General features: G+C 47.3%; 113 protein-coding genes and 1 CRISPR repeat array (2 of these 114 only partly in view). Of the genes, 56 read left to right on the forward strand and 57 right to left on the reverse strand.

Annotated elements, in window-relative coordinates; translation table 11 throughout:
- The 3 genes from MSED_RS05920 to MSED_RS05925 all read right to left on the reverse strand — a co-directional run.
- On the reverse strand, positions 1-591 hold the 5' portion of the coding sequence (locus MSED_RS05920; RefSeq protein WP_012021115.1) for a PIN domain-containing protein. Its footprint begins 663 nt before the window's first position; the window shows 591 of its 1,254 coding nt (coding positions 1-591); the start codon lies at positions 589-591; its stop codon lies beyond the left edge, outside the window.
- A 197-nt stretch (positions 592-788) separates the two neighbouring features.
- Positions 789-995 carry a hypothetical protein gene (locus MSED_RS12175; protein ID WP_144418760.1) on the reverse strand — a complete coding sequence of 69 codons (207 nt, stop codon included), beginning with the start codon at positions 993-995 and terminating at the stop codon, positions 789-791.
- Positions 996-1,070: 75 nt separating this feature from the next.
- Positions 1,071-1,352 carry a CRISPR-associated endonuclease Cas1 gene (locus MSED_RS05925; protein WP_012021117.1) on the reverse strand — a complete coding sequence of 94 codons (282 nt, stop codon included), beginning with the start codon at positions 1,350-1,352 and terminating at the stop codon, positions 1,071-1,073.
- 86 nt (positions 1,353-1,438) lie between these two features.
- On the opposite strand from MSED_RS05925, the gene cas6 reads away from it, so the two are divergent.
- Both cas6 and MSED_RS11990 read left to right on the forward strand, forming a co-directional pair.
- On the forward strand, positions 1,439-2,083 hold the full coding sequence (cas6, locus tag MSED_RS05930; protein ID WP_048060065.1) for a CRISPR-associated endoribonuclease Cas6: 645 nt from the start codon (positions 1,439-1,441) through the stop codon (positions 2,081-2,083).
- A complete protein-coding gene (locus tag MSED_RS11990) occupies positions 2,046-2,171 on the forward strand; it encodes a CRISPR-associated endoribonuclease Cas6 (RefSeq protein ID WP_080512765.1) in 126 nt (41 codons plus the stop codon). The genes cas6 and MSED_RS11990 overlap by 38 nt, the downstream gene beginning before the upstream one ends.
- A gap of 104 nt (positions 2,172-2,275) precedes the next feature.
- On the opposite strand, the gene MSED_RS12345 is transcribed toward MSED_RS11990, so the two are convergent.
- Together MSED_RS12345 and MSED_RS05935 are read right to left on the reverse strand one after the other, a co-directional pair.
- Positions 2,276-2,440 (reverse strand): hypothetical protein, encoded by a 165-nt coding sequence (locus tag MSED_RS12345; RefSeq protein ID WP_155464950.1) that lies wholly within the window; start codon positions 2,438-2,440, stop codon positions 2,276-2,278.
- 568 nt (positions 2,441-3,008) lie between these two features.
- Positions 3,009-3,524: a CRISPR direct-repeat array (repeat unit 30 nt; unit sequence GTTTCAAACCCTCGAAGGATCTCTACAAAC).
- Between the two features lie 43 nt (positions 3,525-3,567).
- Positions 3,568-4,518: a CRISPR-associated endonuclease Cas3'' gene (locus MSED_RS05935; RefSeq protein ID WP_012021119.1), complete on the reverse strand. Its 951-nt coding sequence runs from the start codon at positions 4,516-4,518 to the stop codon at positions 3,568-3,570.
- Positions 4,519-6,673: 2,155 nt separating this feature from the next.
- On the opposite strand from MSED_RS05935, the gene MSED_RS05940 reads away from it, so the two are divergent.
- Entirely contained in the window at positions 6,674-7,831 is a 1,158-nt protein-coding gene (locus MSED_RS05940) for an AAA family ATPase (protein ID WP_225938851.1), read from the forward strand.
- A 122-nt stretch (positions 7,832-7,953) separates the two neighbouring features.
- Here MSED_RS05940 and MSED_RS05945 read toward each other — a convergent pair whose 3' ends face one another.
- The 9 genes from MSED_RS05945 to MSED_RS05985 all read right to left on the reverse strand — a co-directional run bounded on the left by MSED_RS05945 (position 7,954) and on the right by MSED_RS05985 (position 19,418).
- Complete coding sequence (locus MSED_RS05945) at positions 7,954-8,268, reverse strand: hypothetical protein (protein WP_012021121.1); 315 nt, start codon at positions 8,266-8,268, stop codon at positions 7,954-7,956.
- Entirely contained in the window at positions 8,265-10,880 is a 2,616-nt protein-coding gene (locus tag MSED_RS05950; RefSeq protein WP_200901098.1) for a penicillin acylase family protein, read from the reverse strand. Before MSED_RS05950 ends, MSED_RS05945 begins: the two co-directional genes overlap by 4 nt.
- A 70-nt stretch (positions 10,881-10,950) precedes the next feature.
- A complete protein-coding gene (locus tag MSED_RS05955) occupies positions 10,951-12,531 on the reverse strand; it encodes a thiamine pyrophosphate-binding protein (RefSeq protein ID WP_012021123.1) in 1,581 nt (526 codons plus the stop codon).
- A gap of 256 nt (positions 12,532-12,787) precedes the next feature.
- Positions 12,788-13,222 carry an SRPBCC domain-containing protein gene (locus MSED_RS05960; protein ID WP_012021124.1) on the reverse strand — a complete coding sequence of 145 codons (435 nt, stop codon included), beginning with the start codon at positions 13,220-13,222 and terminating at the stop codon, positions 12,788-12,790.
- Positions 13,201-14,508, reverse strand: coding sequence for an FAD-dependent oxidoreductase (locus tag MSED_RS05965; RefSeq protein ID WP_012021125.1), 1,308 nt, complete (start codon positions 14,506-14,508; stop codon positions 13,201-13,203). Before MSED_RS05965 ends, MSED_RS05960 begins: the two co-directional genes overlap by 22 nt.
- An 11-nt stretch (positions 14,509-14,519) precedes the next feature.
- The gene (locus tag MSED_RS05970) at positions 14,520-15,245 is read right to left on the reverse strand and encodes a glycerophosphodiester phosphodiesterase (protein WP_048060309.1); all 726 of its coding nucleotides are present in this window, start codon (positions 15,243-15,245) and stop codon (positions 14,520-14,522) included.
- Between the two features lie 44 nt (positions 15,246-15,289).
- The gene (locus MSED_RS05975; RefSeq protein ID WP_225938850.1) at positions 15,290-16,987 is read right to left on the reverse strand and encodes an ABC transporter permease; all 1,698 of its coding nucleotides are present in this window, start codon (positions 16,985-16,987) and stop codon (positions 15,290-15,292) included.
- Positions 16,938-17,876 carry an ABC transporter ATP-binding protein gene (locus tag MSED_RS05980; protein ID WP_012021128.1) on the reverse strand — a complete coding sequence of 313 codons (939 nt, stop codon included), beginning with the start codon at positions 17,874-17,876 and terminating at the stop codon, positions 16,938-16,940. The genes MSED_RS05975 and MSED_RS05980 overlap by 50 nt, the downstream gene beginning before the upstream one ends.
- A 9-nt stretch (positions 17,877-17,885) precedes the next feature.
- The gene (locus MSED_RS05985; protein ID WP_048060066.1) at positions 17,886-19,418 is read right to left on the reverse strand and encodes an extracellular solute-binding protein; all 1,533 of its coding nucleotides are present in this window, start codon (positions 19,416-19,418) and stop codon (positions 17,886-17,888) included.
- 253 nt (positions 19,419-19,671) lie between these two features.
- Here MSED_RS05985 and MSED_RS05990 point away from each other — a divergent pair, with 253 nt between their 5' ends.
- From MSED_RS05990 to MSED_RS06030, 8 genes are all read left to right on the forward strand, one after another.
- Positions 19,672-21,090, forward strand: a complete 1,419-nt coding sequence (locus MSED_RS05990; protein ID WP_012021130.1) for an APC family permease — start codon at positions 19,672-19,674, stop codon at positions 21,088-21,090.
- A gap of 495 nt (positions 21,091-21,585) precedes the next feature.
- Positions 21,586-21,810, forward strand: coding sequence for an AbrB/MazE/SpoVT family DNA-binding domain-containing protein (locus tag MSED_RS05995; protein ID WP_012021131.1), 225 nt, complete (start codon positions 21,586-21,588; stop codon positions 21,808-21,810).
- Positions 21,797-22,201: a type II toxin-antitoxin system VapC family toxin gene (locus MSED_RS06000; RefSeq protein ID WP_012021132.1), complete on the forward strand. Its 405-nt coding sequence runs from the start codon at positions 21,797-21,799 to the stop codon at positions 22,199-22,201. The genes MSED_RS05995 and MSED_RS06000 overlap by 14 nt, the downstream gene beginning before the upstream one ends.
- A gap of 314 nt (positions 22,202-22,515) precedes the next feature.
- Positions 22,516-23,112, forward strand: coding sequence for a DUF432 domain-containing protein (locus MSED_RS06005; RefSeq protein WP_012021133.1), 597 nt, complete (start codon positions 22,516-22,518; stop codon positions 23,110-23,112).
- On the forward strand, positions 23,109-23,879 hold the full coding sequence (locus MSED_RS06010; RefSeq protein ID WP_012021134.1) for a mechanosensitive ion channel family protein: 771 nt from the start codon (positions 23,109-23,111) through the stop codon (positions 23,877-23,879). The genes MSED_RS06005 and MSED_RS06010 overlap by 4 nt, the downstream gene beginning before the upstream one ends.
- Positions 23,880-24,221: 342 nt before the next feature.
- Positions 24,222-24,362 carry a hypothetical protein gene (locus MSED_RS11995; RefSeq protein ID WP_225938849.1) on the forward strand — a complete coding sequence of 47 codons (141 nt, stop codon included), beginning with the start codon at positions 24,222-24,224 and terminating at the stop codon, positions 24,360-24,362.
- Between the two features lie 353 nt (positions 24,363-24,715).
- A complete protein-coding gene (locus MSED_RS06020) occupies positions 24,716-25,489 on the forward strand; it encodes a hypothetical protein (RefSeq protein ID WP_012021135.1) in 774 nt (257 codons plus the stop codon).
- Between the two features lie 350 nt (positions 25,490-25,839).
- Positions 25,840-27,498 (forward strand): hypothetical protein, encoded by a 1,659-nt coding sequence (locus MSED_RS06030; protein WP_048060068.1) that lies wholly within the window; start codon positions 25,840-25,842, stop codon positions 27,496-27,498.
- Positions 27,499-28,036: 538 nt separating this feature from the next.
- Here the strand turns inward: MSED_RS06030 and MSED_RS06035 are convergent.
- Positions 28,037-28,507: a hypothetical protein gene (locus MSED_RS06035; protein WP_012021137.1), complete on the reverse strand. Its 471-nt coding sequence runs from the start codon at positions 28,505-28,507 to the stop codon at positions 28,037-28,039.
- Between the two features lie 391 nt (positions 28,508-28,898).
- Between MSED_RS06035 and MSED_RS12495 the strand changes: the two genes are divergently transcribed.
- Entirely contained in the window at positions 28,899-29,030 is a 132-nt protein-coding gene (locus MSED_RS12495) for a hypothetical protein (protein ID WP_256464100.1), read from the forward strand.
- Between the two features lie 164 nt (positions 29,031-29,194).
- Here the strand turns inward: MSED_RS12495 and MSED_RS06040 are convergent, their stop codons facing one another.
- From MSED_RS06040 to MSED_RS06050, 3 genes are all read right to left on the reverse strand, one after another.
- Positions 29,195-30,049 (reverse strand): helix-turn-helix transcriptional regulator, encoded by an 855-nt coding sequence (locus MSED_RS06040; protein WP_012021138.1) that lies wholly within the window; start codon positions 30,047-30,049, stop codon positions 29,195-29,197.
- A gap of 472 nt (positions 30,050-30,521) precedes the next feature.
- On the reverse strand, positions 30,522-31,706 hold the full coding sequence (locus MSED_RS06045; protein ID WP_144418761.1) for a Rieske 2Fe-2S domain-containing protein: 1,185 nt from the start codon (positions 31,704-31,706) through the stop codon (positions 30,522-30,524).
- Between the two features lie 284 nt (positions 31,707-31,990).
- A complete protein-coding gene (locus tag MSED_RS06050) occupies positions 31,991-32,824 on the reverse strand; it encodes a hypothetical protein (protein WP_012021140.1) in 834 nt (277 codons plus the stop codon).
- Between the two features lie 221 nt (positions 32,825-33,045).
- Between MSED_RS06050 and MSED_RS06055 the strand changes: the two genes are divergently transcribed.
- The 6 genes from MSED_RS06055 to MSED_RS06080 are packed head-to-tail and all read left to right on the forward strand — an operon-like array spanning position 33,046 to position 38,352.
- Positions 33,046-33,618, forward strand: coding sequence for an archaellin/type IV pilin N-terminal domain-containing protein (locus MSED_RS06055; RefSeq protein WP_144418762.1), 573 nt, complete (start codon positions 33,046-33,048; stop codon positions 33,616-33,618).
- A 19-nt stretch (positions 33,619-33,637) separates the two neighbouring features.
- Positions 33,638-34,126, forward strand: coding sequence for a hypothetical protein (locus tag MSED_RS06060; RefSeq protein ID WP_012021142.1), 489 nt, complete (start codon positions 33,638-33,640; stop codon positions 34,124-34,126).
- The gene (locus MSED_RS06065) at positions 34,123-34,551 is read left to right on the forward strand and encodes a hypothetical protein (RefSeq protein ID WP_012021143.1); all 429 of its coding nucleotides are present in this window, start codon (positions 34,123-34,125) and stop codon (positions 34,549-34,551) included. The genes MSED_RS06060 and MSED_RS06065 overlap by 4 nt, the downstream gene beginning before the upstream one ends.
- The gene (locus MSED_RS06070; protein ID WP_012021144.1) at positions 34,548-35,042 is read left to right on the forward strand and encodes a hypothetical protein; all 495 of its coding nucleotides are present in this window, start codon (positions 34,548-34,550) and stop codon (positions 35,040-35,042) included. Before MSED_RS06065 ends, MSED_RS06070 begins: the two co-directional genes overlap by 4 nt.
- A complete protein-coding gene (locus tag MSED_RS06075) occupies positions 35,042-36,493 on the forward strand; it encodes a type II/IV secretion system ATPase subunit (RefSeq protein WP_012021145.1) in 1,452 nt (483 codons plus the stop codon). The genes MSED_RS06070 and MSED_RS06075 overlap by 1 nt, the downstream gene beginning before the upstream one ends.
- On the forward strand, positions 36,490-38,352 hold the full coding sequence (locus MSED_RS06080) for a hypothetical protein (RefSeq protein WP_012021146.1): 1,863 nt from the start codon (positions 36,490-36,492) through the stop codon (positions 38,350-38,352). The genes MSED_RS06075 and MSED_RS06080 overlap by 4 nt, the downstream gene beginning before the upstream one ends.
- A 147-nt stretch (positions 38,353-38,499) precedes the next feature.
- On the opposite strand, the gene MSED_RS06085 is transcribed toward MSED_RS06080, so the two are convergent.
- From MSED_RS06085 to MSED_RS06130, 10 genes are all read right to left on the reverse strand, one after another.
- Positions 38,500-39,513: a thiamine pyrophosphate-dependent enzyme gene (locus tag MSED_RS06085; protein WP_012021147.1), complete on the reverse strand. Its 1,014-nt coding sequence runs from the start codon at positions 39,511-39,513 to the stop codon at positions 38,500-38,502.
- Between the two features lie 16 nt (positions 39,514-39,529).
- Positions 39,530-40,768, reverse strand: coding sequence for a pyruvate ferredoxin oxidoreductase (locus MSED_RS06090; protein WP_012021148.1), 1,239 nt, complete (start codon positions 40,766-40,768; stop codon positions 39,530-39,532).
- Positions 40,765-41,853: a 4Fe-4S dicluster-binding protein gene (locus MSED_RS06095; protein ID WP_012021149.1), complete on the reverse strand. Its 1,089-nt coding sequence runs from the start codon at positions 41,851-41,853 to the stop codon at positions 40,765-40,767. Before MSED_RS06095 ends, MSED_RS06090 begins: the two co-directional genes overlap by 4 nt.
- A gap of 209 nt (positions 41,854-42,062) precedes the next feature.
- Positions 42,063-42,521: an Lrp/AsnC family transcriptional regulator gene (locus tag MSED_RS06100; RefSeq protein WP_012021150.1), complete on the reverse strand. Its 459-nt coding sequence runs from the start codon at positions 42,519-42,521 to the stop codon at positions 42,063-42,065.
- Positions 42,522-42,713: 192 nt separating this feature from the next.
- Positions 42,714-42,968 (reverse strand): hypothetical protein, encoded by a 255-nt coding sequence (locus tag MSED_RS06105; protein WP_012021151.1) that lies wholly within the window; start codon positions 42,966-42,968, stop codon positions 42,714-42,716.
- Between the two features lie 111 nt (positions 42,969-43,079).
- Complete coding sequence (locus MSED_RS06110; RefSeq protein ID WP_012021152.1) at positions 43,080-44,612, reverse strand: MFS transporter; 1,533 nt, start codon at positions 44,610-44,612, stop codon at positions 43,080-43,082.
- Positions 44,613-44,907: 295 nt separating this feature from the next.
- Positions 44,908-45,105 carry a hypothetical protein gene (locus tag MSED_RS06115; protein ID WP_048060070.1) on the reverse strand — a complete coding sequence of 66 codons (198 nt, stop codon included), beginning with the start codon at positions 45,103-45,105 and terminating at the stop codon, positions 44,908-44,910.
- Between the two features lie 47 nt (positions 45,106-45,152).
- Entirely contained in the window at positions 45,153-45,386 is a 234-nt protein-coding gene (locus MSED_RS06120; protein WP_144418763.1) for a hypothetical protein, read from the reverse strand.
- Positions 45,387-46,017: 631 nt separating this feature from the next.
- Positions 46,018-47,697, reverse strand: coding sequence for a cupredoxin domain-containing protein (locus MSED_RS06125; protein WP_048060072.1), 1,680 nt, complete (start codon positions 47,695-47,697; stop codon positions 46,018-46,020).
- Positions 47,698-48,131: 434 nt separating this feature from the next.
- A complete protein-coding gene (locus MSED_RS06130; protein ID WP_012021155.1) occupies positions 48,132-48,680 on the reverse strand; it encodes a hypothetical protein in 549 nt (182 codons plus the stop codon).
- 622 nt (positions 48,681-49,302) lie between these two features.
- Here MSED_RS06130 and MSED_RS06135 point away from each other — a divergent pair.
- Positions 49,303-49,866: a hypothetical protein gene (locus MSED_RS06135; protein WP_048060073.1), complete on the forward strand. Its 564-nt coding sequence runs from the start codon at positions 49,303-49,305 to the stop codon at positions 49,864-49,866.
- Between the two features lie 180 nt (positions 49,867-50,046).
- Here the strand turns inward: MSED_RS06135 and MSED_RS06140 are convergent, their stop codons facing one another.
- The gene (locus MSED_RS06140; RefSeq protein WP_012021157.1) at positions 50,047-50,505 is read right to left on the reverse strand and encodes an Lrp/AsnC family transcriptional regulator; all 459 of its coding nucleotides are present in this window, start codon (positions 50,503-50,505) and stop codon (positions 50,047-50,049) included.
- A gap of 770 nt (positions 50,506-51,275) precedes the next feature.
- Here MSED_RS06140 and MSED_RS06145 point away from each other — a divergent pair.
- Both MSED_RS06145 and MSED_RS06150 read left to right on the forward strand, forming a co-directional pair.
- On the forward strand, positions 51,276-52,145 hold the full coding sequence (locus MSED_RS06145; protein WP_012021158.1) for a sulfurtransferase: 870 nt from the start codon (positions 51,276-51,278) through the stop codon (positions 52,143-52,145).
- Complete coding sequence (locus tag MSED_RS06150) at positions 52,142-52,381, forward strand: hypothetical protein (protein WP_012021159.1); 240 nt, start codon at positions 52,142-52,144, stop codon at positions 52,379-52,381. The genes MSED_RS06145 and MSED_RS06150 overlap by 4 nt, the downstream gene beginning before the upstream one ends.
- A 35-nt stretch (positions 52,382-52,416) precedes the next feature.
- Here MSED_RS06150 and MSED_RS06155 read toward each other — a convergent pair whose 3' ends face one another.
- From MSED_RS06155 to MSED_RS06170, 4 genes are all read right to left on the reverse strand, one after another.
- Positions 52,417-53,415 carry an alpha-ketoacid dehydrogenase subunit beta gene (locus MSED_RS06155; protein WP_012021160.1) on the reverse strand — a complete coding sequence of 333 codons (999 nt, stop codon included), beginning with the start codon at positions 53,413-53,415 and terminating at the stop codon, positions 52,417-52,419.
- Entirely contained in the window at positions 53,412-54,446 is a 1,035-nt protein-coding gene (locus MSED_RS06160; RefSeq protein WP_012021161.1) for a thiamine pyrophosphate-dependent dehydrogenase E1 component subunit alpha, read from the reverse strand. The genes MSED_RS06155 and MSED_RS06160 overlap by 4 nt, the downstream gene beginning before the upstream one ends.
- A 179-nt stretch (positions 54,447-54,625) precedes the next feature.
- A complete protein-coding gene (locus MSED_RS06165) occupies positions 54,626-55,033 on the reverse strand; it encodes a type II toxin-antitoxin system VapC family toxin (protein WP_012021162.1) in 408 nt (135 codons plus the stop codon).
- Positions 55,017-55,253, reverse strand: a complete 237-nt coding sequence (locus MSED_RS06170; protein ID WP_012021163.1) for a hypothetical protein — start codon at positions 55,251-55,253, stop codon at positions 55,017-55,019. Before MSED_RS06170 ends, MSED_RS06165 begins: the two co-directional genes overlap by 17 nt.
- 442 nt (positions 55,254-55,695) lie before the next feature.
- On the opposite strand from MSED_RS06170, the gene MSED_RS06175 reads away from it, so the two are divergent.
- Genes MSED_RS06175 through MSED_RS06185 form a run of 3 tightly spaced genes read left to right on the forward strand, consistent with a single transcriptional unit; the run spans position 55,696 to position 59,360 of the window.
- The gene (locus MSED_RS06175) at positions 55,696-56,730 is read left to right on the forward strand and encodes a MaoC family dehydratase (protein ID WP_012021164.1); all 1,035 of its coding nucleotides are present in this window, start codon (positions 55,696-55,698) and stop codon (positions 56,728-56,730) included.
- On the forward strand, positions 56,718-58,169 hold the full coding sequence (locus MSED_RS06180) for an acetyl-CoA hydrolase/transferase C-terminal domain-containing protein (protein WP_012021165.1): 1,452 nt from the start codon (positions 56,718-56,720) through the stop codon (positions 58,167-58,169). The genes MSED_RS06175 and MSED_RS06180 overlap by 13 nt, the downstream gene beginning before the upstream one ends.
- Before the next feature lie 9 nt (positions 58,170-58,178).
- Entirely contained in the window at positions 58,179-59,360 is a 1,182-nt protein-coding gene (locus tag MSED_RS06185) for an acyl-CoA dehydrogenase family protein (RefSeq protein WP_012021166.1), read from the forward strand.
- Here the strand turns inward: MSED_RS06185 and MSED_RS06190 are convergent.
- Both MSED_RS06190 and MSED_RS06195 read right to left on the reverse strand, forming a co-directional pair.
- Entirely contained in the window at positions 59,357-60,529 is a 1,173-nt protein-coding gene (locus tag MSED_RS06190) for a metal-dependent hydrolase family protein (RefSeq protein WP_012021167.1), read from the reverse strand. The genes MSED_RS06185 and MSED_RS06190 overlap by 4 nt on opposite strands.
- A gap of 36 nt (positions 60,530-60,565) precedes the next feature.
- The gene (locus tag MSED_RS06195) at positions 60,566-61,945 is read right to left on the reverse strand and encodes a 4-hydroxyphenylacetate 3-hydroxylase N-terminal domain-containing protein (protein ID WP_012021168.1); all 1,380 of its coding nucleotides are present in this window, start codon (positions 61,943-61,945) and stop codon (positions 60,566-60,568) included.
- Positions 61,946-62,342: 397 nt separating this feature from the next.
- Here MSED_RS06195 and MSED_RS06200 point away from each other — a divergent pair, with 397 nt between their 5' ends.
- The 3 genes from MSED_RS06200 to MSED_RS06210 all read left to right on the forward strand — a co-directional run bounded on the left by MSED_RS06200 (position 62,343) and on the right by MSED_RS06210 (position 65,444).
- The gene (locus tag MSED_RS06200) at positions 62,343-62,990 is read left to right on the forward strand and encodes a helix-turn-helix domain-containing protein (protein WP_012021169.1); all 648 of its coding nucleotides are present in this window, start codon (positions 62,343-62,345) and stop codon (positions 62,988-62,990) included.
- A gap of 187 nt (positions 62,991-63,177) precedes the next feature.
- The gene (locus MSED_RS06205; protein ID WP_012021170.1) at positions 63,178-64,578 is read left to right on the forward strand and encodes an MFS transporter; all 1,401 of its coding nucleotides are present in this window, start codon (positions 63,178-63,180) and stop codon (positions 64,576-64,578) included.
- A gap of 101 nt (positions 64,579-64,679) precedes the next feature.
- Positions 64,680-65,444 (forward strand): SDR family oxidoreductase, encoded by a 765-nt coding sequence (locus tag MSED_RS06210; RefSeq protein WP_012021171.1) that lies wholly within the window; start codon positions 64,680-64,682, stop codon positions 65,442-65,444.
- On the opposite strand, the gene MSED_RS06215 is transcribed toward MSED_RS06210, so the two are convergent.
- Positions 65,419-67,494, reverse strand: coding sequence for an AMP-binding protein (locus MSED_RS06215; RefSeq protein ID WP_158497971.1), 2,076 nt, complete (start codon positions 67,492-67,494; stop codon positions 65,419-65,421). The genes MSED_RS06210 and MSED_RS06215 overlap by 26 nt on opposite strands.
- 740 nt (positions 67,495-68,234) lie before the next feature.
- On the opposite strand from MSED_RS06215, the gene MSED_RS12350 reads away from it, so the two are divergent.
- The 6 genes from MSED_RS12350 to MSED_RS06240 all read left to right on the forward strand — a co-directional run bounded on the left by MSED_RS12350 (position 68,235) and on the right by MSED_RS06240 (position 72,376).
- Positions 68,235-68,372, forward strand: a complete 138-nt coding sequence (locus tag MSED_RS12350) for a hypothetical protein (RefSeq protein WP_155464952.1) — start codon at positions 68,235-68,237, stop codon at positions 68,370-68,372.
- Between the two features lie 114 nt (positions 68,373-68,486).
- Positions 68,487-68,711 carry a hypothetical protein gene (locus tag MSED_RS06220; RefSeq protein ID WP_048060074.1) on the forward strand — a complete coding sequence of 75 codons (225 nt, stop codon included), beginning with the start codon at positions 68,487-68,489 and terminating at the stop codon, positions 68,709-68,711.
- Positions 68,701-69,600, forward strand: a complete 900-nt coding sequence (locus MSED_RS06225) for a hypothetical protein (RefSeq protein ID WP_012021173.1) — start codon at positions 68,701-68,703, stop codon at positions 69,598-69,600. The genes MSED_RS06220 and MSED_RS06225 overlap by 11 nt, the downstream gene beginning before the upstream one ends.
- A gap of 223 nt (positions 69,601-69,823) precedes the next feature.
- On the forward strand, positions 69,824-70,492 hold the full coding sequence (bluB, locus tag MSED_RS06230; protein ID WP_012021174.1) for a 5,6-dimethylbenzimidazole synthase: 669 nt from the start codon (positions 69,824-69,826) through the stop codon (positions 70,490-70,492).
- Between the two features lie 106 nt (positions 70,493-70,598).
- Entirely contained in the window at positions 70,599-71,363 is a 765-nt protein-coding gene (locus tag MSED_RS06235; protein ID WP_012021175.1) for a mechanosensitive ion channel family protein, read from the forward strand.
- A gap of 62 nt (positions 71,364-71,425) precedes the next feature.
- Positions 71,426-72,376 (forward strand): hypothetical protein, encoded by a 951-nt coding sequence (locus MSED_RS06240; RefSeq protein ID WP_012021176.1) that lies wholly within the window; start codon positions 71,426-71,428, stop codon positions 72,374-72,376.
- A gap of 654 nt (positions 72,377-73,030) precedes the next feature.
- Here MSED_RS06240 and MSED_RS06245 read toward each other — a convergent pair.
- The 4 genes from MSED_RS06245 to MSED_RS12180 form a co-directional block, all read right to left on the reverse strand.
- The gene (locus tag MSED_RS06245) at positions 73,031-73,387 is read right to left on the reverse strand and encodes a hypothetical protein (RefSeq protein ID WP_012021177.1); all 357 of its coding nucleotides are present in this window, start codon (positions 73,385-73,387) and stop codon (positions 73,031-73,033) included.
- Positions 73,388-73,430: 43 nt separating this feature from the next.
- Entirely contained in the window at positions 73,431-74,393 is a 963-nt protein-coding gene (locus MSED_RS06250) for a thermopsin (protein WP_012021178.1), read from the reverse strand.
- A gap of 272 nt (positions 74,394-74,665) precedes the next feature.
- Positions 74,666-77,464, reverse strand: coding sequence for a thermopsin (locus tag MSED_RS11830; RefSeq protein WP_268765954.1), 2,799 nt, complete (start codon positions 77,462-77,464; stop codon positions 74,666-74,668).
- A 331-nt stretch (positions 77,465-77,795) separates the two neighbouring features.
- Positions 77,796-78,008 carry a hypothetical protein gene (locus MSED_RS12180; protein WP_144418764.1) on the reverse strand — a complete coding sequence of 71 codons (213 nt, stop codon included), beginning with the start codon at positions 78,006-78,008 and terminating at the stop codon, positions 77,796-77,798.
- 895 nt (positions 78,009-78,903) lie between these two features.
- Between MSED_RS12180 and MSED_RS06265 the strand changes: the two genes are divergently transcribed.
- From MSED_RS06265 to MSED_RS06285, 5 genes are all read left to right on the forward strand, one after another.
- The gene (locus MSED_RS06265; protein WP_012021181.1) at positions 78,904-79,614 is read left to right on the forward strand and encodes an ABC transporter ATP-binding protein; all 711 of its coding nucleotides are present in this window, start codon (positions 78,904-78,906) and stop codon (positions 79,612-79,614) included.
- Positions 79,604-80,953, forward strand: a complete 1,350-nt coding sequence (locus tag MSED_RS06270) for a hypothetical protein (RefSeq protein WP_012021182.1) — start codon at positions 79,604-79,606, stop codon at positions 80,951-80,953. Before MSED_RS06265 ends, MSED_RS06270 begins: the two co-directional genes overlap by 11 nt.
- 301 nt (positions 80,954-81,254) lie before the next feature.
- On the forward strand, positions 81,255-82,334 hold the full coding sequence (locus tag MSED_RS12000) for an AAA family ATPase (protein WP_012021183.1): 1,080 nt from the start codon (positions 81,255-81,257) through the stop codon (positions 82,332-82,334).
- 181 nt (positions 82,335-82,515) lie between these two features.
- The gene (locus MSED_RS06280; protein ID WP_012021184.1) at positions 82,516-83,343 is read left to right on the forward strand and encodes an MBL fold metallo-hydrolase; all 828 of its coding nucleotides are present in this window, start codon (positions 82,516-82,518) and stop codon (positions 83,341-83,343) included.
- A gap of 31 nt (positions 83,344-83,374) precedes the next feature.
- The gene (locus MSED_RS06285) at positions 83,375-84,067 is read left to right on the forward strand and encodes a class I SAM-dependent methyltransferase (protein WP_012021185.1); all 693 of its coding nucleotides are present in this window, start codon (positions 83,375-83,377) and stop codon (positions 84,065-84,067) included.
- Positions 84,068-84,081: 14 nt separating this feature from the next.
- On the opposite strand, the gene MSED_RS06290 is transcribed toward MSED_RS06285, so the two are convergent.
- Both MSED_RS06290 and MSED_RS06295 read right to left on the reverse strand, forming a co-directional pair.
- Complete coding sequence (locus tag MSED_RS06290; protein WP_012021186.1) at positions 84,082-84,711, reverse strand: DUF981 family protein; 630 nt, start codon at positions 84,709-84,711, stop codon at positions 84,082-84,084.
- Between the two features lie 183 nt (positions 84,712-84,894).
- Positions 84,895-85,326: a cation-binding protein gene (locus MSED_RS06295; protein ID WP_012021187.1), complete on the reverse strand. Its 432-nt coding sequence runs from the start codon at positions 85,324-85,326 to the stop codon at positions 84,895-84,897.
- Here MSED_RS06295 and MSED_RS12505 point away from each other — a divergent pair.
- Together MSED_RS12505 and MSED_RS12510 are read left to right on the forward strand one after the other, a co-directional pair.
- A complete protein-coding gene (locus MSED_RS12505; RefSeq protein ID WP_256464102.1) occupies positions 85,315-85,887 on the forward strand; it encodes an apurinic/apyrimidinic endonuclease family protein in 573 nt (190 codons plus the stop codon). The genes MSED_RS06295 and MSED_RS12505 overlap by 12 nt on opposite strands.
- Positions 85,884-86,294 carry an apurinic/apyrimidinic endonuclease family protein gene (locus MSED_RS12510; protein ID WP_256464103.1) on the forward strand — a complete coding sequence of 137 codons (411 nt, stop codon included), beginning with the start codon at positions 85,884-85,886 and terminating at the stop codon, positions 86,292-86,294. The genes MSED_RS12505 and MSED_RS12510 overlap by 4 nt, the downstream gene beginning before the upstream one ends.
- A gap of 14 nt (positions 86,295-86,308) precedes the next feature.
- Here MSED_RS12510 and merA read toward each other — a convergent pair whose 3' ends face one another.
- The 3 genes from merA to MSED_RS06310 form a co-directional block, all read right to left on the reverse strand.
- A complete protein-coding gene (merA, locus tag MSED_RS06305; RefSeq protein WP_012021188.1) occupies positions 86,309-87,655 on the reverse strand; it encodes a mercury(II) reductase in 1,347 nt (448 codons plus the stop codon).
- 9 nt (positions 87,656-87,664) lie between these two features.
- Positions 87,665-87,838 (reverse strand): TRASH domain-containing protein, encoded by a 174-nt coding sequence (locus MSED_RS12005; protein ID WP_012021189.1) that lies wholly within the window; start codon positions 87,836-87,838, stop codon positions 87,665-87,667.
- A gap of 107 nt (positions 87,839-87,945) precedes the next feature.
- Positions 87,946-89,535, reverse strand: a complete 1,590-nt coding sequence (locus tag MSED_RS06310) for a B12-binding domain-containing radical SAM protein (protein WP_048060076.1) — start codon at positions 89,533-89,535, stop codon at positions 87,946-87,948.
- Positions 89,536-89,863: 328 nt separating this feature from the next.
- Between MSED_RS06310 and MSED_RS06315 the strand changes: the two genes are divergently transcribed.
- The gene (locus MSED_RS06315) at positions 89,864-90,388 is read left to right on the forward strand and encodes a hypothetical protein (RefSeq protein ID WP_012021191.1); all 525 of its coding nucleotides are present in this window, start codon (positions 89,864-89,866) and stop codon (positions 90,386-90,388) included.
- Here the strand turns inward: MSED_RS06315 and MSED_RS06320 are convergent.
- Both MSED_RS06320 and MSED_RS06325 read right to left on the reverse strand, forming a co-directional pair.
- Positions 90,385-90,783 (reverse strand): PIN domain-containing protein, encoded by a 399-nt coding sequence (locus MSED_RS06320; RefSeq protein ID WP_012021192.1) that lies wholly within the window; start codon positions 90,781-90,783, stop codon positions 90,385-90,387. The two genes, MSED_RS06315 and MSED_RS06320, sit on opposite strands and share 4 nt — an antisense overlap.
- The gene (locus MSED_RS06325) at positions 90,755-90,997 is read right to left on the reverse strand and encodes a hypothetical protein (RefSeq protein WP_012021193.1); all 243 of its coding nucleotides are present in this window, start codon (positions 90,995-90,997) and stop codon (positions 90,755-90,757) included. The genes MSED_RS06320 and MSED_RS06325 overlap by 29 nt, the downstream gene beginning before the upstream one ends.
- Before the next feature lie 159 nt (positions 90,998-91,156).
- Between MSED_RS06325 and MSED_RS06330 the strand changes: the two genes are divergently transcribed.
- From MSED_RS06330 to MSED_RS06350, 5 genes are all read left to right on the forward strand, one after another.
- On the forward strand, positions 91,157-91,603 hold the full coding sequence (locus MSED_RS06330; protein WP_012021194.1) for a hypothetical protein: 447 nt from the start codon (positions 91,157-91,159) through the stop codon (positions 91,601-91,603).
- 106 nt (positions 91,604-91,709) lie between these two features.
- On the forward strand, positions 91,710-93,503 hold the full coding sequence (locus MSED_RS06335; RefSeq protein WP_048060312.1) for an FAD-binding protein: 1,794 nt from the start codon (positions 91,710-91,712) through the stop codon (positions 93,501-93,503).
- 2 nt (positions 93,504-93,505) lie between these two features.
- A complete protein-coding gene (locus tag MSED_RS06340) occupies positions 93,506-94,669 on the forward strand; it encodes an NAD(P)/FAD-dependent oxidoreductase (RefSeq protein WP_012021196.1) in 1,164 nt (387 codons plus the stop codon).
- On the forward strand, positions 94,669-94,956 hold the full coding sequence (locus MSED_RS06345) for a ferredoxin family protein (protein ID WP_012021197.1): 288 nt from the start codon (positions 94,669-94,671) through the stop codon (positions 94,954-94,956). The genes MSED_RS06340 and MSED_RS06345 overlap by 1 nt, the downstream gene beginning before the upstream one ends.
- Before the next feature lie 40 nt (positions 94,957-94,996).
- Positions 94,997-95,386, forward strand: coding sequence for a CBS domain-containing protein (locus tag MSED_RS06350; RefSeq protein WP_048060313.1), 390 nt, complete (start codon positions 94,997-94,999; stop codon positions 95,384-95,386).
- A 13-nt stretch (positions 95,387-95,399) separates the two neighbouring features.
- On the opposite strand, the gene MSED_RS06355 is transcribed toward MSED_RS06350, so the two are convergent.
- The gene (locus MSED_RS06355) at positions 95,400-96,539 is read right to left on the reverse strand and encodes an MFS transporter (protein WP_012021199.1); all 1,140 of its coding nucleotides are present in this window, start codon (positions 96,537-96,539) and stop codon (positions 95,400-95,402) included.
- A gap of 31 nt (positions 96,540-96,570) precedes the next feature.
- Complete coding sequence (locus MSED_RS06360; RefSeq protein WP_012021200.1) at positions 96,571-98,259, reverse strand: MFS transporter; 1,689 nt, start codon at positions 98,257-98,259, stop codon at positions 96,571-96,573.
- Between the two features lie 194 nt (positions 98,260-98,453).
- On the opposite strand from MSED_RS06360, the gene MSED_RS06365 reads away from it, so the two are divergent.
- Positions 98,454-98,861, forward strand: coding sequence for a DUF3211 domain-containing protein (locus tag MSED_RS06365; protein ID WP_012021201.1), 408 nt, complete (start codon positions 98,454-98,456; stop codon positions 98,859-98,861).
- Positions 98,862-99,038: 177 nt separating this feature from the next.
- Here MSED_RS06365 and rfbD read toward each other — a convergent pair whose 3' ends face one another.
- Complete coding sequence (rfbD, locus tag MSED_RS06370; RefSeq protein ID WP_012021202.1) at positions 99,039-99,920, reverse strand: dTDP-4-dehydrorhamnose reductase; 882 nt, start codon at positions 99,918-99,920, stop codon at positions 99,039-99,041.
- Between the two features lie 101 nt (positions 99,921-100,021).
- Here rfbD and MSED_RS06375 point away from each other — a divergent pair, with 101 nt between their 5' ends.
- Complete coding sequence (locus MSED_RS06375; RefSeq protein ID WP_012021203.1) at positions 100,022-100,630, forward strand: maleate cis-trans isomerase; 609 nt, start codon at positions 100,022-100,024, stop codon at positions 100,628-100,630.
- Positions 100,618-101,433, forward strand: coding sequence for a hypothetical protein (locus MSED_RS06380; RefSeq protein WP_012021204.1), 816 nt, complete (start codon positions 100,618-100,620; stop codon positions 101,431-101,433). The genes MSED_RS06375 and MSED_RS06380 overlap by 13 nt, the downstream gene beginning before the upstream one ends.
- 179 nt (positions 101,434-101,612) lie before the next feature.
- Here the strand turns inward: MSED_RS06380 and MSED_RS06385 are convergent, their stop codons facing one another.
- The 4 genes from MSED_RS06385 to MSED_RS06400 form a co-directional block, all read right to left on the reverse strand.
- Positions 101,613-101,891 carry a winged helix-turn-helix domain-containing protein gene (locus MSED_RS06385; protein WP_012021205.1) on the reverse strand — a complete coding sequence of 93 codons (279 nt, stop codon included), beginning with the start codon at positions 101,889-101,891 and terminating at the stop codon, positions 101,613-101,615.
- 456 nt (positions 101,892-102,347) lie between these two features.
- A complete protein-coding gene (locus tag MSED_RS06390; protein ID WP_012021206.1) occupies positions 102,348-103,301 on the reverse strand; it encodes a DUF5305 family protein in 954 nt (317 codons plus the stop codon).
- Entirely contained in the window at positions 103,298-103,723 is a 426-nt protein-coding gene (locus MSED_RS06395) for a hypothetical protein (protein WP_012021207.1), read from the reverse strand. Before MSED_RS06395 ends, MSED_RS06390 begins: the two co-directional genes overlap by 4 nt.
- Positions 103,713-104,822, reverse strand: coding sequence for a signal peptidase I (locus tag MSED_RS06400; protein WP_012021208.1), 1,110 nt, complete (start codon positions 104,820-104,822; stop codon positions 103,713-103,715). The genes MSED_RS06395 and MSED_RS06400 overlap by 11 nt, the downstream gene beginning before the upstream one ends.
- A 386-nt stretch (positions 104,823-105,208) precedes the next feature.
- Between MSED_RS06400 and MSED_RS06405 the strand changes: the two genes are divergently transcribed.
- A complete protein-coding gene (locus MSED_RS06405) occupies positions 105,209-105,664 on the forward strand; it encodes a hypothetical protein (protein WP_048060078.1) in 456 nt (151 codons plus the stop codon).
- Between the two features lie 192 nt (positions 105,665-105,856).
- Here MSED_RS06405 and MSED_RS06410 read toward each other — a convergent pair whose 3' ends face one another.
- Together MSED_RS06410 and dps are read right to left on the reverse strand one after the other, a co-directional pair.
- The gene (locus MSED_RS06410; RefSeq protein WP_158497972.1) at positions 105,857-106,192 is read right to left on the reverse strand and encodes a Rieske (2Fe-2S) protein; all 336 of its coding nucleotides are present in this window, start codon (positions 106,190-106,192) and stop codon (positions 105,857-105,859) included.
- Positions 106,193-106,213: 21 nt separating this feature from the next.
- Positions 106,214-106,798 carry a DNA protection during starvation protein gene (gene dps / locus MSED_RS06415; RefSeq protein ID WP_012021211.1) on the reverse strand — a complete coding sequence of 195 codons (585 nt, stop codon included), beginning with the start codon at positions 106,796-106,798 and terminating at the stop codon, positions 106,214-106,216.
- Positions 106,799-107,066: 268 nt separating this feature from the next.
- Here dps and MSED_RS06420 point away from each other — a divergent pair, with 268 nt between their 5' ends.
- The 3 genes from MSED_RS06420 (at position 107,067) to MSED_RS06430 (ending at position 109,996) form a co-directional block, all read left to right on the forward strand.
- Positions 107,067-108,239, forward strand: a complete 1,173-nt coding sequence (locus MSED_RS06420) for an NRAMP family divalent metal transporter (protein WP_012021212.1) — start codon at positions 107,067-107,069, stop codon at positions 108,237-108,239.
- 263 nt (positions 108,240-108,502) lie between these two features.
- On the forward strand, positions 108,503-109,204 hold the full coding sequence (locus tag MSED_RS06425; protein ID WP_012021213.1) for a hypothetical protein: 702 nt from the start codon (positions 108,503-108,505) through the stop codon (positions 109,202-109,204).
- Between the two features lie 465 nt (positions 109,205-109,669).
- Positions 109,670-109,996, forward strand: a complete 327-nt coding sequence (locus MSED_RS06430; RefSeq protein ID WP_012021214.1) for a winged helix-turn-helix domain-containing protein — start codon at positions 109,670-109,672, stop codon at positions 109,994-109,996.
- 154 nt (positions 109,997-110,150) lie between these two features.
- Here the strand turns inward: MSED_RS06430 and MSED_RS06435 are convergent, their stop codons facing one another.
- Positions 110,151-111,131 (reverse strand): NAD(+)/NADH kinase, encoded by a 981-nt coding sequence (locus tag MSED_RS06435; RefSeq protein WP_012021215.1) that lies wholly within the window; start codon positions 111,129-111,131, stop codon positions 110,151-110,153.
- Positions 111,132-111,221: 90 nt separating this feature from the next.
- On the opposite strand from MSED_RS06435, the gene MSED_RS06440 reads away from it, so the two are divergent.
- The 3 genes from MSED_RS06440 to MSED_RS06450 all read left to right on the forward strand — a co-directional run.
- Positions 111,222-112,727, forward strand: coding sequence for an APC family permease (locus tag MSED_RS06440; RefSeq protein WP_012021216.1), 1,506 nt, complete (start codon positions 111,222-111,224; stop codon positions 112,725-112,727).
- 268 nt (positions 112,728-112,995) lie between these two features.
- Positions 112,996-115,035 carry a xanthine dehydrogenase family protein molybdopterin-binding subunit gene (locus MSED_RS06445; RefSeq protein WP_012021217.1) on the forward strand — a complete coding sequence of 680 codons (2,040 nt, stop codon included), beginning with the start codon at positions 112,996-112,998 and terminating at the stop codon, positions 115,033-115,035.
- Between the two features lie 30 nt (positions 115,036-115,065).
- Positions 115,066-115,343, forward strand: the 5' end (the start) of a protein-coding gene (locus MSED_RS06450) for a tellurite resistance/C4-dicarboxylate transporter family protein (protein WP_048060079.1). 757 nt of this gene lie beyond the right edge of the window; 278 of the gene's 1,035 nt are visible here — the first part of the coding sequence; the start codon lies at positions 115,066-115,068; its stop codon lies beyond the right edge, outside the window.

Raw genomic sequence — 115,343 nt, forward strand, 5'->3', positions numbered from 1 at the left:
GAACCTCACGAAACCTGATCTCCTTTTACAAACTTCGTCGTCCTCAACATCCTCGACCGAGGGTTCTATCTCAACTTTTCCGTGAAGTGAGAGTATGTTGTAGAGCGCAGTGAGTGACTCCCTCGTGAGTGAGGATCTGCTGTCAGCCTTTTTAACGGGAGGAGGGTCCAGTTTGACGGACCCGCCTGTCCTCAGGTCAAGTAACTTGAGATGATTGAAGGGAACGTATCCAAAGATCCTGTAACCCTCGGACTCATACTTGATATAGGCATATCTTACCTCCTTTGCCTTCGCGTAGTTAGCTGAGGCGAGGGCCATGATCTTCCTACCAGGGGTCACGTCGAGGACGTCTATCTCCTCGGAGCTCATGTGGTTTCTCCAGGCCTCTAGGTCTTCGCCAACCTGGATCTCCTTGATCTGCGGAGAAAGGGACAGGAGATTGAGGGCCTCTTGCAGGCCTTGGAACTCATGCTTGGTTGAGTCTTCCCTATAAATCCTGATCTCGTCGGGCTTAACTCCTGCGAACACCTCAGTCATCACCGCGTTAATCGTGGTGACGGACTTGTCTGAGCCCAGGGTTCCGAGTATCATGGGGAGAAGATGGTGGGATAGATTTTAAAGATGATCTGGTTTAGGGGCCTGGTTAGATCCAGGTGGACACAAGTTTAGCGCTGTTTATGACGTGACAGCTTGTGGCGTAAACCAGTTAGATCCCTTTCAATTCCCGACTTGTACCGCGTACCTACACTTAACTCGAGTCATGAACATTCAGCTAGGATAACGCTAGTTCACCAGTCGGCGCAAAATCTAGGATCCATTTCTAGGTACTGGACACTTGACCCAGAGATGCAGGAAGATCCTCTGTCCCTTGAAGAGCTCCACTCGGTCACCTGATAGCCCGTGGGTGAACCAAGGGAACTCGTGTTGATCACGCATACCAGGAATAGTTTGACGGGAAGCGGTGTGGGAGACCCAAGTGACTCAATTCTCTTCATTTGAGGAATAGTCGTCGATAACGAAACGCTTCGCACACGGTAAGAGTGTCTAGTTTACTTCAACCTGGGACAAATTTATCCGTGCTCAACCTGTTTCAGGATGAGGTAACCTGACACGTGATGCGTTGAGGGTAGGTAACTTCCTAGGTATCGTCCCCGAGAGGAGAAGAAGTGAATCGGGATCTTTGCCTTGCTCAGAAATGAAAGGAACCTCTTGTTGAGGTTAACCTCCCCCAGGACGTAGATTGACTCAACCTCAGTGTAGGGCACGTATCTAGTGCCGTCATTCGTGATAAAGGCTATGGTGTTCGACTTCCTCTTGAGGGTTCTCGAGGAAGTGATAAAAATCCTCTTCATGTGATGAATGGTGCTGGATCAAATAAATATCCATGTGGCGGGCAATTCCAGATAAAGATTAAAGCCTAGCCTCGCTTTTCCGTGTGATGAGGATCTGCATGTCGTTCCTCGTGAGGGGGACCGTCCCTGTTCACTACAACTACCTAATTCAATCTGCGATCTACCATCGACTTCCCACGAGGTTGTCGAGGGCCCTACACAACAAAGGAGTAGTTGAGGGTCCCAGGAGGTTCAAGATGTTCACGTTCTCGAGACTCTACGGCGACTTCACGAGGAGTGATGAGGGCCTAGTTTACAGGGATAGGGCCTACCTCTGCTTCTCGTCTCCCCTGGAGAGGGTGGTGATGGAGGTGTACAGGTCCTTCCTGAGGGATCCAGTCCTGAGGCTAGGGGGGAGCGAGTTAAACCTCGAGGTAATGAACGTGGTTGAACCACCGGAGCTGGGGAGCAAAACCGTGGTCTACACCTTGTCACCGATAGCCGTTTACAGGAAGAGTGAAGTTGGGACGAGATATTACTCACCGTACGAGAAGGAGTGGGAGCTCTTGATCAGCCTAAACTCCCTGAGGAAGTACCACGCCTTGAGGAGGAGGTATCTCAAGACTGGCCTCGTGGTGAGGCCGTTGAAAGCTGGGCTAAGTCGGGTTAAGTACAAGGACAACGTTGTGTTTGCCTGGAGGGGGGGAATTCGAGATGAGGGGACCAAAGTCCCTGCAGATGGTGGTTTATGAGGCTGGATTGGGGAGCAAGAACAGTCAGGGTTTCGGAATGATCGAGGTTAAGGGGAGGAAATTGAGGGAGTTGATCTCGGTGGAGTGACGTGTATTGCAGGGGTTGGGTGGAGAGGTGTGGAGTACGTGGGGGGTGTTCAAGGCTGAACCTGAAAACCTAGGGGCTCGTTGAGGTGCAAGTTTGGTTATTCTTCAGATAGCGGTAGGTCGAACTGAATAGCTCTGATCACAAACTAGGTACTTCGTGAAGAGCCGGGACATCGAAGGATCTATCAAGGTGAAAACTATTTCCTCAGCATCTACGTTTGAAACCTTTATGTAAAAGAGTTGCCCCTCCACCTTGTCCATGAGACACATGAATTAAAACACTGGAACCTCCGTGAAATAGGTGACCCATGGGTGGGCCTGTTATCTTCAAGTTTTTACCTCGGGAGGATCTACGGACAAGGAAGCAAAGGACGCATAACAAAATGTGATAGTTTCAAAACGCTGGAGGGTCCGTATAAGCGGGGGCCTAATCAAGAGTTTTCCCGGGCCCGGCAGCTGTTGGCAGAGAGTTAGACCGGGGGCCCCATCACCTATTTAGACTTCCAAAAAATAAGCCTTGATGCCAGGCTCTCCAATGACTAGTTATCCTATTAATCTCTCTAGGGTTTTAAACCTTGAGGATCACTACAGACTTATTGATAGACTTCGAGATATTATTGTTTTAACTTTGCTTTATTAATCTCTAAAGAATGCTAGAAACTAGTTCGCTAGGAAGTGAACATAACTGGGAAAACCGAGCACAGGGAAAACTAGTAAGCTTATTTTGGTAGGAAGAGGAGTTAAATAGGGATCTAGGCTCAGCTTCTAAAGCTACCCTTGATGGGTCGGCCCAGGTAATTCATCACCTGAGCCCATTCTCTAGTTTAACTAAAAGCATGTTTCAAACCCTCGAAGGATGTCTACAAACGACACGTCTACACCCCCCCCCCGGTCGTGAGTGTGGGAAGCGGGGATCCCATTTCAAACCCTCCAAGGATGTCTACAAACTGGGGTCCATTGTGATGAAGATTTCGGAGAAATTGAAGAGTTTCAAACCCTCGAAGGATCTCTACAAACTCCCCTGTTACGACTGAACCAATACTTGATTGCACGTGTTTCAAACCCTCGAAGGATCTCTACAAACCTCTACACACTAAGAGTAGCTGAGACCATAAAAACCAAGTTTCAAACCCTCGAAGGATCTCTACAAACACATCATAGCCATGTCACCGAACGGAACTCTGAGGTACTTGTTTCAAACCCTCGAAGGATCTCTACAAGCATTCAACTAGTGGCGTCTCCTGAAGGGCAACTATTGTTTCAAACCCTCGAAGGATCTCTACAAGAAGGGCTATTCTGCGTACGCTTCCCACCTCTGGAGGCAGTTTCAAACCCTCATAGGATCTCTACAAACCGCTCTTATTTGTTATTGATAGCCAGCCCTAAAAAACCTTACCCTAGTATAGATGATAGAACTTGAGCGGGTCCATCCTCGTCCTTGAGAGCACGTCGTGAACCTGCTCAACAATACTAATGTAGGGAAGAGCATAGATCAACCTCGACTTCCCCATCTTGAGTGCAGTTAGAACGCCGGACAGCGTCTTCCCCGATCCGCTCGGGGCAATCAAGGTTACCGTCCGGCTAACCGGAGTAGACGAGACAAGGGAGTTGAGCTTCTCCCTGATCCCAGCCATCCTATCGTTACTCTTGATCGAGGATATGAACTCGGTAATCAGTGAGGGTGAAGGGGGATTCTGGGGAAGAAAGGATGTGTCACTGGCGCTATGCTTGTCTGAGTCTATGAGACATGAGAACAGTAGCAGGCCTCCCAGATATCTCTCCCAGGCCTTTGACTGATCTGCCTTGAGCTCCTCCTCGAGGTGAAGCAGATCGGAAGCGTACTCCTCGAGGGTGGAGTTCAGATCTTGCTCCAGGAATCCCTCGACATGCGAGTGATACCTAATATTTGACATATTCTCTAGGATCCTGTCCATCCTCTTGTATAGATCCTGAAATTGGGGTCCAAGGACACCTGGATCATCCAACTTGTTCATGGCCCATCTCTTGACAGTCTCAATCCCCTTGAGATGGCCGTGATGAGATCTCACCGCTAGTGAGACGAGGATAGGAAGTTCTAGGGAAGATAGTGCCCTCTTGGCGACGTAATATGCGATGAGGGAAGATATCTCAGCGTGACTGGATCGCGGATCCTTACCTCCACGAAGATGTTTCTGAAAGAAGGTCGTGTACTTACCAACGTCGTGGTATGCCCCAGCAATATAGGCTGGGTCGGAGAGCTCCGGACGACTCCCTGAGATGAGCGAAGATGCAGTGGTTCCTACCTCATTAAGGTGGTCCGCGAGGCGCTTGTTGGGATGAGAACATAGATCGTCCGGTGAACATTCCATGGGAAGAGTTAGGGTTAAGGTTAAAAAAGATTATTTTATAGCAGTAATAATTTTCCTATTGAAAAATCGGCAGTGAAAGGGAAGAAGAAAATATATAGAGATAACAATATTATTTTGTACGTGGGTTCACCTCGGCGGTGAAAGGGAAGTTGAGGGTGGTTGATCACTGCCGAATTTGGGGTAAGGTTTTTTAGGGCTGGTTACTAGTAGTAATAATAGCGTTTGTAGAGATCCTTTGAGGGTTTGAAACAAATAGTACTGACTTGATACGGCTAGGTGATAATAGCGTTTGTAGAGATCCTTTGAGGGTTTGAAACGCAAAGGCCTTTCCCACACTCTCCAAGGGAGTATGAAGTTTATAGAGATCCTTTGAGGGTTTGAAACCTTACGTCTTGAAAGTACTCGATTATCAATTTAACAGGTTTGTAGAGATCCTTTGAGGGTTTGAAACGCGTCAATTCTCTAAAAAGAAAAGGCTAGCGTGAAGGGGACTTGTAGTGATCCTTTGAGGGTTTGAAACTAAGTGAACCATGGGTATTCCCCCTCCGGGGGAACTTCGACTTGTAGTGATCCTTTGAGGGTTTGAAACTCGGAAAGAACATATACATCCTCCCCGTGGTTCCCGGGTTTGTAGTGATCCTTTGAGGGTTTGAAACGTGTTTGTCCCCATCTTTTGATGGGGCAGCTGCTCCTCTTTGTAGAGATCCTTTGAGGGTTTGAAACTATACTTTGGAAAATCAGTATATCTCTTGTATCTTCTGTTTGTAGTGATCCTTTGAGGGTTTGAAACTCGATAGCGAACCTGATAACTTCGCTTCTATTCAGTCTGTTTGTAGTGATCCTTTGAGGGTTTGAAACATAGACGTATCGACCCGCCGTATAGCATCAAGAAGATAGTTTGTAGTGATCCTTTGAGGGTTTGAAACTACACGACGCGATCACACTCACATGCCCGCGTGTCGCCGTTGTTTGTAGTGATCCTTTGAGGGTTTGAAACATAACTCTATACGCTCTCACACGGCTGAGGTCGAGGAGCTTGTAGTGATCCTTTGAGGGTTTGAAACCCACCTTCACCCTCGCCTTACGGCCCTTTTCCTTCCTCAGTTTGTAGAGATCCTTTGAGGGTTTGAAATACAACCCCCTATGTCAAGCACCGTGTCCATTTCAACCTTTAACCTCTTATTTTCCTGGAATAAACGGAACTAGGTGACTGAGCAAGAGAAAGGAATGATAATGCTTATTTTGGTAGAGACGAATTTCGTGAGGGGGCCTTAGACTGAGTCTCCTCAATGATGGGTCGGGACAGGGTCAAGTCATCACCGGACCCCCGCTTTTCAATTTTGACTCTCGTTTGTGGAGATCCTCTAAAGGTCTGAAACTGGGGTTTGGTCGAATTAGTCCCATATGGTAGTTTCAGTTGTAAAGATGCCTTGAGGGTTCAAAACTCGGATCTTCTCCCTACATGACGTATTCCTGTGACCTTTTCAATCCACCTCACCTCCAATTTGCTGGAATATAGGGAACTAGGGGGACTGAGCATGAGATAGGAATGGTGTCAAACTTATTACGTAAAGGAGGTGATAAAGGGTGGAGGGCCTAAGCTCATAACAAGTCCGATATGGCTCCATGTGTCAGCCGTTCATCATAGGCCCTCTCTCTAATTCTGTCTCTTTCATTATTGTTTATGGAGATCATTTGACGGTTTGAAACTCGGATCTTGTCTCCATGTGGCATAGGCCAATTACCATTTTAATCTTCAACCCCTCATTTTACTAAGGAAATGGAACTAGAGGGTTGAGCTGAAGAAAGGAGTAGCGTCAAACTCATTGCGTTAAGGAAAGATGAGAAACAGCCCCAGTTCGTAACAAGTTAGTCATGGATCCGTGCCTCGGTGTCCATCACTCTCAGTCTGTCTCTAAAGATCTTGAGGCCTGAAACTAGGACGAATTCCCGAACATTATGTAGGCTATTTGTATTAACTCTCTTCACTCTTCATATGAAGTAACCTTTACCTGGCCTTCAGGTGGAGACTCAAGATTCCGACATATCCCCTCAACAATACCCCTAGTGTAGTCGGCATCTAAGCCTCTGACTTAACCCAGGTAAGAACGGCCACTCTCTCAACTTTGAGACAGTCACAAAAAGGTTTATTTTGTTGCGGGTACCAGCAATTTGCGGGTACCAGCAAATGTTCGTGTACGGAGTTCCCACCACCAACCCTTTCGGTAGGGAGAGGGAGATTAGGATCGTGAGCAACTTCCTGAGGAGTGGTCAACCCGTGGGGCTAATGGGAGTTAGAAGGGTTGGTAAAACGTCGCTCCTCCTGGCTTCCCTGCGTCAAGCTTCCTTGCCCTACATTTACCTCTCCGCCGAGGAGTTCACCTCCGGGAAGTCCTTCGATTTCCACTCCTTCATCTCGGGTTACGTGGTCTCCGTGACCTCAACCCTTTACTCGCTGGCAGGCTACAGGGTGTTAACGGAGAAGGGTAGATCATGGCTGAGGCAACTGAGGGACCTCGTGGGGGCAATCAAGGTGACTTTCAACATACCAGAGGTCTCAGCGACGCTCGACGTTACCCTGGAAAAGGTTGAGAGGAGGAAGAGGTTAGAGGAGGAACTCCCCAGGATTGTGGACTTGCCACAGATCATGGCTGAGAAGTTTGGAGTGCCCAGGGTTGTGATAGCGGTCGACGAGTTTCAGTACTTGAACTTGGCAAAGCAGTCAATGCCCAACATCTTCCACGTTTTAAGGAGTAGGTGGCAGTTCCACACCAGGGTTTCCTACGTTATATCCGGTTCGCTCATTGGAATGATGAACGAGTTGCTCAATTCCAGGGATCAGCCCTTCTACCAATTTTTCTACTTGATGAAGGTGGGACCTCTGCCCCCTGACGTTAGCAGGGATTTCCTGAGGAGGGGTTTCGAGCACTACGGAGTTCGAGTTGGGGAGGAGGAAATTGATAGGGTGGTGGACTACGTTGACGGTTTACCAGCGTGGTTGAACCTTGTGGGTCTCAAGGTCGTGAGTGAGGGGAAGAGCGTGAACCAGGTGCTCGACACGCTTACGCAGGACATCAACGTGGTCAATGCGATCGAGGGAGACTTGAGGAAGCTGTCCCCAGGGGCCAGGAGCGTTCTCAAGAGGTTGGCGATGCTAGGTGGTCAGGGAAGGCCCAGGGACCTAGGGGACGATAGGTGGGGGGTCGTGAGGGCCCTACAGCAACTCATACGCTACGGAATCGTTGAGAGAGAGGATGAGGGAAACTACAGAATAGTAGACCCTCTGCTTGTCCATTACTTGAGAGGCAATTAGTCCCCAAGCGGATTGAGGATGGGCAAGACAGGAACTTCCACGAAGAGAGACCGCATCTACTGAGGATGGGTTTAACTCTCGTTTGAAACACTTCACACAAAACGTGATCACAAAAAACGCGATCAACTCCTCCTTAACGAGTCACCGAAAATATACCCCAGCATACCCAACACGAAGGCTAACACCGCTGTGAGCAAGAGTGGGGTTAGAGATGGTAAACCGGCAATACTTGCGAAGATGTAGGACTGTGCCAGACCTCCCGGGTTCGACAGTGCCACAATCAATACCCCTAGCACTGAAGCTAATCCCTGATATAGGCTCCTCACTCCCCCACTCACGACCCCTAGAACTATCGCCACCACAGCTAGGAGATACCAGTAGCCTAGGAATGAGACCAAGATGCTCAACACGAACTGAACTATGGGAGCCCACTTCACGGTTCAATTCCCTCCTGGTACAGATAAAGGAACTGCGGTGGGACGTTGCTGGGTATTAACGTGTAGTATACCCCGTCATTCCAAGGCTCGAAGGTGTTGGAATAGTAAGGACTAACCGGGTTCTCCGTGACTCCCCCTGGGTAGATTCCCTGACCGTCCAGGGGATCCGACATGTTCACGACCAATCTCCATGAAGGTCCAAAACTCGAAACCAGTCCGTAGGAGGCATCCACGGTGTTGCCATCTCCAGAGGCAGGCAACTCCACCGTGTTCAGTGCCTGTATACCGAAGAAACTTGATAGAACTCTCTTGTGAAGGTTGCCCCACTCCCACGCTGACGAGAAGTTACCAAGGGTTGAGGTCAAGTTCTTCACGGTCTCAAGGTAGGCCTGAACCATGTCGTAAGACGCGTTCCCCCGGACCTTAGTTATGGGATTGGAGAACCAGGTTATGTTGGGGTAGTTCACTGTCCAATTCTCTAGATCCTCCACGAGAGGACCGTGATAGTAGTCGTCAGGCCCCAAGAAAAATGACACGCTTCCGAGTCCTTCGCTGGGAGTTATGTTGTAGTAGAGTAACCACGGCTTGAACACGTAGGAGATGTAGTTGATTAGCCAGAAGTAGTAGATCGTGGCTGCGGTGGAATTCGCGTACATGTCACCGTTCCACTGTGACAGGGCCTGATACTCGGGAGTGTCATTGTACCCGGCTTGAGCCAGGGCAGTAAGGAGAGGTTTAAGGAAGACGTTTGTGCTGAAGTCGTGGACGTTGAGCTGAAGTTCCTCCATCGCGGTAAGGTTGGCGGAGTGGAGTTGACTCAACACCGTGTAGATCTCATTGGCCCTCATTCCTGACTCGTAGTCCCACCCCAAGTAGAAGGGGTAGCCGGGGGACACCGTTATCTGGTTTGCTGAGAAGACGAAACCTGTAGGTGGATCGTATAGACTAGGTTGATATTGAATGGGGACGAATCCTTCCCAGTCGTACTGACCTGTCCCAGGAAGAATACCCCTCGGATCCCCCTGGGAAATGATGGGGAAGAGTCCGTAGCTGAATATCCCAATGTTTCCCCTAGAGTCGGCTACCGCCCAGTTCTGCGTAGCCACCTTGAAGTATTGCTCCGCTATGGACTGGAACTCCAGGACGGAGGTAGCCCTATCCACCCTTAGGAAGAAGGTTAACTCGTATGTAGGTTGAAGTCCTACCCAGTCCATGGCAATCGTGACGGGAGAAGTCTGTATCACTACCCCGTTCCTGGCCCTCAACACCTGAAGGTGGTATGGGGCTGACCCCTTCACGTAGATAGTTTCGTTCGTCACGGAGAAGTTGACCCATTCCCCGTTCCAGAAGTACTGTCCAGGATGTGAGGGACTTGTCTCCTCTGCGTAAAAATAGGTTTGCTGAATTTGACCGTTAGTTGCTCCCCACGCAATGTATGGGTTGTGGCCTAAAACTATTCCAGGGAATCCAGGGAACACAACACCTACCACGTTCTGTCCTGGGGACACGAGCTGGAATCCTATCCAGATCGAGGGAACGGTGGTTGAAAGGTGTGGATCGCTGGCTAGCAATCCGCTTCCGCCGGTAAGAGGAGAGTTGACCGCCCAGTCGTTGCTTCCCAAGTCCCTCAGGCTGAGAAGGAGTTGCGGTATATTAATGGCGCAATACCCAGTTCCAACGGTCAAGTTGAGGGGGAGAGTGGGTGGGTCTGGTGGACTTGCGTTAAGAGGGTAAAAGTAGCTCGGGGTGTACAGGGACAAATTGGCCACGTCTCCGCTCTCCGTGTAAATCCCTGGGTTCAGGCTATTTGGGACAATGGGATGTTGTATTCCCTCTGGATACGCTGGGTAGAAGGCCCTGACCACGTTTGGGGGCATCTTCTCTAGGGCAAAGGTGAAGTAGAGCGGGTCGAACTGGGAGGCTGTGTTCTCCCAAAGGAAGAGTTGCTGAAGAGCGAAGACGTCGGTGATGGTCCAGTTGGTTGGCCTATAACCGAGAAGCTTGAATAGGAGGGGAAGCCTAGCTGGACTTACGCTGGCTATGTAGTCGTTTATACCCTTCACGAACTCGCTCACGGCCATGTACGTGTAACTCGTGGGTGAGAGGTTGGCTACCTCCTGCTGGGCGATCTGATAGTCCCCCAGTTCCCGGAAGAATATGTCCGAGGACAGGGCACTCTTTCCAAGCACCGTGGATAGGTTCCCCGTGGCAGTTAGGAGCAGGAACTCCATCTGTGCTAGCCTATATTCCGCCTCTAGGTATCCTTGCTCGTAATACACTGCCCAGGTTTCGTTGGAGGCTATGCCTATGAAGCCGTCAGGTTCCCTATATACTGTGACCAAGGCGTGATTGTTCCCCTGGGTTAGGGTGAAGGTTGTGACTCCGGTGGAATATGATGGCTCTGTGGCCCACACTCCGGTAGACGGATTCAACAGCGAAAATAGGGGAGGTAGGGGGCCCAAGGGTAGTGATCCGAGAAGTATCACCACCACGAGGACAACTCCGGAAAGAACCAATCTTGACTTTTTCGTGTAAAAATCACCGATGTTAATGTAAATTTCTGGGTTAAATTTCTTTGGAATTGGGAGTGAAGTTCTCAGCCAAGTTGTCAAGACCGGCAATGTAACTGGTGCCTGAAGATGTCACACCTCATAACCTCAGATCGGGGTTTCGCTCACGGTCTCATCTTCGCGTTAGCCTAGATGGGACGCTGTTCGGGTTCACCCTAACCCTGAGTACCGTTGGCATCTTGGCTGACCAGCTGACTGCCTCCTCCGTTGCCCTCCTCAACTCTTCCCTGTCCCTAGCCTCCACAACCTTCACCCCAATCCCCTCGAGAACCTTCGTGTAGTCAATTGGAAAGACCTGCGTCGTGAAGGTGGTTCCATATCTCATGTTCTGGTTCATCCTTAGGAAATGCTGAACGCCGTCCTCCACGAGGACTGTCAGGAAGTTGATCCCGTTCTCTACCGCAGTGATCAACTCCTGAAAACACCCCTGAAATCCCATGTCACCTATTATGCTCACGACCTGCCTCTCTGGGACTGCAATCTTTGCCCCTATACCCGCTGGGATAGCTGAACCCATGGCGTTGAAGATCAGGGAGTTGAAGTAGGAGTTGGGCCTATACACCTGTACGTCAATAGCCATTACCTGATTTGTGCCCGCATCTGCGATCACCACCCTGTCCTCCCCTAACGCCTCGTTTAGAACCTTGGCGAGAAGGTCGTGAGTTATTCCCTCACCCTGCAGGTTGGTCTCCCTTCGCTCAACCCTGAAACTCCACCTGGGCAACTTGACCCTCTCCACCACCTCGGTTAAGAAGGCCTCGGCGCTAGCCCTCACCACGACGTCTGCCCTGAAGGAGGTGTTGAAGACTGAGGGGTCCGGATCGACGTGAAGAGTCCTAGGAAGCTTCATGCTCCACCTCCTAGTCTCGAGGTCATTGAATGAGGTTCCAATGGCGATCAGGCAGTCCCCAGGGATCTCGGCTAGGTTGAAGGTTGTGCCCGCGTAGAGAGGGTGATTCTCAGGGATGCTTCCCTTACCCCTAACCGTGGTCAGGACAGGAATTCCCAGCTTTTCCAGGTAGGGAACCAGATCGGATCTGGACGCTCCATATCCCAGGAGTAGGACGGGCTTGGAGCACTCACTCAGAAAGTTCACGGCCTCCCTCACCTCGTCCTTACTAGGGTAGACCAGACTCCTTGGAACCTTCACTCTCTCCGCCTCAGCCTCGCCCTTCTCCTCGAGGACGTCAACAGGGATCTCAACGTAGACAGGCCCCATCCTGTCCTGAAGGGCTATCCTGAAGGACTTTTCCATGACTAGGGGTACCTCCTCGGGGGAATAGATCCTGAATGACGCCTTAGTTATCTGCTTAGCTACCTCGATCTGTGCGTCGTAGTATCCAGTGTCGTGAAGTTGTCTCCTATGCCTATACCTGAACTCCTTGTTGAAGGAGATTAGGACAAGGGGTGAACCCTCGGAGAAGGCCTCTGCTAGCCCCGTCAAGGAGTTCGTGAATCCTGGACCATTCACCGAGATGAAGATCCCCACGTTTCCCTTCAGTCTGGCGTAGTAGTCGGCCATTATGGCGCCCCCGTACTCCAGTCTCGGCATGTAGTAACGAACCTCTTGTCTCTCAACCCTCTTCCTTATCTCCTCATAGAGGGAGAGGCCGTGAGTCCCAGGTATCCCGAAAACGTCCTCAACCTGGGAGGAGATCGCGTCCATCAGGAGTTCCGCAGTGGTTTTGGCCATAGAGTAATGATGGTGGAAAGTAAATTAGTTTTTATGGTGATGGGGGGAGTAGGTTCACACAAGGGGACAGTGACTGAAGACCACGCTGTAGGCGTCGGATCTACACCGAGGGTTAAGTCTAGATAAGGAGATGTCTGCCTTACCAGTTAAGAGTCGAGACCAGTTAAGAGTAGAGTTAGCGTATTTCCGATCCTGGCTTACCCTGGATTCATCCCGCACGTGTCAGGCTCAAGAACCTGGATCCACCTACCCAACCTCAAACCTTCCTTGAAATACACTCCACTATCTTCTTCACGTTGACCTCAGCAATCCTTCCAACGCTACTCCCAAGGAGTCTCTCTAGGATCCCTAGGTTTAGGTTCGCGTCCCAGACAATCCTAGTTCCTTCCCTGTCATCCACAATCTCAACGTTTATCGCGAACTTTATGTTCACGCCAGCGGACCTCCCAGTCCCAGACACGAGGATCCGTTGCCCTTCCCTAGTCAACCTGGAGTTGGCGACCACGGTCAAGGAGGAGATGTGTGGGGTCAAGTCTGAGACGTCTAACTTAAAGACTGCCCTAAACTCATCCCCCTTAACCTCATACTCCTGTATTCCGGGAAGGCACTCAGCAAACCGGGAGGGACTCGACAACAATTCCTCGACCCTCCCCCTCTCCGCTTTAATCCTTAGATCGCTCCTGAGCTCCATCTCTTCCTCCCCGCGATCGTGGATAGGACAACGTAAAGAGACGTAATGTACCTCTCCTCGTCTAGTGATCCCCTCCTAGCGAGGACCTTGCCAACCATTTCCCGCATGTCTGGGCTAACCCATGACGGGTCAAGGTCCAGTGGGCCTGGCAGTCGAATATCCCTTGTCTTACTCCTTTCCTTGACCCCAAGTTTTGACGCAACGAGGTCGCCTACCTTCTCGCCTAAGAGCCTCGCGGTCGTGAACTTCCCACCTATCACAGAGATCAAGCCTGGGACTTCTTCATGTTCTAGGATAAGGTAGTCCCTGCTCGCCTGCCTTCCCGAGTCAGCGTTGGCTATCAACGGCCTAACCGAGGCGTAAACCCTGGATACCTTCGCCTGAGCTAAACCGGGCACTAGTTTCACTCCTTCCCTCAACAGGAGGTTGACCTCCTCGTCGGCGATTGAGAAGTTGTCAGGATCATCCACGACAGTAGCCGTGGTTCCTAGAATTGAGGCCTCACCGTAAGGTACCAGGATATCCCCGTCGGAGGGTGGCCTCAACCTGTTCAGGACCATGTTATTGAGTCTTCTGTCGAACACTGCCATGATTCCAGCCGTGGGAAGGACTGGGACCTCGCCAATTCCCGCAAGTCCAGTAACCTTGAAGGACCAAGGACCTGAGGCGTTTACAATGATCTGCGACTCGATGACGTGGGTCTCCCCAGTTAGCTTGTCCAGGATCTTAACCTTAAGTTCGCTTCCCCTCTGAATCTCGACCACTTCAGCCTGCGTGAGTATCGTGGCTCCGCTCAACGAGGCCGTAAACGCGACGCTGGCCAATAAATCGTAACCGTGGATTACCTTGTCTGGAACCCACACAGCGATCCTTGTGCTGGGATTGGCGTGGGGCTCAGCCTTTAGAAGCTCACCCCTGTCCATGACCCTATGTTTAATTCCCAGGGAGTCTAACGATCTAAGAAACCTCTCAGAGAACTCCACCTCCTCTTCCGTGATTCCCAGAAAGAGGCCTCCCGTGTCCCTCACGGCATGAGGCGCGATCCTTGAGATTACCTCGTTCTCCTCGGCGCACTCCTTCGCCGATCCCGGATCCGTCACGGCATACCTAGCCCCGCTGTGGAGAAGTCCGTGGAACTTCCCAGATGTCCCTGAGCCTATATCCCCCCTTTCCACTAGGACCACCTTAACCCCCCTCAGTGCCAGGTCTAACGCGGTGAAAAGGCCGTTAGCCCCACCGCCTATAACCGTGACGGTAGCGGAATCCTTGGAACTAAACCTCTCCATTTTCCCATCCCCTAGCTTGAGAGCACGCGTATTGCCATGCGCGGATTGTCGGTGGTTATTGAGTCCACGCCAATCTCTCTAGCCTTCATTACCTCCTCCTCGGAGTTGACTGTCCAGGTTGCAACCCTATACCCTCTCCCATGGGCCATGTCCACGAGTTCCCTATCCAGAAGGCTAAACTCTGCCTGAATCCAGTTCACCCCAATCTCGTCCGCCAGTACTAGCGCATGTTTCACGTCATTACACGTTAGTAATCCCAGGGTCAATGAAGAGTCCATCTGCCTCAGTCTCGAGAGCGACTCGAGATCAAAGGATATGACCTGGGTTAAGTCCTTGGTCCCAGTCTCCTCAAGAATCTCCAGTAGCCTCTCCTCAATCCCAGGGTAGAACCTGGATCCATGCTTTACCTCAACGTAGTAGTTTACACCCTTTACCTGGGTTAGGACTTCCCTCAGGGAGGGCACCTTCACCCCTCTCCACCTCTCGGAGAATTTTTGCCCAGCGTCAAGTTGCCTCACCTCAGCCCACGTCCTCTGTGAGACGTAACCTGTTCCTGTCGTAGTCCTATCCAACTTGTCGTCGTGGATTACCACGAGCTCGCCGTCCTTCGTCATGTGGACGTCCATCTCCACGCCGAAGGCCCCAGCCTCCCTAGCCAGCAGGAAGGACGGAATCGTGTTCTCTGGTGCCTCCAGCGGGAAACCCCTATGTCCATACACTAGTGGATAATATTTCATGGTGAATATCATCTCTATCCCCATTTTAAGTCTATTGTGAAAAATCAAATGAACTTTAGGCCACCGCCACGATCTCCCTTGAGTATCCTGCTCAAGGTTATGATTGTAACCACCATGACGGGTAGTGCAGCGACGAGCGCAGCTGAGGCTACCAGCGCCCAGTTAATTGCCCTGTAATAAATCTGGGCCAGGGCGAACACGGTTACGGTCTCTGCGCCCTCTGGCGGGAAGGACCAATTGTAGGGAGTCTGTGTGAGGATAAGTGGGTAGAAGAGCAGGTGCCAGTTCAGAATGAAGGAGAGGAGAAAGACCGAGAAAACTGAGGTCCTCGAGAGAGGCATAACTACCCTTAACAACTTCCGCCTGATCTGAAAGACCTCTGCTACGTCATCGTAGGCCCTTGGGAAGGATAGGTAGTTATTGTGGAAGAGCCAAACGGCGTAGGTTGCGGTGAATATGGGAGTTGAGATGATGAGTGCCCACCACGTATTCATGAGGTTCGTGGACGAGAAGAAGATGAATAGGGGGATGATGTAGGACGCTGAGGGGAGGGAGTAAAGGTAGATCGAGACTGGGAGGATCCATCTCCCCTTCCCGCGGGAAATTTCATATCCTGATGGAAAGGACACGAATATGGTCAGGAGGGAGGCGAGAACGGCCACGACGACGCTCGACATGATGTAGGGAATAGACTGATCCAGCGTGGAGATGAAATACTTCGTGGTTAAGCCCGCCGGGATAATCACGGGAGGAGACCTAAAATCTAGGGAGGAATGCCTAAACGCGACCAGTCCCATCCAATACACAGGAAACACTAGGAAGAATAGTGAAATTCCAAGTATCACGTACATGAGGGGCTTGAACACCCTGTCCGGTATCCTGAGCGAGAGGGAGATGAAACCTGACCTCTTGCTCCTTGAAATCAGAAGGATTAGGATTGCGGGGATACTGGCCATAACGCTCAGGAGCGCAGCAACGAGGGCTCCACCGGAGAAGTTGCCGAGGTCTATGATCTCGTAGTACACGAGGAGAGGGAGAGTTGTGGTCGCGAATCCTGGACCGCCCTCCGTCAACGCATATGGGATGTCAAAGTTTCCCAGTGCTGAGAGGAAAGCTAGGAGGAACGCCAACCAGAAGGCCTTTCCCACCATTGGGACAGCTATCTTCCCGTAATACTCGGAGAGAGACAAGTTGTCCAGGAGGGCGTTCTCCTTCACGTAACTTGGAATTGACCTCAACGCGGTAAGCGTTATGAGGAAGGTGAGCGGGATGGTTGACCAAATGCTCACCATGGTCACGCCATAGATCGCGAGAGATGGGATATTCAGGGGATCAAAGTTTAGGTGAAAGAGGTAGGAGAACCAACCGTAGTTCGCGTAAAGGCTTATGGACCACACGAGGGCTGCTGACGTGAAGGGTAAGGTGTAGGGTAGCATGATCAGGAGGGACACGATCAGCTTGCCCCTAGGTAAGATGTCCACAGCCACGGCAAGGATGAGCCCAGCTAGGGCCGAGATTATCGCCGTTAACCCGGCATAAATCACGGTATTCCAGAAAACCTCCGAGATTGGTAGTGTACTCAAGGAGCTCAAGGACTGTGAAAGGTTAAGGCCAAAATAGACGAAGGTGTAGAGGAAGGGGACTATCCCCAAGGCAACTATGTATCCAAGGTAGGGGATCGAGTACTTCATCCTAACTCCCCAGGACCTTATACCTAGTGATTGCGAACTCCACTTCCTCACCAATTCTAGGTCTCACCTTGGACAGTGCCCTCAACTTGTCCCCATTTACGGAGAGGTGAACCATGTAGGAGTTTCCTGCAAACTCAACGTTCCTAACCACGCCCTTATACGGACCTTTACCTAGGTCCACGTGCTCTGGAAGGACACCAACCTTTCCGCTCTCCTTGACGAGGCCTCCGTCAACCACTGACATCCCAAAGAAGGTTGCTACATCCACGCAGTTGGGATTGAGGTAAATGTCCTCTGGGTGGCCGACCTGGCGGAGCTCCCCGTTGAGCATAACCCCTATCCTGTCGGCGAGAGCCATGGCCTCCGTCTGATCGTGGGTCACGTAGATCGTGGTAATTGATTCCTCCCTCTGGATCTCCTTGATGAGATCCCTAGCTGCTACCCTCTTGGGGACGTCAATGTTGGAGAGGGGTTCGTCCATGAGAAAGACCTTAGGCCTCTTCACCAGCGCCCTAGCTAGGGCAACCCTCTGCTGTTGTCCTCCCGAGAGCTCAGCCGGATACCTTTCAAGGAGGTGGTGAATGTCAAGTCTCTTGGAAATTTCATTTATTCTCTCATCTCTTTCTCCTTTATCTAGATTTTCGATAGGTTGGGACAGATTCTCATACACAGTCTTATGCGGATATAAAGCGAAATTTTGGAAAACCATGGCTACGTTCCTCCTCCCAGGAGGTAGGTGGTGAACCCTCTCGTTATCTATGAGGATTTCCCCCTCATCGATTCTCTCAAGTCCAGCAATGGAACGTAAAATAGTTGTTTTTCCGGAACCTGATGTTCCGAGAAGGACAAAAAACTCTCCCTTTTCTACCTTCAGGTTAACTCCCTTTACTGCCTGTACCTTACCGTACCTCTTTGAGACCTGCCTCAGCTCAACGCTCACTTAGATCCCCTAACCATAGTAGGACTTGAGATACTGCATCCACTGCGAGGCTATGGTGTTCAGGACCTGCTGTGGGTTGTTCACCTGACCCTCTAGGTAGAGTAGGACCTCGTTATTGAAGGTGGGAAGGAGTTGCTCGTATGTCGGAGGAATGATGGGTCCGACGTCCCATCCCTCCTCGGCTATGGTGGGCATCACTGTTAACCACTGCCTCTCATATGAGGGGAGAGACGTGTTAGACAACAGGATATTGTAGGCCTCCTTAGAGATTGGGAATATCTCGTACATGTAGAAGAGCTTCGCCTGAACCTGTGGCGAGACCAGGAACTGCAGGAATTCTAGGGCCAACTGCTGATGCTGAGAGTACTTGCTTATTCCCACAAAGTCAGAACCGGCAACGGCGTAACCACCTGGTAAGGGGGCGTATGCAAGTTGCTCCAACTGGCTCTGATTCAGGCCTCCGAGGGGTCCTGGCCACGATATCATACCTGGGGATTGAGGAAGGTAGTTGATGATGTTGTCGTAGGTTATCTGAACCTGAGATGGCGGAATCATGTAGGAGACTAGTTGCTTATACACCTCAAGGGCCTGAACACCGGCGGTGGAGTTAATGGAGGGTAATGGGAAGTTGTAGCCGGGAAGGATCTTACCCTGGAAGTATACCTGAAACTCAGGAAGGCCTGAGATGAGTCCGTCATTTAGGCTCGAGTTCCTCGCGTAGTAGTATCCAAAGATCACCAGGTAGGAGTTCCATATGTTGTGGGAGGTGTCGTCAGGTAACAGGATTCCGTACTTGGTCACGTGATGCGAGGTGAGGAACTGGTCCACGTCTATGACCACGGTCCAGTTCTGCCAGGTTTGGGGTGAGAAGTTCATGTGATACTCGTTGTAGAACTCGTTCTGTAGGGTCTTGTTGTCAAAGATTGTGGTGTTGTAAACCAGGGTGTCAACACAGGTCGCGTAAGCTATACCTGCGGTTATGTTCTGATGGGTTGTGTAGTTGTAGACTATCCCCGCATACGTCTCCTGGGGCATTATTAGGTCGGAGGTGTTAAAGTCCTGCGTAAGGTTTAAGGGAACTAGATAGGGGGCAATCAGGGCCGACGACGTTGGAGTGTATGACATTATATCAAATTGGGAGGAGTGGGCCTTGAGGTAAGTTAACTCTACGCTGATGTATTGGCTGAAGGGATATGTATACACGTTAACCTTGACGCCCGGATGCTGTTGCTCAAACAGCTTACCGGCCTCGGTAATGTAATCTCCGCATATACCTGACCAGGCAATAATGTTTAGCGTGGTTGCGTTACCCGTGTTTCCACCACTGGAAGTGCTGGAGGTTGAAGTCGTAGTCCCGTTGCTCGATGACCCGCCTGAACCGGAGTTCGTCGGGGTCTGAGGTGTGGAGCTCGGCCTGCTAAGCATCATGTATCCAGCAATTGCTGCTATCACAATCACGACCACCGCAATCACGGCGATCATGGTTGTGGAAATCCCAAGTCTACTTTTGCGACCAAATTCACGACCGTTCTTGCTTACCATTTAACATCTGAGTACGGTGTCCAAGGTACAATATTTAAAAACTATGATTATATTATATATATTGATATATATCCTATATAGTTCACTAGATACTATGTATTCTATATAGTTAAGAGTGGTGGGGAGTGACTGGCCAAACAGAGTAGGGGACACATCACTTGACTACTAGAACTGAACAACCTGAAGTCCCCTCTAATAGTCAATCTTCTCACGCGACGGATAGATTTAAAGGGTACTCGACCCCTGAGTCGTTGTGGATAAGGACGAGTCAGGACTAGCAAAGGACGCCATAGGGCTCTGGGGACTTGTTTTCTACTCTATATCAGTGATTTTGCCCGGGGGAGCCTTTGCCATAACCGGGGCTGCAGCCATTATTTACGGTGGGTACTCGGCTCCGCTCGCCTTCATTCTCGGAGGGTTGGCCGTGTTCCTATCTGTGATCCCTGTCTACTTCTTTAGTCAGTACATCTCCAGCGCTGGGGGTTATTACAAGTACATTGAAAGCTCGATCCCAAACAAGTACCTGTCGAAGAGTGTGGGGTTCTGGCAAGTGTTTTGGGTGGTTGGGGATATGATCGCGGCATCCTCGGTGATTCCGTGGTTGAGTTGGGCCTACTCTGCCCTGTTCCACGTGTCTCTCCCCCTTGACGTAGTGTTGCTACTTAGTCTAGTAATTCCTGTGTCCTGCCTGCTTGTTAGTTACTTCGGGATAAGCCTATCATCAAGGATTACCATTGTGGTTGGAACTCTTCAGATAGCCTTTTTCTCTGTGCTGGGGGTCGCCCTCCTCTTGAAATCTAGGCATCCTTCACCTGTCTTAAGAGTTGAGGACTTTCACAGCCTATTTCTCTCCATGGTTGTGGGTGCTCTCCTGGCCTACAGCGGTTACGGATCAATCATATCCCTTGGAGAGGAGGCTAAGTTATCCAGGAAAACCATAAAGAGGGCTGTGATGGTGTCAGTATCCATCATGGTCCTGTTCTTCAGCTTCGTCGTTTACAGTATTGTGGCCTCAGCGGGCCCAGATCTCCCGGTTGCCCAGGCCCAGTTGGCCCCTGGTATATACGTGACAGAGGAGCTGTTGGGCGAGAGGGTCTCGTCACTGGCCCTCGCCATTGTCCTGTTTTCCCAGGTGATCACATCTGTGCTTTTCGGGAGCAGCGGTGCTAGGACAGTGTACAGCCTCGCTCAAGACGGGTTTTTTCCTGATTTCCTCAAGGTCACTAGACGAAACGGAAGTCCCTTCAGGGCTACAGCCTTCATTATCGGCCTTGGAATGATCGGGTCACTTTCCACAATAGTTCCCCTGATCCTAGACTACGGAGTCGGGAAGGGGCTGTTTTACAGCTTTACAATTTGGGCCACCGTCATAACGGTGCTCTTCCTGTTCATTCAGATCGTCACGAATATGTCCTTACCCTTTTTCCTGAGAAGGAGAGGGATGAAAGTAAAGGTCCTCGATCACTTGTTGCCGTCCATCACTGGATCCTCAATCCTGGTTGTGGCCCTTTACTATTCCCTTCAGAACCTGGATCCTCCCCTCAACCTGATTTACTTCATACTTGTGGGATTGGTAATTACACCCTTGGTCATGGTATACGCTCTTCATGATTCAATTGAGGTTGAAGAGAGTCCCGGAGGGGCAAGACCCAATCATGAGGGTCTCGGTTAGGCCTTAAGGGGTGGCGCTACATCCGGGACTACCCGGGACCGTTATGTAATTGGTGAAAGCTTCTATGATACGCAGGAAATAGATAACTCCAGAATCACCTCCTAGACTCCTAATCGGTTCAACAGACCTTACGTGATAGAAGAATTTCATTTTTACGTGTGGTATAATAAATACTTTCTGAGTAACGCAATTTTAAACTGGGGAGTGAATGAACATCTCTAAAATTTTACCTGATTAATCTAGGGAATTTTTAAGTGAGTGATTCTCAGCTATATTGTCCTTGGCACGTTGAGAGAAGTCTAGATTGTTATGGGTTCCGTTGATGCATGACAAGTTCGCATTTGCATATATCGTCTACTATTCACTCGATCTCCTTACAATCTCTAAATCTAGAAAGAAGTTAGATCCTGCTAAAAGACATAGGTATAAGCGGGTACGCGTATACTAGAAAGGTATAAAACAAAGGTATAAAACCTACGTATACGTATACCTCATATGGTTAAGGTCACGAAGAAGTACCAGGTCACCATTCCGGAGGACGTGAGGAAGAAGATAGGGCTGAAGCCCTTCGAGGAGGTCGAGGTGGTGGCTCTTAATGATAATGAAATACTAGTCAGAAGGAAGCTGAGGACCGTTAAGGATCCGCTATCCATTCTATTCGGTTCCCAAACCGATGTGGAAGTGCCTCCCGAAAAGGTAGACGAATTTGCAGAAGAATAAATATTTCATAGATAGTAATATTTTCTTTTATGCAAAGATAGGCGATAGGAAATACGGTGAGTGCTCTAAGAAGGTGATCCGCAAAATCTACGAGGGAGAGGCTGAAGGCCATGTGGATGTCTTAGTGTTGTTGGAAGTTGCGAACGCTTTAAGCAAGTTCCACATGAAACGGGAGGAGATTACTAGGGAAATCACGGCCATAATCTCGTTGCCTATCAACATTGTGGACGTGTCGAAGGAGGACATAGTTGAAAGTTCCGAGATCGATCTGAAACCCTATGACGCCCTACATTATTACGTTTCTAGGAAAATAGACGCAAGAATTATCTCCGCGGACAGTGATTTTGATAAATTTGGAAGAGTCGATCCATGTGAAATTGACAAGATATAACCAATTACAACTTAATGTGTGGAGTATTTGATTACCTGACGCTAATTCTACGAATTGTTCCGACCAAGAGAATTACGTTAATCTTCGGATACTCCACACACAAACCCGTGAGGTACGCCCTAACCTTTCCATTGGGGTTAAGAGTCACGAACGTGCTGAAAAGGTCTCACCTGAAACTGAAACGTAGGCTAAAAGTGTAAAGTCCACGTCAATCTCCCATATACTCTATAATCTCCCATATACTCTATTATAGACTCTAAGGAAGACAACTTTAAGCAAAAAACTTATCCTCACTCACCCTGACAAGTAATGAAATGCCGGTATACGAGGGAAACGGGAAGAGATTTACCATACCTGATGGAATGACACTTCAAGAGCTTCCTGTGGTAAGCATATCTACCAATGTAACTACCTATTTCGGAATTAATCTCGAGAGTGCAGTTATAGTTAAACCAGAATCCACGATTACGTTCTACGTGGAAGTTCCGTTAGATTTAGGAGTATTCGTCACAGATGGAAAGAGGTATAGGCAGATAGACCTTAAGGAGAGGTTCAGCAAGAAGTATTCGCTTTACGGCTCTGTGGAGAACGGGATCGTGTATAGGTATTGGGTTTCCCGCGTATCCGATTCCCCATTCTTCTCCGAGGATAGGGCTCTAACCAAGGTAGTGGTGAAGAATGAGGCCGATACCATAGGCGACTTGAAAATAGTCTTGTTTGACGTTAGATACTTCTCCCTATTCAAGGATGAGGATAAGGTGATCGGAGAGGAAATAAGGTTAGAACGCCTGAAGAAGGGTCTAGCCATTGTTAAGCCCACAAATAACCCCTCTATTCCAGGTGCTAAGGTTATGGATTACACTCCCCTTAACCCCTTCACGAGGGGGATTGAAATGGGTGAAGGTACATGATCCAATTCATAAACTACCTAGAGGCTGTCCTAGTAGTTGCAATCTCGTTTGTGGTAGCTAGGATACTTGTAGTAGTTGTGAAGAGAAGACTACATGGAGAACTTCCGGTTCACGTCACCCAAAACTTAACGAAGGGGATCTACTACGCTCTGATCGCCGTGGGAATTGGAATAGCCATAGGAATTACAGGAATCAACGTTACTGGACTTCTAGTGACTGGTGGAGTCGTGGGCATTATCCTTGGTCTAGCCCTTCAGAGCACTCTTTCAAATTTCTTTGCAGGGTTACTAATTATTTTTGAGAAACCCTTCACAGTGGGACAAGTCGTGAATTACCAGGGAGTAATAGGCACAGTCGTGGACATTGGTCTCCTTTCCACAAAGCTATACTCTTGGGAAGGACACTTCGTTAGGGTTCCGAACAGCGTGCTTTTCACGTCTCAGCTCGTGAACTACAGCAAGTCGATAGTGAGGCTGGTGAGGATTCAATTCACTGTATTTCAGGAAAGTGATCTAAACAGAATCATGGAGGCAGTGAAAAATAAGCTCAATGAGCAGTGGTATGTCCTAGTGAACCCAGAGGTAGTCGTTTTCCCCATTCAATTTACGGAGAACGGAGTCCAGATTGAGGCTAGAGCGTGGACACCCCAAAGCACGTGGTTTGAGCTATACCGGAATATTGGACAGGTGATAGATCAAGCTCTTAAGGAGCTGGGGGTTAGATACGCCTACAAAAAGGTTATCTTGGATGAGGATGGGAAGAGGTAGTTTACGTACTAGCTCCAGAGAATTCCTGATAGGGACCGATATCGTAGGTTGATGGAGTCGTCTGTGGAGTTATAGCTTATCGTAGTAGTGGATTCATCCACAGAGTTCTGGGTCCCCGTTGACCCTTAAAAAGGCCGAATTCAGTTGATGTATTGCGTTTCCAGTACATTAGTTTGTGCGATTTGAAAACAAGTATTATCCACCATTCACGCGGGATCGTATACGCATTAGGGTAAGACTTAAAATTGATTACGTGAATACCTAAATATTTCAGAAGTAATCTTAGTAAGGGTAAAAATCTGAAGAGAAAGGCTGAAAAGCTAGGAGTGAATAAGGAAAATTATGGGAAAAGCCTTGAAAGAGCAGATCAAGAGAAGGGAGGAAGAGGATGTGAGAAAGGCACTAAGAGAAATTCTTCTAAACTTAGATGTCAGTGATGACGAGTGGACTAAAGCAGTTAGGGACAGCAGAAATGAAAGATGAGTACTTTTTGTCGCTTCAACTCCATACCCGCTTTTCTCGGATATGACGTGAGAGATGAGCCTAAATTTCCGGATATTGGTATTGTAAGGAATCTTACCTTTCATGATGGCACCACCTTGTAGCTGAAACCAGATATAACTCCAGCGACGGCCTATGAGTTCACGTGAGGTGACTTGTTTTGTGTATTCATCACTTAGACGAAGCGTGAGGCGTACAATCCATCAAGAGTGAATTCGGATGACTCATACTGTCCGTGTACGCCGATTTAAATAAATTTCGAAGAATTGATTTATAAATTGATAAGATATAACTGACTAACAACCTATTAATACTCGTTAAACATAAATCATTATGTGAGTTCGTCCCAGTCCTCCAATCAGATACACTACACCAATAAAGAAGCTTGGGAGGAATATCTCAACAAACTGAAGGAACTTCTATCGATTGTCAGTGGAATTAGAACGCTCAGGGATAGACTGGATAGGGAACTCAAAAGACCTCTTTCCGAGCTTGCAGATAACGAGACTTATCTAAAGCTCTTGTTTGGTGGCGTTATGTTTGAGAAGGGGAATATAAACTATCTCGATAAATCCCTTGCCAAGATCGTTCTTAAACTATTTAGTGTTGGACTTTCAGCCGACGAGCTCGCTAGAATAGGGAACGAGTTGGAGGGTGGAAGAGATCTCAAAAAGTTAAACGTTATACCGAAGTCATATGAAACCACTCCTTTCATGAAAAATTTAGAGGGCTTATGGATTTCACTTTCTAACGTTCTTCAAATTAGGGACTTGAATGCGAGGGAATACGGAGTAGACAGCTTATCAACTGCCTTCACGGATCTAATCAATACAATGGGTCCCTTACTACCCACTTACAATGAACTAAGCTTCTTCATCTACTCTTTGTCAGGAGCACCGAGATTTTACATTAACGAGGAGTACCCTGAGTTTTCCAAGTCTGATACGTTCCAACCCATTGATAACTTCAAGATTACGCTGGAGACAATACTAAGGGACCCCCTTGGAAGGGATCAATTCTCCATTGTGGGAGTAAAGAGTAGTCCAGGTAGATCTATAATTAATTCTTTGGACCTAATGTTTGACATCTTTGCTATTCTGAGAAAGTAGGGTGTATATGGTGGAGATGATGAGCTATCTAAATATGTCAAACTCTACTATAATACTTCAAAAATGAGCGCAATGGGAGTTGATACGGACGCGGTAGAGGTTTTAGTACCATTTTGCGCTGATAAAGAATATTATCTATATATCAAGAATAATGGAAATATAGAAGTTTATATCAACAACATTTCCATAAAATTACCTTATGATCGATTCGTCGCAGCCTTGGCGCCTGCAATGTTTACTAAACTACTAAAAGTGAATATTAGCGAAGCAAGGTCAGATCGACTCTCGTTCAGCTATAACAACAACTTTACCGTTTATTGCTCGGAGGTCTTAAGATGAGTGAACGTAAAATGAAAGATGTTGTAAATCCAATTATAGTTGTAAATTTAAGTAGGGAGAGGGTCGAAGAAACTAATAGGACCGACAAGATTTATGAAAAGGATTCCCTTAGCAGAAGGGAAGAGAGTATACAGATACTGAGGACAATCCCCAAATTCTATTTCTTCGCGCATATCAACATTAATCCGAATTTTAATAGCTCGTTATCTTTTCCTAACCCAAGTAGACTGAAGGTCTCCCATCCCCGTATCAAGATAGCATCATGGAAACCCTTAGCTCTTCCTAAACTCAATGACTCGATCTCCCTCCCCTCAACAACCCTATACCGCACAGTTCATACAATCTTTATCCGTGATCATTGGGAGCCTGCTACCGTTTATTTAAATGGAAAAGTTGCATTACCTCAACCATTCAAACCAAGCGTCTCTGTCCTAAGACCTCTGTTCTCGACATGGGGTTATCACAGCCAAATACAGCTAAATGGATCTCTTACACAGAATATTTCCCAACAACTGAAGGATATGCCCACGACTCAAAGACCAATGACCGTCTCTCATGACCCTGGCAACCCAGGTGGGGATAGCGAAGAGTTAGATCTCCTTGATAAGTTCACCAAACTTCTCACGGGAGTTGGAAGTGCCTTTAGCGACAGGTGGCAACACATCTGGATCTATGACTGCGATCCCCTCAAGGATACCCTCGCCATGATTGCAGTTGAGCTGATGAACGTCGCAGACAAGAGGACTATTCCCGTGTTTGTGAACGTATCTGCGAGCGAAATGGATCCGCTCCTCTCCTATTTTCTCCTAGGAAATGAGGGGGTATACGTACTGGAGGGAACAGTTCAGGATCAGGCTAGAGTGGGAAGAATCAAGGAAAGACTCAGGAGGTCCTTTGGTTCAGGACTGGTTTACGTGATTGCAAGTAAGGAGTTTCACGACGAGATACTTTCAATGGCAGAGACAGGAGGACCGAATCGGGAACCAATGGAGAGTGCTAGGGAGGTCAAGTCGTTTGAATGCAACAAGATACTCAACCTCGTACGCTGGCTCACCCTGATCTCCTCAGGTTTCTCCGCACCACCAGAACTGGCTGACCTGACCACTGGCCATCGTCTCCTATACTCCAAGGTACTTGACAAGGCGGACAGTCTCCTCCGCGAAATGGAGGCAAAGATACCGGGTTTAGCCCTCTTGGATAGACCCAATGCGGGCGAGGGTAGGGAGAGCATGGACCATAGGCTCCTCAAGAGGCTTGCGCTATACGATCTCGTGAGCAACAGGGGGATAGATGTTAACAAGGTTTACGTTGAGGGAGTTGGGATTCACGGCAGGTTGTCGGAGTGCGGCGAACTTGTGCCCGACCTGTTCGTTGAGACTCTTGGGTTAGCAATAGATGTCAAGACCAGCTACGGAGCCCTGCCTGCGGACGAACTATCTGAGGCCGTTGAGAAGTACTCAAAATGTGGAAGAGTTGAGGTGGTATTCAGACCCCTACCGGCCCTACTCTTCCTGAAGGACATAGTTGCAAAGCTCAAGGCATATAGGGAGACCGGGGTGAAGGTAAGCGTAAAGATTCCAGCCATGACTGAGGGACGACCTTCCCTCATAGACCTAGCTGACGCATTCAAACGTCTTAAGGCTATGGGCTTGGTTAAAGCCGACAGTTAGTAGGAGGAGCCTTGATTTGTATTGCGAACAGGTCCCATGGATCAGTAGAGAGAGTCGAGTCCTCTCAAGTTTGTGTGAAGTAATCATCGAGGTAATTGCCACTGTGAGTAAGGAAGTGGAACAGGTGCAAGATTGCCATTACGATCTCGTCACAGCGTAGTTTGCAACTCGGAGTGATGGCTATCTTCAGGAACCAAGCCTTTTGGAAGAGAGTCTTTTACAATCTCTTCACCGCCTCCCTGTAAACCGAATCCAGAAACTCGTAATCGTGAATTATGCTCATCTTCTCAAGCTGTTGCAGAATGTTACTCAGGGTGTAACTAGGCGGGAAAACACAAGACTTGGTATGATGGTTAGTCAGCTGGGAGCTCGGTTACTGCGAGTTTACAAGGGATGGGTTTCGAGTAAGGCTTGTACTTGAATAACTCAAGGCATGTTCAATATCTACTGGATCGTGAATTCCTTGATAAGTCGAGGAGTTAATTGCAAATTAAATGAAAAAAGTTTATCTTAATGATTCAAACTGTGAAGAGACTTACTAACTGTCTCCCTCTCCAGAGGATCCTTGATCTGGGCTGTTATCGTAGGTGGAATTTGTGTTGGTGGAGTTGTCTGGGGAGTTGTCGTACGTGGAGTTGGTGGAGTTGTCGTGATGACTGTCGTCGTAAGTGGAGTTGGTGTATGTCCCATTCTGGTACGAGTCGTCATGGTGACCGTCATCAGAGTAGGTCGAGTTGGTTGAATCGTCGTGATGACTGTCGTCGTAAGTGGAGTTGGTGGAGTTGTCTGGGGAGTTGTCGTGGATTATCGCAGTTGAGTTATCCGGCGTATTATCATTGGTGGAGTTGGTTGAATTATCCGGGGAGTTATCGTGGGTTCCCTGTTGACCTTGAACGGCCGGATTTATCTGATGTATTATATTACTAGTCACATTATTTACATTGGATCCTAGAACCACAGCACCTGAGGCCAGTACAAGGCCCAACAGGATTAGGAGTATTTTACTCATGGCATCACCGAGATTCCCTTGCCTAACGTTATTTATAAGGAATCCCGAGGTAGCGTTTCATTCCGTTCTAGTGGAACGTGAGTAGCCGTAAACACACCGTGATTAGTTTCGTGAAAAGGGGGATATGAATGTTTCAATAGATTATCTTCTCCAATCTAGATAGATGGGGGAGATGTATCGTGTCCCTATGGACAAATCCGCAACTTGAGAAACACGATAACCTGGTTCCTTGAGTCACACGCACTCCTTGAACTTACTTACGTGACGAGACAGGTTTTGAACCCTATACCTCACTATGTTAAAATCCCTTGAAAAGTTTCGTTCCGTTCACGTTTCAATATTTCGGCTGAGTTCCTAATTAAGAAGAAACGAGAGTTAATAAGTGATAAAAATGATGGCGCAAGAACTTGAAGAAAGGAGGGAACAAAAGGAGATAAGCGAGGGTAAACTAACCCTCTATTTGGCCTTAGTTGTGGTAGCATATGTCATTGTTGATATCTTAGGCTATCTGCATATATTTTAAAAGTTTTTTGTTTTTCTTTTTATCTTGTATGTGTAAAATATAAAGGCAAAAGTTGAGTACTTTTTCTGTCTCTCCCCCGCTTACCTAACAAGGTTAAGCCCTTAGTTAGCATGAATATAACCTTGGGTAGGTGAAAGTGAGTGCGCAGTGACTAGACCCGAAAGTCAGGTTGGCTTATCGGGAGGTGGTTGGGACACCTCATACCAGATTTTCCCACCTTCCCTCCTCTCCACAAGGTAACCTAGTTTCACGAGCTTCTTGATCCTTCTATAAACGGTGGACTTGGGTAGTCCCGTGTCTCGGACTGCGTCTGATAGGGTTCTTGCTCCCCTCTTGAAGGACTCCAATACCATTATATCACGATCGTTGAGCTCCTGAGTTGTGAGCTCCGCCTCCTCCTCTTTCTCATCCTCCTCGACAGTCTGACTCGCTTGTGCTTGGCTCATCTGTTGGTTCTGGTTCACCTGCTCAGTCACAGGTCTCCTCCTAGACCTGAAATATTCATATAGGAAGAAACCAACAACGGCATCAGTAACCAGAACAACGACTAAGATTATTAGATCCTCCTTACCGAATCCACTCGAGCTTTGAGAAGATGTGGAGTAAAGCACCTCTAGAGAGCTACCCTGCAAAGTTAGGTTGTATAGGTTTCCCCTGGTTTCCAATGATGTGGGTGGCGGGTATATATAGGCAAAGGTATAGGTTCCGGGAACAATGACGTTGAAGGTAACGTTGTAGGGCTCTGTTCCCTGGATTACGCCCTTGGGGAAACTGGCAACGTAGATCACCGTGACCCGAGATGTATTATAGAAGAATAGGTAACCTCCAGTAAGATTAAACTTCGAACCTATAACCCGAAGATCTGTGATGTTATCTCCTATAACGTGAAATGTGGACACGTTGTTAAGATGAGCCACAACGGTTCCGTTGTAATATATGACAACGGATTGCTGACCGTATGTCAGCAAGGACGCTAATGTTAGGAGCATCAGAAGGCCAAGATATCTCATCGAATACATATTTGACGAGATTTTTAAATTTCTTTTGTTAACTGTGGGAGTACTTTCAAGACTGAAATGGACACTTCATATCATGATACAGAGATATCCTGTGTTCGGACTTTTCAAAAAGGGAGAACGCAGTATGAATTTCAAAAAAATGTTTATGGGTTTACATTACATTGAATCCGCTTTGCATTATGGCCAGTACATCAACTATTACATATGCTACGGCTGCTATTAACATGTATAGGGTTAGTTTAGCTTCACTTATCTTTTCCTTTATCTCCATTTACTTCACCTCTAAAGTGATATGGGTGTGCCTCCCTTTTTAAGAATCCCGTGAAAAAGTGAAACAAAACATGAAACGGAACCAAGGAACCTATGAAAAGCTTAGGTGAAACTCAACAAAAATTGTAAGCTACCTAGATCTTATTTCTCCCTTGAGGCGCCTAGATCCACGAACTGACCAAGCCCCTCAAATAGCCTTCTTTCAATTATCATTTCCACCATCGTCGCCCCCATAACCGGTGGTTGATCCAGAGGTATTAGAGGATGAAGAAACGTTTCCAATGTAGACGTTGCCAGAGCTGTCAACTGTAACGGGGTACTGCGGAAGCGGATATGGAGCCGGACCAGCAATAACTCCTCCATTGCTTGGGGAGAACTCTGCCCCATGACAGGGACACGCTATGAGCTGTTGCCCTGGCAGATAACCAACCGTACAACCTGCATGTGTACACACTGCGCTATAGGCCTTTAATTGACCATTAGGTAACTTAACCAAGATCCCTGGGGAGCCGTTGGGAAGCCTGAACAGTTTGGCTGAGTTGGGACCCAACTGGTTTGCATTGGCTATGGGTCCGTATGACGCTTGAGTCTGAAGACTTCCCTGGGATCCGCTTGAGGAGGGAGACGATGGGGCTGAATTCCTTCCAAGTATTGCCACTAGAGCTAGGGCAAGAGCCGTGACTCCCACGGTCTTCAGGAAGGTTCTTCTTCCCTCGTCCACAACCTTCTCCACTCTTTTCCTAGAAGGAGTCCAGTCATAATGGGCCCTTAGATATCCCTCGTCAAGGAGCCCATCCTTCATAGCCTCTAGAAGCGGTCTGTTGGACGGCATTAAAGACAGATACACATGAAAAATTGCCGAGGATGTAAGGAGAAGGGCAGACAGAACGTGAAGAATTAGCAAGTCCTGGAAGTAAGGGAACAGTAAGCTAAGTTTCAATGGGTTCCACAAAGCAAGTCCCGTGAGCCCAAGGCCCATTATGGATAAGACCACCCCGACGTGATAGGCTCTCTTGAGAGGATGATACTTTCCCTTGGCCCTCTTAACCCTGAGATCTAGACTTAGCTTCATCTCCCCACTTCTACCGTCACTTACCCAATGATACAGGAGGAGAAGCCCAATGGGTAATAGGGTCCAATCGTGAAAGTTGAGTAGACCAAGGTTGGTAGTTGCCAGCATGTAATATCCTGAGATCCCCGCAATTAGCAGCGCACCAAAGGAGGCCCAATGAAATATCCTCTGCCCCTCGGAGTACAGGGGCACTGTTCTCTTCCCGTTGGTAGGAGGACTTGCCTCAACCACTTTTCCTCTAGCTAAGTGATAAAGAAAAATTCCCGCCAACGAGATAAGGATTACGAATTCGGCAAGGAATTGTAGGAATTGCATGGGTTGCTCTAATCTTAGGTTATTTATAAGAAATTCCCAAACTTTTTTGTACCGCTGGCTAATCACTTGGATAAATACTTTTATAGGTTTAAATAAATGGAAAATAATCGGTGTTTCACTCATTTATTGGTTTCAGTGGAACGCGAAACACCACGCTTTTGGGCAGTATGACCTGGCCCCCACAGTATAGGGAGGGAAAAAGCCTTAATAATCTAGAATAGATAATTACTCTATATAGGCTCTTTAAAGAAATATTAAAGACCATCTAAAAAATGCTGATGTAATCAATTATCTCCACCACTATCAGAACCTGAAGAGTTCGAGGAATCACTAGAGCCTTGACCCGAGTCCTGTGAACCTGATTGGGAACTTGAGGATCCCTGGGAACTTGAGGAGCTCTGACCTGAGTCTTGGGAGGAGCTTTGATCTGATGTGCCTCCCTGATCCGAATGGCTCTGTGAAGTTGAATTGGTAACATTATTTTCATGTTCCTGTGAGGAGTTTACCGTGGAATTTACATTGGTCGAGTTGATCACGTCCTGACTGGTCACGTTACTGGTCGTGTTCTGGTCTTGGGAATCCACATGGTTCTGAATGTCCGTGGAGGTGTTGTTTTCATGCCCTGTGGAGCCTGTCACGTTTCCATAAACGTTTAGCGGACCCACGTACTGATAATAAAGTCCCAGCAGCTCAATCACCGTCTGGGGAGTCGGCGACTCATTCAGGACACCCGAGACAAACATGGTAACTTGAAAATTCCTATCCTCTGCTGTGAACTGAGCCTTAGTATTGTTTAGGGTCAGTGAAATGGAGTTTCCGTCATCCAGATAAATCAAAACGTAGAGGGAGCTGAAACCGTGCGGGTTAATCCCAATATAATAGATTCCCGTTTTGGGGAACGATAAATTGAACTTGTACTCGTAACTGAAACCGCTCCCGTTGGTGACGGTGATTATCTTGGTGTTGTTATATACAGTTAGCCCACTGATACTGATGGGGGTTGAAGCGCTTGTCTGCTGGGGGTGAGTAGTGACATAAAGTTCGTAACCAAGAAAGATATTGGATATCAGAACCACAATGGTTATGCCTATGAGTAAGTTCTGCCTCATCTCAATCATGATAATTTAGTGAGTTTTCTTTATAAGATTATGATGCGGAATAATGCCCTAAATACACGGGAACTGGGACCTGCTTCCGTTTCACTGTTTCACTGAAACAAATATATGTTGGAAATATAGTGTTTCACTTATTTTCATTGAGAAAAATTCTTTTGTGAAACAGGTGTGTTCCGGTTGTACTTTTTAAGACACTTTTGACACCCATGTTTCACAGAGAAAAAATGTTACACCTAAAAGGCAAAAAAATCAGTTCAAAGGGTAGAAAGGGACTCTCAAACATTGTGGGGTCCCTCCTCATGATAGTATTAACAATCGTGGCAGCCCTGCTTTTGGGGCACTTCGCCTTCGGTTTATTCTCGTCGAACAGCCACAATGCCCAGATCTCAGTGTCTGACGTGAGTTTGATAAATCCCGGAGGTACAGGACTTCAGGCTGGTGGAAGTGGCGTAAGTGTTGCTCTAACTATAACTGATACTGGTAACGACCCTGTGAACATAACTTCCATCACCATAGGTGGTGTGACGTTCCAGAATCCTACGTTAGGAGGAAAAACTACTTACGTTACAATACAGCCAGGACAGAGTGTATCCTTCACTGCAACAATAACTGGGGCAACAACTGGCTTAACGGGTACTCTGACCTCTAGCTCTGGAATTACCTACTCTTCAGGTACTAATGCTGTTAGCTCAAGCACGTTCAACGTGGGTAGCACTGTGGTGGTTCAGGTTAGTGCTATCGACATAGTGACTCACCAGGCTCTGGCGACCCAGATAAGCACCGTGGTCCAGGACTAAACCCGTGAAGGTGTAAAACATGGTGAAGGCAAGAAAGGGACTCTCCTCAGTGATGGGGTCCCTTTTTTTGATCGTTCTGGTCTTTGTTGCGTGGACCTTCTTATTCAGGTATGCGCTCTTTTACGTTCATGTGGCACAGGGTAACCCGGATATCTCCCTCTCCTCCACCGTGATACAGTTGAATGGAGGTGTGAACAACGGAGGTGTATGCATGGTGGAGGTGAACGTGAAGAATGGAGATCTCCCCTTCACTTTAACGGGAATAGTGGTAAGTGTGAATGGAAATGTGGTGTTTAACAAAAACGCCGGATCTGTTTACACATCGTTTAATCAGACACCTAATGCTGTGTCTCTTCCCTTGAGCTTGAGACCTAACCAGGATTACACGATATATTTCTTTATTGCTCAGCAACCTATCAACACCCAACACCCCGTGGTCTCCATAGAGGGATACTTCGGATCGAATTACATTGAGATTCAATCCTCTGCACAGGTGATGTATGGATGAGGAAAGGTCTCTCCGAGGTAGTGGCTGCATTCTTGTCTCTCGTGGTCACCCTATCCCTGATGGGGATCTTCCTGGCGTACAATAGTCAGTATATTCTTCCCTCTAGTAACATTGTCCAGACTCCCTCAGTTCATCTCCTTTCCGTCCTATGGACCTATAATAACGGAGGAACAGGTTGCGTTTACGTAGAAAATTACGGATCAACACCTATAACCATAGCCTACGCCGTGGTAGGAAACAATCCAACTCCGTTGCCTGTGACAATATGCTATTACCCAAGCAACGGAACTACTCCAGCTCCCTATAACTCAAACACCCTCTTACCCGGGTATATCTACATTCTTAAGGTCACGGGGTTAGGAGGAGGGAATACTCAGGTCACGTTTTTCGAAACTGACGGTTCTTTCTTCGAGGTGAGTTTATGAAACTGAATAAGGGTTTGGGAACCGTAATTGGAACGGTAATCTTTCTTTTAATTGCAATATCCGTGATAGGATCTCTCCTTCTCATAAGTTACAGATCTCAACTTTTCGCAACGGAGATATCTCAAGCGCAAACCATCACATCCCTGAAGAATGCAGAGCATCTCAAGGTCAAACTGCCGAATAATTTAGGTGGGAATAATGGTGGTGGGAATTCAGTGTACATATGTGTTCAGAACACGGGTACTGTTGCGTCTCAAGTTCGATGGGTGATTGTGGCTCAGGCCCAGTTAATTAATAATCAAATAAGTATATCACCAGTATGTGTCATAAGCAAAAATGTAGTCATCCAGCCAGGTCAAACAGTTCAGATTCAACTTCCCACTAATACCCTAACCTATCTCTTAAACGGAGATGCCGTTGGAGTGGTAACCGCTTACGGAAACGTGTTCTGGAATGGAGGGAATCTGTTAGAAAATCTCGGAGGTGGTTAATGATGGAGCCGAGAGACGTCAAGGTAATAAGACCCAAGTATCAGGGCGATATCATCCAGGAGTACGACGTCAAGGGGGTTTACCCCGATTACGATGTTGCCTTCCCCAAGGTTAAGATCATCAGGAACCAAACTGACGTGTATTACGACATTGAGGAGCCCAACATAAACCAGTCCCAACTTGAGCTCCTGAAGAAGGCGCACAAGGCACTCTACTACACCCTCAAGCCCTCTGAGGTGGACCGCCTGGTCACCTCCTACCTAGACTACGTTGGTAGGGACAAGGTTATAGGCTATTACGTGGTCAGGGACATCTTAAGATATGACGTCCTCACAACCCTCCTAGACGACGAGCAGATAGAAGATGTGTCCTACTCTCCCACCGCCCCATCCTCACCCGTGTTCGTGTTCCACAGAGGGTACGGAACCTGGATCTCCACTAACGTGATCCTTGACTCCAGCGAGGCCAACTATCTGGTTCAGAAGATCGCCTTCAAGAGCGGTAAATCCATCACCCTAGCTAGGCCAATCCTAGACGCCATGACCCCTGAGGGTTACCGTATTGCTCTGACCTACGGAAGGGAGGTCTCTCCCACTGGCTCAACTATCTCCATAAGGAAGCCGATCAAGGAGGTCTGGACTCTCCCCTACATGGTAGTAAGGAGGAGGATAATGCCACCCCTCGTAGCCTCAGCGCTCTGGTTCGTCCTTCAGAATCGCGGTGTCATACTCGTGGTCGGGAGATCTGGTTCGGGTAAAACGACCCTGATCAACGCCTTGCTCACAGTTGCCCCACCCTCCTGGAAGATAGTCACGGTGGAGGAGATACCAGAGCTAAGGGTAATCTACCCCAACTGGGTGAGGCTTGTGTCCAGGAAGCCAACCCTAATGACCGAGTACAGTGAGTCTGCTGAGATTCCACTGGATCGACTCATCTCCCACACCTTCAGGGTTAGGCCCGACCTGGTCTCGGTGGGTGAGGTAAGGTCTAAGGAGGAGATAAGGGAGTTCATTCACTCAGTAGCTGCAGGTCACGGTGGAATCACTTCGCTACACGCTGAGGACTTTGCCTCCCTAAAGGCTAGGTTCAACTATGCTGGGGTAGACGACTCCTTCTTCGCGATTGTGTCCATGGTGGTATTCGTGAACTCCTACAACGTTAGTGGTAAACTAGTAAGGAGGGTCCAGGAGGTCGGTGAGGTAGTCCTGAGGGACGGTGAGGCACATTACGTTCCGCTTGCGACCTACTCTCCCGTGTCTGACTCTTACGTGGTGGACATACTCCACAGCAAGAGGTTAATGACCATGGCCTCACTCAAGGGTTACACTGAGGGAGATCTTAAGGCAAACTTAGAGAAGAAGGTTAAGTTTATGCTAGAGACCGCCGGTCTACCGCAACCTGAATACGAGAAAAGGATAAGGTCCTACTACGAGGAGGAGGGTATAGTATGATTGCCAAGACCAAGGTAAAATCCACTAGTATTGTGAAGACCAAGGATCTTAACTTCGTTGTAATGTTAGCGATTGCCTCAGTAGCGACTGCCCTAGTTCCTCTCCTGTTCTTCCTCAAGGTCACGATCCTGGGCTTCCCTGCCTGGCTCGTTCTACTCCCGTTACCGGTGTATGCCTGGCCTCCCGCAATTCACAGAACACTACACAGGGACGAGACAATCTTCTCCATGATGGAGAGGCTGGTGGCTGGAAGTAAGGTGTTGGAGTGGCCAGGGAGATGGTGTAATGAGATGGTTAACCTATATTACGTGGGCCTGCCGGTCTCCGCGATGCTCGGAATGGCGCTCATGATGATGTATCCACTTGCATCCCCAGCAGGAGGTGCCATAGTCCTAGTGACCTACTTCCTACCTTGGATGAGATACATGGACATCAGGTCAACCCTCAAGAGGCAGGTTGAGCTAGAGCTCCCCGTTGTGTCTCTCCTGATGTGGGGTCTCTCAGAGATTGGATATGACGTCATGAGGATAATTAACGCCCTTAGAAAGGAGACCAGCGAGTTAGTTGCCATACCCAGGGAGTTCGCAAAGATCCACCGCGACTTCACTACCTTTAACCTTTCCCCAGATGAGGCCGTTCTGAGGGAGACGGACAATCACCCCTCGAAGCTCTTCGAGAGGTTACTGGGCGGAGCAATCACGATCTCCTCAATAGGTGGAGAACTCTCAGTCCACCTGTCCAGGACTACCCAGGAGATCCTCGCCTGGATGAAGGAGACTTGGGAGGCTTACGGAAGGGCCGTCTCGAACCTTGGGGAACTCTCAATGTTGTTCCTCCTCATGGTTCCACTTGTGGCCATATGGTTCGGAATAGTTCAAGGTAACGCGACTTACGGAGTTGATATGGTGACCTACTTCCTAGTACCCCTGATCGGTGCCTCGCTCTACTTTTACGTGTCGCTTCAGGCCCCTCTTGATAAGGTCCCAGCCAGGGGAAACCTGAAGAAGGGGTTAGTCGGGCTCGCCGTAGGTGTCGGAATTGACGCATTCCTACTATTCAAGGGAATTCAGTACGAATGGTTGCTCTTGGCGCTACCAATTATGGGCTTCTCCCTTGGGTATGGTTACTCTGCCCAGAGGGCAATCCAAAGGAAGAACAGCATAGAGGCTCATATGGCCGTCTTCGTGAGGTCTATTGGGGAACATATTAGGACAACTGGGGACAACCTTTTCACCGCAATCTCAAAGCTCATAGGGAATAAGGGATTCGGGAAGGAGATCAACATGATGTTGAAGAGATATCTTATCCTGTCCACCGTAGAGGAGGAACCTGTCCCCGAGTCCGAATCATGGATGGGTAAAACCATCTTTGAGATCATGGTTAAGGCTGACAGGGAAGGTGTTCTCAGATATGACATAATGAAGAGATTGGCCGAGTTCGCAGACTCATACTACGACGCCATTCTTGCCAAGAGGAGGGGACTTTACATGTTCCTTGGATCTGCCATAGCCTCCCCACTAATCCTAGTCGCCATGATAGCCCTGACCTACTTTGTGTTGAACCAGATCTCGAGCCTAGCCCAGATACCGGCAATACAACAAACGCCTGGAGTCCAGTTCCCACCTCAAGCCCAGGCCCTACTTCAGTTCTTCTCGGTGTTCCAGAACGTGGGACAGGTCATACAATCCATGATCCCTGGACTTGAGGTTGCCATCGTTGAGACAGGGATCATATATGGAATCCTATTGGCCAAGGGTTACGACGGAACGGTTAGGAACACGTTCAGGATATTTGAGCTCATGGTGGTCTCCGTGATAGCTGTAATGATATTCCAGTTTATAGTCCTTAAGATCATCTAGGTGAGAAAATGAAGGGTGTGAAGTTCAACAAGAGGAAGGATCTAGCCCTCAAGAAGACTATGGAGAATATCTTGAACAAAGCGAAGTCGAAATCTGAATCAAAGTGTATTTTTATTTTTTAGAAAATTAAAAAAATTTTTCTTTGATTTATTTCCTTGCTAATTCCACAGATTTGATGGGCATCACTCCAGGTATCTCCCAGCTCTCATACATCTCATCTACCATTTTCTGGAAATGCTCGAAGTCCTCCTCCACGAAGTGGGAGAACCTTCCTTGCTTCTCCAGGTACTCCCTGACGGGTTTCCTCTTGATCCTCCCCTCCACAATACCCTTGGTTGGTTCGTTATAGATTATCTTACCGTCAATATACTCATAGAGAGGCCATATACCGGTCTCCACAGCAAGGGTCCCAAGCTCGTGTGAGTACATGGGGTCGTAGTCCCATCCCTTCGGACATGGATCTAGAGAGTGAATGAACGTTGGACCGCCTGCACTGAGCGCCTTCTTTATCTTGTTTAAGGTGTCCAGAGGATATGCGGGACTAGTGGTCGCGGCATATCTCACGTTTCTGTGCCCAGCTATTATCATGGGGACTACGCTCTTCTTCCACCTTCTCTTCATGATTCTCCTGGCGGTACCTGGTCTACTGAAGGAAGTTTGTGCCCCGTAGGGAGTCATGCTCGTTTCCTGGATGTCGGTGTTGGCGGATGACTCATTATCATATAATATTATTAGGAGATTATAGTCATAGGTCATGGCGTTTGATACGCCTGAGAGACCCATGTCTGCGCAACCCAGATCTCCGCAGAACACTATTACGTTTATGGGTTCCTCCTTTATCTTTCCCTTTCTCATGAGAGCCCTCAGCGCCGCTGCTGTCCCCAGGGCAGCTCCACCCGATCCTCCGAGCTGAGTGTGAACCCACGGGACTACCCATGACGTCGTGTAGTATGTGGTGTTTGCGACATACATGCACCCCGTCGCTCCAACGACTATGGTTCTCTCTCCAGATATCTTGGCGAGATACCTCATGAGTAGGGCTGACTCGCAACCTTGGCAGGTCCTATGGCCGGAGGCGTAAAACTCCTCCAGAGGAGCCTGCTTTATTGTCTTGATTATTGACTTATACATCCTTTCCTCTTTTTCTAACTCTTCACTCATGTTTCACACCTCATAACTACCAGGGGTCACCCCTCACGTTCACCCAGTAAGTGTGTCTAGTGAGGGGAGTATCCCTTTGTTCCACTCCAATCTTGATTATCTTCTCAACGTCTTGGATCGTGATCTCCCTACCCCCTAGACCGCCTATGAAGCTGAGTACCTTGGGTCTCTCATCGAGATCATAGAGTGAGGATCTAACCTCGTGGTATACCACACCTCCCCTGAATGGCGAACCTAGGGAATAGTCCCTGTCAACTACGCAGACCACCTTCGCGTTAGCTAGATACTTCATTACGTCTTCTGCCGGGAATGGCCTGAACCACCTAATCCTGAGCATTCCAGCCTTAATCCCCTTCTCTCTCATGTTCTTTATGGCAACCTTCATGGGTTTCGAGACCGTTCCCATCCCCACTAGAACGACGTCCGCGTCCTCCACCATGTAGGGCTCGACGAATGGGTTCTCCGGCATGGTGATGTCCCTTGTGGTACCAGGATATCTTCCAAAGGTCTTCTTGAACGACTCGTAGGCCTCCTTGATCACGGTCCTAGCCCTCTCCATACCTTCGTCATGCTGTCTTCTAATTTCCGTAACCCAGTCCTCATTTACCTGCGGGGCCACGCTAATGGGGTTATCTGGGTGAACCCTGAGCTTACCCCTGTCGTATGGCGGTAGGAAATTCTTGACTAGTTCCTTGTCCGGGAGCCTCACGATCTGCTCTGAGTGGGTCAAGAAACCGCCGTCCATGGAAACGCCCACTGGGATCAGAACCCTAGGATCCTCACCAATCCTATAGGCTAAGAGTGCCGTGTCAAAGGCCTCCTGTGCCGTATCAACCCAGACTAGGAGCCATCCCACGTCCCTCACCATCAATGCGTCGTTATGTTCCACACCGTAAGCTCCAGGATCGTCAAGCGCCCTGTTTCCTATCACTGCCACCACGGGTGCCCTATCAGTGGCAGTGACCACTATGGCCTCCATTCCATAGAGCCATCCCACTCCGCTGGTTCCCACCAATGTTCTAGCTCCCACCAGGGAGGCGTGCTTTACTATTTCGAACTGGCCGTGCTCTCCCTCAGCCACTATGAACTCTGCGTCAAGCTGTCCGTCGGCAATTAGCTTCGATATTGTGTCCATAACCTCCGTGTAGGGTCTGATGGGGTAGGCTGCGGTAACATCAACGTCAGCATACATTGCAGCGTAGGCAACGGCCTGCGTTCCGTTAAGGAGAATTTCCTTCTCTGCTACCTGAGTCATCTTCCCAACCCCGGTACAATTGGTCTTTCCCTTACCTCTTGCCTCGCGTTCTGGAGCCATTTCTTGTACTCAGCCTTGTTGGCCTTCCACATGGAGTAAGGCCTTGTGTAGTCCGGTAGTCTTTTCTCATCGACCATGACTATGCAGTTCTTCACTGGGCATACCTCTGCGCAAATCCCGCATCCCACGCAGTAGTCATAGGCTATGTCGTAATAACCCTCTGGCGTCTTGTCGAAACAGCCGTCAGGACAATAGACCCAGCATAGGTCGCACTTTATGCAGGCATCAAAATCCACCGTGGGTCTCTCCGTTTTCGTCGTTCCCCTCTTGAACTGCTCGTTTCTACCTCCGCGTGGAACAGCGGGGATTGCTGTCCCCTCCATCATCTCTTGCCAGGTTAGGAGTCTAGGAGGATTGTACTTGAATTCCACACCTTCTCCAGGATTCATGGTCTTTGTGACTAGCCCCTCATACGCCTCCTCCACAGCCTTCAACCTCTCGTTTAACTTATCCTTCTTATGCGACTTAACATACTCCACCACGTGCTGGATATCCACTATGTCAGGCCTCACCCTGGCTATGGCTCCCCAAACCCTTTCCATTGTGGTGTCGTCGTTGAAGGCCCACAACCCTGAGAATGATCTGTCCCAGTTCAGTTTCCCTAGAGTCCAGTTAAATTCCTTTGAAGGAGTCAGCTTCACGACCTCTTCCATGGGCTTCCTTGAGGTAACTATCATGGCCCCACCCTCCCTGAGCTTAAGATTGATTGGTTGAACGCCCTGCCATGCCCAAGACTCAACTCCCTTGAGAAGGGTATCATCTAGAACAGCTATAACGTCCACGTACTCTGGTTCAACTCTAGTGGAATAACCTATGAGATCTTCCTCGCTCACGCTTCCCAGGGCCACGTAGTATTTTGCTGGTACTCCGTTCCTCTCAGGAGAGTCTCCATACCTTCCGAAGGAGACGGCAGACTTCCCCATGGATCTCGACATGTACACTAACCCCTCTGCAATATACTTGGCCAGCCTCTTCTGAAATATCCCCCTATACGTTATCTCCACATACTTTACATCTTCTCCCATTTTCTCATGTATATTATAGTAGTTGCTTACATTTATAGTTTTAAGTAATTTTTTCAAAATATCCAGTTTACATCTCGATAAAAAATTCAACTATTGCCGTGAAGTCTTGCAAAACCTTCAAACATGAGCGTGATTTGGAACAGGTTTTTCAAGGACGAATACGTTTACTTTGAATTCAACATGATGAAAGAAAAAGAGAACTTACGCCTTTAAAGTAGGATAGAAGGATCGATCTTGTACCTCCTTATGATCTTGGAGGTTTCGACGGAGTTAATCCCCTTAATATTGTAGAGTCTATGTGAGATGAAAGAATACGCCTCCTCCTCTTCCTTAAATATGGCGTGAACGTGAAGCTTAGGTCCACTATCTACGCCATATACCCTAACTATGGGAGGGAACTGGGAAATTTCATTGACTACTCTCTCTATGTACTTCGGGATTGTGTCAATTTCTAGGATCAGCGAGACCTTATATCCAAGGTTTGTCCTATCTATTAAGGGGACGTAGCCTAGAATAACCTTGCTCTCCTCCAACTTCTTTATCCTATATCTAATGGTGCTTACTGGCATATCAAGTTCCTTTGACAGCACGGTAAGAGTAAACTTTGCATTGTATCTCAGCCTCTCAAGAATCTTCATATCTACCTCGTCAAGTTTGTAGTCTTGCATATATAAGATTAATAACGTATCTTAAGCATATTAAGTTTTTCTAACTGTTTTACAATAAGATGGCAGATGACATTGAAAAATCTACAATACTACCGCCTGTGAGTTAGCAATTATGACAAACCACTCGAGGTTAGATAAGGATCAAAGACATTATTATCTCGATAAAATAAAAAAAGAAATTCATTTAACTTTTTACTCTTCTCCGTAGCCTGGCGGTATCTTTCTATTTCCTATTGCACCGCTACCCAGCGCAAGGATTACTCCTATCCAGTTCAGCCCAATTCCCGCAGCTACAATGGAGCCGGAGTGTGCACTAACTCCCAACGCATCTACCCCTAGTCCCACCAAAAGGAAAACCCATCCTAGGACGTAGATAACGGTGTCTGATACGTTGACAAGACCCCTATGCACTCTCCATCCTTCTTGTTCATCCGACTTTCCACTCATAGTTAATCATTATAATTATTGTTCTAGAGTTTAAAAATCTTTCTCTTTAAAATCTGAGATAGAATAGAATATGACATTCCTTTTTAAAAAAATTCTTGATATAAAATGATATTATCTGCCGTACTTTTGCATTAGGGCTTGTAACTTTTCCCTTGGTATCTTAGACGCCACCTCTTCGGGTATGGGCTCATTCAACTTTATTCTAGTTTTTATGTAGTCTTCTACGGTTGGAGGCTTCTCAACAAACCACACTAGGCCCGCAGCTATTAACGAGAAAATGGCACCTATCCAGAACACTACCTCCCAGGCTAGTGGAGTGATGTTTATTGAGGCCCCCGTCACGACGTCAGCCCACGTACCCCCGCTCACGAAAGTCAGTATCAATGCGGCTATTATACCTCCGAAGGCTCCTCCCACCACCTTTAGTGCGTACGGAATGCTCCAATTCTTGCCTATGTTATTCTCGCCGAAGTAATCAGCAATAAGTAACCAATCGAAGACGAAGCATGCACCCGAAACAGCGCCAGTAGCCACTGCGAGTATTGCCCACGGTATTGCTAAGTGAGCCAGCCCAGCATAAAGGACTCCTAGACCTCCTAGTCCCATGAACGTATAGAATATGGTCACGGCTTTCCTCCTTCCAATCAGGCTAGAGATGAAACCTTGCATGGGTCTTCCTAGACCGTCGGTTAAAGCGAATCCAGCTGCACCTACAGCGAATGCGATACCTCCACCGAAGCCCATGGCAGCTCCGAACGGAGCGTAGAATGATACGTTGAAGAGGGATGCAGCAAGGGCAAGGGTGAAGGAAATCATCTGTGCCTTACCCATGGGAGTTGCCAACATTTCCCTAGGAGTCCACTGTGCCACAGCAGGAGGGTTAACTTTCAACTCCCTTGACTTCAACTTACCTTGCCTGGCTGCAATAGGATCCACGTCCTTAGGCCACCAATGCTTAGGAGGATCGGCCACTAGGAGCCCAGCTATCATCAGCCCTATCCCTATAGTGAGACCAGTTATGTACAATATCTCCTGGAAGTCACTCGAGTTGAATGCATAAATGTAAAGCAGAATGTACGGAACAGCACCGTACGCCCACGCGCCGTTAACAAGTCCGAGTCTCCAACCTCTCTTTTCGGGGAACCACTTGTTAACTATCCCTCCACCTACCGCATATCCAAGACCCGCCCCTATACCTCCTATTGCGGCGTAACCCAAGTACGCTATCCAAGGTTCGAAGGAGTTGGAGAAGAGATAATACGCCACCATGAGTAGGGCTCCACCAAACAGCAAAGCCCTCCTGGGGCTAATCAGTCCTTTTTCCCTTAATCTTTGGAATATGGTTGCACATATGGTTGCCTGAAACAGGACGTAGACCGTGTAGTTGAAGAAGCCTTCGGCCAGTGACCATCCATAGTGAGAAATAACTGTGGTAGACGCAGCGCCCCAACCGTACTCTAGCACGCTTCCGAAGAAAAATGACATCCATGCCCCCAGTAACAACAACCTTCTACCTATGGGATAGCCTAGTATTCTCTTAGTTATTGCCTTGACGTCCTCTCCTACCCTATATTTTCTTCCCACATCATCGACAACGATGGTGTATTCGCCATATGGAGACTTATACTTTATTCCGCTTTCCATTTACCTTTCACACCCCATATATATCAGGCATCATTCTCCATTAAGTAAGTAAAAACTATTATTGATTTATAGTTGCCTAAAATACGCTAATAACCTATAAATGGAAAATAGAGAGAGTTGCAATACTCGCAGTAATGGACATAGTCTATAATTATAATGTTAAATCCCTCTACCTAGAGATAATAAAAACAACAACACTTGACAAAAAGAGCCCCTAGGCCTAATGTTCCTGTTGACGATAAAGGTAGTATAATATTGTAAATATTTTAAAGGACTATAAACAGTAGTTTAGTCTTCAGAATTTATTGGTGCAGATACTGAAATAATTTTGCTCTTGAGAAGTGGAGTATAGCTTCCATAGTTGCCATGAAATTATGAATTCCTGAGTTAGGCCGGATTCCCACAAGACAAGCCCGTGAGAGTACTTCATCAGCTCGAGGCTTCTGTTCATCTTGGTCTCCTCCTTGAGCCTCGCGAACCTGTCCAGGGTCAACTCGAGACTACGTATGCGTGGGTAAAAAGAAATACAAGTTGCGGCCATCACTTATTCACTCTCCTCCTCTGGAAGGTACTGTTAAAGTCCTTGAAAGGTTGACTCTCCCCCATCTCTTGAGGACATGACATAGATGCCTTGCTCAAGAACGGGAAAGCCATGAGGACTTGTATGGAAAACACCTTCGCGTTCATCTTCACATAACTCCACGTCTCGTCAACAACCCTCACACCTTCGTCCGCAACCTTTCTCGCGCTGCTCCACAGATCGAGAAGCTTCACATGCTTCATCCCGCATCTTGATTTACATGAAGATGAAGATGAAGATCGTCCCAAGTAATATAACGTATGAATTTATTAATAGGGGTTTGACCAGTAGCCTTTGTTTATTAGTATAATTCAATAAAAATTGACGTATCACTGCTTAATTCTTGAAATATATTTAATCTATGACCGTTTATTTATAAAAATAACTCATAGATAATCATGAAAAGCTTTACTATTACCAAAATATTTGTTTAAATTAAACACCAGATATAAAGCATAAAATATCAACCTTTGAGCCGTTTCTCGTTAAGGGTGAGGAAGATATCGCTCGACTTCGAAAAGATCAAGGACGAGGTTGAACTCATGAGTGAGGGTGCGGGAACAAGCGTTGGACAAGGTAGATACATAAGGGCTATATGGGGAAAGTGGTAAGACAAAGGGAGTTACTCAAGATTTTGGTTCAGTTTAACGCGATGTTCGTGAAGGACCTCAAGGCAAGGTAAAGAGCTCCGAGGTTAAGTCGGTGATAAAGGTGATCAGATTGATACGCGAGGATGACGGGAAGGTGACAAAGTTCTATGGGGGAGATACCATTAACGTCTAGTCCAAAAAAGGAGATTGGCTTAAGATATTACTACGGAAATTCTTACCTTCTTCTAGCTATCAGGACAACGTTCAGAATTAGAGAGATTACCACAAGAACTATGAGGACCGTGAGGAGTGAGTAAAGTGAGGAGATCTTGCTGTTTACGCTGTTCTCATAGGAGGCCTGGGAGCCATTCAAGGATGATATCTGGGAGCTGAGGGAGCCTATTTGACTAACCTGTGAGTTTAGTGAGCTTACTTGACTGTTGAGTTGACCCACCTGAGAGGTTAGAGAGCCTATTTGACTAACCTGTGAGTTTAGTGAGTTTAGGGTATTGTTAAGTTCAGACATCTGCTTGCTAAGAAGTGTCGCTTGGGGATTCGATGACGGTGTGGAAGGCAACACGATTATTGTCCCTACCATACCCATGCCGTCATGTAGCAAACAAACATAGGTATAAACTCCTGGAGTAACGAAGGTCAGGTTGTAGCTTACTCCCGCTATCATGGGGCCGGAGTTATAGTAACCTGTTCCATTGAATATATGGCTCTTTGTAGGTATGAGGCTTGTGGGCGTTCCAAACTCAGGAATTGGCATCCCCTGTGGAACAAATGTAACCGTATGTACTTCGTCCGGATCAACGTCTGTCCACACCACAGTATCTCCTGCGTGTATCGTTAGGGTATTCGGAAGGAATCCCATTACGCTAGAGACTGGGAAAATTATATCTCCGGCAGCAACGGCGTTACCAGAGTTGCTGACGTTAATATACCATCCGGCAGAGGGTATTCCAAAGCTCGTTGGTATAAATGGGCTAAGTGGCGGAAGGGTGAGAGTTGTGACAGAGCTTCCAGTCCCGTTTGAGGCTTCAACCACTGGGTTAAGATTATATAATGATTTTCCTCCAGCCTCGGCTGCTCCTTGGAAGATACCAACATTGTAGGTCTCTCCTGGAAGTAAACCTGTAAGACTAACCTGAACGGTGAGCACTCCTGGTGCGGTCATTGTCAAGATGGCAGAACCGCTAACCTTAGAGTTCATCGAGTTAAGGGTGACTTCGGTGCTAACTGGAGTCTGCTGACCGACGTCCACATGCCAGATGACCGTTCCGTTAGGACCTTGGGTTGCGGGTAGATTAACCTGTTGCAGTAGAGATAAACCGCTTGCCAGGGATTGGGAGCTTTGTTGTGATGCTAACTGATCGTACTGTGCCTGAGTCATTGGGTATGGGGTACCCGCAGGATTAACGATGACCACACCCATCATACCTGGATGAATCAGACATTGATATACGTAAACTCCAGCCTTAGTGAAAGTTAAGGTGTAGTTTTGACCTTGAGATAGAAGGCCTGAGGATACTATCCCCGTGCCGTTATAGACCGATCCCCCTATGGGCGCTAGGGCCTGTGGAGAGAAGGGATTCAAGGGCGGATTTCCGCTGAGGAATGTGATGGTGTGAGGCTCCGTTGAGTTGATAACGAAGGTGATACTATCTCCCACGTCAATGGTGATTATCTCAGGAAAATAGCCCATGGTCATAATCATGGTGTTCCCACTCATTGCCTGTCCGCCTACGTAAACTATCCAATGTTGTGGGGTTGGTGTAGTTGCGCTGATAGCCATTGGAAGCCCAAAGAGCCCTGCTACTAGGAAAAAGAGTAGTGAGGCCTTTGGAATTCTCTTGAAAATTCTGCGCATTGCCCTATTTTGACCTGATTTGGATAGAGAGAACTTATCCATTGAAGCACTACTAAACAAGAAATATTTAAATTTTATGGGGAAAAAATTTCATATCAACTTTGAATAGAATAAGTTATTTTAATCTTCAAAAGAGGCACAAGTGATAGTTTGAGCTTCCTAATTTCTATTGGGTTCGATCCGCAAGTCGTGTCTGGGTAATATAGAATAAACCTATTCCAATTCGACGATAAGTTTCATCAAGGGCAAGTTCAAACCACGAGTTAAACCATCCTTTGATGCCATAAATGCCACCAAATTTCATGGATGCTTGAAAATAGTCTAAATAGGCTATGATGTTTAGGCCCTGAGAAACTTGTAACTCAGAGAAGAAAATTAGCTTTGCAACCGTGAAGGCTCTTCCTTAACAACTGTCTATTACAATTAAACTCCGTTCATTTACAGATATTAGACCGAGCCATTTAGGTATGCTGAAGTCATTGTACGGCAAGCTCTGCCATCACAAATATCACTGCAATCTGAAATATAACCTGGCTTCCCGAGATGTATATGTTCCTCATTCCCAATCTAACTACCTTATTTATATCAGGGTTTGGTTTCCTCAACTCCATATATAATCTGATCTCGTTTGGGAGAATTAGACCAAATCCCTGGACTATGAGAACTAGGACTATTGCGCCTGCGGTAAGGAAGAGCCTATTGGAGAGGGAAAGTATTCCGTTATCCATTGCAAGGTATATTCCCGCAGTCGTTGCCACAGAGGCCAGGGCAGGCATGAGGAACAGCATCATTGGGACCAACCTTTTAATTATCTCGGCTCTAGTACGGGGATCTAAAGACCTTAACATTCTACCGAAAACTACGCCCATGAATAGGTCTATTCCAGTCCACGTGCCACCTGTTATAACGTGAACGTAATCTAGGAAAAGATAACTTCTAGAAACAAGGGCACCTATTAGGGCAACGATGGGTAATAGGAGAGTGAGTAAAGACGTTGGGGAGAACAATTTTACTTGACTTGCCATAAAGTACTTTACAAATGCTAATTAAAAAATTTTTGCTTACTGACATTTTAAGTTTTTAAAAATAAAATTGCCAGATATCATCAAAGGCTTCAAGAAACTATAAGTCACTACACTCAGATGTAGAACTTCCATTACATGAGCCTCTATTGTTAACTTAAGGAAAGTCACATTCATTGGTAGTCACCGCTGACTGAATAGAAAATTAATGAGTTTTCTTCTATAGAGAATGAGATAGTCCTACCAATGGATAACCCGCCACACAGGATTTTGTGCAAGTTCCTTGAAGTTAGGTGTGTCCTTTACCACAACTGCTCTTTAACTTAGCTCCGTGAATATAGTCAAGGGAGTCCCAGTGTGCGAACTGTTCGAAAATAACGTCATTCTCTAAATCAGAACCATTCGTAGAATTAGCGTTAAACAATCAAATATTCCATGTTCTAGGAGAGTACCACAAAAGGATTCCCTGCTTTCATAACTCCGTTGAATCAAGTCTTCCCATGGAAAGGGAATGAATAATTTGCCTAGGATCAGGAAACACAACGACCCCGTGTCTACCCCTATCAATTTACAGAACGATAAAATTTTTATAAGGGTTATAGAAACTAACTATGGAGAAAATATCATGATAGTTTACTCTGTAGTTCCCATAATACATGTTCTTTTTGGTTCCCTATGGGTGGGCTCAACTATTTTCTTCGACTTGATTGTTATGAGGGCCCTAAATAGATTAAACAACCAAGTTAAGGGTCAAGTAATTAGCTCCATGATATCTTCAGGATTGCCGATAGCGTTTACCTTCTTTGCCCTATTGACAGTAATATTCGGCGGAATATTCGTGTACCTGTTTACAGGTGGAGATTGGAGCGTCTTGATTCAATCAAGTCCAGGGATATACCTGTTGGCAGGGGCATCCCTAGGACTACTTGTGTTCATTTTGGGTATGTATCTGGGTTCTCAAACAGGGAAATTAAATAGGATGGCTAAAAACATATCAATGGCGTCACAGGGCGTTGACAACACGAGAAGGGAATCTAACGAGGAGATAGATCCTCCATCTCAGGACATGGCTGACTTGACTAGGGATTTCCATAGAATATCTGAAAAAATTGAAAAGGTCTCAAAGGTTGAGCTGGGTCTCATGCTTATGACGGTAATTTTGATGATATTGTCCGCCTATCCTCCATAGGTCTCTATCTCTTATAGGGCATCCTATCTTCATGGGAACATTCACGTGACATCCTTTTTAACTGAGATTTTTGGAGTGTAATACTTGAATTCTCTCCGCACTAACCTGGTTTGATTTTAATTTGCACAGTAGACGCGTTGAGTCGATTACCTAACACTTAGGGAAAAATTCCTCTTAGGGTCAGAGCGAAAATGAGGGATCTGTTTTATACCTTTTTATCACCTTAGACGTCTCCACTGAGGTTATTCCCTCTATTTTATATAGCCTCTCTGAGATGAACGCATATGCCTCCTCTTCCTCCCTGAAGAGGGCATGTACATGGAGTCTTGGTCCACTATCTACACCATAAATTCTAATTACTGAGGGAAATTGTAGGATCTCCTTAACTACGCTCTCAATATATTTGGGGACTGAATCGATAATTAATATCATGGAGACCTTGAAGCCTAAGTTGATCCCATCTATTAGGGGATAGTAACCTAAGATAACCTTGTTATCTTCCAACTTTCTTATCCTATACCTCAGGGTGCTAGCAGGAATATCCAGCTCCTTCGAGAGATCTGAAAAAGTAAACCTAGCATTAGATCTCAGTTTATCTAGGATCCTCATGTCAACGTGGTCAAGTCTGTAACTAGGCATATTTCACTTTGTCATTTGATAAACGGGTATTAAAGTTTTACTTAGATATTTACAAATAGAAGGATAGAAAAATTAGTAATAACCACTGGAAAAATATAAATGCAAAAAGTTTTTCTAGTTGGTCAACAGATTTTGAGATGGAGTGTTTGTTACCTTCATAGATATTTCCCACAGAAATTGCGGAATCAACAATGTTTTATGATGATAATTCTCGGAAACGCAAACACAGGAAATTAAAAGGTTGCAATACACGGACTTTGCAACGTCATGATATGTTAATGAATTTTTTCTTGCGATAAGTAACGCAGAGGCATAGTTAGTGACAGGCCTTGGCATACCCTATTTGCCTTCCATCTTTTCTGTGAAAGTATGCAATGAGAGGTTCTTGATACTAAAAACACTGAACATTGAAGGTAAGATTTATATATAAAATTAATTTATCTTTAAAAAAGACTGGGATTTATCCATTCTTATATAATAATGGCCTGTCTATTACCATGGTATATTAAAAACTTTTAACTACAAATAGTATGTAGTATTAGTCAATTATTACTTTTCATTTCTATAAAGAAATTATATAAACTTGAACTCATTGAATTGTAATGATAAGGAAATCATACGTATGGTCACAATGGGTCACAATAACGACAAAACATGGGAGATCCTATGAATATTTTGGGTGTTCAATAAATATCTTCTAGTATTAGTGCAGTTTTTGCATAAATAAAATTATTTATTACTTTCTCTCTCGCATGTTATGTTAGGGATCCATGTCCAAATACGTTAACCAGGAAGTACTGGTGGATACCAAATACGTGCTGGATAACGTCGGAAACGAGAAGGTAAGGATAGTTGAAGTGGACTATGATCACTCCACAGCCTATGATGCATGGCATATACCAAACGCCATCCTAGTGAGGTGGAGGGAGGACTTGAGGCATCCCGAGATCAGGGACTTCATAACTCCGCAACAATTTGAGGACCTCATGAGTAGACTGGGAATATCCAACGATAGTACCGTGATTCTTTACGGCGACTACAACAACTGGTTCGCCACATATGCATTTTGGCTGTTTAAGGCATACGGACATCAGGACGTTAGATTGCTTAACGGTGGTAGGACAAAGTGGGCAAAATTGGGTCTTCCAACATCAAAGGATGTCCCAAGGTATCCAAAGACGGAATACAAGGTGAGCAAGGTAGATTGGGGAAGCCATAGGGTTCTAATGTGGGAAGTTCTTCAGAAGGTGAGTAGAGGAGAGACAGGTAAAATCGCTACGCTAATTGATGTTAGATCCCCCAAGGAGTACACAGGAGAAATCAAGGCACCGCCAGAGTACGCCGATGAACAAACGCAAGTAGGAGGTCATATTCCTGGGGCAATAAACATTCCCTGGGCCCAGGCAGTAAATCCAGATACGGGAGAGTTCAAAGCCTATGAGGAACTCCTCAGAATATACTCCAATGTACCGAAGGACAAGGAGATCATCACGTACTGCAGAATTGGCGAGAGAGCAGCCCATACTTGGTTCGTGTTGAAGTACCTTCTGGGATATCCAGCTGTCAGAGTTTATGATGGGTCCTCAGCTGAATGGAACAACGTGGTTGGAATACCTGTGAAAAAGGGAACTGAACCTTGAAGATATTGAGGGAACTTGAATTCAGGCGAGAGGAAATATGTGGGGCAAATAATCCCGTCAGAATCATTATAAACACGGTAAGGGAATTAGGAGATTGTGAAGGGATCAAGGTAAAGGTGAACGATTACGACTGGGTCTTGACTCTACGTAATTTGGCGGAAATACACGACTTCGAGGTAGAAGAAGGGAAAGAGGAAAACAATTTTTTGAATTTAATAGTATATAAACGATGTTAGGGTTGAACAAGTACTTTGTACCCTTTTTCCTGATTCTAGCTTACCATTTCCCTGATTTTGGCCTCTATTCTCGCCTCCCCTGGAATCACCTCCTTCTCTAGGGGCTCACTGAAGGGGATTGGAACATCAGGGACTGCCAATCTTTGGATCGGGGCCTTCAGATCCCTTAAGGCTCTGGACTGAACCCTGAACGTGACCTCGCCGGTCATCCCATAGCTCATGTAATCCTCGTCAAGGATGAGCAACCTACCAGTCTTCTTTACTGACCTAGAGAGTGTCTCCTCGTCCAGGGGGACTAGGGTCCTCAAATCCACAACCTCCACGGAAATTCCCTCCTTTCTCAACTTCTCTGCAACCCTCATTGCCCTGTGGACCATCAGTCCGGCAGATGCCACGGTCAGATCGCTCCCCTCCATCCTCACGGAGGCCTTCCCAAACTCCAGCTCATAGGGTTCCTCAGGAACCTCGTCCTCTCCTCCCTCATAGGGTAGAAAGGGTAACCCTGTGAGGAGTTTGTGACCAAATATGACCACAGGGTTAGGATCCCTCAACGCCCTAATGGTTAAACCCTTAGCGTCGTATGCGTTAGACGGAACCACAACCTTGAAACCTGGGACGTGAGCGAAGAGTCCATAAAGCACTTGAGAGTGTTGTTCCGCGTCTCCATAACCTCCTCCTATTGCTGTGATCACAGTTACCGGCATGGGGAATTGTCCGCCCGACATGTAGTGGTTCTTAGCCATATGGTTGTACATCTGATCAAACCCGGCCCCCAGAAAGTCTACGAACATGAGCGACACTACGGGATGAAGTCCCACTGAGGCCATTCCCACTGCCATTCCCATGAAAGTTTGCTCCGTGATAGGTGTGTCCACCACCCTCTTCCTGCCGAACTTGTCAAAGAGTCCCATGGTGAACCCGAAAACTGCGCCCCAGTAAGTCACGTCCTCCCCCAAGACGACGATGTCACTCCTCCTCTCCATCTCCTGAGATATTGCCTGGGCTATTGCCTGGGAAATTCCCTTCATTCTCATTTGAACACCCCCACTAGGGCTGTAGACGGTTCGGGATAGGGACTTTCCTCAGCGAACTTCAGAGCATCCTCAACCCTTTCCCTTGCCTTCCTTCTCTCATTCTCCAATCTCTCCTTCTCAACTCCTAGCTTGGTTAGCCTGTTACCTAGTCTAGTGATAGGGTCCATTACCCTCCACAACTCAACCTCATCCCTTTCCCTATACTCCTGTCCATCCCCTTCAAAATGTCCCCTAAACCTGTAGGTAACGGCCTCGATCAGGGAGGGACCACCTCCGCTTCTTGCCCTTTGAACGGCCTTTCTCGTAGCCAGATATACGTCAATCACGTCCATTCCGTCCACTAGGAAGGATGGCACATTCAGTGACATTGCCCTCTGGAAGTGATGGGGTGTAGCCAGGGCCACGCTCTTCGGGGTAGAATCAGCGTACATGTTATCCTCTATCACAACTATCAGCGGAAGTTCCCACAGGGAAGCGGCGTTCAAGGTCTCGTAAAAGGTTCCGTGATTTGCGGCCCCCTCTCCAGCAAAGGCCACGGCGACGTTGTCCTCCCCCCTGTACTTGAAGGCGAAGGCTGCACCTGCAGCCTGGGGAAATGATGCCCCAACAATCCCGCTACAGGAAAACCTCACCTCCTTGTCGAAAAGGTGCATATGTCCACCTTTCCCTCCACACAATCCCGTGCTCTTGCCAAATATCTCCGCCGCGAGCTTTCTGATATCAGTCCCCTTGGCTATTGCGTGATGGTGTGGCCTATGCGTGCTCACGACCACATCCTCTTTCCTCAAGTTGCCACCTACTCCGACCGCAACAGCCTCTTGACCGGAGGATAGGTGCATCTCACCCCTTATGGGGCCTGAGGCCATGTTAAAGGGATTCTTTCCCTCGTAGTACTTCGCCCCTATGGCCTCCTCAAACTCTCGAATCAAGTTCATTTGATAGTACATGTTCAAGAGTTGGTCTAGGGTAAAGTTAGCCGACTCGAGTAATCCCTTGAGGTCCTTAATCGTGGGTTCGGGTTTTAGAAACATGGGTATCACTGTCTTTTTCATTTAAGAGATTTAAAGATTCTCTTGTAATTTAGATTTTCATATTTAGTTAATTAAGTTGGTGGCATGAAGATAACCAGAATCAACATGTTTAGTTGATGCAACCCTTCTAGGTAAATTGAACGGGTTCGGTGAAGATGTTGGTGCGACCCGAAGAAGTCCTAGCCTGGGCAGGGAATCATTCTCTCTCCTTTCACGGCCGTGACTAGCTTCTGGTCTAAGGTTAACACATGACCGTCCACGCGATTTGCCAGGGCAACTAGTGACGCGTCGTACACCGTTATACTATACCTCAGGGAAATCTCGTAGGCCTCCCCCACAAATTCTCTGCCTTGATGAACTGGAAAGTTGGAGATGAGGTCCATACCCCTTTCCAGAACTAGCTCTGCGTCCTTGGGAGAGATCTCTCCCCTCACCACCCTCTTCCTCAAAACGTTCGTAAACTCGTAGTAGATCAGGTCCAAGAAATGGAGATCGTCGTGTTCCTCAAGTAATTTCCTAACGCACTCGCTACCCGTCTCCGGAAGGAACACGGAGACCAGGGCGGAGGTATCAACGATCAACCTCATCCCTATCCTCCCTCACAAGCGGGGACGAGGGGGACAGCACCCCGTACTTTGCCCTGAGTTCCTCCCTTATTTTATCTGCCTCCCTCAAGATTGCCCTCTTCTTCTCCCTCCTCACGACGTCCTCAAGGTACTGCCTAACCAGATCGGCGTAATCTATGCCCAGTCTTTCGAGGTCTTCTTTCAGCCTCTTGCTCACCCTTATGGAGATTGTGTCGCTCATTTCAACATGTACATGTTTTGCAAACCTTTAAGGTTTACTCTCTTGTAAACGGGAAAATTGTGACGTCGAGGGTATACCCCCTGGATCACGGATGGGCTTAAATCCCGATAAACTACCGTGCGGTTAAGCATGTTATACACGCCCTTCACCTTTCTGAACAGTTTTTGTTACGTTGTACATCAACTAACTCGGTATCAAAGGGGATTCTCAACGGGTGGAGGTGTAGGAGGAGTTCCCATGTGGTTTTCGCGTAAGCCTTTTCCGCTACGCTTTGTTACGCGTGATTTTTGGTGTCCTCGACTAGATCTTAACTGCCACAGTCAATTTTTTACTGATTATTAATCAACTCTAGTGTCCGGCTAGACTCAACCTGACCTAAGTTAGCTCGTCCTCGCAAACAGTTTTTAACTTACTTTTTCTCAAAGAATACGGTGATTTGGTAATGTTTGGGGGATTTGGCCCCTTCTTTGAGGACTTTGAGATAGGACAGGTCATAAGGCACAGACCTTGTAGAACCCTGGAGCAGTCAGATAACGTGCTTTGGTCTACGCTCACCCTGGATTACACTCCTCTCTACCTGGACAGCGTCTACGCGTCTTACACGGAGTATGGAAAGGTAATCGTGAACCCAAGGCTTGTCCACTCCACGGTAATAGGCCTTTCCACCAGGGACACCAGCATTAACACCCTGGCCTTTCTTGGGATTGACTACGAGGAAATGAGGAGGCCCATATATCCAGGGGACACCCTCTGCGTCGAGACCGAGGTCGTGGGGAAGAGGGAGTCCAAGAGGCCCAACGTAGGGGTGGTGAGCTGGGTGCATAGGGTCTTCAATCAGAGGGGTGAACCCGTGTATGAAATAAGGAGAAATAACCTAGTGTATAAGAGGTCTTACTCCCCATGGTTGAAGTTCCTTGAGGGTGGGGAGGCGAAGCCTGAAATCAACGTGCAGAAAGGGGAGAGAATAGGGCTAAACAAGGAGGAAAGGAGCCTGTCTCACCCAGGATGGGAGGGAAGATACCTCGAGGATTTCACACCTGGGGAGACGGTGATTCATCGCCTAGGTAGGACAGTATCCCAGTACGACAATCTGTTAACAACTGTGTTGTCCATGAATACCGCAACGCTCCACCTGGACGACGAGTACATGAAGTACCACGAATATGGAAAGCCTGTGGTTCAGGGCCCCTTCGTCGTTGGGGTTGGGACGGGAATTTCGTCCTTTGAACTTGGGGGGAACATCTCAGCCGACCGCGGTATCAGGGAACTCAAGTTGAGGGCTCCAGTTTTTGATGGAGACACTCTCCACGCCGTGAGTGAGGTGGTTGAGGTTCAACCTGGAAAGGAGAGCGGAAGGGTCACCCTGAGAACGAGGATTTACAAGAATAACCTCTCGGTAGAGGTGGCAACTTTCATCAGGGAAATCGAGGTTTTCAGGAGAGAGTCCTCCCCATGGGTGAAAATATGGAAAGGATAGCTTGCCGTGAACTGAGGTCGTTAGTCACGGACCCGATGGACGCAGTGAAGAGTCACCTTCCCAGACATGGGGTAATTGCCTTCGGTGGAATGTCCGGCTCCTCGGTTCCCAAGGAGTTTCCCAGGGCCATGGCCCAGCATCTGGAGGGAGAGAGTGGATACGCCTTAACCCTTTTCACGGGAGGAGCCACATCGGAGGAGTTCGAGAGGAACATCTCTAGGATAGGTCACGCATTTCGAAGAAGGTACCCTTTTCTCAGTGGAGGTGTGCATAGGGAACTTGTGAACAAAAACGAGCTCGAGTTCTTCGATTACGGTCTCCACAAGTTTAACAGAAAAATCAGATCAGGAGAACTGGGACCAATAGACCTCGCAGTAATTGAGGCAACTGCGATTCTCGAGGACTGCTCCGTGATACCCTCTCTCTCCCTGGACTCGTCTATCTCCTTTATTAGCGTCGCTAAGAAGGTGATCCTGGAAATCAATGAGAGTAAACCTGAATTGGAGGGCCTTCATGACATTTACTTGGGGGATAACGTATCACTCGCGAAGGTTTCCCAAAGGATTGGGGACACTAGGCTGACTGTACCCCCCTCAAGGATAGGGGCAATACTGGTCACTAGGGAGGAAGATGGATCTCCTGGAGCATATAAGTCTCCTGGAGACGTGGAGGCGAGGATCTCGGAGAACATCATGGAGTTCATGATGAACGAGATCAGAGAGGGCTTCTCCAGAGAACTATACGAACGGGGGGATTTCGTGATCCAACCTGGGGCTGGATCCCTCTCTAGCAAGCTCGCAGACGTGTTACCCCAGTCGGGTTTGACCCTAAGTGTGTGGGCTGAAACCCTACCCGCAAAGTGGGCCCTCATTCCTGAGGATAACGTGAAGTTCATTAGCTCCTCAGCCTTTTTTACCCTACGTGGAGAGGAGAACTTCCTTCGTAAATTCTTTGAAACCGGGGACTTCAGACGGATAGTGCTACGCGGACAGAACGTCACGAACAACCCCGAGGTGATTCAAAGGCTTAACCTGATGTCCATACTACAGGCAATCGAACTAGATATTTACGGTAATGCCAATATATCTCACATACACGGAAATATATATAATGGCGTCGGTGGGTCTGTGGACTTTGCCCCAAACGCTTACATTACCGTGATCGCACTACCCTCGGTCACGGGAGACGGTAAGATCTCTAGGATTGTCCCACTCACGACTCACGTAGACGTTCCAGAGCACTACGTGGATGTGGTGGTAACGGAACAGGGATATGCGGACTTAAGGGGAAAATCCCCCCACGAGAGGGCTGAGGAAATAATAAACAAGTGCGCTCACCCTAGGTTTAGGGACTCCCTTCTACAATATTATGGGAAGGTCAGGGAGATGGGACATGAGGCGCATGACCTGAGGCTGGCCCATGAACTGTTCGGTCTTTGAGGTGGACTCATGAATGAGATAACGTCTCTCCTAAACGTTGGGGAGGACGTGTCCCTTCTCCTCGAGTCCCTCAGGGAAATGATGGCCAAGTACCCGGAGAAATACTGGGGAGATCTCGATCTCAAGGAGGAGTTCCCCTCGTCCTTTCTACACGACTTCATGAGTCTAGGTTTCGGAAACGTTCTCTTTCCCAGGGAGTTTGGCGGTGGGGGGCTTGGGGTACTAGATGCCTCCCTACTCCTGAGGGAGATCAACTTGTTGGGGGGAAACGCCTATTTCGTTCACGGTCAATACTACAACGCGGTCCTCCTTAACAGGTGTGCCCAGGAATCGCTGAAGAGGAGGTATTACCCCGAGATCGTGGAGAACAACCTGAAGGTGCTTAGCCTTGCCCTCACTGAACCAGAAGTCGGCTCGGACACAACGAAGATTAAGACCACGGCACAGAAAGAGGGAAATCGCTTCCTGATCAACGGCCACAAGATCTTCATTTCCAGGGTTGATAAGACGGACTTCTTGATCGTGGTTGCGAGGACCGAACCCTACTCTCGAGAGAGGAAGTCCCATGGAATTACCATGTTCCTCGTGGACATGAGAGATTTGAGGGGAAGGATTGAGATGAGGAGGATAAGGACCATGGCCAACACTGACGCATACGAGCTATTCATAGAGAACCTCGAGGTTCCAGATACCAACGTGATAGGGGAGGTGGATCAAGGATTCCAATGCCTTCTATCCTGCCTGAACGCCGAGAGGATCATGATAGCATCTGAAATGATAGGAAATGCGGAGTATTTCCTAGAGAGGGGGACAGAATACGCTAGAACGAGAGAGGTGTTTGATAGACCCATTGGACAAAACCAGGGAGTACAGTTCCCGCTAGCCCAGGGCTTCGCTGACCTCGTAACGTCAGCTCTCGCCCTGAAATACGCAGGAGAGCTTTATGACTCCAACGCTGATAATAGGGTTGTTGGGACTTACGCCAACATTGCAAAGTACAAGGCAAGTGAGACCGCGTGGTTCCTTGGAAACGTGGTCATGGACGTGTTCGGTGGGCTTGGATATGCTAGGGACACTGGGATAGAGAGGAAATTGAGGGAGACCAGACTTTTCCTTGTTGCCCCTGTGTCCAGAAACCTGATACTTGCGGACCTGGCGCATAACGCCCTCAAGCTACCCAGATCCTTTTAGTCCTCCCTTCCTACTCCTCGATACATTTTCCCGTCCTTAACGACGTAAAGCACGTTCTCGGGCGAAAGGTTCTCCACGTTCTGGAGAGGATCATTCCTCAGAACCACGAGGTCTGCCAGATATCCCTTCTCTATCCTACCAGCCCTTATTCCCAGACACTCCGCCGCCACGGAAGTTGTTGATGCAAGAACTTCGTCGTTTCCCATGAACTGCGAGAGGAGGACCGCTTCCCTGTAATTTTTGCCATGTGGTCTAGCATCTGAACCCACGTAATCCGTCCCGGTGGCGATCTTAAGTCCCACGGACTTGGCTAACTTAACGTCTTCCTTCATATGCCTTGAGACCGCCTCTTCCCTGTATCTCCTTACCTCTGGGTTTGCCACGTGAAATGGGATCTCATACGTAGCTAGGGTAGGGATATAACATGTCCCCCTGTCTAACATCATGGATGCCGTGTCCTTATCGAGGCCAAGCCCGTGTTCAATGGTGTCCACTCCTGCCTCAACTGAGTTGAGGATTGCCTCCCTTCCATAGGCGTGGGACGCTACCTTAAGCCCAAACCTATGAGACTCCTCCACGATGGATTTCAGCTCGTATGGTCCCAGCCCTGGAAGGATCTTTCCGCCCTGGGAAAACGCTCCCGAGGCGTAGACCTTTATGACTCCAGCTCCCTGCCTCACGGCTAACCTCACGGCCTTCCTGCACTCATAGGGAGAATCACAATAGAAGGAGTACGACAGCTTTTGTGCCATCTCAAGGGGCAAATCCCGCGGATCGTCGTCTCCTCCCGTGATGGCCAAGGAGTAACCTGAGGCTATTACTCTAGGGCCTATGATCTCCCCAGATCTCTCCAGGTTGGAGAGCCTAGTTGCCACCTTACTTCCCAGATCCCTGACCGTTGTAAACCCTGACCTAAGAAGTCTCTCCATATCCCTGGTGCTCCTAATGGCCACGTCGATCTCGTTCACGAGGTTCCAAGACATTACGTTGTCCTCATGAACTCCGAAGAAGTGGAGGTGGGCATCAATCATTCCAGGGATGATGAAACCCTTCGTGGAGTCACTCTCCATCTTTCCCTCCTCGACCTCAACGATTTGATTACCCTCAACCAAGACTGTCCCCTCAATGAGTTTAGTCCCGTCGAAAATTTTACCGCTAAATTTTAACATGAGGGGAGATAAGACCCCTTGAATAAATCGTTTTCCTTAACGGTTTAGAAGGGATTTCACCAGTTTCTCAGAGTCCGAGAAGTCATATCCTCGGTATAACTCTATCTTGCTGGCCTCCATTGAGCCCTCCGCGTGAATCATGAGAGTTAGAATATACCCCGTGAAGTTACTGGATCCAAGCTCCTTCGCAATCTTCAACACCTGAGTCCTTTCTTTCCCATCCACGGCTCCCCTCAAGTACTTCATGATCTCCTCCCTTCCCTCCCCTGTCAGGTCCTCCTCTGAGGGCATCGTCGCGATTATCCCACCCGAGACATCTATGAGGTCCCTGACCACGTCGTGGAAGTGGGCGTTGGAGTAGAGCTTACCCACGTTGGTGAAGACTGGGTTCGGGATAGCCACCCCTTCCTCGATCACTGGAGACATGGCAGCCGACAGGGCTGTTGCCCTCATTACCTCCTTGTACATTATCATGTCCACTATGTCGTCCCTGACCTGCTTTTCGTTCTGAATTCCGTTAACGAAGGACGCAAGCCTTGCTGCCCCTAGGAAGAGATTGGCAGTTGCTACCCTGTACGAGAGGGCTGTGAACCTATGGAAGGTGGCGAAAAGTGTGGCGAGCTGACCCGCGAACTTGCTCTCCTGAAATAGGAACACCCTATCCCAGGGCACAAATACGTCATCGAAAACGGTTAAGGTCTCAAGCTCATAGTCCTGCCTGGAGAGGACTGCAGATGAGTTTCCCTCCAGTTCATCTATGGGTCTCACGTACATCCTGAGCCCTTGGGTGTTGGCTGGCACGGCAAACGCCACGGCATACTCCTTTTCCTCTTCGCGCATGGCCCTCGTGGGGATCACTATTATCTCATCTGAGACGGCAGCCTGTGTGGTGTGGGCCTTTGCTCCTCTAACCACTATACCGTCGCTTCTCACCTCCTTGACCCTCAGGTACATGTCGGGATCCCCCTGCTCCTTTGGTCTCTTGGACCTATCCCCCTTGACGTCCGTTTGGGCCGTCGCTATGGTAAGGTCCTTATCCCTCACGTGGGTTAGATAGTTCTCGACCCTTTTCGTGTAGTCCGTTCCCCTCTCCCTGTCCACTCTCCTCGAGGTAATAAGTAGCGCGAAAAGGGCGTCGCTACCAATCGCCTGGGATATGTTAAATATCCCGTTACAGTACATGGTGAGCCCGTATATCAGACCGTGTCTCTCCATGAGATCTTGACTGTTCCTTGGGACATGAAAGAACTTGCTTTTTCCTTCCTGGTCTACTCTTCCAGGATACTCAAACAACTTAGAGGCGTGAGAAACGGCTACCTTTATAATGGGATGCTCTGTGGGATCGATCAACTTTCCACGATAGAAAACCTTCCTCTTATCCCTTAACCCATTCACGAATTCCTCCTTGCTTCTCATGATTAATTTCTCTAAAACCCGACTAATAACTTTTCAAGTTGATGCGTGCTAAAGCTCACTATCCTGTCCAGTGTGACTTTTCGTGGAGCCTTCCCTAAAAACACCTGAAGAAAGTGGAACAGCCACGAGCTTTCCCAGGGCCTCTCACCAACTCAAGGTAGGTTCGCGGGAAGTCCCCATCTCGAATCTCGGTTTCATGGGATTCTGATCGTCAGGTTATATTCAGATACCAAGAACGTTACTCATCGATCCCAGTTGCCTCATGTTTAAAGAATTCATGCTGATAACCATGTCCACACGTGACCAGTAATCATTGTTTCTTTTTCGCCTTAATCTATTAATAAACGTTTAAAAGGATTACTTTAAAGTTTAAAATTTTGAGTGAATATCACTAGTTATGTACTCTAGATATCCCCTGAAGCTTGTTACCGTAGACTTGTTGCATGAGGGTTGCTGGACAAGTTTCCTTGATAACAAGGTTCAGGTCATAGCCCATCACAGTAACGGACGTGTAATGAGAGACCTAGTGGTCGGTAAACCTGAAAGTTTTAAGGTCATTAAGCGATTGGATAGATCAACGCGAATAAACTCCATATCAAACGTGAGTTACCTTGATGACGGGAGAGTCCTCGTTGACATGATGCTAGATTACAGAAATTCTGTATTCTCCTTGCTGGACGCCAGCAATCTCTTCGTCGTGGAACCAACCATAGTTTACGGTAATGAGATCTGGAGCTTTCTCGCCTACGAGCACCAGGTTAATGAGATCATACGTGAACTTCGTGGAATAACTAGGGTAAACGAGGTTAGAGTACAGGACTTCGATGGACTGGAACTCAGTGAGGAGGAGCTGGAAGTCCTTTCAACTGCCCTCGAAATGGGATATTTCAACGTGCCTAGAGAAGCTAACTTAAAGGACGTGGCTAGGGCCACAGGGAAATCGGTGAACGCGGTGGCTTACTCCTTGAGGAATGGAGAGAGGAAAATAATACGGGGAATTACGGAGTTGCTGAAAAGATGGAGATACCTGCCCAAAACTTGGTGAAATTCACGAAACTTTCTAAGGTTTTCACTGCCACTATCCGCTAAAAGGGACAAATTGCATTGTAAATATGCTATGATACCGGATTATGACATCTGGCATCTATTTAGAAAGCTTATAACTTTCACACATTTCTAAAATATTGTTCTATAATAAAGGTTTATATATTTCACAAGTTAAAAGAACTATAATGGCAGATAGCTCTAATTTAAGGCAGTCACCGGAATGGTACGTGGCCAGAGTGGACAGGCTCCCTACATGGGGCCTATCATATGCCCTAATATGGGCCATGGGATTTTCCTTTTTTATAACCCTATATGACGTCATTAACGTGGGTTTCGCTCTTCCCTACGTACCCTTCGTGGTAAGCGCAGCTCAGGCGTCATTAATAGCGTCGTTGGGTCTATGGGGTTATGTTGTGGGCGCTCCAATCTTTTCATACATTGCGGATGTGGTGGGAAGGAGACCCACCCTAGTCTTCACTGCCCTGTTGACGGCGTTAGGAAGTTTCGGGGATGCCCTATCCGTGAATTATCCCATGCTGGCCGTGTTCAGGTTCATTACGGGGATGGCCATAGGGGCTGACTTGGTATTGGTCATGACCTACATGGCAGAGATGTCCCCTGCCGCTAAAAGAGGTCAATACACGAACCTTGCCTTTATAGGGGGTTGGGCTGGAATAGGAATTGGTCCCTTCATCGCTGCCCTCATTGTTACCTCTATACCTTCCATAGGATGGAGGATAGTTTTCGTTGTGGGAGGGATTCTCGCTGCCCTTGCTCTAGCCATAAGGGCATATGCTCCTGAGACGGTGAGGTTCTTGGCCATGAAGGGAAAGTTCAATGAAGCTGATAGTTTAGTTGGGCACATGGAGACAACGTCCATGAAGAGAGCTGGCGTAAATCAATTACCTGAGCCCAACATGAAGGTGTACAATGTACCCAAGGAGAACCCGTTCAAGGTTCTCGCTAAGCCGAAGTATCTTAAGAGGCTCATAATCCTGTTCCTCCTGATGTTTACCATATACTTTATGGATTACCCATTCCTTGTGTTACCAGAAACATGGGTGAAGGATGTGCTGGGATATAGCGGGTCCCTGTTCTCCTCCGCTGTCTTCTATTTTGGGTTAGCCGGGATTGGGGCCTTCCTAGGAGCTATACTTCTAAGGTTCATTATTGACAGATTTGATAGGAGATACATGACAGTGTTTGGAGTTGTTGTGTTCACAATTGGTACTGCCATAATGGCAATTGGAGGAATTGCAAGAAGCATTCCGACATTCTTCATTGGATCGTTCATTGCCGAGCTCGTGGGAGTTGGATGGTTCAACGTTTATTATCTGCTATGCAGTGAGAACTTTCCAACAAGTGCAAGGGCAACTGGTTACGCCATTACAGACGGTATTGGACACGCAGGAGGAGCAATTGGATTGCTCACGGTTTTCCCGCTAATCCCGATTCTAGGTAATATAGGGGCTTGGACGGTACCGTGGATACCTGCAATAGTGATGGCGATAGTTACAGTGTTTACTCTGCCAAAGACCGTGAAGGTTAGACTAGAGGAGGTAAATGAAGCTACGGATCGGGTGTGATCTTCCACTCATATTACTCTCCTAACAAGTTTTTTGAAGCTCCCTTTTTCTGTCCCTGCACTGAAGCTGAAAATATTAACGAGTTTTCAGGATCTTAAACTATGTACCAGTTGAAAGGAAAAATTTTCGTTGTCACGGGATCGGGAAGAGGCATAGGAAGAGAGGTAGCGATTGGGGCATCGCTGGAGGGTGCGAAGGTTGTGGTCAACGCGAAAAGGGGAAAGGAGGAAATGGAGGAGACCATGAGGGAGATAAGGGAGAGGGGTGGAGAGACGCTGGGAGTTCTTGCAGATGTGTCCACGGAACAGGGATGTAAGGAACTGGTGGATAGGGCGATCTCGGCTTTTGGAAGAGTTGACGTCCTGGTTAACAATGCGGGTGTGGGAATCTATTCTCCCTTCATCGAGGTTGACGACAGGATTGTGGAGAAGCACTTTCAGACTGACTTTAAGTCTGTGCTTTACTGCTCCAAACTCGCTTCTCCCCACATCTCAGAGGGAGGGGAAATCCTCAACGTTGCGTCCCTCGCAGGAATCCTTCCATTCAAGGGTCTCTCAATCTACGGGGCGATGAAGGGGGCAGTGATCTCCCTCACCAGGTACATGGCCCTTGAGCTTGCCCCCAGGATCAGGGTAAACGCAGTTGCGCCAGGGCTCGTGAGGACGAAGTTGGGGGAGAGCCTTCCCAAGGTGTGGGGAATGACGGAAGAGGAGTACGCTAAGAGGTTCACCTTAACTGGGAGAATCCTCGATCCGGCAGACGTAGCCCAACTGATCTTGTCCATCATTAAGGTTGAGGGAATGACCGGCCAGGTGATCACGCTAGATGCGGGGGAGTCGCTCAAGGGCTCTGTAGGAGTTTTTTGACCTCTTCCCTTACCACCTTCTTGTCTAGTTTGCCCGTGCTCGTCTTGGGAATGGAGTCCACGAAGATTATCCTGTCGGGAATCCACCAGTTGGGAAAGGCGTTCAAGGACTTGAGGTATTCCACAACTTCCTGTGGGGTAGTGGGCTCCTTGGGGACTACTAGGGCGACAGGCCTCTCTCCCCACCTTTCGTCATGAACTCCCACAACCACAGCCTCTGAAACCTTATGGAAGGACATGATCGCGTTCTCGAGCTGGACGCTACTGATCCACTCTCCCCCGCTCTTGATCAGGTCCTTCTGCCTATCCACGACCTTCACGTTTCCGTCGGGGTCCACGACGGCAATGTCACCTGTCCTGAACCATGTGAACTTTGCCTCCCCCTTGAAGTATCTACCCGTAACGAACGCACCTCGAACGGCAAGCTCGCCCATGGTTTTCCCATCCCAGGGTAACTCCCTCCCAGCTGGGTCCAGGAGGGATATCTCAAACCCGAAGATGGGGTAACCCTGTTTGGTCAGGACGTTAAGATCATCGCTCCTATTCACCGTCGCTATGGCCTCGGTCTCGGTCATCCCCCAGGCGTGGTAGGTCCTAACGCCCAGCTTTCTCATTCTCTCCATCAATCCCTTGGGTGGCTCAGCCCCACCCATCACCACCGTCCTGAGCTTACCTAGGTCCTCCCTCTCCTTCTCCACGTAGTTCATGACGTCAATCCAGACAGTGGGGGCACCGGCTGCCAGGGTGACCCCTTCTTCCTTGATGAGTTCCACCAGGTCCCTGGGCTTGGGTCTAATTCCAGGAAGAACCAGTTTTGCTCCAGTCATGAGAGAGGCGAAGGGTATGTCCCACCCTGATATGTGAAACATGGGTACAACGTCCATGACCACGTCGTTCGAGGAGAGACCCAGAACGTCACCTGCCAGCAGGGAAAGGGAGTGGATGAAAATGCTCCTGTGGCTGTAGATCACTCCCTTCGGTTTACCCGTGGTGCCTGAGGTGAAACAGCTTACGGCACCCCTCTTTTCCTCAAGATCGGGAAGTTCCTGCGCCGGCTCCTGCGAATCAATTATCTCGTCGTAGGACTCATTCAGCCTGAAGGTTTTCACGTTGAGTGATGCCTCTATGTCCTCATCCATGAAAACTGCGGAGTCCTGCATCTCTTCGACGACGTAATCCATTTCCCTTGGGTGAAACCTCACGTTTACCGTGTGAAGGACTCCACCACTGAGAGGTACTGCGAAATAGAGTTCCAGATGTCTGCTTGTGTTCCAGGCAATTGATGCAACGTTCTTCCCCTCGAGCCCGTTTTGCTTAAGGAAAGTTACGGTCTTCCTCACCCTCCTAGCAAAGTCCTCGTAAGTGTAAGTTCTCCTGGAGTTGGATAATCCCCCACTCAAGTTTATTTCAAGGGTGTTAGAGAGGGGAATTTGATCATCATAGACTACGTGCAAATTACTCAGGACAGGTAATTTCGAGATAGTATAGGAGAGAAAGCTGGTCAATAAGGATTCGGGAGAGGGGTTTTCGTGTTTGGTCTCGTTTGGTAACTTCTCTTGGTCTGCTATCAACAAGTTATACTTTCCCTTAATTCTGTCCTTAATTAGTGAGAGCGTGTCATTGGAACACGACAGATTGTCCACGTTCTCTATGACTTCCAGGACCTCATTAAGTAATGAGGAATTTACCTCAGACAGGTCCAGGTTCTTAACCTTTCTGACTACTAACTTTCTACCTTCATTTCTGAGCTTAACCAGAAGTTCATCGTCAATCTTCACGTAATTCAAGTGTTCCACGACAATGGGAAAGAGGCGAGTATCCCCAGAACTTATCGTGGACAACAGGTTCAATGCCTTTACTCCATCATCGGTCAGGCGATAAGTTCCATCTCCATTTTTAGTGACTAGCCCGCCAAGCTTACGGAGGTGAAAGGAGAGACTAGGACTGTCCAACCCCAGCTCGTTCGCCAACTCAGAGAAGGTTTTCGGAGTCGATAGTGACTGGATTATCCTCCTTCTCGTCTCATTTGATATGGCTTCGAATATATCCATAAGTCCAAAAGAATATTTACACATTTAAGTTTTTCGTAATTTTCTGTTTAGTAAAGAAAAATTTACCCTTGACAGTTAGGTGAGACATTTCAAGGGGTGAGACTCGGTAATTCCAGCTAAGGAAAAAGACTCAATACCCTTGCTTCTTGGCCTCTCCCGTCCTGATGTTAGGGAGTCCCTAAATGTGAAGGAATCAGATAAAGAGAGGGAGTAGCGGAGGAATGACTTGGAATAGAGTGGGACATGTACCTAGCTAACGAGATCTTTAATAATATACATAGTATGTCTTTATGGAAGTCGCATTTAATCTCCTTGGACAGGCTCAGAGTTAAGGACTAACCTCCTTTAAAGGTAGTTGCATTCGAATCGAAACTTCCTCTCGCTAGATGGATATAACGGTGGAAACGTAATGAACTATACTTCAGGATGGAGTCTAGGAAAACGTGTGAAGTACTTTGATGCATAAGAAACCTTCTAACGAAGCTATATATATGGAGTTCCAAGAAAATCACCAGAACTGTTTGAGGTAGAGCGGGGGAGAGTGCTTATTATAAAAGCTTTTATATCGTAATACACTCTTGATAATGAGTTGCCCCTAGAAACATGAATCTCGATGTCGCGAATTAACTAAAAACTGTTCAGATTGCTTACGGCAATGATTGTGAATCAAATTGGGTTTTTATAGTATTAGGATAGAAAAAATAATAGGATGATCAGGATAATAGGAAATTGAAGGAAAAATGAGGTTAAACCCAGTTCAAACCCAACTCGTAATCAAGTTAGCCATGATGGGAGCAGCAGCAACTGCGTTGCTGTTAGCTAGCCACGGAGTTATAATACACGCTGGAATATCAACTGGAAACTTAGGTGGAGGGTAAAGGATTTTTATAAGGATAGATTTTAGTTATTCACTTATTTAATGTGTAACAGCATTCTACTTTTTACCCCAAGGTTTAAGAGTTACTTATTTACTAATTTAGTATTGAACAAGGATGAGTAAGACTGAGGTTGACGATGCTACTATTTCCAGAGTTCTCATGTACATTCAAAGGTTTGGAGACCTTAATCCTAGGATACTTGGTGCTCTTGCGCACAATAAAAACATGGATTCCGTTATTAAGTTAATCAAAGAAGAATTTTCCCTTAACGTATCTTACATAGCTAGATATAAATCAATAGGATTAAAGGCTCTTTTTTTTTTTGTTAGTGAATGCTGACCCAAGAATAGAACTTGTGGATATATATGAAATATTTGATGGCTATCCTGTGTTTGTGGAGAGAGATCAAACACGTAACGAGAAGCTGATAATTGGTTTAACTATTCCTCCAAAATTTGAAAATGATATAGTAAACATCATAAACGAACTAGAACAGCGTGGAGTATTTGATATAATAGATTTCCTTAATATTGAAGATAGTATACAGTTTACCTATGATTTTTCTACCTATGATTTTAAACTTCGTAGGTATAAGGAACAATTCCTAGTAGAACCTAGGGAACCTGTCTATTTCCCTGATTTAAGTGACGGATTTGAACCGGATTGGATCGATCTTCAAATAATTGGAAAGAAACAAGAAAGAAATTTCCTATCGCTTAAGGATATAGCTAAGATGATTGGAGAAAATTATAGAACTGTTTTAAGGCATTATCAAGAACATATAATTGGAAAAGGGTTAATTAGTGTATTTGGAATACGACTTAATGGGGAGAATCAAACGAGGATATCTATAATTTTTGATGAAAATGAAGATTTCCTCAGAGAACTTACTAGAATACCTACACTAACTCACGTTCATAGGCTAAGCAAGAACAAGTACTATGGTATAGCCTTTCTGGAAGATTCGATTGCCAGCGGTATCCTAGAATATATCTCTCAGCTAAAATATAAATATCATGTAGATGCAGACGTAATGATACACCCCTTCGAACCGAGACTGAAGTATCTGCTAGCAGCTTCGATACCGTATGAACATTTCACTGTGGACGGAAGATGGACCATGGACAAGCAAAGGATAAGAGATAGTATAGAGAGAGTTGTGAGGAAACTAAAGGCGCCTGGTTCAACACAGAGCTACCACATTCCCAGACTGGGCAAAATAGAGTAATAACTTAACTTCGTGAACTGTACATTCGACCTGGTATTTCAGAACTTATCCACATCCTCTTAAATCATGAGTAACCCTTTATGCTCGGTCCGTTTTCCGTTTCCAGAAACTAGAACCCATATCCTTCTATTAGATTTCGCGACCTGCTGGAGACAACGGGTTAACTACTTCTTCACTCCTCAATTGATCCTAAACCATTTAATCTCCTGGATACTCTATCCATATGGACATCTACGAAGCAATTAAGGGAAGGAGAGACGTAAGAAGTTATTTTAAACCAGATCCGATACCACACGAGGTCCTTTCCAAGATCCTCCTAGCTGCTCATCTAGCTCCGTCTGTGGGTTATTCTCAACCGTGGACTTTCATCATAATAAAGGATCCAAACATCAAGAGGAAAGTGAAGGATGAGGTAGAAAGACAAAGAACTGGATATAGGGAACTACTCGACGAGAAGAGGAGAGCACTCTTCGATACCATCAAAATAGAGGGAATAATGGAGGCCCCCATAAATCTAGCAGTGACTGCTGACTGTTCGAGATTCGGTCCACACGTCCTAGGCAGGATAACCATGCCAGAAACGTGTCAGTATAGCGTTGTACTCGCAATTGAAAACCTTTGGCTGGCAGCTAGGGCAGAGAATGTTGGTGTTGGGTGGGTGAGCTTCCTTGATAAAGAGAAGGTAAAAGGCCTACTTGAAATTCCAAGGGATATTGATCTCGTCGCCTACCTTACCATGGGATATGTGACCTCTTTCCCGGAAAGACCAGAGCTGGAGCAGAGAGGCTGGAATAGCAGACTTCCCCTATCCGAGATAGTATTTCAAGACGCCTGGGGTAAGAGACCAGATCCGGACCTTATCAGGATCCTGAACGAAACGAAACTGGAGTGACCTCTTACCCCTCATCGCTCCTAACTCGTGCTTTCTTTTACTATTTAACTTTAAACTATTTAAATAAGCTGAAGGATTTAAGTAAACTCGCTAATTATATCTCACAATGATAATAGCCCAAGCTCAAACAATATCCCAATCTCTAAGTCAATTAGGAACAGAATTTGTTAATGCCATACCCTCGATCATTTTATTTGTTATCATCGTTATAATAGAATATGTCGTAGCCCAGATAGTCGCAGGCGTGATAAGGAGGATACTACCGAGAATAATGACCGGACCGTCTTCTGCCATTAGCACTGACCTAGTTCCAGGCGTTGTGAAGGCGCTAATAATACTGTTGGCGTTAGCAGTTGCGTTTTCGGTACTTAACCTAGGACCAGCAACGGTATACATTGCTGAGGTGGCGAGATACTTACCAGCGCTTGCGGGAGCAATTCTCCTTCTAACGCTGGGACTTTCCCTGGTCAACATCGTTATCGACTATATGATGAAGCAAATGAACACAGGTGACCCGTTCGTTCAGACCATTTTCGCGGTTCTGAGGTTCGGAATATACGCCGTGATTATCACCGTCGCTGCAACCCTCGCCATATTTTACTGGATACCGAGCATTAGCCCCTACCTCTTCTACGACATTATACTAGCGTCAGTTATCCTGATGTTCGCCTTCACGATCACGGACAAGGCCTTCGAATCCATCTCCAGGTCTGATCCAAACGCTACCACGTTAACGTCATACGGGAAGTTCGTCCTCTACACTATCTTCATACTAATTGCAGTGGCGATCATAACTCAGCCCTTCGCTAACGTGTCAGGTGTGCTCCAGAGAGTGTCCGGAGCGAGAAAAATTCAGCTAATAATTATTTGAGATCTGTCTAGTTAATGAAGAATGCTAGTAATACTTAAGTCGGGGGAAACGGACATCATACCATGAAGCCCGACACTATCCAACAACCCCAATACGTGGTGATGCCCGTTCCCCCACTTGAGGATATGCCTTCCAAGGATAAAACCCTTTTCCTCCTGCAGCCGGTCGTGGAGATGGTTAGGCCGAGGATCGAGGAGAGAATTCCGGGGAGCTTCACGTACTTCAAGTTACTGGTCGTCATGGTCGTGTATTGTTCGTTGAGGGACGCGGTAAACCTGGTGAACACGAACGTCATCGTGAGGCTGTTCGTTGGGGAGCGAGTGGGGAAGTCCACGTTGTTTGACTTCATCGGGAGGTTCGCGAGGGCCAGGAAGGACTTGTTAAGGGAGATAGCCAAGGAACTTGAGGAGAAGTGCAGGCAGAGTTACTTGCCGTCGAGCGCGTCATACGAGGGGATTGAGTGGCTAGTGGACTCGTTCCTTCTGGACCTTCCACCGGGGAAGACTAGCCTAGAGCTGGTCCTCGAGAAGTTAAGGCTGGACGCCATGGACCTGGGCCCTATCGCGAGGGCGATCGCGTTCGCTGGGGCCTGGCTTAGGGCTAGAACTAGGAGGAGGTTCGAGGGAACCTGGGCCAAGAAGTGGTCGAGGTCTTACTTTGGGTTGAAGGTCTTCCCGCTCATCTCCACTGCCCTCTTCGTCCACGGACTTGAGGTCGAGCTGGCAAACTTCTCCGACGTGAGGTGCAGGCTGTCAAGGAAGGGCCTGAAGCTCGTGGATCGCGGGTTCAGGGAACGCGGGTCCTTCGTCCACCCACACGGCAACTTCAAGTACCTACGTCCCTTCGTGGAGTACTTCGGGATATTCCTAAAGCAGCATTGGAGGCCCTACGCCGAAACCAGGGTGAGGAACGAGGCCTTCCTTTACGCGATAGCTATCACGTACAACATGGTCCACTTCGTCTCAATCCAGCGCAGGACTCCGCGTCACCTGCGCGCGGCCCAACTCCCTTGACGCGTGTGTGGACGAGGAGTTAGGCCGAACTGTTCTTGACATATTAATTTCTAACAAGGGATACAAACCGGGTTAGTCGATTTAACCTTTGATCGAGGTAAGAACTTGAGGTGTAGGGTTAATTTCATACTCTATATCGAAACAAGCCGAATTTTAAGCAATCCGGACACTCTCTCCAGACCCTAGCGTGGGGACTGGCCATAGGTTTCGGTCTACTCTTAATACCCCTCGTGTATGCCTACGCCAAGAGGCTAGCTGCAGAGATGTCAAGGTAATAGGTGTAAGGTAATCACTCTTTTTTCATTCTCTTAATTTCTAGTCATGACAACCCGTAAACCTACTCATGGTTATGTAGAACACCCATGAAATTTCTGCCAACCCGCCTACAAGCTCGTAACCCTCGTCGTGCCTCATAAGGAAAGATGAATCGGTTGTTTATTATGGTTGAAAATACTTGGCGTATCTAGAGATCTCAATTGATCAATTTCCTTTTTTCCTTCGAAACTTCTTTCAATAACCTTTTTGATCTAGGGCCTGATAGCGTCGAACTTACCCCCTCCTAAGTGACTTAGGAGGTCATAAGTGGTAAATGATTCTACCACAAAAGGGACTTACTTAAGAACCCACTTGCATGTTACAGAGGACCGGGTAGATTCACGTCAAAACTAGCTGGAATCCCTTTTCCACGAGGTCCTGGAAGGCGTAGTGATCGTGCTCGTCTCCCAGCAACTTGACCTTAAGTCGGTCCCTTATATTTAGATGCGGAGGTGATGCACAGTATCCGCATGCCCCGAGGAGGAGGCCTCTCTTCACAACCTCGTCAAAGGCGGGTCTCAATCCCTTGTAGGGGCTCTCAGAGATGGGTATCTTAGTCCCTAACCCGTCGAGGTAAACTAGGACCTCGTTCCCCTTCTGGCTCAGTTCAACCGCATAGTGAAATGCGTGGGCCGCCTTAATGGATTCGGAAAGGCTCGAGGGATCACTCATTACTACGAAAAGGAGTTTAGCCATAAATTAATGAAGATAAGGAAAACTAAAAAAGATTTTAACTCTGTCAGACGAGCACCACACTGAAGTTGTTGGTTAGTATCGTGAGCTCCTCTGTCCCCACGTAACTCTCCGGTACACCGTTCACCAGGTTGTCGTGAACGTTGTATGCGCTCTCCCCTGTGTTGGAACCGAAGGTGTAAAGTGATGGGATCGGGGTTACACCGGTGCTCGACAAATAGTAAAGACCTAGCGACGAGTTGAGATGGGTGAACTGAGTTGGCGCACCATTTCCACCACCTCCCCATACCAACTCTGCGTCGTAGTATAGACCGTCGGGCGTATACGTGTTCCCGTTGATTGTGATCTCCGCGGACTTTATCCCTGGCTGGGATATGGTAACCTTGTCGTAGTACTGAACCGAGGTGACTTGACTGCCCTGTAGGATCTCATACCCGAACCATATACTCACTGAGTTAGACGTATACGACGTGTTCACCACATATACGTAAGAGAACGGGAAGGAGTAGGTAAAGGTTGGACCCACGTCGTAATAGAAGGTGTTCCCACTCCCAGCAGAGGCAACCTTTCCGTTCCCGGACACAGCAGATGACGAGAGGGTTGAGGGGTTCCCTGTAAGGTTCCAGATGTTATCAATGAAGGTGACCTGGTTCGTGTTTGTCTGGAAACTTCCGACGTCCTGTAACCAGTACGCGAAGGTTCCCTGCGTGGTGTTTACCTGCAACACAACGTTCATCTGCAGGGTAGCAGAGTATGGATTTACACCGTATTTTCTGGCCTGTTTGTAGTAAGCGAGTAAGCTGGTAATGTTGGCGTAACCCAACACCTTAGAGGTCTCTATGACGTATGGCGTCACCTTGCCTGAATTGTTATAGAGGCCGAAGGACGCTATTCCTGAGGGGGCTGGCGGAGATGTGTAGTAAAGGAATGGGTTCACGTACTCTCCTCGGGTTTGTGGCTTGCCGTGGATTGGAGGGAAAAACACCGGGGATTGTTGTACTGCAGACATTGTAAAAAAGGAGGGTAACAATAAAATAGTTATGAGACCTAGGACTTTTAATTTTAACATTTGAATAGTGTCTAGGTAAAGGTTATTTTAATCTTTCTAAGTAAAGGTCAGTCAAAACGTTAGGTTTTGCCTCCTCCTACATTAATTGGTATCAAGTTATAGGACTCATCATGTTCTGACTATAGTATCTCACGGTATTACTGTGTCTGTTCACGAGAACAGGAGGTGTTGAAAAAAGTGAACTTATCCGCCCTGCCCAGCCTAGAGAGATATCACCTTCTCTTTATCAGTACTATCACCACACCCACAGCCACTATGGCAATAACGGCAACTATCCCCACAAATACTAGACTGATGGACGTCTGTAACGTCTCCTGGACGGGTTGGTTAACCGCTATACTCCCTCCAAGAGCCACTGGAGCAGTTCCGCTGAAACTTCCCGTCAAGTAGAAAGGTAAATTGGCATTCAAGGTGATGCTTGACCCTGCATTAACCCACTCACTGTTTGTCTGAACCCCATTTATTGTTACAGGGTATTGAGAGTTTATCTGTACTAGATACTGTTTCACTGTCTGTACTGAAATAGCTGAAGGCCCGTTCATGGTCAGGGTGGAAGGAGAGATCTGGGTGACGAGTTCCCTAGTTGTAGGGGTAACGTAATATGTGATATTCTCCACGTTTATGGTTGTTCCCGCGTTATACCAACCTGAGGTCAAGGTCTCGTTATTTCCGTTAACAAGGGCGTATGTAGGAATTGATGAAAGTAAGGTGAGCCTATACTGAACCACGGTGGAGATCGTAATGGTTTCCGGCTGGTTCACCGTGAAAGTTGATGGAGTAATCGAAGTTATCACGTAACGTTCGTTAGATGAGGGGTAATATGTGATGTTCTCAACCTGTATCAAGGTTCCTTGATAGTACCAACCTGACTGGAGGGTGAAGTTTTCATAGTCAACTTCGGCATAAACGGGGATAGGAGACGACACCTGAACATAGTACTGAGTCTCTGGGGTGACGGTAATGTTTAGGGGAGAATTCACGGAGAGAGAGGATGAAGGCGTCACACTAGTAATGACTTCCCTCTCACCTGGGCCTAGGTAGTAAGGAACGTTCTCGACGTCTATTGACGTAGATTGGTTGTACCATCCCGAGCTTAGGCTCTCATTGTGGCCGTTCACGAGAGCGTAGACTGGGATAGGAGATGAGACGTCAACGTAGTACTGTTGATAATAGGTGACTGTGAAGGTGCTGGGAGAGGTTGCTGTTCCCTGGTAGTTATATGCGATCACCCTTTCCCCTGAACTGCTCGAGAGGATTTGTGGGAATGTGTAACTAGTGCCGTAGTCCACCCATAACGTGACGGGCAACTTCGCGGTCTCCAGGTTCCCCAGGTAGTAGTAACTCACGGTAGGAACTGCAGGGCCCTGATACTGGAAGTTCACTTGAACCTGCTCGTAGTAGGTTATGGAGAGCTGAGTTGTGCCCAGTATCTCTCCTTGACCATTAACTGCGATCCACCTATAGCCAGACTCAGTTATATTTGAGGCGGAATAGGTGGTACCGGGGGGCACCTTAATGTTCAGGTTATTTAGTGGCAAGGTGACCCTTGAGCCGTTGGGGAAGGTAAAGGTTACGAGGGGTGTAGTGGGAGGCGTTTGCCCATTCACTGAGAAGGATCCTGTCACGGAGTAAAGTTGAGGTTGTGCAATGTTCACTGTAACATACTTAACCACGGAGAACCCTGGGAAGAGAGTTGCGTTAACCTCAAGTTGATAGGAGCCAGGTGACGTTGCTTCTACGGGAACGTTCAACGTGGTTTGTCCATTTACGTACACGTTGTAAGTCCTTGTGAGAGAGTTGCCCTTAACCTGGACTGTTACGTGTCCATAAGCTTGAATTTCAACTGGAATATTGGTTGTCTGCCCAAGTGTGAGATCTACGCTTGGAGGTATCACCACATTAAATTGCGTCACGCTGGTGGTCATGGAGCCAGGCTGAGCCATTACGTTGGCCTCTCCAACCAGCTGATCGTTAGTGTTGTAAACTAGGACTGAATAGTTCACGTAGGGCGTAAGAGTGAATGTGGCGGATCCCCCTTGGAACAAACAGAGGTTATTTACTTGCTCGGCGTACTGGTAGGAATAACTATCATTGTAGATCTGAACGTATCCCTGGTTTAACCCGGTGTTTACAGTTAGGCAAGTGACGTCAGTACTGTTCCACAATGGACCAAGAGCCCCAGGCCCGGTGGTTATAAATCCCGTGGGTAAGCCAGAATATGGATAATAATAATAAAGTACCTTAACATTGGACGATGTCTCGGCAGTATCTGAACCATAGTTGTATGTATTTGCAACCTCCTGGAAATTATGTCCGTTCCAGTAAAATAAAAGTAAATCAACGTTTGCTTGGTTAATATAAGTGTTTGAACCTCCACCTGGTCCGGCGAGAACAAGCTCGGCATCGTAATTATTGCCATTCCCTGTAAGGGCATATCCATTTACCTCAAAATAAACGTTGGTAGCACCTTGAACATTCGTCACTGTAACGGTATCATAGTTTATCCATCCATAACCATCATTGTACCAGAAATAGATAACAGGCTGACCTAGGTTATTGGTACTTACATTTACTAGAAGGTCAAAAGCCGTTGGAAGTGATTGTGTAACAATTGATCCTGGATCGTGGGACACGTCGCCATAAAAAACTTGCGAGGGATAATTTCCATTTGATGAGGATACAGCATACTGACCATTTCCTTGAAGACCGGTCACATTACCAAATGGTACAGTGGAATTCCAAATGTTATCAATAAAATATATTTCATGGTTTACAGTATTAAAACATGCGACGTCCTGAACCCAAAGAGCGTAAGACGATCCTCTTGCCTCATAGTTAAGCATGACATTGAGCTGAAAAGTTACCGCAGTACTTCCACTAGTAAAAGTCAACGCTTGTAAACTGTTTATGTACACTGTCCCTAAGAATTGGGTAGTGTCATAAGAGTAAAAACCGTTAGGCCCTACGCCATAATCCGTAATTCCCATGGGAGCAGGCTCCGATGAATAAATTCCTGGGAGAAGACCTTGACTACTTTCGCCCGAGTATGTGGTGTTGTTGGGCTGAACATGATAGGCTGATACTCCATTAGTAACTAGTAATAGGAAATAATAAAAGGACCAATAGAATTAAGGACTTCGATTTTCTCATAGTTAATGAAGATAAATTATTCCTATATTAACCTTTCGTAAAACATGGCCTAAAATTTTAATATGTATTAGAAAATATTATTTATCACCTACAACATAGGTTTAGATGCCTCTAATATGGTCAGAGATCAACTTGTCACAACCCCTTCATCAGTATAGTCTTCGATCTGACACTGTCACGATTTTTAACAATTTAGAAGGGTTCAATACAATCCTTCTGAACATGGCTTTCTGGTGGTTTCCTTATTCTGAGAATTTCAGTAAAGGGTATGATGTAAACTCCATTTGCATTATTTATTTCAATTCCGTACTTTATTCCATTTAATTTACCGCATATCTCCCCTTTACTGTCTTCAATGCATATTTTTGGTTTGTCATTAATTATTTTGAAAAACTCTGATTCCATTTCTCCCTCAGAGTTGGATTTAGGAAATTTTACATTACTATATTTTCCTTTAATTGTTCTCTCGGTGAAGTAAAATCTTATTCGCATCACATAAAGTGTCATAATCACTGTTGACCCTGATAAAGTGGACGAAAGAGCAAATGCGGTGAATGAGGCTGGACCTTTAATCAGTACATTAATAATGAGAAATGAAAGAAAAATGGATGAAATCATTAGGCTAATGTTCCTAATACTTTTCCAATACAGAAAAAACATGGCATCGGATACAACTTGCCATCCACGTTTCATGTCCAAGTTGGTCGATTTGATAGTAGTATTTTGTGGTGATACTTGGTCTTTATTTGATCTTAAATAGAGTCTCACTAATATAAGAAATAAGACAATTAGGCTCAGAATTATAAATACAAAAAGATTGATATATCTGTCATATTGCTTAAAAATTATTGAGATATATCCTATAATAGTTAACAAAAGGTAAGACAGAATTAGGAATCCATAGTAATATATTCTAGACTCTTGAACAAGCGACATATACCGATCTACGGTATTGTACTCTACACTGATAAGTTTTAAAATCCGAATTCTTTGAGATTTTCTTTCAGAAAAAACAGGAATATAATACTGTAATAGTGAAGCTACAAGACCTATCAGCCCGGGAACTATAGCAGTGACAATATCGGTCAGAGAGCTCATTCAACTTCAATGCCATTTTATCCACTGAATAATAACTTTTACCTGATGTGATTAATTGCAATCTTAAAGGCAGGCCAATTCTAGCCTGCTTAAACCATCACTTCTCCACCATTTTATCATGACGCCGTGTCAACGCGTGGAACTTCCAGGTTAAACCCACTTTGCAAAATTATTTTAATTTTCAGGGCGATTTACTTCTTCAATGGACTGCATATCGCTGACCAATGTCGTCAAGAGATTCGGACTAACGTATGCCTTGAACGGACTCTCCTTCTCTATCCCCTGTGGTGGCAGATACTCCCTTCTAGGACCAAACGGCGCTGGTAAGTCCACGACCATGAAGATCCTAGCTGGCCTAATTAGACCTGACAGCGGTGAGGTCACGATCAAGGGAATGACTCCCGGAAGCAAGGAGGTCAAGAGGATACTTGCCTACCTCCCCGAGGATCCAGTTCCGTATAGGATCCTGACGGTCAGGGAGAACTTGGAGTATTTCGCCTCCCTCAGGGGGATTCCGAATCCAAAGGAGAAGGCAGAGGAGATGATTGACCTGTTTGATCTGAGGGAGTACGAAAGAATTCAAGCGGGGAAACTCTCTCGCGGAAACCAACAGAAGCTCTCGCTTGCCCTGGTTCTCCTTCACGAGCCTGAAATAGTCCTCCTTGACGAACCCCTCAACTACCTGGACATACCCACGCAGGAGAGGGTGATCAACATTCTGAGGGGGATGAACTCGACCTTCCTAGTCTCGACCCACATAATGTCGATTGCGTCAAGGCTCACGGATCACGTAATCATGATCTCGAGGGGGAAGGTGATATGGGCCGGTAGCATATCTGAGTTGAGGGCCCTCGGAAGAGAAGACGAACCCATCGAGAGCGTGGTGTCGAGGATGATGACCGATGATCACTAAACTTCTGAAGGTCATCATTCTATCGCGTTTCCCCAAGTCCACAATAACGATGATCGTCCTCCTAGATGCTGTTCTCGTGGGCATGAGCGTTCCTGGGAGAGGAATCTCCCCCGCAATATCTCCCGAGTTTTCCCTTCTCTCAATCCTGTACATTACCTTCCTTGTGGGGATTTCGCCCTTCAATTCCAGGTTCAACCTAGTTACCAAGTCGGACTCCGACTTCCTAGTGATGCTTCCCGTGGATGATAGGGAACTGATTGCCTCCTTCATCCTGGGGTACTTCGTCGTGAGTTTACTCTTCTCTGCCGTGTTTGTTGCCTGGTTCGTGTACGCCCTCGGACTCTCGGGACTGGTGATACCACCCTTCCTTGCACTTGCGATATCGTCGATGTCGGGAACCCTGTACAACCTTGATAACAGAAAGAAGGCTGTAGTCAGCGTGGTCATGGTGGCCTGGTTCCTGTCAGCCTTGGCGAGGTTTCCCTTGAGTCCCTTATCCATGTTTGCTGGTTTCTGGTACGGCTACGTGATATTACCGGTTTTCTCGCTGGTTCTCCTGGTCCTGGCCCTGAAGAGGTTCAACTATGCAACCTTCTCCACTATGTCCTACACTCCTCCAGGGAAACAGGAGGTCAAGAGGGAGATTACCTTTAACGCAGGGAATCCCTTCCTCCTCATGCTGGAGAGGAACTTGAGGATATTCGAGATTGGCGGAAGAATGAACCTCATGGGAAGTTACACCTTCGTGTCCAGGAGGATAGAGTGGTGGAAGATTTTGAGTATCACTGCGGGGGTTGGGATCGCGATCTACGTGTTGTCAGCCCTGGGATTCAGGAGCTTTCAGCTGGGGTTCTACGTTCTCCTCGGAACCTGGATCTTCACGGTATCCTACTCGAACTCGGCGTTTATCTCGGAACCTATCTGGCTGGACATGAACGTGATGAGTCCGATCCAGTTCGCGAGGTATTACGTGCTAAGTAAGGCACTGTCTGTTGGGCTAATGTTGCTCCCAATCTCCCTCTCTTTCCTTGCCCTGGGGAGGATTGGAATAGCTGTTGCCATGCTAGTGGATTTGCCGCTGAGCTCGATCATGATCATCTCACTTTATGCCAGGTTCTATCAGATCAACTTCCAGAACCCCATGACCTTCAGTCCGTCTAGGTACCTTGTGGGATTCCTCACCATGATTCCCCTAGTGGGGATAGTCTTGATTGCGTTCCTACCAACCCCCGGAGTGATGGAGGGGGTAACGGTTTTTGAGGCCTTGATCTCTTTGCCCTTCCTGGCAATGAAGAGGTACTGGGAGAGGGTTGTGGAAAAGATAGTGACCACAGTATGATTTCTGAACTAGGTTGTTATTCTGAACTTGGTGGTGACTTCCCTCCACATGTAGACTTTATGACGAGGAACCTTCTACCTTAAGAGAGGTTTGGTCCATTATAGGGATACATAAAAATCCTCTTCGAAAGAGGTATAATTTAGCTCCTACTAACATTAATATGACTCCTTAGGGAGTACGTTTCCCTTGCATCATTTCCTAGCTTTCTCCGAAACAGGCAATCAATTACGCGCTATTCCTTAGGCTTGTGTAGGTCTCGTCTAAAGTTTTTACGTAGAAGGAGGAACTAATCAGGAAAACCTTGATTACTTCCATCAAGATCAAGAACTTCAAGAGCTTCAGGGACGTCACACTTAATCTCGGAAAAATAAGTGTAGTGGGCCCAAATGGTAGTGGAAAGACTAACCTAGTTGATGCGTTCTCCCTTCTAAAACAGGTTTTGAGACCCTCCTCGCTTTCACCCTACCCTTTCGCGAGATGGGGCGAATACAAGAACGTAGTGTTCATGCAAGATCCTGGTTTGGATATCTCCTTTGAGCTAGAGGGAAAACACAAGGGAATGGAGTACAGATATTTCCTTGAGATCAACGGCGAGCACTCCTTCACCGTGAAAAGGGAGGAGGTCAGGCTAGGGGACAGGGAAATAGAGAGGGAGAGAGACGCGGTCAAGATTGGGGACAAAAGAATAGAGATCCCCGTGAACTACAGTGTTTTCAATTTATTTAACGCACCTGATCCTGGCTCACCTGATTTGCTCTCCCTTTCTCTGGAGGGCGAATTGAAGGACTTCATGCTAAACTTCTTCAACGACGTCCTTATTCTTCGTTCCACGGAGAGAGCCCTACAACCTGCTCACGTCTCGGCTCCTGAGGGGATTGGGGAGGACGGGGCCGGTCTCCCCAGGGCTCTGTTGGGGAAAAATCTGCCAGGTCAGGTGAGTAACTTCTTGGACTCCCTAAACATGAGCCTAAGGGTAACTGTCTCAGACGACGGTAATGTTACGATCTCCGCTGTGGGGGTCGTGAATGGGAGAGAAATAGTCATTCCCCCAACCTCGATCCCCTCGGGAGTGGTCGAGATGATAACCCTTCTGACCTCAATCGACGTGCTTAAGCCCAGCCTGGTAGTTATAGACGGGTTGGAAAATTCCCTGCACCTGAAGTTCATGGAGAAGTTAATTGACGTTCTTAGATACTCTGAGCCCCAGTTCCTGATCACAACGCACTCGCCCCTGGTCATCGACTTCCTGGATCCCTCAGAGCTCGTGATCCTTGATAGGGAGACTGGAGAGACTAGGGTAACCACGATTCAAGACCCTGAGGGATTGAAGAAAAAGCTCCTGGAGGAGGGTCTGACCCTAGGCGAATGGATCATATACTAGGTGATTTTAGAGGATCTATGGGCCCAGTCAGGAGATGAGCAACCCAAAACCTGTGAAAACGTGTATTTCAATCTCTCGGGGGCAGGTCTCCAAGATTTCTCGAACGCGGTGGACGACCCTTGACCCTCTCTTTAGCTCCCCGGTTAAAGAAGTTTCATAACCCGGCGTGAATACTATACTCATGGAACTCAAAATCACGGTTCTGAGTGACAACTTCTCCTCAACGGTGATACCTCCCCTTCTCGGGGAGTGGGGCTTCTCAGCCCTCGTGGAGTACCAAGGGGTCAAGGTCCTGTTCGACGTTGGCAACTCTGGGATTCCAGTCCTGCACAACGCGTCCCTCCTGGGATTGGACCTAACGCAGGTAGATTACGTTGTCCTAAGCCACGGACATAGGGACCACACTGGCGGGCTTGGTAACCCCAAGCTACTCAAGAAACTCAGGGGGAAGATGGTTATTGCTCATCCCGGCGTATTTGAGCGGAAACTACTCAACTGGTCTGGGAAATTGCAGGACATCTCTATTCCCCTCACTAGGGAGGAGATGGAGAAGGAGTTCTCACTAGTCCTCACCAAGAGTCCCCTCGAGTTCGTTGACGGGCTGGTGTTCAGCGGAGAGGTGAAGAGGTTTGGTTTCCCGCAGTATACGGGAGGCCTTTTCAGGATTGACGGGGGAGTTACCCAGGATAACATGGAGGATGATGCATCACTCTACATCAAGACGGGACAAGGAGCCGTTGCCGTCACAGGTTGCGGTCATGCGGGAGTCCTAAACATAGTAAGGGATCTCAAGGAGAAGGTCAAGCCTGAGGAGATTCAGGCCGTCCTAGGAGGTTTTCATCTCCTTTCCTCTCCACGGGAACATGTGGAGGAGGTGTTCTCAAGCCTGCTCAAGGAGAGCAAGAGAATAGGGCCAGCTCACTGTAGCGGGAACTTGGTGAAATCCCTAGCCCAGAACCAGAAGGTATTCGTGGACATGGGAGTGGGGAAGACCTTCAAGTTAACGTGAAACGTTTAAATCCTCAAGTGATACTCTAGCCATGCAGGAAATTAAGGCTACTGACGACGAGCTCAAGAGAATTTACGAGGATATACCTTCCAGTTACGATAGGGCAAACAGGTTCATCTCCTTCAATCAAGACGTTAGATGGAGAGCCAATCTAGTTAAGACTGCATTGAAGTTCTGTCCCAATCCAGGGTCAGTCCTCGATGTCGCATCAGGTAAGGGAGAGCTCACATACGTTCTTAGGAAGTTCACCCAAGCCTACTCAGTGATGGTGGATTACTCAGAAAACATGTTGAGGCACTCCCTGGTGGAGGGAGATAGGATTCAGGGCTCTTTTGACGCGCTCCCCTTCAGGGATAATTCCTTTGACCTTGTGATGAGTAGTTTCGCGCTTCACGCCTCAGACAACGTTGAAGCGGTGGTGAGGGAGATGGAGAGAGTCTCTCGTCATGTTCTAGCGTTCATTGCCATGGGGAAGCCCGATTCCGTGTGGAAAAGGGCTTACGTTGGATTTTATCTTCATTACGTGATGCCATACATTGCCGCGTTGGGTGGAGCCAAGGCCAGCGATTACAGGTACATCTACTATATTTTCAGGAGGTTGTACACTAACTCGTACTACAGGCAACTGTTCTCTAGACTGCTGAACCTTAGGGTTTACAGGGAGTTAGCACTCAACCTGTTCTACTTTGTTGTGGGAGAGAAAAGGGGAGAAGACGAGAGCTAAAATAAAAAAGAGTATCAAGGCGCATGGGCCAGGTGTGCCGGGATCGTCTCAATTCCGATTACTGCCCCTAGTATTCCTGCCACTATTACAGCTAACCAGAACAACACGAAAACCACAATCCAAGCACCAATTGGCGGATCCTTGTTTTCAACTGCCTGAGACCTTAACCTATCAAGTATCACTGTCACGGGATAACCTAGAATTCCTGCAATACCATACGCAACGTAAAGTCCCAACAACGCCAGTGGTTCCTCTGTCAACCCTAGCCTATAGCCTACAACTCCGTAGTATATTGTGATTAGACCAACGAAGAGGGCAAATATCCCCGTAGTCTGAAGCCTCTTCTCCATGTAAACGGCAATAGAGTAGGAGAGGATTATTATACCCATTAGGAGGTAAACGTCGTAGAAAAGAATATTGTAACTGCCCGGTAAGGTCCATGTAAACTCTCCCCAAAGAGCCATAATCGTGATGACAACTCCTAGGACGCCGGCAGGAATGATAGAGTCATCGAGACTTCTCTTTATGGCACTATATCCCTCCCTCCTGAAGCCTAGATAGGCCTGAATTGTTGTGTAAGCTATGAGAACCGAGACCAAGGGTAAGGTGAATAACATTAAGGCCAAATCATCTATAAACGCCATTTTAATCACCATGTTACCTTTGATTTTCAAGATTTTAAATATGGCATATTGATTTATATTTTGTTTATAATTTCTAACTACGTTATCCGCAATTTATGTTAATTAATACTTTAACTAAATGGGAAAACTACAATTATGTTCAATTGTGGATTGATGTGGATGCCAAGCAGATACGGTATGTCGTCAAGACTCTACCCTCATTCCCGTAATCCTAGTGTAGTCCGGGTACCGTTTAATCTCCTCCAGAATCTTATTCCAGGAATCTAGGTCAACTGGCATGATGAAAAGTTCCCTTTCCTCATTGAGGTTATGATCGAGGACAATCTTCACATACCTCTGAATCCAGTCCTTTCTTCCCTGGGAAATGGAGTTGGTACCATACTTGTCTATGAGTAGGTGATCATTGCTGAAAGGCTTCGCCTTGTCCCCAAACGAGGGAAAGACATATTTGTCCTCTATTATGGCGTGCCACTTTACCACGAAGTTATGCGTCTCCCTGAGAAGAGATAGGCCAAGTTCAGGATCTCGATCTAGTATCTCCATGGCTATGGAGAACCTCAACCTGATCACCGCGTGCTCAAACCTCAGGAGATCCAAGGCGTTATGAACGAACATGATATTATTTCAAGACTCAAGGTAAAGAATCTTGATGTAAACTCCGCACTAAAACTAAAATTTAAGCTAAGGACCGCAGTCAATTTCGTGAAGATAGGATACGTGTCCACCAACTACTCCCTGGACTGTAGGGCTGACGCAACGTTCAGGTTGAAGAGCTTGACTGAGACAAAGGTCTTGGAGACTGCCTCCTCAAACCTCAACTGTCTCAAGAGGATTCTAGCGTGGAATGTGGAACACGGAATCCTCTTCTTCAGGATAAGCTCGAATACCATCCCCTTCGCGTCCCACCCCAAGAACACGACGAACTGGAGGGATGAGCTGAGAGACTTGCTTAAGGAAATTGGGTCTTACGTGAGAAATAACGGAATAAGGGTCTCCATGCATCCTGGACAATACACAGTAATAAACTCTGAAAGAAGGGAGATTATTGAGGCAAGCATTAAGGAGCTGGAGTACCATGCAGATCTCCTAGACCTCATGGGGGAGTCGAGGGGTATATTCAGATACACGTTGGAGGCAGGTCCGGTGGGAAGGAAAGGGGTATCGAGAGGTTCGTGAGGGGCTTCTCTCTTCTTCCAGAAAGCGTTGCGAAGAGGCTTGCCGTGGAGAACGATGACAAGATATATACACTCCGGGATTGCCTCTTACTGCACAGGGAACTTGGAGTTCCCGTAGTATTTGACAACCTCCATCACCAGGTTAACGGTAGCGGGGAGACCCTATCGGAGGCCTTCTCCCTCGCTAAGGACACGTGGAGAGGAACCCCGATGACTGACTATAGTTCTCAGGAACCTGGCCAGATGCCAGGGGTTCACGCCAATACTCTAGATGAAAACGACTTCAGAGAGTACATTGGGGAAATATCCAGGATTGGAGACGCAGAAATCATGTTGGAGATAAGGGACAAAGAGAGAAGCGCGCTTAGGGCAGTTGAGATTCTCAAGGCTGTTAACCTGCTCGGTTAGCTATTGGCATTCAGTCACACACAACAGCTTAACCTACTCACGTCAGACCTAAATGCCAGTGCAACTAACCTGAGGGATTCGGCGATTGTTGGAAACATGTGCACTGTATCTATGAGGTCGTGCACCGTGGCCCCAAACCTTATCGCAAGAGCAGCTTCACCGATCATCTCCGCGACGTTCTCTCCGACGGCATGAACTCCAACGATCCTCCCGTTCATGGTTACCATCTTGACGAAACCCAGTCTAGAGTTGATGATCTCAGCCTTTGCCACTGAGCTCATGGGAAGAACCCTTGCCTCAACTTCACCTTCCTTAGCTCTAGCTTCAGCCTCCGTGAGACCAACCCTCGCAAGGTTGGGCTGAGTAAAGATGACCTGAGGGACCGCGTTCTCGTCCACTCTTTTGTGCGAACCTGTTAACGCGTTCTCTGTGGCAATTGAACCTTGCCTACCTGCTAGGGCCTCCAACATTTTACCTCCCAAGACGTCCCCTGCCGCGTATATGTGTGGGTTGTCAGTCCTCAGTTCGTCGTCCACCTTAATTCCTCCCCTCTCATTTAGGCGAACACCAGCATTCTCAAGTCCTAGGTCAACGTTGGGCTTCCTCCCCGTGGCCAGGAGTATCTCGTCAGCCTCAACTTCGCCCTTGTCCGTTATCACGATCTTTCCTGCCCCTTTCCTGACCTCCTTGACGTTCACACCTGTGACTACAGCAACTCCGTCATTTTCCATGATCCTCCTTGCCTCTACTGAGGCCTCAGGCTCCCAGTCTGGGATCAGTACGGGACTCCTCTGAAGGATTGCGACCTCAACCTTCATCCTAGAGTACATCTGTGCGAACTCGAGGGCCAGGGCCCTTCCACCTATCACTGCAAGGGAGTCAATTCTCCTGTCCGGGGACAGGGCCTCTCTGTTGGTCCAGAACCCAACCTTGTCCAGGCCAGGTATCCTTGGGATTAGGGGAGATGACCCAGTTGCAATCACGAATTTCTCGGCCTCAATTACCTGGCCATTCACCTTTACCGCGTGGGGAGAGATGAACCTGGCCTCGCCCTGAATCAGTTCCACGTCATAGTATGAGAGGAGGTCTTCATACTTCGTCTTCCTCATCTCCTGAACTAGACCATCTTTCTCCTGAAAGGAACTGAAGGGCGGATATACCTCGCTTCCCGTGACCTCCCTAGCTTTCTTGTAGATTTCTGCGATGTATAACATCCTCTTAGAAGGGACACAGCCTACGTTAACGCAAGTTCCTCCTATTTCCCCCTTCCCTATTAGAACAGGTTTAACTCCCAACTCGTTGGCCTTAATCATTGCAGCAAATCCGGCCGCCCCATACCCGATTATGGCCAGCTTATGCATTTCCCTTCACTAACAACAATGCTGGTCCTTCTGAAACGCGTCAGCGCAGTGGGAACAACAGAAGTAGTGGACCTGCCCGCCTATTCTCCTGGTGTAAAGATTTTCAGGAGTGAGGGGTTTACCACAAGTCTCGCACTTTTCACCGGTTGATGCTTCAGGGTTAATTCTAAGATTTAGCTTCATAACCTCTGGTCACCCTCATCTTTAATAAACATTTCTATATCTGAACAGTTGTTCATCTATCATTAAATACCGAGCATACTAATCCTTTCGCTTTAATCGTTGCCTCCTTAATCTATGGAAAAGTACTTGTTCCTCTTGTCCTCGGTCTCACTGTACACTATAACCTTACTAGAGGCTATAAGTTCCTGCAATTTCTCGTCTGGAGGAAGAGATTCCTGCCTCATTAGCCTAGCCGTCTTGATTAATCCCACGGGAAGGCTCACGACTATTTCCTTCATGTAATGTCCCAGTTTTCCGGCGAAATACTTCTCGGCCCTCCTCAACAATTCCATTTTCCTCTCAGGAACCTTATCGCGCACGAACTTGCTCCTTATCCACTTCCTCACGTAGAAGGTGTAATTACCGTAATATTGAAGGAACTGGACAAGTAGGGGGTTACTCTTTGTTTTCATAACTGGAAGCAGGATATCGTAGTAGTCCCAATTTAGGGTGAACAGCCTCTTCTCCTTAAGCGCCTTAACGAAAACCCTGGTCCCAGGTAGTGGAGTGTATATGCTGAACTGAACGCTATCAGCCCCAAGATCGGATAGCCTGTAGGCAAACCTTATGGTCTTCATCATTTTCTTGAAGGTATCGTAGGGTGCACCGAGTATTAGGCCTATTAGGACTACTACCCCATTCTCATGAAGAACCTTGACTGCCTTCTCCGCCAAAGACGTAACTGTTCCCTTATGAAGTTTCTTCAGGGTCTCGTCGTCCCCTGATTCCACCCCTAGGAAAGCTATTCTTAGCCCAGCATCTGAGGCCTTTTTAATCACCTCTGGGTTCTTCGCAGTAATGTCAACCCTCATTTGGGCTATGAAGTTGGTACTTAATCCCATCTCCATCATCTGGTCGAAGAGCTTCATCCTGTCCTTTATGTTGGGCTGAACCACGAAGATGTCATCCGTGAAGAACACCCAGCTGTAACCTAGTCTTTTTATCTCCGAGAGTTCCTTGAGTATCCTCTCATTGGACTTGTTTCTCCACGAGTTCCCCCAGGTAGGGGTTACGGAACAGAACTCACAGGCGTAGGGACATCCCCTACTGGTCTCCATACAGGCTACTGTCTCGTTCCTACCAAATACATCAAAGGTGTACTTTTCCCTATCCACTAGGTCGAAGGCCGGCATGGGAAGCTTATCTAAACTTTTTATGAGTGGCCTGGGCGGTGTCCTCTTAATGTTCCCTTCCTTATCCCTGTATACTATTCCCTTCACCTTACCCAAGTCATCGTTGTTCTCGAGCACGTTAACCAACTCCATCATAATCTCATCGCCCTCCCCCATCACTACAACGTCGAAGTTACTTCTCAGCATCTCCTCAGGGACGAACGTAGCGTGATGACCTCCAGCCAGGGTAATTACGTCAGGCTTCATCTCCTTTACTCCCTTGGCTATGGACGCAGACACGTTATGGGCAGCGGTGGCGTGGAGTGTTAGCCCAACAATATCTGGATTAAATCTAACGGTGTCGTTGATCACGTCTTGGATGGACATCTGATCAGCCTCCATGTCTATGATCTTGATCTCATGATTCCCCGTCGCCCTCACATCGCCAGCTAGTTGTAGCAAACCTAGGGGAACGGGGAGGAATCCAAAGGATCTGAGATATCCACTCCCAGTTGGATTACTGGGGCGTATGAAAACGACTTTCATATATTGTTTCATGATCTTATAATTAAATACTTTAGTATCTGCTATAGAATAAGCACGTGAAGCTTTGTGACGCAGATAATTGACTTGTTCAAGATCAGATCCTTAATGCTCACTCTTTGTTTGTATGATAGTGAGATAGCTCGATTAACATCCTGTTATGAATGCTAGGAAAAGCAGATCGTTTTCTTGGTCTTGATCCTACCATTCCATAGAGAGTTACGCGAATCTTCCCTTCAAGAAACAACTCTAATCCCGTTTCTAAAAAATTATTATAATTATAAATAGAAGATATAAGTGAAAGTTTTTATACTAAAATGCGATTATTTACATGATACCCTTGATCGAGAACTTTGAGTTCACGGTTAACGTTCCCAGAGAGACGGTGATGTCACGGTTTACCAATCCCTTCTTTTTCGTGGGGAGTTTAGGACACGTGGCTATCCTTGAGCTTTATGACGAATCATCCCAAAACTTCGTCATGCCGTCTCAGGCCACCTCCCCAAACTTTACCAAGTTTCACGTAGCTTACCTGTTCGGAGCTGGGAAGGCTTGGATAAAGATCGGGAACGGAGTGAAAACTAAGGAGGGATTTCTAGAGGGACCGATATACTCACCTCTGGGGATTTCCTATAGGGGCGAATTACTGGATCATGAAACGAAGTTTGAGATGGATATCTCCGTGAACAAGATGAACGCGGGAAGCTTAGTCAAGATCATGGTAAATATCACGTCCAGTTCCAATTTCTGGCTCAAAGCCTCAGGTTTCAATTTCTCTGAGTTCATGGAACATATGATAAAGGGGCACGTGGTTCCCATTATGAGCGGATATCCTGTGTCCAAGAGCATGTGCTAGATCGTCTCAACCCCAAACCTAGTACACAGGTTGATCACGTCAGAATCATAACTTAGGACTGGGAGTTTCAGTCTCTTGGCAACAGCGACGAGAAGATGATCATTTATCTCCCTCATGTTGAGGTGAAGGCCTAGAGCTATCTTGAAGTCTCTTCTTGTTACCCTTGCAATCACCGAGTTCCTGAGTATCTCCTCTACCTTCCCCTTCACTATTTCCTGGTCCATCTTAAGTTTCACCGAGGTAACCAGGATAAATTCCACGAGAATGTTTGGGAGGAGCACCACTGCGTCCAACTTGTTCAACCTCTCCCTGGCATCCATGTGAAAGGGCGAGTTCTCGACTAGATCGTAAACAAGGACGTTGGTATCAACTACCGCTATATGCGTCCTCTGCAAGCCTATCTATCTCCTCAGGCGTAAGATTCTCGGCTCCCTCAACTTTCACGGAGATTTTCATCTCAACCTTTTTCCTTCTACCTTCAGCTAACTGTTTCCTCAGCAATTCATTCAACACGTCTGAGATATGCCTGGTATTTCCGTACTCCTTAAGGGAGAGTCTTACGAGCTCCCTGTAAATGTTTTCGTCTAGACGAACCAATGTCTTTCTCATGTCTGAATATCTAGCTATCTAAATATTAAACTATCCTATATTTTCTCTCTCCGAGTTCAACAGATCCTCTAATGCGTGACTTCGAATTAAGCAACTACCTGACATGTCACGGTAATCTGAGTCCTGAACCCTTTTATTCTGACTTGAGTATGTAGCCTAATGGAAGAGAAAGAACGTGTTCTCTCCGACCTCAGGGAGCTTAGGGTGAAGAGCGAGGACCTTTTTAGATACCTTCAGAGCGACGATAAGGATATCAAACATGAGGCGTGGGTGACCGCAGAGAAATTGATAAGGAGCGGAAAGCTTGAGTTACAACCACTCCTATGTTTCCCAGATCATGGAACTAGGTATAGGGTATGGAACTTGATTCCCGATCTCTCCAACGTGAAGAGGGAGGTCATCATATCGGGAATACCCTGTTTCCTGGAATTGCTCCAGGACAAGGACGTGAACGTGAGGAGATTGTCCTGGTATGTGACCTTACCTAAGCTTCTAAGTTACGTGAACCTAGCTGACGTGAAGATGTTGACTGATTACTGCAGGGAAGTTGCCACAGGGGAGTGGAAAGACCTACTGGACGAGACCTGTCGCGAGATACAAGACTGAAGACGGTCATTTTATACAACAATTCCTGTTAAAACATCTATCATCATGTTCATTACAATTGATGGTGAATTTATATACGTGAGTATCGTAATTAATGATGAAAAACATGGTAAGAATTATCGTCTCCATCAAACAGGTCCCAGATGCTGATGATCTTAGGGTTGATCCAGTAACCAACACCCTTGTGAGGGAAGGAGTTCCTGCGGTGGTTAATCCCCCAGATCTTCACGCCATAGAGGAGGCAGTGAGACTCAAGGAAAAGTATGGGGGTAAGGTCACGGTAATCACCATGGGACCTCCCCAGGGAGAACAGGCCCTTCGAGACGCCCTTGCCATGGGAGCAGATGATGCCTACCTTATCACTGACAGGGCAATGGCTGGTGCGGATACCTGGGCCACGTCATACACCCTGTTCAAGGCCATACAGAAGCTTGGAGGAGCCGATCTCTACCTCTTTGGAAGAAGGGCAGTGGACGGCGAAACGGAGCAAGTGGGTCCTCAAACTGCGAAGTGGCTTGGAATACCAGTCCTGGGTTACGTTAAGGAGGTGAAGGAACTGGATGAGAGGCACGTGGTCGCGGTGAAGGCAACCGAAGTTGAGGAGGTTACGATGGAGGCTCCCATCCCTGCAGTTCTCACAATTATGGACACAGCGAACAAGCCCAGGGAACCTGACATAAACTCCTTGATTAGGGCCAAGACCACCAAGATAGTCAAGCTCTCGAAGGATGACATTGGGGCGGAACCAAACAAGATTGGGCTTGCGGGCTCTCCCACAAAGGTGATCAAGGTTCATCCTCCACCTAAGACGAGAAATCCTGAGATAAAGAAGGCGAGTGAACCAGGAGCCATAGACTGGTTGGTGGAGAAGATAAGGGAGTCCCTCAAGGATGACTCCTCGGGTACGGAACAATACGTGAAACCACAACCCAAGGTAAAGGTGCAGGGGGAGGTGTGGGTTTACGTGGATCATGTGGGCGGTAACCCGAACCCGGCGTCATTCGAGATCATGGCTGAGGCAAGGAGAATTGCAGATTTAATGTCAACGAAGCTTGGGGCCGTCGTCGTGGGAGAGAACGTAGAGTCCCTGGCGGAACTCTCCTTTAAACATGGGGCTGATAAGGTGTATCACGCCGTAACCAAGGGTTTCAACTACTATGATAACGACGTCTTCACCCAGGCACTCTCCCGTCTCATTCAGAAATACAAGCCAGAGGCGGTCATGTTCCCAGGGACAAGGAACGCGAGGGAGCTTGCGTCCACCACAGCGATCACAGTTAACACGGGGTTAATAGCTGACTGCACGAGTTTTGAGGTTGATGATAAGGGGGTCCTGAACTCCACCAGACCTGACTTTGGAGGAAAGGAGATGTCCACCATAATATGTCCCACCTCGAGACCAGTGATGGTCACGGTTAGACCTGGAGTGTTTAGGCCAATCAGACTGGAGCAGAAGGGGGAGATAGTGAGGGAGGAGATAGAGGACCTCTTCACAAGGTTCAGGGTCCTAGAGAGAAAGGCTCTGGAGAGGAGAAATGTGCTGGCTGAGGCTGAGGTGGTTGTGGGCGTTGGAAGGGGGATCAGGGATCCCTCCAACATAAAGATGATTGAGGAATTGGCGTCGAAACTGGGTGGGGTAGTGGGAGTGACCAAACCCCTCGCCGACTCTGGCTGGTACCCCAAGGAAAGGCAAGTGGGACAGACAGGCGTAACCATAAGGCCCAAGCTTTACGTCGCCGTGGGAATTTCGGGAGCAGTTCAACACCTCGTGGGCATCTCGGGCGCTAAGAAGGTCATAGCCATAAACAACGATCCCGATGCACAGATCTTCAACAACTCTGATTACGGCCTTGTTGGGGACCTGTTTGAGATAATACCAGAACTCATCAGGAGGTTGTGAGGATGTACGACGTAATAGTTGTTGGTGCGGGGCCTGCGGGGAGCGCAGCTGCGCTCAAGGCTGCGAGTTTGGGGGCCAAGACCCTGGTACTGGAGAGGGGATCTGAACCGGGAGCGAAGAACGTATCTGGGGCGATGGTCAGGGTTGACGACCTAAAGGTGTTTGATGTCAAGAGTATTCCTGTGGAAAGGGAGGTCAAGAGAGTCAGACTTGTAATGGGTAACAGTGGGGAGGTCCAGCTGGAGATAAGGCCAAGGGAGAGGTTAATAAACGTGGGCAGGCTTAAGCTAGATAAGTGGATGGCCTCGCAAGCCGAGGGTGCAGGGGCACTGGTCCTGACCAAGACCACTGCCCTGAAACTTGGACCTGAGGGAGTTATCACGGATAGGGGAGAGGTTCAGGGGAAAACCATAATCCTGGCAGAGGGTGCCAACGCACTCGTGTCCATGGGGGCAGGCCTAAGGAGAGACCTAACCCCCGAGGAAACCGTTCAGACGGTGAAGGAGGTGTATTCCCTAAACAAGGACGAGGTAAACAAGAGGCTAGGTCTGTCCAGTGATCAGGAGGGGTTATCCGTGAGATATCTGTTTCAGGACCCCGTACCTGGGGCAGGATTCCTTTATACGTACAAGGACTCGATCGCCTTTGGCATAGGAGTTCACATGACCTCCCTCATCTCCCACAAGATTAGACCGCAGGACGTCCTTGAGGAGGTTAAGAGAACCCTTGGGATTCAGGAACTGGTGAAGGGCTTCTCGCTTAGGGAGTACTCTGCCAAGATTATCCCAGAGAACGGTTTCCCCGCATGGAGGCCCTGCCACGGGAACGTCTTCCTAGCTGGAGACGCCCTGGGTCTGGTCAATCCGATCACCTTTAACGGTATTGGTCCTGCAGTAATTTCAGGAGCACTCGCGGGAGAGTACGCGGTCAAGGGAGAATGTCATGGATATGAGAGGGCTCTCCTAGGAGACAGGATCGTGTCCCAGTCAGTTAAGCTGAGACCTCTGGTAAAGGAGCTCCTTCGAGAGGAGAACATGAGGTCGTATATCTCCATGGCGACCGAGCTATCCTCGTCCTGGGTCTCAGGCGAGCTTTCCCCTGACCCAGTCAAGAGGAACTCGTGGAGACTGTTTAAACATGCATTACTACTCATGGGTGCTCTATAATGAGAGTCGAGGAGAAACTTTACACCCTTAGGTACAAGAGGGACGAAGAACCGCATCTGAGGATAAGGGACCAGGCACAATGTGCCAAGTGTGAACAGGAGTATGGAACTCCGCAACCCTGCATATCAGTCTGCCCTGCCAACGTTTACACGTGGGACGGACATAAGCTTGTGCTATCCTACGAGAACTGCGTAGAGTGCGGTGCCTGCAGGATTGCGTGTCCCTTCCACAACATAGCCTGGAGTTACCCAAGGTATGGCCTTGGAATGTCCCTCAGGTACGGGTAAGTCAAAGTTTTTTAAGTAGTAGTTATTATAATATATGATAATGAATGTTGGACAATTAGTTGTAAAAAAGATGGTTTCACTACCCATTACCTCGTCTATTAGGGAAGTTGCTCAGGTCATGAGGGAAAACGACGTTAGCTCGGTTGTACTCACTAACGAGAGGGGAGAGATCGTGGCCATAGTCACGGAGAGGGATATAACCAGGGCTGTTGCGGACGGGCTTGACTACTCAACTCCTGCAGGAAAGATTGGAAAGGGGCCAGTGATTTCTGTGGACAGGGACTTGCCCCTGTTTGAGGCCCTCGAGTTAATGGGTGAGAAGAAGATTCGCCATCTCCTAGTGAAGGACAAGGACCAACCCTTGGGGATTGTGTCCTTAAGGGAAATAGCTAACACGATCTCGCTGATGAACTTCGCAGATTCATACTAGTTCTTTTTTCTTTCTATTTGTTCATCTTTCTACTTGTCCATGTATCCACTATTCTAACCCTGCTCATGAGTACAACACCTATTAACAACACGAGACCAAGGATAGTGAGAAGGACATCCCTAAATCCTAGGAGGGTGATCCCTATCCCGGAAAGGAAAGCGGTCGTAGATCCTATCATGGTTAGGGACGCAAAGAAGAGACCGTTTGCAACGTTCCTCATCTCAGGCGGGATTCCCCTTGTAATCATCACGGTGGACATGGGCATTGTTATTCCGTGGGGAATTCCCAGTATCGTTAAGGATATCATGAAGTCAACTAAGGATCTTGAGACTATCATGACCACAACTCCAGTCACGGTGAGCAAAAGTGACAGCAACACGCCCCTCTTCACCCTCTCCACCGGGGAAATAGAGAGGATTAACCTAGTTAGGAGAGATGCCAGGAAGAACAGGGAAAATCCGATTTCAATCTCAGCTGGACTAGACCCGAAACTCTCCCTCATGAAGATCCCACCAAAGGTAAGAAGGAAAGAGAAGACCAGTTCATAGCTAGCTATGTTGAGGATCGCCACCGTGAGAGCCGGGTTCCTCACCGTGGTTCTGCCTGAACCTGAAGAGACTGAAGCCCCATGAAGGAGGGGTATGGCCACTAGAGGAGCTAGGGCGAATGCTAGGAAAACGCCTCGGACGCCGAGGAATGGGATTAGTCTCGCCTCGATCAGGGGACCCATAACTAGGCCAATGCTAAGGGACAGGGCATAGATGTTCAGTAGCCTTTCCCTTGTCCTCCTATCCTCGGCCTTACCTGAGATCGTGATAAGGTTAGGCATAATGACACCGAGAGTGACCCCAGAGATGCCAGTCACGGCCCAGACGGAGAGAGAGGAGACCACAGAGAGAAGGGCCAAAGACAGGGAGTAAACCAGGAGAGTCGTGACCAGGACTACCCTGCTGGAATACCTGACTAGGAATGCACTTCCCACGAAGGTAGCAACGGTAAAGATGGCACTTAGGACCCCAACCAACAGGTTTGAGAACCCGAGGGAGTACTTGGCCAGGATCGGTAGAGTAGTTGAGATAACGTTACTTGAAGCCCTTATTAACATCGTGGAAAGGACAAGGGTTAAGGCCAGAAGTACCAGTTTCCTGTCCATGGAAGCTTAAGCGAGAACCGAGTAAAAAGGATCATTTACCTTGTCCCCTGGTAGTCTCCACAACTCTCTCCTCATAAATCACTGTCTTACCCCTAAGGGCTGAGGCTACTGCTGCGGCAAAGGAAAGTCCTGAAGCGGTGAAGAATGCTATCCTCAACGCTTGCATGAACGCAGGCGCTATGACGTTCGGGAACCAGGTATTCGCAGTTATCGTGGAAACGACTGAGCTTGGGATTGAACTAGCAACTGAAGGCGGAAGCTGTGACAGAATGGCAGAAACCGGGTTGTAACCAAGAAACGCCGCAAATATTGCTGCAGTGGGCGGTATCTTGGTCATGTAGGGAATTAACTGAGGAGCTCCCGCAGATGTCAATGCCGTAGATAAGGTTGTCGGTAATACTAGGTAAAGTACCTCGATCACTATTGTGAAGAATACACCAATACTCAATGTACTTCCCGTGTTGGTGAGCATTGCCCTTATCCCTGATGCCGATCCCCTGTGTTGTGGAGGGGAGGCATTCATGAGGGATGCCGTATTCGGGGACACGAAAAGTCCATTCCCAATACCCATGAAGAAGATGATTGTGGCAAACTCGAGATAATTGAAGTTGTAAGGCAATGTGGTGAGTCCCAAAAGCCCAACTCCCAGAATCACCAGCCCAAGGGTAGCTAGGGTCCTAGCCCCATATCTGTCGGAGAGCTTTCCGGCAATTGAACCCATTATTCCGAACCCTGCCAATAGAGGAAGTAGATATATCCCAGCCCAGAATGGGGTTACCTCATAACTGTAACCGTGAAGGGGTAACCATATGGCCTGTAACAGGAGGACAAGCATCAACTGGAGACCGCCAAAGGCTAATTGGGCCAAGATCACCGACGCAGAGGCCATGGAGAAAGCCCTAATCTTAAAGAGCTCCAACCTGAACATGGGATCTGGAACCTTGGTCTCCACAAAGAGGAAGACTCCCAACAGGGCTAACCCGCTCACAATCGCCGAGATTACGTATGGATTTGACCACCCGGTCGCCTGGTTCCCGTAGGGGAGTATCCCGTACGTTATTCCCACAAGGATTAGGATCAGGGAGACCGCGAACAGGACATTACCTGGAATGTCTATCCTCTGGTTCCTTTCCGGTTTGCTCAGTTGCTTGAGGGACTTCATTGACCAGATTGTCCCTAGGATTCCTATGGGGACGTTAACTAGAAAGACGTCTCTCCAATAGATTGAGGCCAGTATACCCCCTATAATTATCCCAGCTACTCCTCCAAATATTCCTATGACTCCGTTGAGGCCTAGAGCAAATCCCCTCTCCTTTGGAGGGAAAGCCTCTGACAGGATCGCCGCGCTGTTCGCCATTAAGAGTGCTCCCCCAACTGCCTGTATCACCCTGTAAATCACCAGCTGAAGGGCTGCCACATCACCCTGTCCGGGAGTCAGGTAGAGGAGTATCGATGCCACAGTGAAGATCAGAAACCCAAGGTTGTACATCCTCACCCTGCCAAAAATGTCTGAGATCCTCCCCACGTTCACGACGAGGATCGCTGAGACTATGCTATACCCAAATAGAATCCACAACAAGTACTGAAATGAATTGAAGGGATTCACTCCTATTCCGCGGAATATCGCCGGTAAAGAGATCAACACGATGTTGGCGTTCATGAAGCCCATGAAGACGCCAAGGCTAGTGTTTGATAAAGCAATCCATTTGTACTGAACCATACAATTAGAGGGTTAATCTTTATTTATTAAAGTTTCTTCGCATGATTCGAGTCAGGGCTTAAAAAAGGTGATTTTCTCTATATTAAATGTGATAGATCACGCCCTAGATTACTTATGAATAACAAGAGATTTATACCCGTGATTAAATTCCGTTTCAAAAATACTTTTAGGCATAAGTCGCCTCATTCTTATGTATGGAAATAACGAGAAGCATAAAACTGGATCATGAATGGGAAGCGGTCAGTACTATTCTATCTGATCCTGAGTTCGTAATTCCTAGACTCTTTCCACCGGTCAAAAGTATCACGGTTAACGGTTCTTCCTTTAGGGGTAGCGGAAAATATGCAATGAGGGACTTCGAGATATCGGGAACGGTTTTCAAGGGAACAGAGATTAGATATGTCTTCCAAGTGAAGAGTGGTGGAATAGGGACGGGAAGATTAACCTTCGCTCCAAGGGATGACGAGCTGATCCTTAAGTTCGAATATGAGGGAGTGTTTAAACGCGTGTTTTCCCTAACTGCTCGAGACAGGTGGATTGGAGGATTTCTGGAGAAGTTGAACGAAGAGATTAGACTTGAAAGGATTAGGAGAAAGATATGAGATTCTCGATAAAGGTTCCACATGTCAAGTACACGGGAGTTGATGCGATACTGAGAATTAATGGATGAATTACCGTCACAAATACTGATACAGATACTGGATGCTAGAGACAACGGAGAAGGGATTCTAGTGAGTAGGGGGATTGAAGTTTCGATTTCTCGAAATCTTAATTTCGCCTCACTTCCAGACTATATCGTTGGCCTCAATTTCCCTCCTTAACTCACTCAAGGCCTCCTGAAGGCTCATGGGTTTATGTTCAAGCGACATTGCCTTACTTACGTTGAGGGAGGAATTCATGGGCCTCCTAGCGAACCACTTCATCTCGTTGAAGTGAGCTGGGTTAATCAGGGTCTCATTTAGCCCAAAGGTCCTCGCGAGTGCCAGGGAGAATTCATATCTGCTAACCTGGGATCGGCCAGCGAGGTGCAACACACCCTTAATCCTCCTGTCCACGGCCTCCCTCAACATAAGGGAAAAGTTCGTGTTGAGGGTCGGAGAAGTAACCTGATCCACGAGGGCGTTAACCCTCTCCCCAGCCTTCAGCTTCTTGAGCAACCAAAGCGCGAAGTTGTCCTTTCCACTAGCAGGGTTACTCCCGTAGGGCGTGCTCGTCCTAACCACTAGGCTATCCACATCCCTCACGAGCTTTTCGCCCTCAAGTTTCGTTAGGCCATAAACGTTTACGGGGTTGGTCTCGTCCTCCTCCCGATAATTCCCCCTGGTTCCATCAAAGACGTAATCGGTTGAAATGTAAACCAGGAAAGCGTTGGTCCTCTTGCTAACCTTTACGATCTCCCTAGTTACGTCGACATTGAGGAGTCTGGCGAGATCTGGTTCCCTTTCACACTTATCCACGTCTGTGAGAGCTGCGGCGTGGATGATGACGTCCGGCGATAGCTCCTCAATGGGCCTCAAGTTTAGGGAGCTGAGATCTAGGACGAGAAAAGGGGAGGTCTCCGGTTGGCTCCTGTGGTATACCCCCACAACCTCGTAGTCCTTGAACGCCTGAACTATCCTCTTACCGAGGAGGCCACCGGCTCCCGTGACCACGACTCTCATGGATCAAACCAATCTCCTCAACCTTTAACTTTATGTCTCTCTGAATCTCGCCTTCCAATAAACTTATAAGTAAAAAATTGATTAATCTTTTAAAATGTAAAATGAGAATTTCTCTTATAATCTCTGAGGAAAATAAAGCATTGGAAAGGGATATTTCCAGGTTAATTGACGTTAACGCCTTCTACATGAGATACTACCCAGGTCATGGTGAAACCCCCAAGGAGAGAAGAAGAATGTTCCAGGAGCTCTCCAAGATGAAGGCGGAGATAGAGAAGGCTGACCTTATCATATACGCGAGATCCTACGGTGTATTCTCAAGTGAAGGATGGAAACTACTTCACTCATTCTTCTCGAAACCTGTGATCATCTCCACCGAGGAGATAGCGAAACGCGTTAGGGAAAAGAGGGTTTTCCTTGTGTCACCGTACAATCAGTACAGGCATGACTACGAGGTCAAATGGCTGAGAGAGTTTAGTAAGGTAGTAGGTTCAGTGGCTCTGGGAAGAACAGGTGGAGATGCAATATCGAGCACTCCTCCTCACCTTGTAGAGAGCTCTGTGAAGATAGGCCACGAAAATCCCGAGGCAGAAATAGTTTACGTTGCTTGTACCATTCTGTCCACACTTCCCTATCTTGACAGGTTAAAGGGAGGAAAACCTGTGATAACTGCGTCCTCTGTATTGATCGAGGGAGTTAAATGGGATGGATAGAGGACAAGATAAGGAGATGCAGATCGAGAGCCTGCGAGGAGGCCCTCCTTTTCGTGTCGGATAACCTGTTCAGAACTAGGAGGAACACACTGGATATCATGGATCAAGTTCCGTCCGGATGGTCAGGCCTCAACAAGCTAGTGAGGGAATACGTCAGGAAGTCTATGGTCATTTACCGTGGTCTAGTGTTTGAGGATGAGATACGTCACGCTGTGATCGAGGGTTATCACAGTGCCCTAAGGGGGAATCTCCACTCTGCTGAGGAGAGCAACAGGTTTATCTTGGAAAGGTTCTGTCTCTCTAGGTTCGTCGAGAGGACGAGTAATATCTACCTGGATCTCATAAGGAGTAGAACCTGGCACAGACTTGTGGATAGCGGGTTCATAATCACGAGTCTAGGTGAGGCCCTCTCCCGAAGGAAAAGATTGGGGACGAAGGCCAGTCTCGAGGGAGAGGGTATATTCCTCGCTGGGAAACCGGTGTGTAGGAAACATCTAACCTTTCCAGAGTACTCCAGCGATATCTCCAGGTTTAGAATCAAGGGAAAGGTGAAATGTAAGTGCGGTGCACCGGCCGTGGCCTTAACGCTGGCTATGCCAAAGGTGAGCGCACTGATTGGACTCACGTGTTACCTCTTGGGCCATGACTCTAGGACACTCGAAAGGATTTACAGCAACCTCTCTAGAATAATTCATCCCTACGGTTTCGTAAAGATGGATAGGGAGAAGGCAATCCTGATCTGGTTTAGGGATTACTTCATGCTATCGACAGAATTCAGTAAAATAATGAAGATTGATATATAATGATTAAAATAATCTAGTTTTCCCTAGTTTTATATCGTAGAAGATGAATATTATAACTATAGATACCAAGGATTTAGGAAGAATTTTTATTTAATCAACATCAAAGATGTACGATTTTTAAGGATTTAATTCGTATAAAAAAAGAAAATTGATCGTAGAGGGAGTACCTTCTCTACCTCTCAAACGTCAGCAATGTCATCCATCATCTTTTGCATGTTTTTCTTAAGTTCCTTGAATTTCCTCAGCTTATCCATGGTCTTCATCCCCTCTCCCGTCAACCTATACTTCCCTTCGGAGAAGGAGATTAGACCGAGGTCCATGAGATGATTTAAGTACCTAAGAAATGAGTCATAGTTGAGACCAGACTTATACATCAAGTTGGTCTTATTGGTTCCAATACCCGAACAGCCCTCTAGCATACTTAAAACAATTTCTTGTCTAGTTCTTCTTATCATCATAACCGGTTAAATTAACAACCTTTAACTTATAAACTAAATGTACGTGTGAGCTCGTAACCTTGACAGAATTGTGATCCACTTGTCAAATCTTTATATCCTAATACGGACAAAAACTTGATGAGCCAGCACAAGAGAGTGATAGTGGTGTCCACTGACTCACGATGTTTTCTATCTTCATTGAGTGAGTAATTCTAGAACTTTAAGGATAACGAAGACAGAAGATCATCACACATTCTTCTATTGAGGTTCCATGAACAAGGCGCCAGGAGAAGGCGGATCATCAGATATAAGCCTGAAAACCTCATATGACTCTTACTGTCTGGAGTATTTGATTACTTAACGCCAAATCTACGAATGGTTCTGATTCGGAGAATGACGTTAATTTTAGGATACTCCACACACTACATAACTCTTCAAAAATAAGTGCGGTGAAGATTAATAAAAAACTAAAAATAATTAACTTTTATACCAAACATAAGCGGTATCTGAGTCGATAACGTAATATCCCTTCTCGAACCTCACAGGAGTTCTGGATAAGGTTTTCGTGAGTTTCAGCAGCCCCCTAGCGCTTTCAACTTTGACTTCTCGAGTAACTGGTGGATTTGTCCCGCTCACTGACAACTTCCTCAATGTCCTCTCTGCCGCTGCCTCCGGATTCATGGCTTCTCCTGCCTTAGGTCCATAGACGAAGGAGACTCCTCCAAACAGTGCAAATATTCCTCCAGATATGAACAGCATCTTGTTGTACCCAGTCATCCCCTTCACAAGGTTCTGATGATAAAGCGTCTGGGTCACGTTACCCCCTGGATCCTGAGAGAAAGTATAGTTCAGCGAGCCGAAATACACCTCCATGCTCTTATCAAGGGTCACTGGAATATTTCCCTGACTACTGTGGAGAGTCAGGTTGGCGACAACCACGAGCTTTATTGTAAATCTACTGGAACTGATCCCCACCTGCTGATTAATTTTCTGGGTTAAGTTATTGTACTGAGTTATGTTGGGAGAGTACTGGAAGAAGAGTGACTGTCCTGAGGAGTTTTGGATCACCCCATGAAAGCTTCCCAAGTACTTTGTCCAATCGCTTGTGGAAAGATATTCATAAACTACGTAACTTCCATTGTACGAGGTGGGCGAACTTCCTGTGGCATTAACGTTGGCGTGTAGATTCACGCCCTCCACGAGTTTGGAGAACATTGAACTGGCGTTCACGCACGAGGCGTTGTTAAACAGGATGGAGTTGTTGATATGGAAATTGCTCCACAGGTTTAGTTGAGCCTGATAGCTATACGTTGGGACCTCATAACTCCTATAATAAGGAACGTTGGAGGCGTAGCCGTAATAGATCATGGTCCCTGAAATCGACAGAAATAGGAGGCATATTGCAAGTGCCAACATAGTTTTAGTTTTCATGAGAGATCAACCCCTACCAGCCCTAAGCTACCTTGAGCAATGAACATTTGCATGGACACGGTTGGAGTAGGTACTGAGGTTGAGTTGAGTGTGACCTCAGCACATGGTATTTGATTAAAGTACTGAATCACCAGTTCCCCGTTCTGGAGCGTGTACGATCCGTCTGTTTTCACGCTAACTATGGAAGCGTGGGGGCAGATAATAACCACTTGAATTTGGTTTGTATAGGATACTAGGTACACATCATTTAGCGACAGATCATAAGTTTGATTTCCCTCATACGAAATGGAGCCATATGCCATTGTGGGTCCTATCTCAAAGACCCCACGATTCGAGACACCAAAACCTGGCATCCAGGATGAGAGAACCAGAAAGGATGCAACTGCGATCATGAACATGGTTAGAGCTATCTTACCAATCATCACTTTTCAACCTCACAATGTACACGAACATTATAAATGGCAATGTACTAATGACCGAACTAATCAATAGCAACTCCAGGGGATAGTATTTCAGACCCTCTGCCAGCGCAGAAATAGGGAAAAGGGTCGGGATTACGAAGGCCTTGACCACAACCAACTTAAGTCCCTGAGATCCGTTTCCTATTGCGGTGAACCTCAGGTGAAGAGTTTGAGAGGGCATAAGGATCATGTTTGTTGGAGTCACGTTATAGTAAGCTGAGCTCGAACCCTTGACCGAGGATACCTCGACATATTCAGGTATGAGAAGTCTGTTAGTCACGTTAACGACGTAGGAAGATGAATGTCCATGTAAGATGACCCCCAGGTTTATTGAGGGCGTGTTTAGAGCTCCACCTCCGATCTCAACTGGAGTATTAGAGGTAAAATACGAAAAGGTGGCGGAGAAGGACATCGCGAGGGAGGCAATAATCGTAAAGGAGATGACCACAATACCTATAGCCAACATAATTCCCTTCGTGGAAATCCTCAGCTCTCTGCGTTGATGCCTTCTGTTGAAGGACGTATCCAGGATAAGGAAGGATATTCCCATCAGCGTGAGAATTATAACCCCCTCCAAGGAGTTATTTTCTAGGAAATAGACTATAGATCCTATTCCCGGAACAATTACGGGGTTACCACCTAGGATAAGGAGCTTCCCATAGACCTCTGAGGAGTTCACAGGGGGCATGTATATCTGATCCACATAATCATCATTTATCCCCTTGGTGATGAACCCCTTGGCAGTGGAATTTACCACCTGGTGGATTATGTAAGGTGGATATCCCGGTATCTTCCCGTAATCTGGATCGTGAAACACGATCATGTCTCCTACATTCACCTTTCCTGCAAAGGGTTCCGGTACAATAAACACCAACTCCCCCGGCTTAAGGTAGGGATACATACTATATCCGCTAGTAAATGCAACGAATAGGGGTCTTCCGTCGAGATTCGCAGAGATTACGGCAATTGAAAAGATCAAGAGGATGACAAGGAAAACCTTAAACAGCAATTTTAGGATAGGCTTAACGTATTCCCAGGTCAGGTCGACAACAGGGTTCAAGGACTCTCAACTCCATAGCCTGAGCTAATTAATATCATGATCTACTGACTGTTTGAAAAATATTTAAAATACTCTCATTTAATCCTGCCCTAGTACATACTTGACTATCTCACTGGTAGTCACGAAAATCTCCACAAGGTAGTTAACCCCTGCGGAAAGTCTTCATCTAGAAGATTTGATCCGTGTCTCGTTACTCATGTATTACCTGTTGGGGCAGATATATAGTAGTTTAAGCTTTGCTCAGTCCCATTTTATTAACTCTTCATATAATTAACCATGATGTTATGTTTTTGACATTACTCGAATTAATTAACCTTGTACTATCCGCGACCAGTTTGATACTGTTATGGAAATTAGTTGATTATTACGATAAGATGATCTCATCTATGAAGAACAAGGCGATAAACGGAGTCGTCCTTGACTTTTTGATGTCGCTCACTGACCTGTTAACCCAGGGAGACGCAATGAACCTTCTCGAAGATCTGCTAGTATACATAACGAATCTTCAGGGAAAGGAGTGGAACGATATATACTCTGAGGTTATCAGCAAGTTTGTTCCCATAAAGAGGCAACTGGAGCTCGTGTTAAGTAAGGCCAATGGAATAGGTGACTTGACAAATAGAATCAATTCTTCTAGGTTTATCACAAGGTCGATCAAGATTCTCTCGGTCATAGCTGTGATAGAGGCAGTGCTAGGACCCTTCTCTAGACTAATGAGCTCTTTTCAGTTTCAGGTCGTGCTCTACGGAAACGTTATCCTTCTTATTTTGATCATCATTGTTCTCTTGATTCATGTTTCCAACACTGTTAAACTGATGTCATCAGTGAACAAGACAAATTAATGGATCGATTGAGCCACTCGAGATTGTGTTTTGACGTTCGGTATGCCTAGAATAAGCAACTAATCGATCAAGTCCCACTTGTCAAACTTCATTTTATTGTGTTTACGTTTAGTGTGTGTAGTATTTAATTACTTGGCGCCAATTTGAATAGTTCTGATCTCACGAATGACATTAATTTTGATATGTTCCACACTAGTCTACGTTAACGAATAGCTCATCATTTACTATCTTGATATCGTAGACTTTCAAATCTGGGGACCGAAACCACGATCCCGGTTTATTGCTGTAAATGTTTGGTATTAGTTTTCCATCACACAAATCATACTCGTAATAATGTAGGTGACACCTTATTCTGCATCTCCCGTCGCATAAGACGTCTCCATACTCCAGATTTCCTCCCTTATGCGGACAGTACGCATCCATGGCAAATATCCTATCCCCGACTTTCACAATAACAACGTCCACATGGTCAAGCCGGAACTTAGTGGGTTTTCCCTCCTTAAGTTCCGGTGCTCTACATACCTTCACGAACATCTTTATCCCAAAAAATCACTCATATCTTGATTTCCTAGAGAAGGGACCTTCCCCTGGATAGTTTCTCCTGAAGTGGCCCGATGGCCTACTGTAAAGTAGCTCCATGAACCAAGCCTCATGCTCTATCTCTTCCTGCAATATTCTCTGTGCAAGGTCATAGGTTCTGGGATCTTTTCCGTAGGTCATGTCACATACCTCCTTCCATGTTCTTATGGCGCACTGCTCCGCCTCTAGTAGCACCTTCAGTATCTCCTTAGGATCTTTCCAGTTCTCGGGCAGGTACGCATCAGCACATGCAGACAACTCAGCCACTTGCCTTATGTCCTTAGGTAATGTTCCACCTAATTCGTAGATTCTTTGCGACATGAGTTCAAAGTGTAGCCTGTCCTCTAATCTAGCGTCCTCGGCTATCTCCTTAAATCCCTCTCCTTCCATACCCGATAGATGCATCCTGAGATTCGTGTAGTAGTAGTACGTCGTGAACTCCGCTGCTGTTGCTCTCACGAGCTTCTCTATGAGTTTCTTGACATCTAATCCAGATTTTTCCAGGATTTCTACGCCCACTACCGTAGGCTCATCCCTTTGAGGTTTATCTTGCATTTATTCACCCTCATAATCTAGAATGAATACTATATTATAAAATATTCTAACTAAGAGTTACTCCAATCTTCCTAACATGATCTTAATAGTAAGAAATAATAGTTGTTGAAAGTTAATTTTAGATAAGAATACTTATAATTTAGTTAGTAGCAAGATCTGGTAGGATGTTTATGAATTGTGTACAGAACCATGAAATTCAGGGATGTCTTAGCCATCGAGGACAACAGTGTGAGATTACCTCATCTACTTTCTAACTGAGGTGAAGAAAATGAGCATAAGGGATTCAGCTAAACTTTTTGGACCTGCATGGATAGCTCTCTTGGCAGATTCCGACGCGGCCAGTATTTTAGGAGGAGTATCGTCCGGAGAAGAATTTGGTTACAGGCTAATCTGGTTCCTGCTAGTTCTTTCCATTCCTCTGTTCATTATTCAGGAAGCCTCTGGGAGGTTGGGAGCGGTATCAAATCGAGGTATTGGCACACTAATCAGGGAAAACTACTCTAGGAGAACATCTATACTGGCTACAATTCCAATCTTCGTGGTCGACTTTTTCACTTATCTCAGCGAATATGCTGGGATAGCTATTGGATCTGTTTTGGTGGGAATAAATCCCCTAGTCGGGTTACTGATGTTCTTTGGACTTCATGTTCTGGTTATTGTAACCAGAAATTATCAGATTACGGAGAAATCCCTTATTCTCACATCGGTTATCTTGATCTTGTCGTCCCTCATTATAGTGGCACCAAGAATTAACTCTGGGGAGAGCCTGGTTTATTTTTCGAGTTCTCGGAACTACTTCTTTTATCTAGCAATAAACGTTGGTGCCGTGGTCACGCCTCCTTGTATGCTGATTTACCAGAGCTCTGCCACGGCAACCAAATACTCTTCCCTAAGGATAGATACCTCAAAAAAGGTGTCCTGGCTCAATTTGGAGACAGTCGCGGGGTCTATAGTGACCGAGATCATTGTTGTAATAGCTGAGATCGTGGGAACAATCCTAGGTGGGGTTGACCCAGAGGATCCATTAAAGCTGGGAAATGTCCTAGGTCAGCTCCGTTTCATATTTGGTGTGACCCTAATTACTGCAGGTTTTCTTACACTCGTAGTAGTCTCCTTAAGTAGTGCCTGGGGAGTTTTAGAGGCCATTAACAGAAACAGCTACAATAATACTATAAAGTTATATATCCTGGAATCTATTCCCGCAGTTCTTATCATCTTATTAGTGGGTAGTAATTATTCGACGATAGTTAACTTCGCCTTGACCTTACTCTCGCTGTCGCCCATAGTTGTTGCATTGCCAGGTATACTCATAGGGATACTTTTGAGCAAACGCGAAATCATGGGAGGATATGCATATGGCAAGGCGAGACTAATCCTGTATTTTGTGACAATAGCGTTGATAACGTTGGGCGGAATTATAGGTATCATTGAACTGGCATAGTGATAGTGTCATCTCTACCAAGAATCACAGTAATAGGTAACGTTTCGTCATCTTAAGCGGGCAGACAAAGGATGAGTTGACGTAGTTCATTTGACGATGATTGGCCCGTTTCAAGAAATCGACCAAGTTAGATTCTTACTCTTTTTAGTAGATACGATGTCTAGTCCTAGATATATATCACACAATTTTTGATATATATTTTATTTTAACATGATGAACTTAATTTAAATAGTTGGTCTCGCTCTTATGTTTTCAGTGAAACCGTGAATCTGAAAACTGTAACCGCAATATCCGTGTTAGTCGCGTTAGCTACAGTGTTGTTTGCCCAGATGTTTTTAGTGGGTTTCAGCATTGGGACTGACGTTGGTGGAAGCGTTGTGAACATTAATAGTCATGACGCTCTAATAGAGATTCAACCTCTTGAAAACTTCGCTACTGTTAACGGCGCAGGTCAGTTGACTGTGAATCTACCTGAGGTAGGACCTGGTAGTGCTCCAGCTACAAATTTAGTTAATGATCAGGGGAATAATTATACGGCTATATATGTCTGGAAAGTAGTTGATGTACAATATAATGGAAATGGTACATTAATGGTTAATGCCTCTATCGAGGACGCACACTTCTCTCCATCTAGCGTAGATCAAAATATTGGGTTCCTTATACTTGCTTATCCAAACACTTCAACCCTAAACTCTAACGAGTTGTTCTCCAGTAACATGATCCCAATCTCTCAGTCAGCTACCCAAGCTAAAAGTGGGCAAATAAGTCTTGGTGGAGTTACGTTCACATTGCTGACAACAGAGAATATAAACCAACACTTCGCTACATCAGGTGTAACCTTGACTGGTGGACAGCCTGGCTATGATATATTGATAGTAGAACTGTTAGTCAACAACCCAGGTGCTCCTCAACAGACAACCTTCGATTACTACCTGAACCTCTACGGCTATCAGTTAACCGAGTAACACGAAATATTTTCTTTTTTTTTTTTATAAATGAATCTCTTTTTATTTCATATAAATCTACTCTAAATTCTGATTTACAGTACCTGATAAAGATTCTTATTAAGCGTCTAAAACCGTTTTTCATGATCTCAGATTATGTAGAGTTTAGGATGAGCAGGGCCTCCTTGAACCTGGAAATCTGAATGTAAGTTAAGTTCCACAAGGTCATGAATGAGTTCATAACTATTGTAGTTGCAGTTACGATTCCCCCTTTTACCACGCGTCTTCCATGAAGGCATAGCCATTGACGGCGTTGCGACAATCAAGGTCAATCAGGTGTCCGTTAGAGTACCAAAGTTATGATCAAATGGAAAACCTAGATAGCCTTACACCAAGAAAAACTTGACAGGCGTTAGGTGATTTCTGTCAAATGATACATACGCAACATGAGAGACTTCTTAAATATTCCCGAGAGATCTATTTATCATGACGACGAAAAGGCGTGGGAAACTAGAAATTTACCTTGATATTCTGTCGATCTGTGCCATGGGAGGGAAGAAGACTGAAATTATGTATAGGGCAAACTTAAGCTATGACCTACTTAACAAGTACCTTAACGATCTTGAGCAGAACGGGTTCATAGTTACAACCGGTAATCTAAGGTGTTTAACTGATAAGGGCCAAAGACTGCTTGACCTTCTGGTGAAACGCGAAAATGTTAGGAAAGAGGTAGAGGATCTGGAATTCAGAATATCAATGATGACCTCTCGTGCAGGGAGCCTGAAAGAGATCGAAATTAGTAAAATCAACTAGAAAGGACCAGTTAAAAACTCTGGATAAGGTACTTATTCCTCTTAAGAGATGTTTTATCTTCGCAATGGAACAACATGACAATCACTATCTAGAAGCTCTAACTTCGAATCTTTCACTATATTAATAGTCATTTGAGACTGGGTCAAGATGTTAGTCATGCTCTACTGACTCTGTAGATTCTCTGCTGAATGTTTCGAGGATTCGCAACTCTTTTCACAATCCCCTTTTTTACGAGAATTGAGAGGGCGTACCTTATGGTCCTGTCTGGAAGACCCGTCTTCTCCACTAGTTCCTTCGGTGTGGCCTCACCGTAAATCTGAAGCATCTTTAACACAAACTTTGCACTTGGTGGTATGTCCTGACTTTCGAGGGTAAGCTTTACCTTCCTCTCGATGTTCTCTCCAACCTTCTCGGTGAACCTAATGAGGGATATTGATTCTCCTCTCTCCACAGTGACCGCATCATTCACCCTGACCCTAGCGACCCCATCGAGGATTGCCTCAACGTTCACCTGACTTGAGATGTCCCTTATCACCATCCTCGACCCGTCTGGAACCACAAGACTTCTCCTTATGGGGTTTAGGGAATTCACGGGAACTAGAACGAACACGGGGGCCCCCTTCAGAACCATGGGACCTCCGGCGGAGAAAGCGTAGGCGGTTGATCCTGCAGGCGTGGCCACAATGATACCATCAGCCTTATCGCTCCACAGGACCTCGTCATCAACGACGAGGGAATACTCCATGAGAGTTGCACTCCTAGAGGGGAAGAGCGCGAGCTCGTTAAGGGCGTACACTGGCTCGTTATTCCCGACACAAACCCTTAACCTCGTGAGTTGCTCCACGCGATAATCGCCCATGGAAAGCCTCTCTAACCCGGGCCTGAGTTGGTCCCAGTCCACCGAGGAGTAGAAGGTGGAGTAACCTGGAGGGCTCACGTGGAACACTGGAACCTTGGGAGCGCCTAGTATCTGGAGGAGTTTCAGGAGATCCCCGTCAGTTCCCACCTCTATCACTGCGTCGTAACCCTCTGAAACCTCCTGAATCCCGTACTCCCTCAGGAGTCTCCTCACCCTCTCCCTTGTTCTGCCGTCCCCCTCCCCGTGGAGGAGGACCCTCTTCACGGCATCTGGCATTTTTTGCCGATCCCCTCCTACCCAGTATGCATATTCTGTTAGGATAATGATGATTTATGAACATTTTCTTATTTTAGAGTTTGGGTTAACATGTCCAAGTTCCTCAGACAGTCCTCCGGGCTCGTGAAACAGGCCACCCTCAAGGATCTCGTAATGCTCAACGTTGCAAACATGGGAGCAGGGCTGGCAGTTTTCCAAGGGATTTCGCCCTACATAGTTCCTGGGGCAAGGCTGTGGGTGGCCTCTCTCCTCACCTTCCTTATCTCGCTTCCGCTCGTCCTCCTGTACACGTCACTCATGACAAGGATGCCAAGGACGGGTGGGGATTACGTGTGGTTATCCAGGAAGTTAAATGGTGCCCTAGGTAGCATCATGGGAATAGCCATAGCCTTCAACATGCCTCCCTTCTTTGCGTTATCTGCCTTCTTCTCGGTGTCCGCGATCAACGCAGTGCTCTCAGAGATCGGGGTGCTGGACAACGTGAAATCGTTGGTCTACCTTAGCAATAACGTGTTCGTGAATCCCTACGGAACCCTCACCCTGGAGCAAGAACTCCTGATCTATGGACTGTCAGCTCTCGCGTTTCTAGTGATCATTTTCCTGAACATAGTGAAGCCGAGGTGGGGATACACGTTAACGACGTGGCTTGGAATCTTCGCTTCTGCGACCCTGGCACTCGGGGTTGTGATGATCCTAGCGAACACCGGCGATTTTCACCAGGCCGTGGAGGTCTTCCTCTCTAGGGAGGGCGTTACGCCAACTAGTTATACTGGTCCGTCGTTCAGCTGGGGGTCCACAATTTACATGATTCCCTACTTCGCGTCCTATGCGTATATCTGGCTCTACGCTGGACCCGCGGTTGCAAGTGAGGCTAAGGGTAACGTGAAACTTAACCTCGTGCTCGCAAGCCTACTAACCACGGCAATGATTACAGTACCCTTCCTGGTCATGGACCTAGTGGGAGGGTACGCCTATAATGCCTCCCTCTATCCGTCTTTCACCTACAACTTCTGGACTGCGGCAATAGCAGTTTCGCCTCCCTTGATACAGTGGATACTGGGGCTTGGTCTTATCTCCTGGAACTTCTTTGTCATGGCCTTCGGAGTCGTCGTGTTCTCGAGGTACGTCTTCGCGTTCTCCTTTGACAGGGTCTTCCCTAGCTTCTTTGCCAAGTTAAATAGGGCATCTTCTCCTTATCTGGCCCACATACTTGACCTTGTCCTGACGCTGATCTTCCTCGCAATTCCGCTGATCTCCGTAAATGGTGCTGAGTCGCTGTATGCGTACACGCCATTAGCTGCTATCTACCTCTTCCTGGTAGGATTAACGGGAATGAAGGTGGGGAAGGAGGAGAGGAGCAGGCCTTTGATGATACTGGGAGCGCTTTCGTCTGCCTTTATGGCCTTCCTTGCGTACGAGTCTGTGACCAATCCCTTCTTCGGGGTAGTCTCTAGCTCGGGGATAAACGTGATTGGTACCGGGTACCTTGTGGCACTGGTCGGGAGCGGGGCAATAATTTACGCCATCGCAAGCTGGCTAAGGAGGAGACAAGGCATTGAGCTCAAGGAAGTGTTTCAAGAGATTCCGCCCGAGTAACAGGAGAGTGATAAATCCATGTCTTATGAACCTGCTAAGGTTTCACTTAAGCGATATCCCGGTATCAAGTCTTCACATAGGTAGTTACCTAGACTGGCTAACCACACTAGGGGATAGATAAGCCATGATCATAATGTAAGTTTTCGACACCAAGTTCGTTTAAGGCCAAAAGCAAAGTTGTACCTTAGCTTGGCACTATTACACTGATCACGTGGTAATGAAACACGTTCAAGAAAGGCTTTTAATGTCCATCTTATAGGCAATCGTTATGATCAAGATTAGGGAACACCTAGATGAAATCACGGGACACGGTAAATACATAGATGATGTGGATCTCCCCAACACTGTCTATCTTGGCGTGGTTAGATCGCAGGTGGCCAGGGGAAAGGTGCTCGATATCTCGAGAAGCGATAATGTCCTCCTCTTCCTGGATTGGGACTCAGTCTCAACTTACATGCCAGTTAGACCAGACCCTAGGACGAAGAATGTCGTAAAGATGCCTATCGTGAGCGATGGGAGAGTGAACTTCGTTGGCCAGCCCGTGGTCGCCTTCGTTGTTAAGGACAGATACGAGGTTGAAGACGTGACTGACGAGATAGGCGTGGACTACGCCCAAGAGACGCCCATCCTCTCCGTGAAGGACTCCATGAGGGAGGAGATCAAGATACATGAGAAAGGGAACATTGCAATAGACCTTGATCTAAGTGGCGGAGATCTAGAGCAACTGGTGAACTCTGAGGTCACGGTCGAAAGGGAGCTCCTCCAAGACAGGATAGTTCAGCACCCCATGGAGCCTAAGGGTGTCATCTCGTACTACAACGGTGAAACACTCACCGTGATTGGATCCTTCCAGTCGGCTTTCAGGGTGAGGGCAGATCTCCAGGAAGCACTTGGGGTCTCACCCGAGAAGATTGTGGTCCAATCTCCTCCAAACGTTGGTGGAGGCTTTGGGAACAAGGTCCCTGCCTATCCGGAGTACGTCCTGACTGCCCTGGCCTCTATGAAGCTGAGAAGACCTGTGAAGTGGATCGAGACTAGGAGGGAACACCTTACCAACCCAACCCAAGGGCGGGGAGTCTGGTCTAAGGTTAAACTTCACGCCAAGAGGGACGGTACAATCCTAGGCCTTGAGGGGACCATTGCCGTGGATCTAGGTGCTTACGCCTTCACCATCAACACAACCACCCCAGCATTCATTGCCTCCCTCACGAACGGTCCCTACAAGATGAGGTTCGCTAAGTTGAGGGCACTAGGCGTTTACACGAATAAACCTCCCACCGGCCCATACCGCGGAGCCGGGAGGCCTGAGGCAGCCCTAATCACTGAGACACTTGTTGAAGATCTGGCAGAGACGCTGGGTCTTAGCCCCCTTGAGGTTAGGAAGAAGAACCTCCTGGACGGAGAGTTCACAACCCCCCTGGGAGTAAAGATAGATAAGGCTGCGTACAGGGAGATGTTTACAAGGGCCGAGCAGGTTTACCACACTCTCAAGGAGAGGCACAAGGGAAAGGCGATCTCCTTCATAGCCTTCACTGAAGTTGTGAGGGCGTCCCCCGGCGAGGGTGCTAAGGTGAGGGTAGGAAGGGGAGAAGTCTTCATTGCGGTGGGCAGTGGACCCCACGGACAAGCCCACAGAACCACGTTCGCTCTCCTAGCAGGAGAGGTGCTTGGGATTGACCCGAACGAGATCAAGGTTGAGGTAAACAACACCTCCCTAATCAAGGAGGGGATAGGTAGCTTCGGGAGTAGGAGCGCAGCTGCCGGTGGGTCAGCCGTGATTGAGGCCTCCAGGGCAGTCCTCCAGAAGATAAGGGAAAGGGGTCTCACCGTGAGGCAGGCCATAAACTCAGACGAGGTTTTCGAGGCTGAGACCTTCACCAAGACTTCGGACCTCTACACCCCTGGAATACATATGGCAGTCCTCGACCTGGACAAGGAGACGGGCTTCGCCAGGGTCCTCGAGTATTACGCTATCGACGACGTTGGGAGGGCAATAATCCCATCAGAGGTTGAGGGACAGATCGTGGGAGGCGTTCTACAGGGAGCTTCCCAGGTCCTGCTTGAGTATGCACCGTATGACGAGAACGGTAATCCCGTGTATGGATCAATCGCAGATAACGGGTTCCCCACTGCGGTTGAGGCAGTTCGCAGGGTAATTTCAGAGTCCTTCTCTACCCCATCCAACACCTTGAGCCAGGCAAGGGGTGTCGGTGAGGCCGGAACCACTGGGGCCCTCCCTGCAGTTTTCATTGCCCTTGAAAAGGCACTCCACAGGAAGTTGAGCGGGACCCCCTACCTACCAGGGTAAGATTTTTTCTTGAGTGTAATAGCAGTTCCCATGCTCAAAAGGATACTTTTTGAGATCTCTGTCCTCTCACCTTCCTATTTCGGCAGTGTAATGGCGACTGGCGTCGTTTCCATCATCCTCAAGCTATACGGTCTGACCTCAGTCGCGGCTCTAGTTGCGGTTCTGAACTTGATCTTGTACACCTCCCTAGTCCTCCTTAACCTAGTCAGGATAATCAGTTACAGGGATAGGGTGAGGGAGGACCTCCTGGATCCGGGTAGGGGACTGGGTTACCTCACGGCCATTGCCGGTACGGACGTGGTTGGTGA

Origin of the sequence: Metallosphaera sedula DSM 5348 (genome assembly GCF_000016605.1) — an archaeon.
GTDB classification, from domain to species: domain Archaea; phylum Thermoproteota; class Thermoprotei_A; order Sulfolobales; family Sulfolobaceae; genus Metallosphaera; species Metallosphaera sedula.

Excerpts from the sequence above, each read along its gene's own strand:
- MSED_RS06430 (WP_012021214.1), top strand. The coding sequence starts at position 109,670 with ATGACGACGAAAAGGCGTGGGAAACTAGAAATTTACCTTGATATTCTG.
- MSED_RS06195 (WP_012021168.1), bottom strand. The coding sequence starts at position 61,945 with ATGAGAAGCAAGGAGGAATTCGTGAATGGGTTAAGGGATAAGAGGAAG.
- MSED_RS06055 (WP_144418762.1), top strand. The coding sequence starts at position 33,046 with ATGTTACACCTAAAAGGCAAAAAAATCAGTTCAAAGGGTAGAAAGGGA.
- MSED_RS06350 (WP_048060313.1), top strand. The coding sequence starts at position 94,997 with ATGAATGTTGGACAATTAGTTGTAAAAAAGATGGTTTCACTACCCATT.
- MSED_RS06375 (WP_012021203.1), top strand. The coding sequence starts at position 100,022 with ATGAGAATTTCTCTTATAATCTCTGAGGAAAATAAAGCATTGGAAAGG.
- MSED_RS06110 (WP_012021152.1), bottom strand. The coding sequence starts at position 44,612 with ATGGAAAGCGGAATAAAGTATAAGTCTCCATATGGCGAATACACCATC.
- MSED_RS06045 (WP_144418761.1), bottom strand. The coding sequence starts at position 31,706 with ATGCAATTCCTACAATTCCTTGCCGAATTCGTAATCCTTATCTCGTTG.
- MSED_RS06005 (WP_012021133.1), top strand. The coding sequence starts at position 22,516 with ATGCCGGTATACGAGGGAAACGGGAAGAGATTTACCATACCTGATGGA.
- MSED_RS06095 (WP_012021149.1), bottom strand. The coding sequence starts at position 41,853 with ATGGGAGAAGATGTAAAGTATGTGGAGATAACGTATAGGGGGATATTT.
- MSED_RS06070 (WP_012021144.1), top strand. The coding sequence starts at position 34,548 with ATGAAACTGAATAAGGGTTTGGGAACCGTAATTGGAACGGTAATCTTT.
- MSED_RS06340 (WP_012021196.1), top strand. The coding sequence starts at position 93,506 with ATGTACGACGTAATAGTTGTTGGTGCGGGGCCTGCGGGGAGCGCAGCT.
- MSED_RS12005 (WP_012021189.1), bottom strand. The coding sequence starts at position 87,838 with ATGAAGCTAAATCTTAGAATTAACCCTGAAGCATCAACCGGTGAAAAG.
- MSED_RS06215 (WP_158497971.1), bottom strand. The coding sequence starts at position 67,494 with ATGGATATATTCGAAGCCATATCAAATGAGACGAGAAGGAGGATAATC.
- MSED_RS06360 (WP_012021200.1), bottom strand. The coding sequence starts at position 98,259 with ATGGTTCAGTACAAATGGATTGCTTTATCAAACACTAGCCTTGGCGTC.
- MSED_RS06295 (WP_012021187.1), bottom strand. The coding sequence starts at position 85,326 with ATGTTCGTTCATAACGCCTTGGATCTCCTGAGGTTTGAGCACGCGGTG.
- MSED_RS06135 (WP_048060073.1), top strand. The coding sequence starts at position 49,303 with ATGATAGTTTACTCTGTAGTTCCCATAATACATGTTCTTTTTGGTTCC.
- MSED_RS05970 (WP_048060309.1), bottom strand. The coding sequence starts at position 15,245 with ATGAAATATTATCCACTAGTGTATGGACATAGGGGTTTCCCGCTGGAG.
- MSED_RS06185 (WP_012021166.1), top strand. The coding sequence starts at position 58,179 with ATGAATGAGATAACGTCTCTCCTAAACGTTGGGGAGGACGTGTCCCTT.
- MSED_RS06265 (WP_012021181.1), top strand. The coding sequence starts at position 78,904 with ATGGACTGCATATCGCTGACCAATGTCGTCAAGAGATTCGGACTAACG.
- MSED_RS12180 (WP_144418764.1), bottom strand. The coding sequence starts at position 78,008 with ATGGAATCAGAGTTTTTCAAAATAATTAATGACAAACCAAAAATATGC.
- MSED_RS05925 (WP_012021117.1), bottom strand. The coding sequence starts at position 1,352 with ATGAAGAGGATTTTTATCACTTCCTCGAGAACCCTCAAGAGGAAGTCG.
- MSED_RS06160 (WP_012021161.1), bottom strand. The coding sequence starts at position 54,446 with ATGTTTCTAAAACCCGAACCCACGATTAAGGACCTCAAGGGATTACTC.
- MSED_RS06210 (WP_012021171.1), top strand. The coding sequence starts at position 64,680 with ATGTACCAGTTGAAAGGAAAAATTTTCGTTGTCACGGGATCGGGAAGA.
- MSED_RS06440 (WP_012021216.1), top strand. The coding sequence starts at position 111,222 with ATGTCCAAGTTCCTCAGACAGTCCTCCGGGCTCGTGAAACAGGCCACC.
- MSED_RS05995 (WP_012021131.1), top strand. The coding sequence starts at position 21,586 with ATGGTTAAGGTCACGAAGAAGTACCAGGTCACCATTCCGGAGGACGTG.
- bluB (WP_012021174.1), top strand. The coding sequence starts at position 69,824 with ATGGACATCTACGAAGCAATTAAGGGAAGGAGAGACGTAAGAAGTTAT.
- dps (WP_012021211.1), bottom strand. The coding sequence starts at position 106,798 with ATGCAAGATAAACCTCAAAGGGATGAGCCTACGGTAGTGGGCGTAGAA.
- MSED_RS12345 (WP_155464950.1), bottom strand. The coding sequence starts at position 2,440 with ATGTGTCTCATGGACAAGGTGGAGGGGCAACTCTTTTACATAAAGGTT.
- MSED_RS06105 (WP_012021151.1), bottom strand. The coding sequence starts at position 42,968 with ATGAGTGGAAAGTCGGATGAACAAGAAGGATGGAGAGTGCATAGGGGT.
- MSED_RS06325 (WP_012021193.1), bottom strand. The coding sequence starts at position 90,997 with ATGAGAAAGACATTGGTTCGTCTAGACGAAAACATTTACAGGGAGCTC.
- MSED_RS11990 (WP_080512765.1), top strand. The coding sequence starts at position 2,046 with ATGAGGGGACCAAAGTCCCTGCAGATGGTGGTTTATGAGGCTGGATTG.
- MSED_RS06290 (WP_012021186.1), bottom strand. The coding sequence starts at position 84,711 with ATGGCGTTTATAGATGATTTGGCCTTAATGTTATTCACCTTACCCTTG.
- MSED_RS06250 (WP_012021178.1), bottom strand. The coding sequence starts at position 74,393 with ATGTCTGCAGTACAACAATCCCCGGTGTTTTTCCCTCCAATCCACGGC.
- MSED_RS06075 (WP_012021145.1), top strand. The coding sequence starts at position 35,042 with ATGATGGAGCCGAGAGACGTCAAGGTAATAAGACCCAAGTATCAGGGC.
- MSED_RS06165 (WP_012021162.1), bottom strand. The coding sequence starts at position 55,033 with ATGAGGTTGATCGTTGATACCTCCGCCCTGGTCTCCGTGTTCCTTCCG.
- cas6 (WP_048060065.1), top strand. The coding sequence starts at position 1,439 with ATGAGGATCTGCATGTCGTTCCTCGTGAGGGGGACCGTCCCTGTTCAC.
- MSED_RS06445 (WP_012021217.1), top strand. The coding sequence starts at position 112,996 with ATGATCAAGATTAGGGAACACCTAGATGAAATCACGGGACACGGTAAA.
- MSED_RS06435 (WP_012021215.1), bottom strand. The coding sequence starts at position 111,131 with ATGCCAGATGCCGTGAAGAGGGTCCTCCTCCACGGGGAGGGGGACGGC.
- MSED_RS06240 (WP_012021176.1), top strand. The coding sequence starts at position 71,426 with ATGAAGCCCGACACTATCCAACAACCCCAATACGTGGTGATGCCCGTT.
- MSED_RS06125 (WP_048060072.1), bottom strand. The coding sequence starts at position 47,697 with ATGGATAAGTTCTCTCTATCCAAATCAGGTCAAAATAGGGCAATGCGC.
- MSED_RS12350 (WP_155464952.1), top strand. The coding sequence starts at position 68,235 with ATGAGGTTAAACCCAGTTCAAACCCAACTCGTAATCAAGTTAGCCATG.
- MSED_RS06200 (WP_012021169.1), top strand. The coding sequence starts at position 62,343 with ATGTACTCTAGATATCCCCTGAAGCTTGTTACCGTAGACTTGTTGCAT.
- MSED_RS06140 (WP_012021157.1), bottom strand. The coding sequence starts at position 50,505 with ATGCCTAGTTACAGACTTGACCACGTTGACATGAGGATCCTAGATAAA.
- MSED_RS06060 (WP_012021142.1), top strand. The coding sequence starts at position 33,638 with ATGGTGAAGGCAAGAAAGGGACTCTCCTCAGTGATGGGGTCCCTTTTT.
- MSED_RS06245 (WP_012021177.1), bottom strand. The coding sequence starts at position 73,387 with ATGGCTAAACTCCTTTTCGTAGTAATGAGTGATCCCTCGAGCCTTTCC.
- MSED_RS06285 (WP_012021185.1), top strand. The coding sequence starts at position 83,375 with ATGCAGGAAATTAAGGCTACTGACGACGAGCTCAAGAGAATTTACGAG.
- MSED_RS12505 (WP_256464102.1), top strand. The coding sequence starts at position 85,315 with ATGAACGAACATGATATTATTTCAAGACTCAAGGTAAAGAATCTTGAT.
- MSED_RS05960 (WP_012021124.1), bottom strand. The coding sequence starts at position 13,222 with ATGGAGCTCAGGAGCGATCTAAGGATTAAAGCGGAGAGGGGGAGGGTC.
- MSED_RS06345 (WP_012021197.1), top strand. The coding sequence starts at position 94,669 with ATGAGAGTCGAGGAGAAACTTTACACCCTTAGGTACAAGAGGGACGAA.
- MSED_RS06065 (WP_012021143.1), top strand. The coding sequence starts at position 34,123 with ATGAGGAAAGGTCTCTCCGAGGTAGTGGCTGCATTCTTGTCTCTCGTG.
- MSED_RS06040 (WP_012021138.1), bottom strand. The coding sequence starts at position 30,049 with ATGTATTCGATGAGATATCTTGGCCTTCTGATGCTCCTAACATTAGCG.
- MSED_RS06315 (WP_012021191.1), top strand. The coding sequence starts at position 89,864 with ATGATACCCTTGATCGAGAACTTTGAGTTCACGGTTAACGTTCCCAGA.
- rfbD (WP_012021202.1), bottom strand. The coding sequence starts at position 99,920 with ATGAGAGTCGTGGTCACGGGAGCCGGTGGCCTCCTCGGTAAGAGGATA.
- MSED_RS06190 (WP_012021167.1), bottom strand. The coding sequence starts at position 60,529 with ATGTTAAAATTTAGCGGTAAAATTTTCGACGGGACTAAACTCATTGAG.
- MSED_RS06220 (WP_048060074.1), top strand. The coding sequence starts at position 68,487 with ATGAGTAAGACTGAGGTTGACGATGCTACTATTTCCAGAGTTCTCATG.
- MSED_RS06145 (WP_012021158.1), top strand. The coding sequence starts at position 51,276 with ATGTCCAAATACGTTAACCAGGAAGTACTGGTGGATACCAAATACGTG.
- MSED_RS05935 (WP_012021119.1), bottom strand. The coding sequence starts at position 4,518 with ATGGAATGTTCACCGGACGATCTATGTTCTCATCCCAACAAGCGCCTC.
- MSED_RS11995 (WP_225938849.1), top strand. The coding sequence starts at position 24,222 with ATGGGAAAAGCCTTGAAAGAGCAGATCAAGAGAAGGGAGGAAGAGGAT.
- MSED_RS06130 (WP_012021155.1), bottom strand. The coding sequence starts at position 48,680 with ATGGCAAGTCAAGTAAAATTGTTCTCCCCAACGTCTTTACTCACTCTC.
- MSED_RS06380 (WP_012021204.1), top strand. The coding sequence starts at position 100,618 with ATGGGATGGATAGAGGACAAGATAAGGAGATGCAGATCGAGAGCCTGC.
- MSED_RS06175 (WP_012021164.1), top strand. The coding sequence starts at position 55,696 with ATGTTTGGGGGATTTGGCCCCTTCTTTGAGGACTTTGAGATAGGACAG.
- MSED_RS06180 (WP_012021165.1), top strand. The coding sequence starts at position 56,718 with ATGGAAAGGATAGCTTGCCGTGAACTGAGGTCGTTAGTCACGGACCCG.
- MSED_RS06235 (WP_012021175.1), top strand. The coding sequence starts at position 70,599 with ATGATAATAGCCCAAGCTCAAACAATATCCCAATCTCTAAGTCAATTA.
- MSED_RS06155 (WP_012021160.1), bottom strand. The coding sequence starts at position 53,415 with ATGAGAATGAAGGGAATTTCCCAGGCAATAGCCCAGGCAATATCTCAG.
- MSED_RS12495 (WP_256464100.1), top strand. The coding sequence starts at position 28,899 with ATGATGGCGCAAGAACTTGAAGAAAGGAGGGAACAAAAGGAGATAAGC.
- MSED_RS06385 (WP_012021205.1), bottom strand. The coding sequence starts at position 101,891 with ATGATGATAAGAAGAACTAGACAAGAAATTGTTTTAAGTATGCTAGAG.
- MSED_RS06280 (WP_012021184.1), top strand. The coding sequence starts at position 82,516 with ATGGAACTCAAAATCACGGTTCTGAGTGACAACTTCTCCTCAACGGTG.
- MSED_RS05965 (WP_012021125.1), bottom strand. The coding sequence starts at position 14,508 with ATGGAGAGGTTTAGTTCCAAGGATTCCGCTACCGTCACGGTTATAGGC.
- MSED_RS05955 (WP_012021123.1), bottom strand. The coding sequence starts at position 12,531 with ATGGCCAAAACCACTGCGGAACTCCTGATGGACGCGATCTCCTCCCAG.
- MSED_RS06390 (WP_012021206.1), bottom strand. The coding sequence starts at position 103,301 with ATGAAAACTAAAACTATGTTGGCACTTGCAATATGCCTCCTATTTCTG.
- MSED_RS06050 (WP_012021140.1), bottom strand. The coding sequence starts at position 32,824 with ATGATTGAGATGAGGCAGAACTTACTCATAGGCATAACCATTGTGGTT.
- MSED_RS06080 (WP_012021146.1), top strand. The coding sequence starts at position 36,490 with ATGATTGCCAAGACCAAGGTAAAATCCACTAGTATTGTGAAGACCAAG.
- MSED_RS06085 (WP_012021147.1), bottom strand. The coding sequence starts at position 39,513 with ATGAGTGAAGAGTTAGAAAAAGAGGAAAGGATGTATAAGTCAATAATC.
- MSED_RS06035 (WP_012021137.1), bottom strand. The coding sequence starts at position 28,507 with ATGAGTAAAATACTCCTAATCCTGTTGGGCCTTGTACTGGCCTCAGGT.
- MSED_RS12175 (WP_144418760.1), bottom strand. The coding sequence starts at position 995 with ATGAAGAGAATTGAGTCACTTGGGTCTCCCACACCGCTTCCCGTCAAA.
- MSED_RS06010 (WP_012021134.1), top strand. The coding sequence starts at position 23,109 with ATGATCCAATTCATAAACTACCTAGAGGCTGTCCTAGTAGTTGCAATC.
- MSED_RS06090 (WP_012021148.1), bottom strand. The coding sequence starts at position 40,768 with ATGACTCAGGTAGCAGAGAAGGAAATTCTCCTTAACGGAACGCAGGCC.
- MSED_RS06100 (WP_012021150.1), bottom strand. The coding sequence starts at position 42,521 with ATGCAAGACTACAAACTTGACGAGGTAGATATGAAGATTCTTGAGAGG.
- MSED_RS05985 (WP_048060066.1), bottom strand. The coding sequence starts at position 19,418 with ATGGTAAGCAAGAACGGTCGTGAATTTGGTCGCAAAAGTAGACTTGGG.
- merA (WP_012021188.1), bottom strand. The coding sequence starts at position 87,655 with ATGCATAAGCTGGCCATAATCGGGTATGGGGCGGCCGGATTTGCTGCA.
- MSED_RS06170 (WP_012021163.1), bottom strand. The coding sequence starts at position 55,253 with ATGAGCGACACAATCTCCATAAGGGTGAGCAAGAGGCTGAAAGAAGAC.
- MSED_RS06420 (WP_012021212.1), top strand. The coding sequence starts at position 107,067 with ATGAGCATAAGGGATTCAGCTAAACTTTTTGGACCTGCATGGATAGCT.
- MSED_RS06335 (WP_048060312.1), top strand. The coding sequence starts at position 91,710 with ATGGTAAGAATTATCGTCTCCATCAAACAGGTCCCAGATGCTGATGAT.
- MSED_RS06205 (WP_012021170.1), top strand. The coding sequence starts at position 63,178 with ATGGCAGATAGCTCTAATTTAAGGCAGTCACCGGAATGGTACGTGGCC.
- MSED_RS06310 (WP_048060076.1), bottom strand. The coding sequence starts at position 89,535 with ATGAAAGTCGTTTTCATACGCCCCAGTAATCCAACTGGGAGTGGATAT.
- MSED_RS06405 (WP_048060078.1), top strand. The coding sequence starts at position 105,209 with ATGAAGAACAAGGCGATAAACGGAGTCGTCCTTGACTTTTTGATGTCG.
- MSED_RS06330 (WP_012021194.1), top strand. The coding sequence starts at position 91,157 with ATGGAAGAGAAAGAACGTGTTCTCTCCGACCTCAGGGAGCTTAGGGTG.
- MSED_RS06355 (WP_012021199.1), bottom strand. The coding sequence starts at position 96,539 with ATGGACAGGAAACTGGTACTTCTGGCCTTAACCCTTGTCCTTTCCACG.
- MSED_RS06395 (WP_012021207.1), bottom strand. The coding sequence starts at position 103,723 with ATGATTGGTAAGATAGCTCTAACCATGTTCATGATCGCAGTTGCATCC.
- MSED_RS06365 (WP_012021201.1), top strand. The coding sequence starts at position 98,454 with ATGGAAATAACGAGAAGCATAAAACTGGATCATGAATGGGAAGCGGTC.
- MSED_RS06030 (WP_048060068.1), top strand. The coding sequence starts at position 25,840 with ATGAAAGATGTTGTAAATCCAATTATAGTTGTAAATTTAAGTAGGGAG.
- MSED_RS06270 (WP_012021182.1), top strand. The coding sequence starts at position 79,604 with ATGATCACTAAACTTCTGAAGGTCATCATTCTATCGCGTTTCCCCAAG.